The sequence below is a fragment of the Haloferax sp. AB510 genome (assembly GCF_024136985.1).
GTDB lineage: Archaea > Halobacteriota > Halobacteria > Halobacteriales > Haloferacaceae > Haloferax.
Genome location: NZ_JAMYJY010000004.1, coordinates 1 through 87,468 on the forward strand (window position 1 = coordinate 1; position 87,468 = coordinate 87,468).

75 protein-coding genes and 4 pseudogenes are annotated in these 87,468 nt (G+C 66.0%); 29 read left to right on the top strand and 50 right to left on the bottom strand.

Annotated elements, in window-relative coordinates:
- From NKF06_RS01240 to NKF06_RS01250, 3 genes and pseudogenes are all read left to right on the top strand, one after another.
- Nucleotides 1-1,180 (top strand): MmgE/PrpD family protein (locus NKF06_RS01240; RefSeq protein ID WP_253244276.1); only part of this gene is annotated, 1,180 nt, incomplete at its 5' end.
- A 27-nt stretch (nucleotides 1,181-1,207) separates the two neighbouring features.
- Nucleotides 1,208-2,580, top strand: a pseudogene (locus NKF06_RS01245) (MmgE/PrpD family protein).
- A 69-nt stretch (nucleotides 2,581-2,649) separates the two neighbouring features.
- On the top strand, nucleotides 2,650-3,420 hold the full coding sequence (locus NKF06_RS01250; protein ID WP_253244277.1) for an IclR family transcriptional regulator: 771 nt from the start codon (nucleotides 2,650-2,652) through the stop codon (nucleotides 3,418-3,420).
- A 683-nt stretch (nucleotides 3,421-4,103) separates the two neighbouring features.
- On the opposite strand, the gene NKF06_RS01255 is transcribed toward NKF06_RS01250, so the two are convergent.
- On the bottom strand, nucleotides 4,104-5,192 hold the full coding sequence (locus NKF06_RS01255) for a guanosine monophosphate reductase (protein ID WP_253244278.1): 1,089 nt from the start codon (nucleotides 5,190-5,192) through the stop codon (nucleotides 4,104-4,106).
- 416 nt (nucleotides 5,193-5,608) lie between these two features.
- On the opposite strand from NKF06_RS01255, the gene glmU reads away from it, so the two are divergent.
- The 3 genes from glmU (at nucleotide 5,609) to NKF06_RS01270 (ending at nucleotide 9,016) form a co-directional block, all read left to right on the top strand.
- Nucleotides 5,609-6,856, top strand: coding sequence for a bifunctional sugar-1-phosphate nucleotidylyltransferase/acetyltransferase (glmU, locus tag NKF06_RS01260; protein ID WP_253244279.1), 1,248 nt, complete (start codon nucleotides 5,609-5,611; stop codon nucleotides 6,854-6,856).
- A gap of 104 nt (nucleotides 6,857-6,960) precedes the next feature.
- Nucleotides 6,961-8,358, top strand: a complete 1,398-nt coding sequence (locus NKF06_RS01265) for a response regulator (RefSeq protein ID WP_253244280.1) — start codon at nucleotides 6,961-6,963, stop codon at nucleotides 8,356-8,358.
- 214 nt (nucleotides 8,359-8,572) lie between these two features.
- Nucleotides 8,573-9,016: an Rrf2 family transcriptional regulator gene (locus NKF06_RS01270; protein ID WP_042663181.1), complete on the top strand. Its 444-nt coding sequence runs from the start codon at nucleotides 8,573-8,575 to the stop codon at nucleotides 9,014-9,016.
- A gap of 10 nt (nucleotides 9,017-9,026) precedes the next feature.
- Here NKF06_RS01270 and NKF06_RS01275 read toward each other — a convergent pair whose 3' ends face one another.
- From NKF06_RS01275 to NKF06_RS01285, 3 genes are all read right to left on the bottom strand, one after another.
- A complete protein-coding gene (locus NKF06_RS01275; RefSeq protein WP_058828683.1) occupies nucleotides 9,027-9,395 on the bottom strand; it encodes a helix-turn-helix domain-containing protein in 369 nt (122 codons plus the stop codon).
- A gap of 150 nt (nucleotides 9,396-9,545) precedes the next feature.
- Nucleotides 9,546-9,902, bottom strand: a complete 357-nt coding sequence (locus tag NKF06_RS01280; protein WP_042663184.1) for a hypothetical protein — start codon at nucleotides 9,900-9,902, stop codon at nucleotides 9,546-9,548.
- Between the two features lie 89 nt (nucleotides 9,903-9,991).
- Nucleotides 9,992-10,768, bottom strand: coding sequence for a DICT sensory domain-containing protein (locus NKF06_RS01285; RefSeq protein ID WP_253244281.1), 777 nt, complete (start codon nucleotides 10,766-10,768; stop codon nucleotides 9,992-9,994).
- Between the two features lie 159 nt (nucleotides 10,769-10,927).
- Here NKF06_RS01285 and NKF06_RS01290 point away from each other — a divergent pair, with 159 nt between their 5' ends.
- A complete protein-coding gene (locus NKF06_RS01290; protein ID WP_253244282.1) occupies nucleotides 10,928-11,161 on the top strand; it encodes a harpin-binding protein in 234 nt (77 codons plus the stop codon).
- A 45-nt stretch (nucleotides 11,162-11,206) separates the two neighbouring features.
- Here the strand turns inward: NKF06_RS01290 and NKF06_RS01295 are convergent, their stop codons facing one another.
- From NKF06_RS01295 to NKF06_RS01315, 5 genes are all read right to left on the bottom strand, one after another.
- Entirely contained in the window at nucleotides 11,207-11,767 is a 561-nt protein-coding gene (locus tag NKF06_RS01295; RefSeq protein ID WP_253244283.1) for a winged helix-turn-helix domain-containing protein, read from the bottom strand.
- A 194-nt stretch (nucleotides 11,768-11,961) separates the two neighbouring features.
- Complete coding sequence (gene glmS, locus NKF06_RS01300) at nucleotides 11,962-13,779, bottom strand: glutamine--fructose-6-phosphate transaminase (isomerizing) (protein WP_253244284.1); 1,818 nt, start codon at nucleotides 13,777-13,779, stop codon at nucleotides 11,962-11,964.
- A complete protein-coding gene (locus NKF06_RS01305) occupies nucleotides 13,779-14,948 on the bottom strand; it encodes a sugar phosphate nucleotidyltransferase (RefSeq protein WP_253244285.1) in 1,170 nt (389 codons plus the stop codon). The genes glmS and NKF06_RS01305 overlap by 1 nt, the downstream gene beginning before the upstream one ends.
- 457 nt (nucleotides 14,949-15,405) lie before the next feature.
- Complete coding sequence (locus tag NKF06_RS01310) at nucleotides 15,406-16,056, bottom strand: hypothetical protein (protein WP_253244286.1); 651 nt, start codon at nucleotides 16,054-16,056, stop codon at nucleotides 15,406-15,408.
- A 461-nt stretch (nucleotides 16,057-16,517) separates the two neighbouring features.
- Nucleotides 16,518-17,051 (bottom strand): hypothetical protein, encoded by a 534-nt coding sequence (locus tag NKF06_RS01315; RefSeq protein ID WP_058826407.1) that lies wholly within the window; start codon nucleotides 17,049-17,051, stop codon nucleotides 16,518-16,520.
- 346 nt (nucleotides 17,052-17,397) lie between these two features.
- Between NKF06_RS01315 and NKF06_RS01320 the strand changes: the two genes are divergently transcribed.
- Both NKF06_RS01320 and NKF06_RS01325 read left to right on the top strand, forming a co-directional pair.
- On the top strand, nucleotides 17,398-17,676 hold the full coding sequence (locus NKF06_RS01320) for a PadR family transcriptional regulator (protein ID WP_004978148.1): 279 nt from the start codon (nucleotides 17,398-17,400) through the stop codon (nucleotides 17,674-17,676).
- A gap of 590 nt (nucleotides 17,677-18,266) precedes the next feature.
- A complete protein-coding gene (locus NKF06_RS01325) occupies nucleotides 18,267-18,689 on the top strand; it encodes a hypothetical protein (protein WP_042663194.1) in 423 nt (140 codons plus the stop codon).
- A gap of 47 nt (nucleotides 18,690-18,736) precedes the next feature.
- Here the strand turns inward: NKF06_RS01325 and NKF06_RS01330 are convergent, their stop codons facing one another.
- From NKF06_RS01330 to NKF06_RS01345, 4 genes are all read right to left on the bottom strand, one after another.
- Nucleotides 18,737-19,348: a nitrous oxide reductase accessory protein NosL gene (locus tag NKF06_RS01330; protein ID WP_253244287.1), complete on the bottom strand. Its 612-nt coding sequence runs from the start codon at nucleotides 19,346-19,348 to the stop codon at nucleotides 18,737-18,739.
- A 116-nt stretch (nucleotides 19,349-19,464) separates the two neighbouring features.
- The gene (glmM, locus tag NKF06_RS01335; protein WP_256477167.1) at nucleotides 19,465-20,790 is read right to left on the bottom strand and encodes a phosphoglucosamine mutase; all 1,326 of its coding nucleotides are present in this window, start codon (nucleotides 20,788-20,790) and stop codon (nucleotides 19,465-19,467) included.
- A gap of 181 nt (nucleotides 20,791-20,971) precedes the next feature.
- A complete protein-coding gene (locus NKF06_RS01340) occupies nucleotides 20,972-21,286 on the bottom strand; it encodes a HalOD1 output domain-containing protein (protein WP_058826410.1) in 315 nt (104 codons plus the stop codon).
- A 176-nt stretch (nucleotides 21,287-21,462) separates the two neighbouring features.
- Nucleotides 21,463-22,104: an NADPH-dependent F420 reductase gene (locus tag NKF06_RS01345; protein WP_253244289.1), complete on the bottom strand. Its 642-nt coding sequence runs from the start codon at nucleotides 22,102-22,104 to the stop codon at nucleotides 21,463-21,465.
- A gap of 183 nt (nucleotides 22,105-22,287) precedes the next feature.
- On the opposite strand from NKF06_RS01345, the gene NKF06_RS01350 reads away from it, so the two are divergent.
- Nucleotides 22,288-22,893, top strand: a complete 606-nt coding sequence (locus tag NKF06_RS01350; RefSeq protein WP_058826412.1) for a hypothetical protein — start codon at nucleotides 22,288-22,290, stop codon at nucleotides 22,891-22,893.
- A 3-nt stretch (nucleotides 22,894-22,896) separates the two neighbouring features.
- Here the strand turns inward: NKF06_RS01350 and NKF06_RS01355 are convergent, their stop codons facing one another.
- The 11 genes from NKF06_RS01355 to NKF06_RS01405 form a co-directional block, all read right to left on the bottom strand.
- Nucleotides 22,897-24,207: an MFS transporter gene (locus NKF06_RS01355; RefSeq protein WP_253244290.1), complete on the bottom strand. Its 1,311-nt coding sequence runs from the start codon at nucleotides 24,205-24,207 to the stop codon at nucleotides 22,897-22,899.
- A gap of 48 nt (nucleotides 24,208-24,255) precedes the next feature.
- Nucleotides 24,256-24,693, bottom strand: a complete 438-nt coding sequence (locus NKF06_RS01360; protein ID WP_058826414.1) for a chemotaxis protein CheW — start codon at nucleotides 24,691-24,693, stop codon at nucleotides 24,256-24,258.
- Nucleotides 24,694-25,737, bottom strand: a complete 1,044-nt coding sequence (locus NKF06_RS01365) for a methyl-accepting chemotaxis protein (protein WP_253244291.1) — start codon at nucleotides 25,735-25,737, stop codon at nucleotides 24,694-24,696.
- A gap of 278 nt (nucleotides 25,738-26,015) precedes the next feature.
- Nucleotides 26,016-27,002, bottom strand: coding sequence for a metal ABC transporter permease (locus NKF06_RS01370; protein WP_058826416.1), 987 nt, complete (start codon nucleotides 27,000-27,002; stop codon nucleotides 26,016-26,018).
- Nucleotides 26,999-27,823 (bottom strand): metal ABC transporter ATP-binding protein, encoded by an 825-nt coding sequence (locus NKF06_RS01375; RefSeq protein WP_253244292.1) that lies wholly within the window; start codon nucleotides 27,821-27,823, stop codon nucleotides 26,999-27,001. The genes NKF06_RS01370 and NKF06_RS01375 overlap by 4 nt, the downstream gene beginning before the upstream one ends.
- Complete coding sequence (locus NKF06_RS01380) at nucleotides 27,820-28,869, bottom strand: metal ABC transporter substrate-binding protein (protein WP_253244293.1); 1,050 nt, start codon at nucleotides 28,867-28,869, stop codon at nucleotides 27,820-27,822. Before NKF06_RS01380 ends, NKF06_RS01375 begins: the two co-directional genes overlap by 4 nt.
- A gap of 300 nt (nucleotides 28,870-29,169) precedes the next feature.
- Nucleotides 29,170-29,376: a cold shock domain-containing protein gene (locus NKF06_RS01385; RefSeq protein ID WP_004040969.1), complete on the bottom strand. Its 207-nt coding sequence runs from the start codon at nucleotides 29,374-29,376 to the stop codon at nucleotides 29,170-29,172.
- A gap of 158 nt (nucleotides 29,377-29,534) precedes the next feature.
- Nucleotides 29,535-30,452 carry a DMT family transporter gene (locus NKF06_RS01390; protein ID WP_058826523.1) on the bottom strand — a complete coding sequence of 306 codons (918 nt, stop codon included), beginning with the start codon at nucleotides 30,450-30,452 and terminating at the stop codon, nucleotides 29,535-29,537.
- 222 nt (nucleotides 30,453-30,674) lie between these two features.
- Nucleotides 30,675-32,102 carry an FAD-dependent oxidoreductase gene (locus NKF06_RS01395; RefSeq protein WP_253244294.1) on the bottom strand — a complete coding sequence of 476 codons (1,428 nt, stop codon included), beginning with the start codon at nucleotides 32,100-32,102 and terminating at the stop codon, nucleotides 30,675-30,677.
- A 132-nt stretch (nucleotides 32,103-32,234) separates the two neighbouring features.
- Entirely contained in the window at nucleotides 32,235-33,596 is a 1,362-nt protein-coding gene (locus NKF06_RS01400) for a hypothetical protein (protein ID WP_253244295.1), read from the bottom strand.
- A gap of 1 nt (nucleotide 33,597) precedes the next feature.
- Nucleotides 33,598-34,209 carry a hypothetical protein gene (locus NKF06_RS01405; RefSeq protein ID WP_253244296.1) on the bottom strand — a complete coding sequence of 204 codons (612 nt, stop codon included), beginning with the start codon at nucleotides 34,207-34,209 and terminating at the stop codon, nucleotides 33,598-33,600.
- Nucleotides 34,210-34,319: 110 nt separating this feature from the next.
- Between NKF06_RS01405 and NKF06_RS01410 the strand changes: the two genes are divergently transcribed.
- Both NKF06_RS01410 and NKF06_RS01415 read left to right on the top strand, forming a co-directional pair.
- Entirely contained in the window at nucleotides 34,320-34,892 is a 573-nt protein-coding gene (locus NKF06_RS01410; RefSeq protein ID WP_253244297.1) for a hypothetical protein, read from the top strand.
- 38 nt (nucleotides 34,893-34,930) lie between these two features.
- Nucleotides 34,931-35,389: a hypothetical protein gene (locus NKF06_RS01415; protein WP_058826423.1), complete on the top strand. Its 459-nt coding sequence runs from the start codon at nucleotides 34,931-34,933 to the stop codon at nucleotides 35,387-35,389.
- A 21-nt stretch (nucleotides 35,390-35,410) separates the two neighbouring features.
- Here the strand turns inward: NKF06_RS01415 and NKF06_RS01420 are convergent, their stop codons facing one another.
- The 5 genes from NKF06_RS01420 to NKF06_RS01440 all read right to left on the bottom strand — a co-directional run bounded on the left by NKF06_RS01420 (nucleotide 35,411) and on the right by NKF06_RS01440 (nucleotide 41,669).
- Nucleotides 35,411-35,866, bottom strand: a complete 456-nt coding sequence (locus NKF06_RS01420) for a high-potential iron-sulfur protein (RefSeq protein ID WP_253244298.1) — start codon at nucleotides 35,864-35,866, stop codon at nucleotides 35,411-35,413.
- A gap of 165 nt (nucleotides 35,867-36,031) precedes the next feature.
- Nucleotides 36,032-38,713, bottom strand: a complete 2,682-nt coding sequence (locus NKF06_RS01425) for a heavy metal translocating P-type ATPase (RefSeq protein WP_253244299.1) — start codon at nucleotides 38,711-38,713, stop codon at nucleotides 36,032-36,034.
- A gap of 95 nt (nucleotides 38,714-38,808) precedes the next feature.
- Nucleotides 38,809-40,221, bottom strand: a complete 1,413-nt coding sequence (locus NKF06_RS01430; protein WP_253244300.1) for a hypothetical protein — start codon at nucleotides 40,219-40,221, stop codon at nucleotides 38,809-38,811.
- Nucleotides 40,218-40,475 carry a DNA-binding protein gene (locus tag NKF06_RS01435; RefSeq protein WP_253244301.1) on the bottom strand — a complete coding sequence of 86 codons (258 nt, stop codon included), beginning with the start codon at nucleotides 40,473-40,475 and terminating at the stop codon, nucleotides 40,218-40,220. Before NKF06_RS01435 ends, NKF06_RS01430 begins: the two co-directional genes overlap by 4 nt.
- Before the next feature lie 129 nt (nucleotides 40,476-40,604).
- On the bottom strand, nucleotides 40,605-41,669 hold the full coding sequence (locus NKF06_RS01440; RefSeq protein WP_253244302.1) for an iron transporter: 1,065 nt from the start codon (nucleotides 41,667-41,669) through the stop codon (nucleotides 40,605-40,607).
- Between the two features lie 198 nt (nucleotides 41,670-41,867).
- On the opposite strand from NKF06_RS01440, the gene NKF06_RS01445 reads away from it, so the two are divergent.
- On the top strand, nucleotides 41,868-43,514 hold the full coding sequence (locus NKF06_RS01445) for a PAS domain-containing sensor histidine kinase (RefSeq protein WP_253244303.1): 1,647 nt from the start codon (nucleotides 41,868-41,870) through the stop codon (nucleotides 43,512-43,514).
- A 74-nt stretch (nucleotides 43,515-43,588) separates the two neighbouring features.
- Here NKF06_RS01445 and NKF06_RS01450 read toward each other — a convergent pair whose 3' ends face one another.
- Nucleotides 43,589-44,005, bottom strand: coding sequence for a VOC family protein (locus tag NKF06_RS01450; protein ID WP_253244304.1), 417 nt, complete (start codon nucleotides 44,003-44,005; stop codon nucleotides 43,589-43,591).
- A gap of 269 nt (nucleotides 44,006-44,274) precedes the next feature.
- Between NKF06_RS01450 and NKF06_RS01455 the strand changes: the two genes are divergently transcribed.
- From NKF06_RS01455 to NKF06_RS01480, 6 genes are all read left to right on the top strand, one after another.
- Nucleotides 44,275-44,643 (top strand): hypothetical protein, encoded by a 369-nt coding sequence (locus NKF06_RS01455; RefSeq protein WP_253244305.1) that lies wholly within the window; start codon nucleotides 44,275-44,277, stop codon nucleotides 44,641-44,643.
- 422 nt (nucleotides 44,644-45,065) lie between these two features.
- Nucleotides 45,066-45,503, top strand: coding sequence for a type IV pilin (locus tag NKF06_RS01460; RefSeq protein ID WP_253244306.1), 438 nt, complete (start codon nucleotides 45,066-45,068; stop codon nucleotides 45,501-45,503).
- 237 nt (nucleotides 45,504-45,740) lie between these two features.
- Entirely contained in the window at nucleotides 45,741-46,163 is a 423-nt protein-coding gene (locus NKF06_RS01465; RefSeq protein ID WP_253244307.1) for a type IV pilin N-terminal domain-containing protein, read from the top strand.
- Nucleotides 46,164-46,317: 154 nt separating this feature from the next.
- Nucleotides 46,318-47,655 carry a M20 family metallopeptidase gene (locus tag NKF06_RS01470; RefSeq protein WP_253244308.1) on the top strand — a complete coding sequence of 446 codons (1,338 nt, stop codon included), beginning with the start codon at nucleotides 46,318-46,320 and terminating at the stop codon, nucleotides 47,653-47,655.
- Between the two features lie 13 nt (nucleotides 47,656-47,668).
- Nucleotides 47,669-48,784 carry an aminotransferase class V-fold PLP-dependent enzyme gene (locus NKF06_RS01475; RefSeq protein WP_253244309.1) on the top strand — a complete coding sequence of 372 codons (1,116 nt, stop codon included), beginning with the start codon at nucleotides 47,669-47,671 and terminating at the stop codon, nucleotides 48,782-48,784.
- A 112-nt stretch (nucleotides 48,785-48,896) separates the two neighbouring features.
- The gene (locus NKF06_RS01480; protein WP_058826434.1) at nucleotides 48,897-49,373 is read left to right on the top strand and encodes a YbaK/EbsC family protein; all 477 of its coding nucleotides are present in this window, start codon (nucleotides 48,897-48,899) and stop codon (nucleotides 49,371-49,373) included.
- Nucleotides 49,374-49,581: 208 nt separating this feature from the next.
- Here NKF06_RS01480 and eif1A read toward each other — a convergent pair whose 3' ends face one another.
- Nucleotides 49,582-49,866: a translation initiation factor eIF-1A gene (gene eif1A, locus NKF06_RS01485; protein WP_013035036.1), complete on the bottom strand. Its 285-nt coding sequence runs from the start codon at nucleotides 49,864-49,866 to the stop codon at nucleotides 49,582-49,584.
- 1,116 nt (nucleotides 49,867-50,982) lie between these two features.
- On the opposite strand from eif1A, the gene NKF06_RS01490 reads away from it, so the two are divergent.
- A complete protein-coding gene (locus tag NKF06_RS01490) occupies nucleotides 50,983-52,233 on the top strand; it encodes an orc1/cdc6 family replication initiation protein (RefSeq protein WP_058826435.1) in 1,251 nt (416 codons plus the stop codon).
- Nucleotides 52,234-52,766: 533 nt separating this feature from the next.
- On the opposite strand, the gene NKF06_RS01495 is transcribed toward NKF06_RS01490, so the two are convergent.
- From NKF06_RS01495 to msrA, 3 genes are all read right to left on the bottom strand, one after another.
- Nucleotides 52,767-53,351: a hypothetical protein gene (locus tag NKF06_RS01495; protein WP_253244310.1), complete on the bottom strand. Its 585-nt coding sequence runs from the start codon at nucleotides 53,349-53,351 to the stop codon at nucleotides 52,767-52,769.
- Nucleotides 53,344-54,171 carry a ParA family protein gene (locus tag NKF06_RS01500; RefSeq protein WP_058826437.1) on the bottom strand — a complete coding sequence of 276 codons (828 nt, stop codon included), beginning with the start codon at nucleotides 54,169-54,171 and terminating at the stop codon, nucleotides 53,344-53,346. The genes NKF06_RS01495 and NKF06_RS01500 overlap by 8 nt, the downstream gene beginning before the upstream one ends.
- A 737-nt stretch (nucleotides 54,172-54,908) precedes the next feature.
- On the bottom strand, nucleotides 54,909-55,442 hold the full coding sequence (gene msrA / locus NKF06_RS01505; protein WP_058826438.1) for a peptide-methionine (S)-S-oxide reductase MsrA: 534 nt from the start codon (nucleotides 55,440-55,442) through the stop codon (nucleotides 54,909-54,911).
- Nucleotides 55,443-55,629: 187 nt separating this feature from the next.
- Between msrA and NKF06_RS01510 the strand changes: the two genes are divergently transcribed.
- Nucleotides 55,630-56,034: a CBS domain-containing protein gene (locus NKF06_RS01510; RefSeq protein WP_042665409.1), complete on the top strand. Its 405-nt coding sequence runs from the start codon at nucleotides 55,630-55,632 to the stop codon at nucleotides 56,032-56,034.
- A gap of 30 nt (nucleotides 56,035-56,064) precedes the next feature.
- Here NKF06_RS01510 and surE read toward each other — a convergent pair whose 3' ends face one another.
- Both surE and NKF06_RS01520 read right to left on the bottom strand, forming a co-directional pair.
- Nucleotides 56,065-56,940: a 5'/3'-nucleotidase SurE gene (surE, locus tag NKF06_RS01515; protein ID WP_253244311.1), complete on the bottom strand. Its 876-nt coding sequence runs from the start codon at nucleotides 56,938-56,940 to the stop codon at nucleotides 56,065-56,067.
- A 30-nt stretch (nucleotides 56,941-56,970) separates the two neighbouring features.
- Nucleotides 56,971-57,894: a DUF6544 family protein gene (locus NKF06_RS01520; RefSeq protein WP_253244312.1), complete on the bottom strand. Its 924-nt coding sequence runs from the start codon at nucleotides 57,892-57,894 to the stop codon at nucleotides 56,971-56,973.
- Between the two features lie 472 nt (nucleotides 57,895-58,366).
- Here NKF06_RS01520 and NKF06_RS01525 point away from each other — a divergent pair, with 472 nt between their 5' ends.
- A complete protein-coding gene (locus tag NKF06_RS01525; protein ID WP_042663898.1) occupies nucleotides 58,367-58,663 on the top strand; it encodes a winged helix-turn-helix domain-containing protein in 297 nt (98 codons plus the stop codon).
- 58 nt (nucleotides 58,664-58,721) lie between these two features.
- On the opposite strand, the gene NKF06_RS01530 is transcribed toward NKF06_RS01525, so the two are convergent.
- The 10 genes and pseudogenes from NKF06_RS01530 to NKF06_RS01575 form a co-directional block, all read right to left on the bottom strand.
- Nucleotides 58,722-59,759, bottom strand: a complete 1,038-nt coding sequence (locus NKF06_RS01530; protein ID WP_042663903.1) for a GNAT family N-acetyltransferase — start codon at nucleotides 59,757-59,759, stop codon at nucleotides 58,722-58,724.
- A 52-nt stretch (nucleotides 59,760-59,811) separates the two neighbouring features.
- A complete protein-coding gene (locus NKF06_RS01535) occupies nucleotides 59,812-60,900 on the bottom strand; it encodes a GNAT family N-acetyltransferase (RefSeq protein ID WP_253244313.1) in 1,089 nt (362 codons plus the stop codon).
- 252 nt (nucleotides 60,901-61,152) lie between these two features.
- The gene (locus tag NKF06_RS01540) at nucleotides 61,153-62,478 is read right to left on the bottom strand and encodes an antibiotic ABC transporter permease (RefSeq protein ID WP_253244314.1); all 1,326 of its coding nucleotides are present in this window, start codon (nucleotides 62,476-62,478) and stop codon (nucleotides 61,153-61,155) included.
- 97 nt (nucleotides 62,479-62,575) lie between these two features.
- Nucleotides 62,576-63,577 carry a polysaccharide deacetylase family protein gene (locus tag NKF06_RS01545; protein ID WP_253244315.1) on the bottom strand — a complete coding sequence of 334 codons (1,002 nt, stop codon included), beginning with the start codon at nucleotides 63,575-63,577 and terminating at the stop codon, nucleotides 62,576-62,578.
- Nucleotides 63,570-64,655 carry a UDP-N-acetylglucosamine 2-epimerase (non-hydrolyzing) gene (gene wecB, locus NKF06_RS01550; RefSeq protein ID WP_058826445.1) on the bottom strand — a complete coding sequence of 362 codons (1,086 nt, stop codon included), beginning with the start codon at nucleotides 64,653-64,655 and terminating at the stop codon, nucleotides 63,570-63,572. The genes NKF06_RS01545 and wecB overlap by 8 nt, the downstream gene beginning before the upstream one ends.
- Entirely contained in the window at nucleotides 64,652-66,091 is a 1,440-nt protein-coding gene (locus NKF06_RS01555; RefSeq protein ID WP_253244316.1) for a nucleotide sugar dehydrogenase, read from the bottom strand. Before NKF06_RS01555 ends, wecB begins: the two co-directional genes overlap by 4 nt.
- Nucleotides 66,088-67,137, bottom strand: a complete 1,050-nt coding sequence (locus NKF06_RS01560) for a Gfo/Idh/MocA family oxidoreductase (RefSeq protein WP_058826447.1) — start codon at nucleotides 67,135-67,137, stop codon at nucleotides 66,088-66,090. Before NKF06_RS01560 ends, NKF06_RS01555 begins: the two co-directional genes overlap by 4 nt.
- Nucleotides 67,134-68,236 (bottom strand): annotated as a pseudogene (locus NKF06_RS01565) (DegT/DnrJ/EryC1/StrS family aminotransferase). Before NKF06_RS01565 ends, NKF06_RS01560 begins: the two are co-directional and overlap by 4 nt.
- Nucleotides 68,233-68,808 (bottom strand): acyltransferase, encoded by a 576-nt coding sequence (locus tag NKF06_RS01570; RefSeq protein WP_042663890.1) that lies wholly within the window; start codon nucleotides 68,806-68,808, stop codon nucleotides 68,233-68,235. The pseudogene NKF06_RS01565 and the gene NKF06_RS01570 overlap by 4 nt, the downstream one beginning before the upstream one ends.
- A 181-nt stretch (nucleotides 68,809-68,989) precedes the next feature.
- Nucleotides 68,990-69,577: a metal-dependent hydrolase gene (locus NKF06_RS01575; protein WP_042663900.1), complete on the bottom strand. Its 588-nt coding sequence runs from the start codon at nucleotides 69,575-69,577 to the stop codon at nucleotides 68,990-68,992.
- Between the two features lie 435 nt (nucleotides 69,578-70,012).
- On the opposite strand from NKF06_RS01575, the gene NKF06_RS01580 reads away from it, so the two are divergent.
- The 3 genes from NKF06_RS01580 (at nucleotide 70,013) to NKF06_RS01590 (ending at nucleotide 73,413) form a co-directional block, all read left to right on the top strand.
- The gene (locus tag NKF06_RS01580; protein ID WP_253244317.1) at nucleotides 70,013-71,092 is read left to right on the top strand and encodes a DUF354 domain-containing protein; all 1,080 of its coding nucleotides are present in this window, start codon (nucleotides 70,013-70,015) and stop codon (nucleotides 71,090-71,092) included.
- A gap of 227 nt (nucleotides 71,093-71,319) precedes the next feature.
- Nucleotides 71,320-72,378 carry a glycosyltransferase family 4 protein gene (locus tag NKF06_RS01585; RefSeq protein ID WP_253244318.1) on the top strand — a complete coding sequence of 353 codons (1,059 nt, stop codon included), beginning with the start codon at nucleotides 71,320-71,322 and terminating at the stop codon, nucleotides 72,376-72,378.
- A 120-nt stretch (nucleotides 72,379-72,498) separates the two neighbouring features.
- Nucleotides 72,499-73,413 carry an EMC3/TMCO1 family protein gene (locus NKF06_RS01590; protein ID WP_253244319.1) on the top strand — a complete coding sequence of 305 codons (915 nt, stop codon included), beginning with the start codon at nucleotides 72,499-72,501 and terminating at the stop codon, nucleotides 73,411-73,413.
- A 220-nt stretch (nucleotides 73,414-73,633) separates the two neighbouring features.
- On the opposite strand, the gene NKF06_RS01595 is transcribed toward NKF06_RS01590, so the two are convergent.
- The gene (locus NKF06_RS01595) at nucleotides 73,634-75,484 is read right to left on the bottom strand and encodes an asparagine synthase-related protein (protein ID WP_253244320.1); all 1,851 of its coding nucleotides are present in this window, start codon (nucleotides 75,482-75,484) and stop codon (nucleotides 73,634-73,636) included.
- Nucleotides 75,485-75,785: 301 nt separating this feature from the next.
- Between NKF06_RS01595 and NKF06_RS01600 the strand changes: the two genes are divergently transcribed.
- The 3 genes from NKF06_RS01600 (at nucleotide 75,786) to NKF06_RS01610 (ending at nucleotide 82,604) form a co-directional block, all read left to right on the top strand.
- Nucleotides 75,786-77,588 (top strand): hypothetical protein, encoded by a 1,803-nt coding sequence (locus NKF06_RS01600; protein ID WP_253244321.1) that lies wholly within the window; start codon nucleotides 75,786-75,788, stop codon nucleotides 77,586-77,588.
- A gap of 319 nt (nucleotides 77,589-77,907) precedes the next feature.
- Nucleotides 77,908-79,428, top strand: a complete 1,521-nt coding sequence (locus NKF06_RS01605) for a lipopolysaccharide biosynthesis protein (protein ID WP_058826454.1) — start codon at nucleotides 77,908-77,910, stop codon at nucleotides 79,426-79,428.
- A 455-nt stretch (nucleotides 79,429-79,883) separates the two neighbouring features.
- Complete coding sequence (locus tag NKF06_RS01610) at nucleotides 79,884-82,604, top strand: hypothetical protein (protein ID WP_058826455.1); 2,721 nt, start codon at nucleotides 79,884-79,886, stop codon at nucleotides 82,602-82,604.
- A 178-nt stretch (nucleotides 82,605-82,782) separates the two neighbouring features.
- On the opposite strand, the gene NKF06_RS01615 is transcribed toward NKF06_RS01610, so the two are convergent.
- The 3 genes and pseudogenes from NKF06_RS01615 to NKF06_RS01625 form a co-directional block, all read right to left on the bottom strand.
- Nucleotides 82,783-83,766, bottom strand: coding sequence for a DUF1616 domain-containing protein (locus NKF06_RS01615; RefSeq protein WP_058826456.1), 984 nt, complete (start codon nucleotides 83,764-83,766; stop codon nucleotides 82,783-82,785).
- A 136-nt stretch (nucleotides 83,767-83,902) separates the two neighbouring features.
- Nucleotides 83,903-85,040 (bottom strand): annotated as a pseudogene (locus NKF06_RS01620) (glycosyltransferase family 2 protein).
- Between the two features lie 322 nt (nucleotides 85,041-85,362).
- Nucleotides 85,363-86,619 (bottom strand): polysaccharide deacetylase family protein, encoded by a 1,257-nt coding sequence (locus tag NKF06_RS01625; RefSeq protein WP_253244323.1) that lies wholly within the window; start codon nucleotides 86,617-86,619, stop codon nucleotides 85,363-85,365.
- A gap of 397 nt (nucleotides 86,620-87,016) precedes the next feature.
- Between NKF06_RS01625 and NKF06_RS01630 the strand changes: the two are divergent.
- Nucleotides 87,017-87,468: pseudogene (locus NKF06_RS01630) on the top strand (twin-arginine translocation signal domain-containing protein); the annotation flags it as partial.

An 87,468-nucleotide genomic window follows, 5' to 3' on the forward strand; every position in this document is an offset into this window, starting at 1 on the left:
GCGCCGGTGGGCCGACGAAAACGGCGGCGAATCGACCATCATGGGGACTGCAGGCGAGCGGACCTCGGCGTACCGCGCCGCGTTCGTTAACGCGGCCGCCGGAAGCGTCCTCGAACTCGACGAGGGCCACCGCTTCGCGGCCGGCCACCCGGCGATTCACGTCCTCCCCGCGCTCCTCGCGGACGGCGAGTCGGCCTACCGCAGCGGTGACGAGTTCCTGACGGCGTTCGTCGCCGGCTACGAGGCGGCGGTTCGAACCGCCGAGACAGTCGTCCCGCTCGCCGACGGCCTCCACCCCCACGGCGTGTGGGGCGGCGTCGGGACCGCCGCGGCCGTCGCCCGACTCCGTGGCCTCGACGCCGAGACGACGCTCGACGCGATGCGCATGGCGGCGAACTACGCCCAGCACACCCGGTTCGAGGCGGCCACCGAGGGCGCGACCGTCAGGAACGGCTACGTCGGGATGAGCAACCTCTCGGGGGTCCTCGCAGTCGACCAAGCCGAATCGGGCTTCACCGGCCTCGACGACGGCGTGGTCCGACACCTCGAGCCCGTCGCTGCGGACGGCCCCGACCGGAGCGCCCTCGCCGACGGACTCGGCGAGCGGTGGGAAATCGAGCGGGGCTACTTCAAGGTCCACGCGGCCTGCCGCTACACCCACGCCGCCCTCGACGCCGTGGCGCTCCTCGTCGAGGAGACGGGCGTCGGCGCGGCCGACATCGAGTCGGTCAGCGTCGAGACGTACCCCGCCGCGGCCGCGCTGTCGGACCCCGCACCCGAGAACGCGTTGCAGGCGAAGTTCTCGGTTCCCTTCGCCGTCGCTTCGGCCCTGACGACCGGTGAGACCGGCAAGGAGGCGTTCATGGACGAGGCGCTCACGAAGACCGCGCTCGGGTTCGCCCGCCGCGTCGATGTGGTCGCCACCGAAGAGTTCGCGACCCGTGCCCCCGACGAGCGCGGCGCGCGCGTCACCGTCGAGACGGCCGACGGCGAGCAGTACGCCCGCGAGGTGCGCGCCGCCCGCGGCGGCGAGCGCGACCCCTTCACCGAATCGGAACTCAGAGCGAAGTTCGACCGACTCGTCGCGCCCGTCATCGGCGACGGCGGCGTCAACGACCTCTGGACCGCGGCGACCGAACCCGCCGCCCCCCGCGTGCTCTGTGCCCTCACCCGGGCCTGAGCCGCCTTTCGACCACGTATTCAGACCATGATTTCACAGGAACCAGTCCGCGACTGGGAACGACAGGTGTACCGCTTTCTGACCGAGGATCTACCCGACGACGTGCGCGCCGACGGCGAGCGAATCGTCGCGGACGTGCTCGCGGCGACCGTCGCGGGGGCGGCCGCTCCGCAGCACGCGGGCGTCTTCCGCGACGCGAATCTGGCCGACGGCCCGGCGTCCGTCCTCGGGACCGACCGCCGCGCCGACCCGGCGCAGGCGGCACTGTTGAACGCGACGGCGGCGATAACACAGGAGATAGAGGAGGGCCACAACCGCGGCGGCCACGTCGGCGCGAGCATCGTCGCAGGCGCGGTCGGCGTCGCCGAAGCCCACGACGTGGACGGCGAGACGTTCGTGGACGCCTGCGTCCGCTCGTACGAACTCTGCGCGCGCTTCGAGTACGCCATCTTCGCGATGAAGGCCCGGATGAACGAGGCGATTCCATGGCTCGTCCGCGACCCGCACTCGACGTGGACGACCCTCGGGCCGGCGCTGACCGCCGCCGTCTGCGCGGGGCAGTCGCCCGACGAGGTGCGCGAGACGGTCCGGACCGCGCTGAACCTCGCGGTCGTCTCCATGCACGACCCCTTCGCGGAGGGCGCGCCGTCGCGGAACGTCACCGCCGGCTTCTCCGCGCAGGCCGGCGTAAGCGCCGCGACGCTGGCCGCCGCCGGACTCCGGGGGTCGCCCGCCGCGATGGAAGCCGTCTACGATCCGTTCGAAACGCTCCTCGGAGACGGCGAGTTCGCCGCGCTGTTCGACTCCCTCGGCGACGATTGGTGGATTACCGAGGCCTACCAGAAGCCGTACCCGTCGTGTCGCTACACCCACGCCCCGCTCGACGCCCTGCGGGACGCCGGCGCGGACGGACTCGCACCCGACGACGTGGGCCGAATCGACGTGTACACCTACCGCAACGGCGTCGATATGAATCACGCGCGACCCGAGACGCTCACCGCGGCGAAGTTCTCGACGCCGTACGTCCTCGCCCGCTGGGTCGCGGACGGGAGCGTCGAACTCGACCACTTCCTCGACGACGCGCTCGGCGACGAGGCCGTCCAAGCGCTCTCGGAGCGGGTCCACCTCCACGCGGACGAGGCGTTCGAGCGGGCCTTCCCCGACGACTGGGCGCGCGCGTCGAAGTGACCGCCCGCGATGGGAGTCGCTACGTCGGCGAGCGCGAGTACCCCCGCGGCGACTACCGCGACCCGCTTTCGGAGTCCGACCTCGCCTCGCGCAACCGTGACCTGCTCGCGTTCGGTCTCGGGGGCGACGCCGCCGATACGGCGCTCGACGCGCTCTCGGCGGTCGGTTCGAGGCCGGTCCGCGAGATCGTGGCCGCGCTAACTCGGTACTAAGGCGAACACTTGTTCGGCCTGCCCGAACGAAACACCAACAATTATTACCTCACTCCCTGATTGCTAACTATGACCACGAACGGGAACGATGCGACGGGAACAATCGGCGCTACGAAAACCTCGTTCCGCATCGTCGAACACATCAGAGACCACGACGCGAGCGGGGTGTCGGAGATAGCGAACGACCTCGGCATCTCGAAGAGTACGGCCCACAACCACCTCAAGACGCTCGCAGAGCTCGATTACGTCGTCAGGCAGGGCGACGAGTACGCGCTGGGCCTGAAGTTCCTCGACCTCGGCGACCACGCCCGGACGCGACACGCGCTGTACCACGCCTCCATCGGCGAGATGGACGACCTCGTCGAGGCTGTCGGCGAACGTGGGCAGGTCATGGTCGAAGAGAACGGCCGGGGCGTCTACATCTACCAAGTGAAGTCCGAACAGGGCCTCCAGACCGACTCGCACATCGGTACGACCGTCGACCTCCACACCACGTCGGTCGGCAAGTCCTACCTCGCCTTCTGCGACGAGGAGCGCCGAAGCGAGATTCTCGACGGCGAACTGACACGCCTGACGACGAAGACGATAGACGACCGCGACGCCCTCGAAGCCGAGTTGGCGACGATTCGCGAGCGCGGCTACGCCTTCAACGACGAAGAGCGCATCACCGGTATGCGGGCGGTCGGCGCGCCGATTCTCTCCGACGACGAGACTATCCTCGGCGCAATCAGTGTCTCCGGTCCGACCACCCGGATGAAAGGCGAGTGGTACCACACGGAGGTCCCGGAGATGGTGACGCAGGCCGCCCGCGTCATCGGCATCCGCGCGACCTACTCGTAGTCGTCCAGCTATACTGAACAGGCGTTCGTCTACAGTGGGTTGCGAGCGATATTTGACGCCGGACGGTCTGCTCCCGGAACTGTTCGGACGCGAGCCGGCCGACGCAGAAATTCATTACAAAATTATCCTTGTCACGCCAAGGAACGAGCCGACTCTCGCTTCCCGTGACACAGATACGGCTGTCACGCGAGCCGGTCGAGTTCTGTGGTGCTCGTCGGCAAACCTATCAGTATCAAAGTGCACATTGAAAATTGATAGGTAATCGTCGAAGAGCGTCATGGGAGCAACAGACCCGTTTCGGTGACCGAGTTCTCCCGTCCGAGATTCGAACGTGCCGGCGTCGATTCAAAACAGACGAACGACGCGTTTTCACGTCTTTAACGCGTTGTCCGAGCGAAATTTCGGTGTTTGGGATGACAAGTGAACTCGACTGGTCTGCCTGCGGTGGCCCCGACTGCCGAGTGTTTGAATTCACACCGAAGCTACTTACTCGAACTCGATAACTACCAATATTCAAAAATACAGAAGAAATACTATTGGATCTGAAATATTTTTCGAGCGCGGCGACACCGGTGAGTCAGGCCAACGCCGTCGCTCTGCGGGAGCGCGGTCGCCGGCGTGGCGGTCCGCACTCTCGCCCCATCTCGTCGTATCGCGTCGGGGGCGGTTCCCGACTCCCGGAGTCAGTCGGCCATCGGAGCCTGCAACTCGCGTTCGATCTCCTCGTCGACCTCAACGGGCCCCTCGGCGAAGACGACGCCGTGGGCGCCCTCGCGTTCCTTCGCGCTCGCCGCGACGCGGACGAACGACGCCTTCTCGCGGGCGTCCGCGATAGTGTGACCGCCGCAGTAGCTCACGCCGGAGCGAACCCCGCCGAGGAACTCCTCAACGAGCGGTTCGACCGGCCCCTTGTAGGGCGTGAGCGCCTCGACGCCCTCGCCGGCGTCCACGTCGCTCTGTTTGTCATCGCGGTCGGCGGCGGCCTCCGTGGAGGCCATCCCGCGGGAGCGCTTGTACGTCTCGCCGTCGACCTCGACGACGCGGCCCGGTGCCTCGTCGGTCCCGGCGAAGAAGCTCCCCATCATGACGGTGTCCGCGCCGGCCATGAGGGCCTTCGCGGCGTCGCCGGAGGTCCGAATCCCCCCGTCGGCCATGACGTGGATACCGAGGTCGTGCGCCCGCTCAGCGCACTCCGAGACGGCCGTGAGCTGTGGGTAGCCCGCGCCCGCGACCTCTCGGGTCGTGCAGTGCGAGCCGGGACCGACACCGACTTTCACGCAGCCCGCGCCGGCCTCCCAGAGGTCTTCGACGGCCGCCGGCGTGACGACGTTACCCGCGACGATTTCGGGGTCGAACTCGTCGCGAATCCGTTCGACGGCGTCCAGACACCGCTCCATGTGGCCGTGGGCGATGTCCACGACGATAGCGTCCGCACCGGCGTCGAGGAGCGCCTCGGTCCGGTCGAGGTAGTCTTCGTTGATACCGACCGCGCCCGAGACGGTCCCGCCCGCCTCGGCGACGCGGCGGACCTGTTCGGCCTGCTCGTCCACGTCGAGGAAGCGGTGGACGACGCCGAGGCCACCGAGGCCGGAGAGCGCCGCCGCGAGGTCCGCTTCGGTGACAGTGTCCATGGCCGCGCTGACGAGCGGCGTGTCGAGGCGCAAGCCCGGCGTCACGTTAGTCGAGAGGTCCACGTCGCTCCGGCTGTCGACCGGGGAGCGCTGTGGAACCAGCAATACGTCTCCGTAAGAGAGTCCTGTGCGAATCTCCATCGTAACCCTCCACAGCCGAAGGGTGGGACGGTAATAACGCCGACGAACGCGGTTCGCCTCGCCGCGGAACGAAACTATTACGCGCTGGCGTTCGTCTGTTCACTAACACACGGCGCCGCGTCTCGTGCGAATCTCCAACCCATCGTAACCCCAAGACATTCGCCGTTCGCGGGCCGTGTGGTTCGAACCGTCCGGGAGCGACAGCGTCGCGAGGGAGCGAATATCGGACTCGAACCCTGGGCGGAGTTCGCAAGCGTTTTGCCAGACTGATATTGACAGATAGTTGCCGTACCGACCGCACCACCTCGAGTCGGTACCGGTAGGTGGAACAGAGGCAACCCACAACGTCGCGATTGGTCCTCGCCCCGTACTTCCCGGACCGAAGGAATTTCTTCCGGGGAGTTCCTTACGCAGGTATGCAGACTGTCATTCTCGCCGCCGGCCGCGGCACCCGGATGCGTCCGCTCACGGACCGCCGACCCAAGCCGATGCTCCCCGTGTCCGACCGGCCGCTCGTCGCGCACACCGCCGACGCCGCCGTCGCGGCCGGCGCGACGGACATCACGCTCGTCGTCGGTTACGAGGCCGCTGACGTGCGTGACTACTTCGGCGACGAGCGCGGCGGCGTCCCGGTCGAGTTCGCCGTGCAGTCAGAACAGCGCGGGACGGCCGACGCGGTCCGCGCCGCGGCCCCCCATCTCGACCCCGACGAACCGTTCGTCGTGCTCAACGGCGACGCGCTGTACGACGTGCCGTCGCTTTCGACGCTGTACGAGGGGACGCCTGCGGTTGGTTCGTTCCGCGTCGACGACCCGAGTTCCTACGGCGTCCTCGACACCGACGACGAGGGCTTCGTCACCGGCGTCGTCGAAAAGCCCGCGGACCCGCCGTCGGACCTCGTCAACGCCGGTGCGTACGTCTTCCCGGCCGAGGCCCACGGCTGGCTCGACGTGGACGAGAGCGACCGCGGGGAACTCGAACTGACCGACGTGCTCGCGGCGACCTGCGAGGCCTACGACGTGCGCGGCGTCGCCTTCGACCGCTGGCTCGACGTGGGTCGCCCGTGGGAACTCCTCGAAGCCAACGAGTGGAAACTCGGCGAACTCGAACCGCGAATCGACGGCGACGTGTCCGAGCGCGCCGAACTCGACGGACCGGTCGTCGTCGAGGAGGGCGCGACGGTTCGCTCCGGCGTGGTCATCGAAGGGCCGGTGCTCGTCCGCAGCGGAGCCACCGTCGGGCCGAACGCCTACATCCGCGGGCACACGCTCGTCGGTGAGAACGCCAAGGTCGGCCACGCGGTCGAGGTGAAAAACAGCGTCCTGATGGAGGGCGCGACGGTCGGCCATCTCTCGTACGTCGGCGACAGCCTCCTCGGCCGCGACGTGAACTTCGGCGCGGGGACCAAAGTAGCGAACCTCCGGCACGACGGCGAGCCCGTCCGGCAGATGCTCAAGGGCGAACTCGTCTCCTCGGGCCGTCGGAAGTACGGCGTCGTCCTCGGCGACGGGGTGAAAACCGGCATCAACGCCTCGCTGAACGCGGGTGTCAGAATCCCGACCGACGGCACGGTCAAACCCGGCGAGTCCGTGCTCTACGACCGCATCGACGACGGTGCGAGCGGCGAGACGGACGGCGACTCGCCGACCACCGACGACGACTGACCGAGACGCCGCGAGAACGCCCACCTCACCAGTTCATGACACCAATATAACAGTTAATTCACCAAACAGTTATCAGACACAACAGCGAAGAATCACGACAGTACATGGACGGGGCCGAGGGGGAATCACCGACGATACGCGTGCTCTACGTCGACGACGACGAGGGGCTGTTGGCGCTGACGAAGCGGTTTCTCGAATCGACGGACGACGGTATCGAGGTCGAGACGACCGACTCGCCGCGGCGGGGGCTGGCGCTCCTCGAGAGGGAGTCGTTCGACGCGGTCGTCTCCGACTACCAGATGCCCGAGATGTCTGGTCTCGAACTCCTATCGGTGCTCCGCGACGAGCGCGGCTCCGACATTCCCTTCGTCATCTTCACCGGGCGGAGCCGCGAGGAGGTTGCCATCGAGGCGCTGAATCTCGGCGCGGACAGCTACCTCCAGAAGGGTGGCGACCCGACGGCGCAGTACGGTGTCCTCCGGCAGACACTCGTCAGAATCACGGAACACAGGCGCGCGGAGCAGCGGCTCCGGGAGCGCGAGGCGCATCTCCGCGTCACCCTCGACTCCATCGCGGAGGGCGTCGTCGCCACCGACGCCAGTGGGACGGTCACCCAACTGAACCGAACGGCCGAGGAGATAACCGGCTACGACGCCGACGCCGCCGTGGGCGAGCCGCTTTCCGACGTGTTCCACCTCGTCGACGCGGAGACCGGCGAACGAATTGACCCGATGCAGCGCGTCGCCGAGGCGGGCGGGCCGGTCGAGCTCGGCGCGAGAACGAAACTCGTCACGAGCGACGGCGACGAGCGGTACATCGAAGACAGCATGTCGCCCATCAGGACCGACGACGGGGAGGTCGAAGGCGTCGTCGTCGTGTTCCGCGACGTGACCGAGGCGTACCGCGAACGGGAACGGCGAGAGCGCCAACGCCGGGCGCTCATCGACCTCGCGACCGACGAGACGGTCATCGCGGGGTCGTTCGAAGACGCCCTCCCGCGCATCACCGAGACGATGGCGACGGTGTTGAGCGTCGAGCGGGCGAGTATCTGGCTGTTCGACGACGCCGAGACGCTCCGCTGTGTCGACCAGTACGACCAGGTGTCGGGCGAGCACACGGCCGGGGCGACGCTAACTGCGTCAAACTACCCGTCGTACTTCGAGGCGCTGGCGGGGAATCGGTCGCTCGGCGTCGACGACGTTCAGACCGACCCCGCGACCGCCGAACTACGGAACGGCTACCTCGAACCGAAGGGCATCGCGTCGATGCTCGACGCGACAGTCAGGTCGGGCGGCGAAGTCGTCGGCGTCGTCTGTCACGAACACGTCGGCGAGCCGCGGCAGTGGCGGACCGACGAACTGCGGTTCGCCGCGGAGGTCGCCGACAACGTGGTCATCGCGCTCATGCGGGCGACCGACGTCGACGCGCTCCCGGCGACCGTCGAGGAGGACGAGGCGGGGGAGGCGAACGCAGACGAGAGCGCTGACGAAAACGAGGAGTGAACCGACCGACGCCCGGTCGACCCGCCCGAGTCGGCCGACGCCGGGTCTACTTTTCGTCCGTTCGGAACCCCATCCGGTCAGTTCTCGTGACCGAATTCGAATATCGAACCCCCGATTCGGTTCGGGGGTTGAAAAACGTCGATTCCACGGAGAATCCGGCGAAATCGGCGCATCACCGTGAAATCTAAAATGCCCGTAGCTCCAAAGAACGTGTATGTCGAACAGCAGCCGATTCGTCGTCGCGACGCACGTGCTGACAAACTTGGCGGTGCGGAGCGACGAACGGCTGTCTTCCGACCGTCTCGCGTGGAGCGTCAACACGAACCCGGTGGTCATCCGTCAGCTTCTGTGTTCGCTCCGGGAGGCGGACCTCGTCGATTCCAAGCGCGGCCCGACCGGCGGCTTCACGCTGGCCCGCGAGCCGGACGCCATCACGCTTCGCGACATCTACGAGGCGGTGGAGGACGCCGAGCCGTTCTGCTTCCACACGAACGAACCGAACGACGAGTGCACCGTCGGCGAACACATCCAGCCGGTCCTCGGCGAACTGCTCGAACCGGCGATTCAGGCGATGCTCGACGAACTCGACTCGGTCACCGTCGCGGAAGTCCACGAGGAGATTTTCGAGACGGCAGAGGGCGACCCGCTCGAAGTGTAGAAAGCGGCGCTCAGGCCGTCGACTGGATCGTCTCGGCCTCGGCCGACTCTTCGTGCTCGGCGTCGAGCCACTCGGTGGCCCACTCCTGAATCTCGTCGAACACCGGGCACAGCGAGACGCCCTTATCGGTCAGCGAGTAGTACGTCGCGACCGGTGCGTCCTCTTCCATCCGGCGGTTGACGAAGCCGTGTTCCTGCAGGTCGTCGAGGACGCGAGAGAGCGTCCGCGAACTCGCGCCGGTCGAGCGCTTCAGTTCGTTGAACCGCTTTTCACCGTCTTGGAGGTCGTGGAGGACGATGAGACGCCACTGTGACCCGATTTGTTTCAGCGAGTTGATGATGGGACAGGGGGCGTCGTCGAGGTTCATATCCGTGGCCATACACCCACCTCGGTTCCGACCCTCTTTAGCGGTTCGGTCAGTTTACCTGCTTTCGAAACGTTACCTGATTCGTCTGCGGACCGAGCGACTGGCCGACCAACCGACGACCACCAGTCATCGACCGACTGCCCCGCTTGACTGACTGCCCGCTCAGGCGAGCAGCCGCGAGAGGAGGAGGAACACGCGCTTGAGGTTCTTCGAGAGGCTCGACTGGTTCTCCGAGAAGAGTATCACCTCATCGTCTAGCGCGTGAATCTGCAGGCACCGGCCTCGGTCGGACAGGTCCTTGAGTTCGACTCCTCGGACCGAGTCGAGCGGGACGATGAGGTAGCGGTACTCTTCGTCTTGGATGTCAGCATTACAGTGGTCGCCGTAGACGTGGATGCTCCGCTCTGTGACCGCGAGTTCGTAGCCGATGTAGCTCATTCCGGCGATTTCGGCTCCGGCGCGGCCGCCCTTGACCTTGCCTTTCAGGTGCGAGGCGTCGAGGAGGATTCCGTCAACCATACCGCCCGGTTCCCGGCGGGCATTCGTAAGTATTCGCGCCCAGTTCTCCGAATTGATTCTGTGGGCGAACGAAAAGGAGTAAACCCGAGTCAGCGGCTGGCCTTCGGTCGAGCAATCATCTGACGACGGGAGTCGGTGTCGCCCGAGCCATCGGGTTCGATAATCGAGTACGACGAGACGAGGTGGTTAACGATGTAGTCGACCGTCGAAGGGTCGTACGTCCAAAAGCCAGTGAAGCCGAACCCCGGTTCGGTCTCCTCGGCGACGAGCGCGCACTTGTAGTCGCCGACGCCGTTGCCGTCGTAGGCGACGAACCAGGAGCGCCGAATCTCATCGGAGCGCGCGAGGTGCAGTTGGAACTGGTCGGCCTGCGGGACCTCGCCGTTCGGGTAGATGTACGCGTGGACCGAGAGGTCGTTGCGGCCGCCGAGACGGCGGTACGTTTCGAGTTGGGGACGGAGGTTCCCGCCGGACTGAAAGCCGGAATGGAGTTCGCCCGCGCCGACGCGCCACGCGCGGTCCTCGATTTCGCGGGTGGCGTTGAGCATCTGCTGACGGTCATAGGAGGTAAACAGCGTCTCGTCGAGGTGGTCGAGAATCGGCGCGTACGAGTCGCGTTCGAATCCCGGTTCGACGTCCTCGGGGCGTGCGAGGAGGTCGTCGACCGAGACCGCCGTGTGGAACTTGTCGCCGGTCCCCAGCACCGCATAGTTCGAAGGGCCCTCGTCGGAACTCGCAGACACCACCGAGACGTTTCGATCCGCAAAGTGCTCGGCGAGTCGCTCGACGACGCCGGGAGTCGGATTGAACACCGTCAGTGTTCGCTCCGAGGCGGCGACGCCGGAGATGAGTTCGCTGAGAGACATTACCGGGGAAACGCTACACCGGGTTATTATTCTTTGCAATAATAAGATGAGTGAGATTCGACGATTCAGTACGCAGAACCGAGTGACTCGTGAGGAAGGGAGTCGCTACCGCGACAAAAACAGATTCCTAACTATCCCCCACAAGCGTGTACGTTCAGTATGATTTCCGACGCGCCCCACTCTCGGTCGTCTGCGGGAGTCGACGACGAATCCGGAACTGACGCTAGTTCGTGGTTCACCGCCGAGGTCCCCGACATCGTGGAGGGCCTCGCGTCCTCGCAGTCTATCGGCCCCCTCACCGCCGCGACCGCCCGCGAACTCATCGCGGTCGGGCGTGCGAAAGACGCGCTCGCGCTCGTCCTCGGCGAGGTCGACGGGTCGTGGCGGCGATAGGACGGTACGGCGAACGAACCTGAACATGAATCGGCAGTCTGGGTACTATTCCTCGCGTGAATTCGTGTCTCTGACGTACAGTTCCACTAGCGCATCGAGCAGGTGCGGTGCCAGTCGGAACCGAACGTCCACGCTGTTTTGCTCGCGGTCGTACGCGAGCTGTTGGACGTCTATCGCGGCCAGAAGCGTGCGCATCGCGTCGACGACGTAGTTGCTCGACCCCGCCTCGACGCGGAGGCTGTCGCCGAGGTGAATCGAGAGGCCGTCGACGACCGTCTCGTAGCACGTCTTGCTCGGCGTGTTGACTCGCTGCGTTCGCTCGACGAGCCCGAGGCTCGAAAGCGTCTCGAGGCGGCGGTAGATGGTCGATTCGGAGACATCGCAGTTCTCCGCGAGTTCCTCCGCGGTCATCGGCGCGCGGTTGCACGCCAACAGTACGTCCCGGGAGACCTCGTCACCGAGCGCGTCGAGAAGGTCGTCGTCGGACAACTCGGGAGGGATGTCGGTCTCGTCCGTCGCCGGGGAAGCGTCGCTCTCGTCGGCCAGCGGGCCCGGAGGGTCGTCTGCGGCCGAAAGAACGTCGTCCACGAGGTCACGTCGGGTCATCGCGTACTACCTGACGCGGGCAGGTAATATGTAATCGGTGCCTACAGTCGAGATAATCTTCACTTATTCCCGAACGTTCGCGAACACCTGAAAATAGCGAGTCGGCCGCCAAAATCGAGCGTCGACGGCGGATTAACGGGAGCAAAATACGGGGAGTCGGCGGGGTTACCCACCGCGTCACGTCGCCGCGCGACTCACTCGACGGTGACGCACTTGGCGAGGTTGCGCGGCTTGTCGATGGGTCGTTCGAGCAGGTCCGCGGCGTGGTACGCGACGAGCTGGAGCTGAACGTTGGCGAGGACGCCGGCGATGTCGGGGTGCGTGTCCGGAATCCGGAGCACGTGGTCGGCGAACTCGGTCACTTCGCCAGAGCGGTCGCTCGTGATGGCGATGACGGGCGCACCGCGGGCTTGGACCTCCTTGACGTTGCTCAGCGTCGCCTCGTCCTCGTGGCCGGTGAAGATGGCGAACACCGGCGACAGCGGCGTGACGAGCGCCAGCGGCCCGTGTTTGAGTTCCGAGGCGGCGAACCCCTCGGCGTGTTCGTAGGATATCTCCTTGAACTTCAGCGCGCCTTCGAGAGCGACGGGGTGGGCGACCCCGCGGCCGATGAAGAAGTACGCGTCGCTGCCCTCGTACTCGATGGCGATTTCGCGGGCCATCGAGGTGTCGAGCACCTCCTGTACGTCGCCCGGGAGCCGCGAGAGGGCCTCCATCAGGTCGCGCGCGGCGGGCGACTTCGCACCGGTCACGTCCTCGACGATGCGCTCCGTGAGGAGCGTCAGCGCCGTCACCTGCGACGAGAACGTCTTCGTGGCCGCGACGCCGATTTCGGGGCCGGCGCGGATGAGCAGTTCGTCGTCGCACTCGCGGGTTATCGACGAGCCGACGACGTTCGTGACCGCGAGGGTCCGCGCGCCGGCGGCGCGGGCGCGGCGCACGGCGTCGAGGGTGTCGGCGGTCTCGCCGGACTGGCTGACCGCGATAACGAGCGTGTCGGGCGTCACCGGCGGCTTGATGACCGAGTACTCGCCGGCCATGAACGCGTAGGCGGGAATGCCACGGGAGTTGAGCAGGGACGCCGCGTACATCCCGGCGTGGTGCGAGGTGCCCATCGCGAGGAGGTGGACCTGCTTCACGTCGGCGAACGACTCCGGCGGGAACTCCTCGAGTTCGACGCCGCCGGCGTGGGTGTTCAGGCGGCCCTGGGTGGTCCGCCGGAGCGCGCCGGGCTGCTCGTGAATCTCCTTGTACATGTAGTGCTCGTAGCCGCCCTTCGTCGCCGTCTCGGGGTCCCACTCGACGTGTTCGACGGGACGGTCGACCGCGCGACCGGCCGAGTCCGTGATTTCGTAGCCGTCCGAGCGGGTGACGACGAAGTCGCCGTCGTGGAGGTAGACGACGCGCGCCGTGTGCTGGATGAACGCGGGCACGTCGCTGGCGAGGTAGTACTCGCCGTCGCCGACGCCGAGGACCAGCGGCGACCCGGAGCGGGTCGCGAAGATGGCCTCCTCGTCGCCGATGATGGCTGCGATGGCGTAGCTCCCCGAGAGGCTGCCGACCGCGGCGCGGAAGGCCTCCTCGGGGGTCGCGCCGTCGCGGAGGTTCTCCTCGATGAGGTGCGGGATGACTTCGGTGTCGGTCTCGCTGCTGAAGACGTGTCCGCGGGATTCGAGGTCGCTGCGGAGCGACTGGAAGTTCGAGATGATGCCGTTGTGGACGACGGCGATGCGGCCCGACTCATCGGTGTGGGGGTGGGCGTTGCCGTCGGTGACGCCGCCGTGGGTCGCCCAGCGGGTGTGGCCGATGCCGTAGTCGCCGGCGATGGGGTTCTGCTCGACCGCCGCGACGAGTTCGGAGACCTCGCCGACGCGCTTCGTCAGCGAGATGCCCGAGCCGTTTTTCACGGCGATGCCAGCTGAGTCGTAGCCGCGGTACTCCAGCCGCTGGAGTCCGTCGACGAGCGAGTCAACGGAGTTGTCCGCGCCGATGCAGGCGGTGATTCCGCACATCAGTGGGTCACCTCCACGCGCTCGCGAACGTCGCCGTGTAAGACCGTGCCGGGGCCGACGACGGCCTCCGCGCCGACGCGACTACCCGCTGTGAGCGTCACGTTCGCGCCGACCTCGGCGCGGTCGCCGATGATGCTGCCGAGACGGCGGTCGGTGTAGAGCCGGCCTTCGAGGATGACGTCCGCCCGGCCGCCGGGGGAGACGACGCCGTCGCCGACGGTCGCGCCGGAGCCGACGACGGAGTCACGGAGGACGACGCCCGCCCCGACCCGCGCGTCGGTCGAGAGGATGGAGCGCTCGATGACGCTGTTCGCGCCGACCGATACGTTGTCTTGGAGGCACGAGCCGGCGCTGATGACCGCGCCCGGCCCCACGTCGCAGTCCTCGCCGACGACGACGTGGTCGCCGACGAGCGCGCGCTCGTGAATCCGCGCCGACTCGGCGACCGCGGAGTCGTGTCTGCGCGCGAGGAGCGTCTCCGTCACGGAGAGGAGTCCCCACGGGTGCGAGGGGTCGAGCCAGCCACCGTTGACGAGGACGGACGTGACGTTCCCGTCGAGGTAGTGAATCACGTCGGGAAGCCGCGTCTCACCGTCGTGCGGCGGGATGTGCCGGAGCGCCTCGAAGACGGCGTCGTCGAAGACGTAGACGCCCGCGTTGACGAGATAGCCCTCGCTGTCGACGGCGTGTTCGTCGATGTCGGCGATGCGGCCGTTGTCCTCGACGATGACGCCGTACTCCTCGGGCGTGTCGGATTCGGCGACCGCGACCGTCGCCACGGAGTCGGTCGTCGAGAAGCGTTCGAGCACCGTCGAGACGATGTCGGCGTCGACGACGTTGTCGCCGTTGCAGACGACGAAGGGACCGGAGACGAGACCCTCGGCGAGGAGGAGCGCGTGGCCGCTGCCGAGACGCGAGTCCTGGTGGACGAACTCGATGTCCACGTCCGAGTAGGTCGCAGAGAGATGCGACTGGATGCGGTCGGCGCGGTGGCCCACGACGACGACGACGTGCTCGATACCTGATTCGAACAGCGCGTCGAGGACGTACTCGATGACCGGCCGGTTGGCGACCGGGAGCATCGGCTTCGGTTGGAAGGTGGTGAGCGGGCGGAGCCGTCGCCCCTCGCCGGCCGCGAGGACGACCGCCTCGGTGATACGGTCGTTCATTCGCGCCCTCCCGCGAGCGACGGACGTTCAGAACGTGGCCGTGACGGTGAGTGAGTCATAGAGGGAACAGGGACGGCGACGGGGATTGTTATACAGAGGGTTCCCCGAACCGGTCGCGCGTTAGGATCGCGTGTGAGACTGTTGCAAACGGCGAAAGCCAGCTTAAATCGGAAGGGAAGCGGGTTCGGACGCTCCTAATCGGGGCGGGCGTTCTCCCGGCGGTGTCGTGGCGTGCCGAAGCCGCCACGTCGGTTGCACGGTCTGCGAATCACACCCGCGAGTCGAGAACGGGAACGGGAGCGTGAGAGTCAGAAGCGAAGTGGGAGGGAGAGAGCGTCCGAGAGAACGATATCGACGGGCAAGCGGCGAGCAAGGCCGCCGCTGTCAGAAAGCAGACCGAAGTAAAATCCGAGTTGTTCGTTGATATCGTTCGCGACGCGGGCGCGTGGGGGCCGACTCAGAGGTCGAGGCGGTCCTTGTACGACTCCATCGCGGTGATGGCCATGAGCGTCGCGGTGCTCAGCACGGCCCAGCCGGCGGCCGGAATCTGTTCGAGACCGGGGACACCGAGCAGGCCGGCGGAGACGGTCGCGGCCACGCCGGCGGCGATAGCGAGGTTCCGTTTCGGCGACGCGGCGAGCGACGCCGACTGCTCGTCGTCGGTCTCGGTGCTGACGACGTCGCCGTCGAGGTACTGGTCGAGCTGCTTCGCGGTGTCGAGAAGCGTGATGTCACCGCGGTTCTTCTCGAAGTCGACGATGCCCGCCGAGTCCATCTTCGGGAGGTGACATTGGTACAGACCGATGTACACCCGCTTTCGTTGGCTCGACGACAGCGCCTTTATCTCGATGCCGTTTTCCTTCGCGGCGATGAACTCGGCCATGTCGCCGAGCTTCGCCTCGCCGTCGTTCTCCTTGAGGTACCGGAGCGCGTCGCGCCGGCGCTGGTTCTTCAGAATCTCGAAGACGATGTCCTTCGAGAGCGCTTCGATTTCGGGTTGTTGTTGCTGCTGCTCGGAAAGCGCGTGAGAACCACCAGTCTCCGCGAGTTGTTCGTTCGTCGTCTGGTCAACAACGTCGGTGTCAGCTTGTAATGAATCGGTAACCATTGTTCCTTCCTCCCCCACTGTGTAGTCGGGTGCTACCGAATGACGTGGTCAGTCGAGAGGGGAGACCACGTGACGTTTTGCACAGACCACAACCTTTGGATGCGCCCCACCAAGCGCGCTCCAGATTCAGAGGGTCAACGAGTTAATAGGTTAAACGAGGATATATACTTGTCTGAGAATCCCACACTCTGATTTCTCCGACTGTTAGGGTCGCAAAATCTGCGAGTAAAGTAGTTGTAACAATCTATACTAACTCAGACTTTCAATGTATCCGACAGTAGCGTTGTACTACCGGGAAGCAGTAGCGTATCCCGGTTTTTCACCTGCGAGAATCGCAATTGGACGCGTCACCAAACTCGACTGAGAGTTAAGTACACGGATACGACGATTCGGCAGTAGCACCGACTGAGAATACGCGAGAGCTCCGGAGCGACTGTCCACGGCAGTCTCGAGGTGACGGTTTATTCCACGAGCGCTTCGAAAGCGTCGGCCGAGGTACCCTCACGTTGCTCGGAGAGGTACTGCGCGAACACCAGCACGAGGAGCGCCGCGGAGACGAACACCGCGATTGCGCTCCACGAGACGAGCGCGAATCCAGGGATCCCCGCCCACACTCCGAGGATGAGCACCCAACTGACCGCGCCGAGAAGTGCGTAGTACCGACTCCACGACTCGCGCGCGTCGGGTTGCATCCAGAAGAACCCCCGCTTGGCGACGTTCGGGACGAGTTCGACGGACCGCTCCTCGTCGTCGTAATCGACCAGTCCGGCGCTCTCGAGTTTCGGGAGGTGCGTCTGGTACAGCGAGATATACACGCGCTGTCGCTCTTCGTCGGTCACGTCCTCGACCGCCGTGCCGTTCTCTCGAGCCGCGACCATCGCCGCGAGTTGCTTCAACGAGATTGCTTCGCCCGCGCGGTGAAGGAAGTAGAGAATCTGCCTCCGGCGCGAGTTACTGAGGATGCGAAAGAGCTCGTCTTTTGATAGTGTTGTCATCGTCGTGTGCGGGGGGTTCTCGCATGCGATGCGAAAGAAGACCAGGCCCGGTTGAGTCGTAATACACCACAACCAACCTTTGTTATCGTGACGTTTCCGGGAGGCACTGACCGAGTTTCTAACGAGGATTAAGCTCATCTTCACGGGATATTTACTGGGTTACAGACGGTCAGCGGGAGGGAGTTATCTCGGTCTCGGAGATGATTACGCATCTCGTCGGTTTTGAGAAAAGTCCTCGCGCCGGAATGGGAGCAAACTCGCAACAGCGGCGGTAAGGAACCCAATTGTCCAGTATAGAGGTGGCTAACAATACCCGATGGCGGCGATACTTAGATTCGAGACTACAATGTTCGAATTGACTGGCTTCCAGCGCGACCTGCTGTACGTGATTGCCGGCGCAGAGCGCCCGTCCGGGCAGGAGATTAAAGAGATGATCAGCAAGGACGTCGGGGAGGTGAACCACGGTCGGCTCTACCCGAACCTCGACGCCCTCGTTGAACAAGGGTACGTGAACAAGGGACAGCACGACCGCCGAACGAACTTCTACGAGATGTCCGAGAAAGGCCGCGAGTCCATCGTCGAGCGCCGAGACTGGGAAGACCGTCACGTCGGGTTCCTCGGATAGCACGCCGCCGTCTCCACAGCTGAGCGACGAACCGTCCGTTCGAACACCCGAGGGCGCGAGTGGGACGCTCGCCCCGGAAGAAAGAAGACGAGAACAGCTCGTCGCTGGTGGCCGCATCGGTCCCCGCGGTCTCGTTCGGTCCTCTCCCCTTTTCAGCGCCGATTCGAGTTGAGCGACCGCAGCGGCGCTGAGCCGACCGTGTTCGACGAGGCTCAACGCCCGGCGCCGCGGCTCCTGACCCGTCCGCCGCGGTTTCGAGGCGCATAGACGCTCGGACGGCCGAGAGCGCGGCCGCAGCGAACGCCACCAGAATATCTATCAGAAATTAGTACATTCGGTCGTCGTCAAAAATATCACAAGAAGGACATTCAAATCGACACCGCAAATCAGACATTAATGCAGCCATAAGAAACGGATTAATTCGAGAATAAGAGGTCGCTGTCGGTCGTTTTTCTGGTCAAAGTGAATCACCAGAATCCGTCGGCAATTCGAACAATAACGATAGCAATAGTATCGTCGATAGATATTCATGTATTCCTACTAATGTAATTATCGCAACATTTATGGGTGTAATCCGCAACCCCTGAGACATGGTAAGTGAACGGTCCACCGGGCAGGACCCAGAAACGACGACGACTGACGACGACGTCGGTAGACGCAAGTACCTCGCGCTGTGCGGGTCGGTATCGGCCACTGGTGCACTCGCGGGGTTCTCTGGGCTCGGCTCGGCGACGGAACAGGCCGACGAACCGGTCGACGACGACGGGCACACGCTCGTCGTTGCGGGCACCGGTCCCGTCTCTTCGTTCGAAGTGACGGTCAGCGGCTCTATCTCACCGCTCCAATCGAACGGCGCGCTCAGCACGACCGGGACGGTCGGTCCCGCCGCCGAGGGTACCGTCGACGACGACTCGCGGCGCTACCAGTTCGCGGGCGACATCACCAACTTCCAGTCGACCGACGCGGTGTCGGTCTACGTCGACGGCGTCCGCATCCCCAACGACTCGTTCTGAGGCCGTCGGAAATTCCGTTGTTTTCGAAGCGACCGACAGCGGCGGCGCTACGAGCGCATGTAGCCGCTGAGCCACTCGGGCGTCACGTCGTCGAACGGTACGGTTTCCCCGCCGTATTCGGCGACGAACTCGTCGGCGTCGGGACCCGACGAAAAGGGAATCAGGTCTTTACCCATGCCTCCGAGCACGTCGCTTTCGACGACGTACGTCATCTCGGTGGCGTCGCCGAAGGTCTCAGCGCCGGTGTGAGTCGAGATGAACGTGTCGCCGCCCTCTGTCGAGAGCTCGTAGTCGACCGTCGAGTAGTCCGTGACGTACACCGCCGTCGCCTCCCAGCCCTGCTCTCGGCGTTCGAAGTAGTACGGGAACAGCCCCATGCTGAGGGTGTGGAACCACGCCGGGTTGTCGTGGTCCTCGGGCGCGTTGTCGCGGTAGAAAACCTGTCCGTTCGGGCCGGCGTGGAGGCCGATGACCATCCCGCCTTGGTCGTCTTCCTTCCCGCCCGAGAGATCGACCGGTTCGGGCGTCGGCTCCGCGTTCGAACCGCCGCCGAGACAGCCCGCGAGGGCCGCGAGCGCGCCGAGAGAAACGGCTTTCGTCGCGGCTCGGCGCGTGAACGAACCGTTCGAGCGGTCGCGCGGCGGAGAGTCATCGTGCATCGTCGCTCTGTGCGGAGGTCGGGCGTCATGGTACATAAACCGTGAGAACGGTCGCTCGCGTGCGCGAACTGAACTACCCTCGCCGAGGAGGCGGACGGGTCACAAAAATGAGGGGGTCAGGCGACGACCCGCGCGCCCTCGACGAGCGAGCGAACGTCCGCGAACAGGCGGTCGGCGTCCTCCTCGTCGCGAGCCTCCGCGGTGATGCGGACCAGCGGTTCGGTCCCGCTGGCGCGGACGAGGAACCAGCCGTCGTCGGTGTCGACGCGGATGCCGTCGATGGTGTCGACCTCGTCGTACGTCGCGTGGATGTCGCGGGCGATGCGGTCCATCGCCTGGTGTTTGTCGTCGAACGAGAGGCTCGCGCGGCGGGTGGCGTACGCCGCCCCGCCGAGGTCGGCGACCTGTTCTGACAGCGCCCCGTCGCGGGCCACGAGGTCGGCGAGTTTGAGCGCCGCGTAGTGACCGTCGGGCGCGAGCGTCTCGTCGGGCCAAATCCACGCGCCGGAGGGTTCGCCACCGAAGACGTAGCCGGGTTCGGCGACCGCCTCGGCGACGTGGACGTCGCCGACCGGCGTGTAGGTGACGTGCCCCCCGGCGGATTCGACCACATCTTGCACGAGGAGGCTCGTGTCGACGGGGACGGCGACGGCGTCGCCCGGGGAGACGGCGTCCCGCGCGAACAGCGCGAGGAGCGCGTCGCCGGGGACGTACGCGCCGGTCTCGTCGACCGCGACGAGTCGGTCCGCGTCGCCGTCGTGGGCGAGTCCCACGTCCGCGTCGAGCGCGGGAACGGTCCGGCGGAGCGCAGTGAGCGTCTCGGCGTTCGGCTCGCTCTTACGAGCGGGGAACCGACCGTCCTGTTGGCCGTCGATGGTGTTGACCGTCGCGCCGAGCTCGTAGAGCGCGTCGACCGAGACGCGACCCGTGCCGTTGCCGAGATCGAACGCGACGGTCACGTCGTCGAGGTCGTCGAACGACGAGACGAGGTGATTCACGTGGCGGGCCGCGGCGTCGGACCACTCGCGCTCCTCGCCGAGTTCGTTCCACGGGGCGAGCGACACCTCGTCGCGGTTGAGCCGGTGGACGATGTCGCGCGTCTGGGCCTTGTCGAAGGCGCGGCCGCTCGGCGTCCAGAGCTTCAGCCCGTTGTCCGACGCGGGGTTGTGAGACGCCGTGATACCGATACCGGCGTCCGCGCCGGCCCAGCCGACCGCGCGGGCGACTGTGGGGGTCGAGACGACGCCGAGTCGGACCACGTTCGCGCCGCACTCGCGGACGCCGGCGCTCACGGCGTCGGCGAGGACGTCCCCGCTGAGGCGGGCGTCCTGCCCGACGACGACGGTGCAGGCGTCGCAGCCGACCGCGCGGCCGATTCGAAGGGCGAGTTCGGCGGTCACGGTTCGGCCAACCGGACCCCTGATTCCACTCGTTCCGAACATACCGTGGGAGACGGTGACAGGACGTTTTGGTATGTTTCGCCTACTGTCACGAACGGGCGGTCAGGCGGTACCTACTGGAAGGCGGCGAATCGCGAGGCCGGCGTGACGAATCGAGGGGCCGTGTCGCCACTCGCCGGGGCGGATGAGCGGTAAGTGGTCGGCGATTAGGCGGTGAGTCGCCTCACTGGAGGGGCTGGGCGTCGCCGATGGGGACCACTTCAATAGAACCGAGCGCGTCGAGCGTCACGCGGTAGCCCGCGTAGGAAAACGAGAGGAGTGCGTCCTCAGAACAGCCGAAGACCGTTTCGAGGGCGTCGGGGTCGATAGTCTGTGCGAGCGGCGGGAGCTGCGTCGGTCGGACGCCCTCGATTGCCGCAATACTCAATACAACGTTCGTGCTTAGGAGCTCGGAAGAGTCGCGGTCGACGCGGTATGACCCGGTCGACTCGTCGTACGTCACGCGCGAGTCCTTCCAGTCGTTCGTCTGTGCCATCATGGGTGCCTTAACAGGCGTCTGTGTGCGATGGTTCCCCTTAAATCCATGCTATTTGTGAACAGTTGTAATTCGTGAACGTCACGGAAATAGACGGGTACAGCCGTGGTACTCCGCGATCGCAATCTGGTGCCCACCATACACAATCAAAATTCGTGATGGTTTCGGAGGAGCGACGGTCAGCCCTGCCGGGCACGAAGCGTTCGGACGGTTTTGCGCGCCTCCTCGACCGTGATTTCGCGCTTGTAGAGCGCCGATCCGGGCTCCAGTAGTTCGCCGCCCGAAACGAGGCCACCGACGTCAACCGGGCCGAAGCCGATGTCACGGATGAGGTCGGCGACGCGGGCTTTGGCGTCCGAGTCGTCGCCGGCGAGGAAGACCGCGAGACGCTCCGAGTCGGGAAGGTCCGGGTGTCCGAGGTCGCGCAGCGTCTCCCAGTGGATGGTGTTGAACGACTTGACTAGTTTCGCGTCCGGGAGCTGGGCCGCGACGAGTTCCGAGGAGGTGTCGTCACCGAGGTCGATGACGTGGAAGTTCTCGGTGTAGGGGTTCATCGCGTCGACGACTATCTTCTCCGCGAAGTGGTCCGCGTCGGGTAGCGAATCGCGCTCTCGGAACGGAACGGCGAGGAAGACCACGTCGCCGAACCGAATCGCTTGCGTCGGTTCAACCGCGCGAAGTTGCGGCCCGAGCGTCTCGGAGAGGTCCGTGAGCGACTCGACTCCGCTTTCGTTGGCTATCGCCACCTCGTGGTCCGACTCCACGAGGAGTTGGGCCAACGTCCCGCCGAGTCGGCCAGCGCCGAGTATTCCGATGTCCATGAACAAAGATGTATGTTAACAAAGTTGAATCTTTGTGTGGTCGGCGGCGAAGGATGAGGGCTCTCTCACTCGTGGTTCACTAATCGTAATGAGCCACATAACCGCATCAGACCTTCTCTATCCCGGAATCTTCAGCCATTCAGTACAATCATAATTTAGTATATATGTGGCGTTGGAAGCGACATGAACAGACGAACATTCCTCGGCGGCGTCGGAGCGAGCGTGGTGCTCCTCTCCGGCTGCCTCGGTGCGGAGGGTAACGCGCTCGACCCAGCGGCCGACCAGAACGACGACCCAGCCGGCGACGAACAGCCCGCGAGACAGGCGACCGACTCGCCCGAGCCGACCCCCGAGCCGACGACCGAACAGCCCACCGAACCGACACCCGAATCGACGCCGGAGCCGACGACCGACGCTCCCGAAGACCGCATCGACTTCGAGCGCGAGGACGACGACCCGGACGTCGTGGGCACACTCCTGACCAAGGGGCCCGTGCCGGGCGTCGTCGTCTCCTCTGACCTCCCGTACGCGAAGGCGTGGCAGAACTACGCCGAGACCGACGAGGAGGCGGAGACCTACCGCGTCGGCCTCTCAGTTGACACCGCCTCGCGAATCGGGCGGCTGAGCGTCGTCGGTCGGGTGTACGACGCCGAGGGCGAGCTCGTCGCCGAGGACACGGACGTGAGCAACAACGTCCCGGCGGACAAGAACGCGCTCATCCACCTCGTCTTCGAGGGCGACCTCGACGCGATGTACTACTTCGAGGTCGACCTCGTCGTCCCGAACTGAGCGTCAGGTCCCGCCGGCGTACGCCTCGAACTCTTTTCCGCGCAGGGCGAAGTAAACCACGCCGACCACGCCGACGAGCGACGCGACCGAGAACGCCAGCGTCGGGTCGCTCGCGTAGAGCCAGCCACCGAGCGCCGCGCTCGGGATGACGATGGTGTTCCGCACGAGGTAGTACGCGCCCGTCACCCGGCCGCCGGCGTTTCGCTCCGCCGGGCCGACGATGAGCGCCTTGTGCGCGGGGAGGCCGGCGAACCGGAGCCCCGAGAAGGCAAAGAGGGCGACGACGACCCACTGGTCCGCCGGCGCGAAGATGAGGAGGACCGGAAAGACGGCGTACACCGCGAACCCGAGGCCGACGACCGGCTTGAGACCGGTTCGCTCGGCGAGCTTCGAGACGGGGAGTTTCGTCAGGAGCGCGACGACCATCTCGACGCCGAGGAGGACGCCGAAGAAGGCGTCTGGGCGGAGCGAGACGCCGAACCCGGTGAAGCCGACATCGAGGAACTCCGTGACGACGATGACGAAGAAGACGTACACCATCCCGTTGGCGAACCGGATGAGCGTGTCTGCGACGAGGAGCGGGCGGAGCGTCTCCGGGAGCGACCGGAGGTCGTCGCGGAGCTGTGCGAGCCCCTCGAACGACTTGCCCAGCGAGTCCCCGCCCGCGTCGTAGAGGACGTGCTGGGCGACGGTGGCGACGATACCGAAGGCCGCGGCCACGATGAGGACGTACCGGAAGCCCTCGACGAACGTCGCCGTCGCCGCCAACAGCGCGGCCGCGATGAGCGGTCCGAGGAGGAAGCCGACGCGGCGGAAAATCTCGGTGCTGGCGAAGCCCATCGCCAGTCGCTCCGGCGGAACGCTCTGTTTGACGATGGCGAACGTCGCACCGAGGCCGAACGACTTCCACGCCTGCGTGAGAAAGAGCCCGACGAAAATCCAGAGCCACGGTTCGAGCGAGACGCCCGCGAGCGTCACCTCGGGGACCTGCGGGGCGACGAACCAGAAGAGAAAGCCCGCCGACGAGACGGTCCCAAACAGCGTGAGCGAGAGGCGCGACCCGAGGCGGTCGGAGAGCGCGCCGCCCGGATACGGGTACAGCGCCCCGATGAGGTTGCCGACGCTCCCGTAGAGACCGACCACGGTCGCGCCGGCACCGAGCACCCGGAGGTACTCCGGAACGTACCGGCCGGTCATCTGAAACGAGAGGCTGAACGCGAACATCGCCACCGAGAGGACGAGCACGTCGCGTTCGAGTCCGACGAACTGCCGGAAGGAATCGAAGCTATCGACGGCGTCCCGGCGTGTTCCCATCGTCCGAGTGGTTCGCGGGAGCACTCAAGAAAGTACGGTGCGGTCGGCCTATTCGTCGACCGGCGGGTCGACCCAGACGACGAGGCCGTCGTCGCCCCTGACGACGCCGCGGGTCAGGTCGTCGCCGAACGGCGCGTCGTCGACGCTCTCGGGGTCGACCGCCGTCACGCGGTCGACCTCGTCGACCAGCCAGCCGAACACGGTCGCGTCCTCGTCGGCGGCGTCGAAGACGACGACGCGGGAGGCGTCCGGGTTCGACCCCACACCGAGGAGCGAAGCCGTGTCGACGAGCATCGTCGTCGCGCCCCGGTAGTCCATCGCGCCGACGACGTGCGGCGGCGAGTCCGGGAGCGAGCGGGTCGGCTTGCGGTCGATGATCTCGGTGACGACATCAAGGGCCACGCAGTAACGCTCCTCGCCGATTTCGAATTCGAGGACCTGCGTCGGTTCGTCGAGCGCCGCGCCGGGCGCGTCCGTGAGTGACATCTACGCGCTCCGGACGGAGCGCCCGTCTTCGGCCGCGTCGAGTTCGTCTTCGAGGTCGTCCACCTCGTCGTCGATGTGGCCAACGAGGAGCGCGACCTCCGAAATCTTCGCCGTCTGCTCTTCGGTGGCCGCGGCGACCTGGTCTATCTCGCCGGCGACCTCTTCTGCGCCCCGAGCGGTCTGGTCGACGAGGCTCGCCACCTCCTCGGTGCTCGCGGCCTGCTGGTCGGTCGCGCGGGCGACCTCCTCCGCGCCGGCGGCGGCCTCACCGACCGCAGAGTCGATGTTCCGGAGGGCGGAGACGGCCGCGTCGACCTCCGAGATGCCGTCGTTGACCTCCTCGTTCGCCTCCTCGATGTTGCCGACGGTCGTCTCCGTCGTCTCCTGGATGTCGCCGACGACCGTCTCGATTTCGGAGACGCTGTCGCGGGACTGCTCCGCGAGGCTCTTGACCTCGTCGGCGACGACGGCGAAACCGGCTCCCGCCTCCCCGGCCCGCGCGGCCTCGATAGAGGCGTTGAGCGCGAGCAGGTTCGTCTGGTCGGCGATGTCGTTGATGACCTCGACGACGCTGTCTATCTGGTCGACTTTCGCGCGGAGGTCGGTGATTTCGTCGTACACCTCGGTGGTCACGTCGTCGACGGTCTCCATCGCGTCCGCGGCGTTGTCGGCGGAGCTTCGACCCTCGGCGGCGAGGTCGCGCGCCTGGTCGCTCATCGCCTTCGTCTGGTCGGCGCTGGAGGCTATCTGCTCGACGCTGGCGCTCAGATTCGACACTTCGCCGGCGACCTCATGCATGTTGGTCGACTGGTCGCCCGCGAGGTCGCTTATTTCCTGTGCGCTGACGGCCACGCTCTCGGAGGCGTCGGAGAGTTCGGCGACGGCCGTACCGATTTCGTCGGTCGCGTCGTCCACGTCGTCCACGTCGTCGAGGACCTCGTCTGTCGCCGCGCCGGCGGCACCGGGACCGGAATACGTGTCGTGCTGTCGGGAGGTAGCCCCGTCTCCGGCGGCCGGTTCCCGTTCGTTTCGCTCGATTGCCATACGAACGAGTGTGGGAGTAAAGTGATAAGTATTCGCGGACAGTATCAATAGAGATAATCTCAAATTGCCGCTAATCGCCTCAAAACGGCCAAGAATAACGGATTCGGGATTGGTATTGCAAGATAGATACCACGCTGCCGACACTGACAGAACCAGGAATCGTCGGTCGATTTAAAAATCACTTGTCTGGTCAAGGTCGCGGGTCGCGGTGGGGGCTCTCCGGAGTCGCTCCGGAGTCGCCGCGACCGGGATTCGGTGGGAGGGCCGAAACGGGGTGTTCAGGCCAGTCGGTGCCCGGCGGCGACGGCGACGAAGCCCGCGAGCGCGACGAGGACGATGGAGCCGCCGGCGGCGAGCCCGTAGAGATACGCGACCGTGACGCCGGCGACGCCCGCGAGTTCGCCCGCGAGAACGCCGTACAAGAGCGATTGCTTAAAGCTCCGCCCGAGCCGCGAGGCGGTGACGACGGGGATGACGAGCAGCGCCGCGACGAGGATGACGCCCATGATTCGCATCGCGCTGACGACGACGAACGCGGTGAGAATCGACAGGAGCGTGTTGACGGCGCGGACGTGGAGCCGCGACGCGCGGGCGGCGGTCTCGTCGAACGTGACGTACACGAGCGGACGGTAGGCGACCGCAACCGAGCCGACGACGACGAGCCCCATCGAGACGAGAAGTCCCACGTCGGCCCGCGAGACGGTCGCCAGCGAGCCGAACAGATACTGGTTGATACCGACCGAGATGCCGCCGCCGGTCAGCGAGATGAGCACGCTCCCGAGGGCGAAGCCGCCGGTCAGGACCATCGCCAGTGCGGCGTCGCTCCGGGCGTCGGTGTACTCGATGAGCGCCTGCACGACGAGGGCCGCGACGACCGCGACGACGAGCGCGCCGAGGAGCGGCGGGACCGCGAGCCCGAGCGTCGCGTCGAGGAAGAGCGCGAGCGCGACCCCGGCGAAGGCGGTGTGGGCGAGCGTGTCCCCGACCATCGAGAGGTCGCGATAGACGAGGAACGACCCGACCAACGGGCCGACGACGCCGATACAGAGCACCGAGAGGTACGCCCGCTGCATGTAGGGATAGCCGAGGAAATCGAGACCGGTGACGCCGGCGAGCCACGAGAACACCCCGCCGACGACCGCCGTCAAGAACCAGTCGAAAATCCCCGTGAACGCGTCGGCAACGAGGAGCGGCGCGAGGGAGTCGGCCGCGGAGAAATCGACCGCGAGGAGATCTGTCGCCGCGAGCGCGACGGGACCGGTCACTGCTCATCCTCCGGTTCGGCGCGGGCGTCACCGTGGGAGTGACCGCGCTGGCGGTCGTGAGAGTTGCCGTGGTGACGGCCGTGACCGTGGTCGTGGTCGAGCACGCGCTGGTTCGCCCCGTAGGCCGCGGCGAGCGCGTCGCTGTCGGCGAAGTCCTCGGTGTCGCCGTGGAAGTACAGCCGCTTGTTGAGACAGGCGATTCGGGACGCGCGGGCCGTGACGACGCCGATGTCGTGTTCGACGAGGACGACCGTCATCCCCTGCTCGTTCAGATCGCCGAGGAGGTCGTAGAACGCCTCCCGGGACTCGGCATCGAGGGCGACTGTCGGCTCGTCGAGGGCGAGCAAGTCGGCCTCTGCGGCGAGCGCGCGGGCGACGAACACCCGTTGGCGCTGGCCGCCCGAGAGCGCCCCGACGCGGCGGTCGGCGAGGTCCGCGATGCCGACGCGGTCGAGCGCCGAGACGACCGCCTCGCGGTCGTCGGCCGAGAAGCGGCCGAACAGATTCCGCGGGTAGCGACCCATCCGGACGACTTCGCGGACGGTGACAGGCATGTCCCGGGCCGCGTCCGTCGCGTCCTGTGCGACGTAGGCGACGCGCTCGCCGTCGGCGAAGTCGTGGGCGGGGCGGTCGAACAGACGCACCTCGCCGCGGGTCGGTCGGCGGAGACCGAGCATCAGCGTCAAGAGCGTGCTCTTTCCCGACCCGTTCGGGCCGACGAGCCCGAGAAACTCGCCTTCGGGAACGTCGAGCGAAACGCCGTCCACGACCGGGACGTCGCCGTACGAAAAGGTCACGTCGCTGAGCGAGACAGCCGTCATTGGGCGCCGAGTGCCGTCCGGAGCGACGGCAGGTTCACCTCGCGCATGATGTCCACGTACCCCCAGTCGTTTTCCTCCCACTCAGTCATTACGCCGGGAAGCGGCGTGAGCGGGAGCACGTCCGCCGCGTCCGTCTCGGAGACGAGTTGCTGCGCGGCGCGGTCGGACTCCAGCGGGTCGGCGAGGACGTGTCGGATGCCGTGTTCCTCGATGGTCGCCTGCGCTCGCTCGATGTCCCGCGGCGACGGCTCCTCATCGGGCGAGATACCGGTGAGTCCGACGATTTCGAGGTCGTAGCGGTCGGCGAGGTAGCCGTAGGCGTCGTGGCCGGCGACGAGAATCACGTCGCGCTCGCGGTCGGCGAGGCCGTCCTCGAACGCCGCGTCGAGTTCCGAGAGCGTCTCGCGGTAGGACTCGGCGTTCGCGGCGTAGGCGTCGGCGTTGGCCGAGTCGACCGATTGGAGGGCGTCGCGGAGCGTCTCGGTCGCGGTGGCGACCCGCATGGGGTCCAGCCAGAAGTGCGGGTCGAGTTCACCGTGTTCGTCGTCGTGCTCCTCGGCGTGTTCGTCGTCGTGGTGTTCGGTCTCCTCGTCGTGGTGCTCCGTCTCGTCGTGGGACTCGTCATCGTGGACGTGGCCGTCGGGTCCTATTTCGTGGAGTTCCACGTCGGCGGCGGCGTCGACCGCGACGACATCCGACCCGTCGGCTTCGAGCGACGACCGAATGTCGTCGGCCCACGGCTGAAAGCCGGGAATTCCGTGGACGAACAGGTCGGATTCGAGCACCCGCCCCTGTACGTCCGGACCGGGCTCCCAACCGTGGCCGTGCTGGCCGATGGGGACGAGCGTGTCGACGGAGGCGGCGTCGCCAGCGACGTGCCGCGCCACGTCGCCGAAGACGAAAAAGGAAGCCGTCGCCGTCGTTTCCGAGTCGGCCGACGAGTCGGTCGAATCGGACGAGTCGTCACCGCCGAGACAACCCGCGAGGCCGACGGCGGCGCTTCCGGCGACTGTCGCGAGGAACCTGCGTCGGGTCTTCGTTCGCATGTTAATAGAAAGTTCATCGAGTATAATAAGTGCTATTATTCTATTGTCCGATATTGTTATACGATGCCAATCGCGGATTCGCCGGTGAGCGCCGCCGCTCTCAGTAAGGAGCAGAACATCGGCGAGAGAGATGAGGAGACAGCGAAAGGAACGGCCGCCCGCGGGTCGGCGCGAGGACGAACAGTGACGGGCAAACCACGGCCGAGACGGTCGGCTCCGCCGAGAGCCTCGGCTCGCCGTGTAATCGTCTGAAAAGTCGAGATGTCGTCTGCCGCTACAAACAGCAGTCGCGTCTCGGTGTTACTGCCGAACGACGTTCGCCGCGCGGGGTCCCTTGGGCGAGGACTCGATGTCGAACTCGACTTCGGTGCCTTCGGTGAGGTCGTCGCCGCCGACGTCTTCCATGTGGAAGAACACGTCTTCGTCGTCGTCGAGGTCGCCGTCGTCAGTAGAGATGAAACCGTAGCCGCCAGTGTCGTTGAAGAAATCAACTTTGCCGTGTGCCATTACGAACAAATCGAAGGTCGGGCGACGGATAACCCTTCCGAGGGTCAAGGTACCACGACCCGCCACGTTACATTTGCCCACTATCGAACACCCGTTTCGGCAGACGAATGCCGGACCGAGTGGGGGTTGACAGCGACGACGACCGCCACTCCGAACCATCACTCCGCAGACCGACCGCGCGCTCCCGCGACCAACTCGCCGAGCGCCCGGCGCTTGATGAGCGCGAAGCCGGCGAAGATGGAGACAAAACCGAGCGCGGTCACGGCGTCGATGAGTTGGCCGAGGAAGGCCCAACTGAGGAGCGTCGCGGAGACGGGTTCGACGTAGCCGATGAGGTTTATCTGCGTCGGACCGAACCGGCCGAGCAGTTCGAAGTAGATGAGGAACGCGCCCGCGCCGCTGACGACGGCGAGATAGAGCAGCGAGCCAACGGCGACGCCGGACCACTCGATAGCCGCGAGGGATTCGCCGGTGACAGTTCCCCCGGCGAACAGGAGCGCGGACCCGAACAGCATCGCCCACGCCTGGAGCGTCCGCGCCGGGATATCCGAGGAGAAGGGGCGCGTCAGGACGGCACCGAGAGCGAAACACGCCGAGGCGACGAAGACGATGGCGACGCCGACCACATCGCTGGAGAGGAGCGCGCTCGGGTCCGGTTGGGCGACGAGGCCGACGCCCAGAAAGCCGAAGCCGAAGCCGAGGACGCCGAGCGCCGAGATGCGGTCGCCGAGGATGCCCGTCGCGAACAGCGCGGTCAGGACCGGTCCGAGGCTGATGACGATGGCCGCCACCGCGCCGGGGACGTGCTCCTGTCCGAGGTAGAGAAACGCGTGGTGCGCGCCGATGAGGAGGCCGCCGGAGACGCCGACAAGCGTCCAGTCGGTCCGGCTGTGCGGCCGCCAATAGTCGGTCGAGGCGGCGGCGTAGCCGAGGACGATGAGCCCCGCGAGGAAGAACCGAAGCGCCGCGAAGTGCAGCGGCGGGAAGTACGCGAGACCGACTTCGATAGCGACGAACGAACTGCCCCAAAGGAGTCCCAGAAGGACGAACAGTCCGGCGGCGACCCGGCTGTTCACCGAGACCACGCCCCGCTCGACGGTCGGCGACGTGCCCCCGTCGGACTCGGCCGCTCCATCGGCTCCGCCGACCGTTGCGGCCCCACCGACCGGTCCGTCCGCGCCGACCCGGATTCGAGACGCCCGCGTTCAGTTGCAGTAATATTCAGCACGTGAGCGTATCGTTACCACATAATCGATAATAGTCGTTTTGTTCGGTTCGAATTTCGAACCGCTCGCGACTTAGAGCGACCCGCGAAGGACCTTCGCCGCGGTTAAAATCGGGTCCCAGACGGGGCTGAACGGCGGCGCGTAGCCGAGGTCGAGACGCTCCACCTCGGCGACGGTCAACTCGGCGGCGAGCGCAGTCGCCACGGTGTCGATTCTGACGGCGGCGCGGTCGGCCCCGACGATGGTACCGCCGAGCAGTCGCCCAGTGTCGCGGTCGGCGACGAGCGTGACGGTCGTCTCGGCGGACCCGGGGTAGTAGCCCGACCGCGAACCGGCGGTGATAGTCTCCGAGACGGGGTCGAAGCCGGCATCGCGCGCCTCGTCGAGGTCGGTCACGCCGGCGCGGCCGCATTCGAGGTCGAACGCCTTCACGACCGAAGTGTTCGCGACGGTTCCGATGGGTTCGGGGTCGCCGGCGACGGTCTGGCCGATGGCGCGCCCGGCGCGGTTCGCGGGCAGGCCGAGCGTGTTCCACGTCGGCTCGCCGGTGACGACGTGGTCGATTTCGGCGCAGTCGCCCGCGGCGTAGACGCGCTCCGCGCTCGTCCGTCCGTAGTCGTCGACCGCGATAGCGCCCGTCTCACCGAGGTCGACCGCGTCGGCGACGAGGTCCGAGTTGGGTCGGAGACCGATACCGACCATCGCCGCGTCGACCGCGAGTTCGTCGCCCTCGCAGACGACGGCCTCGACCCGGCCCGCGTCGTCGCCGCGGAGTCGCTCCACCGACGCGCCGAGGTGGAGCGTGACGCCGTGGGCTTCGAGATGTTCCTCGACCCGCTCGCCCACGGCGTCGCCGAACGAGCTGAGGACGTGGCCGGACCGCTGGAACAGGTGGACATCGAGGCCGTGGGCGGTGAACGCCTCCGCCATCTCGACGCCGACGAAGCCGCCGCCGACGATGGCGACCGACTCGGGCGGTTCCATCGCGCCGAAGCGGGCCGCGCGCGCCTCGTCGACGAACCCGCCGCCGCCGAGGTCGGCCACCGGTGCTTCGTCCGGGTCGGTGAGGAACGACCGAATCGCCGCCGCGTCGTCCAGGCCGTGGAGCGTGAATGCACCGTCGAGGTCGATACCATCTATCGGTTCGCGGAGCGCCCGCGCACCGGTAGCGATGAGGAGGTCACCGTAGGGCTGTTCGAACGTCCCGTCCGGGCCGTCGACCGTGACGACTCGCTCGTCGGTATCGACGGCGACGACCTCGTGTTCGCGCCGGAGGTCGATGCCGCGGTCGGCGGCCTCCTCAGGCGACAGCGAGAGCATGTCGGTGAGCTTCTCGACCTCGCCTTTGACGAAGTATGGCGTGCCGCAGTGGGCGTAGGAGACCCAGCGGCCCTTCTCGAAGACGACGACCTCGCGGTCGGCGTCGGCGCGGGCGAACTTGCTCGCGGCGGAGAGTCCGGCGGCGTCGCCGCCGACGACGACGAATGGTTCGGCAGGCATCGTGAGAGAGTGGTACGCCCGCCGACACGTAATTTCCCCGGCCGGACGGGGCGGGCGCACGGACGCGCCGGCGACGGTCGAGGGGCCGGCGACGGCGGCCGGAAACGAGACGAAAACGAGCGAACCGGCCCGTCAGTCGCCGACGCCGCCACGCTCGGCCGCGAGCGTCCCGAGCACCCACGCGCTCACGCCGGGTGTCTCGCGCGCGACGAACTCGGTGGTCGCGTACGCCGAGACCGCGTTTCGTACTGCACGAGGGTCACCGTCGTCGTAGTAGTCGTCCCGAAGATAGTCGTCGCCGCGGCCGACCATGTGGGCGATGTCGACCAGCGCGCGCCGCGTCAAGTGCGGGTTCGACCCGTCCGACCGGGCGGCTTCGAGGGCTTCGAGCGCGCCGAGTTTCGCGTCTCTGACCGCGGCCGCGGACTCGACCGACTCGTACCGGCCTCGCTTGATCGCCGTGACGGCGTCCTCGAACGCGCGGCGGTGCGTCTCGGCGGTGTGGGCATCCACGAGCGCGGTGGCGAAGCGGCCGCGTCGGACGCCTTCGCGGACGTTCTGCACCCCGTCCTCGACCTCGACGAACGTCTCCAGCAGCAGGTCTTCCGCCGGCGTGGGTTCGAGCTCCTCGAGGTCGAATCCTTCGCCCTCGATGATGGATTCGAATCCCTCCTCGGGGTACTCCGCCCGGCGGTCCTCGGTGATTCCGGCGAGCGAGGACGCGGTCGACTCGAACGCGTCGGTGAAGTCCACCGGGTCGGCAATCGACGCCAGATAGCGGTCGCGGACGTGGCGCGCGCCGTCGAGCGACGCCCGCGCGGACTCGACCGCGTCGAGCAGTTCGCCGACTCGCGGGGCGCTGCCGGCGTAACGACTGTACTCGTCGGTGTTGTCGAGATACCGGGACGCCGCCGTGACGAGGTTCTCGACAGCCTCGTACACGACGAGCGCCCGGTCCGGTTCGTCCCCGAAGTAGCGCGTTCCGAGCCGGAACGACTCGATGTCGGCGCGGATCGACTCGGCCTCGTCGCGCACGTCGGCCTCGGTGAGGTCGCCGACCGCGGCGTCGTAGGTCCCCTTCGCCATCGCCGCGGCCCCGCGATCGTAGCGCAATCCCCGAAGCGCCTCGAAGGGCGTCTCGTCCGCCGTCGTCTGTTCGAGGTCCTCGGCGGCGTCCGCGTACGCCTCGGCGTAGATTTCTCGGACCGCCTCGTTCGGGACCTCCTCCGGAGACATCGTCTCGGGACACGAAGCGAGGAGTTCGCGGGCGCGAGCGCGGCCCCGTTCGAGGTACGACTCCGCGATGGGGACCGGAACGCGGGCCGGGAACGCCGGCGACCCGAGTTCCCTGACCTCCCGGAGCGCCGCCGCGTCAAGTGCCGAGTCGTCGGATTCGGATTCGGATTCACCCGCGTCGAGTGCCGTACAGCCCGCGAATCCGGCGACGCCGACCCCGGCGAGCGAGGCGAGCACGTCGCGTCGCGTTCGGGGCATCTCAGGCGTCCTCCGTCTCGGTTCGGAGCGACGACGGGAGGTGACAACTGCTTCCGCCGCCGTGTCCCCAACTCGACTCGTCCTGCGACGAGTAGGGCAGTCGCACCAGCGAGGCGACGACGTGGCGGTCGTCCACGGAGCACTCGACCGACGCCGGCCGGAGCGGGTAACAGAAGTCGAGGTGGACGGCGCTGTCCGGCGGGTGCGTGACGTACAGCAGTTTTACCCGGTGGCAAGCGTCCGTCCGGTGCTGGGTGATGACGAGCGTCTGCGCGTCGAAATCCGTCTCGTCGATGAACGCGCGAGCCTCGTCGATGCCGTCGGGGTCCGCCGCGAACTCGACGTCTGCGCGTTCCTCGTCGGTGGTGACGAGGAAGTCGTCGAGGTACGACGACCCCGCCCCGTCGTCGTCGCGGGCGGCGTCTCGGAAAATCGCGCTCTCGGTGTCGTTTCGGAGTTGGAGCTGGTCGTAGTCGGTGACGAGCGTGTCCGGGGAGGGACCGTGCGGCTCGTCGAGGCTGGAACTGGACCCCTCGCCGGAGCACCCGGCGAGCGCGGCGACGAGGGACGCGCCGCCGGCGCGGAGGACCTGTCTGCGGGTCGGCAGGGACATATGTCGGTTCTCCAACCGAACGCCCGCGGTATGTGTTTTCCGATGTGTCGGGTCGCCGCCGGCCGAACCGCGGGACATTTCCCCGACGGTCGCCTCGTCTCGACCGACAGATGCGCGAGGACGAGTTGGCGACGCGGGTGGTCGAGCACTTCCGGGCGGCCTTCGACGACGTGGAGATTCACCTCGAAGAGCCGTACGACCACTACGGGAACCGCGGCGTCGCCGACGTGTACGTCAGGGTGCGGACGCCCGAACCGGTTGACTACCTCATCGAACTCAAGGCCGACGCCGCCGTCCGCCACGCCACCGGTGCGAACGAAATACTCCGTCAGTACCGCCGCATGGAGCGCTACTTCTACAAGGACGACGAACACGCCATCCGGACGAAACTCGGCCGCGAGGGACCGGGCGTCCACGCGCTGTTGCTGTTCGCGCCGACGAAACGCTGCGTCGAGCACGTCCGGGAACACGCCGCCCTGTACGAGTCGGTCGACCCCGACGCGACCGTCGAGGGCGTCGAGGCCGTCCGAAAGGTGGCGTTCCTGACCAACCTCGACCGCGCGCCCGAGGGCGAACTCGGCTTCCTCTCGCTCAACGGGCCGCTCGCGTTCGACTCGGTCCCCTTCCGCGAGGCCGTTCCGTCGGGGTCGCGCCTCGCGGACGCCCTCCGGGGCGACGGCTAGCGGACACGCTCATACACCCCCCGTTCGTAGGGGCTGGCATGGGAACGATTCGAGAGTCGGTTCGAATCCCGTTGGGGGACCTCCGTCAGCAGGTCGCTGACAGCTTCGGCGTCGCGGCGTCGCTCGTCGAGATACACGGTATCCGGCTCGAAGACGGGGCGCTCGAAGTCGACGCGAGCTACCCCGACGGCGAGGACGTGCCGGTCGTCGAACTGTTCGTCACCGACCCGACCGGGAACACCGAGTCCTACGTCACCGAGTTGGACGGCGCGAAGAACCTCCTCATCGCCGGCGAGGACGTGCTCGTCGAACTCGTGGACTACGACCCCGAGCGCGGCGAGGTGTTCGTCTCGGTGAAACATCGACAGGACGGCGAGATGGTGACCGTCCTCGGCTGCGGCGAGAAGTGGGTGATTCCGGTCGAGCGCGACGACGCCGAGGAGTCCATCCGCTGTCGGATTCAGAGTGCCGTCGGGCCGACGGGCGACGACTCCTGACCGCGACTGCGGTTCAGAGCGTTACCCCTCGTATTCGACGTAAGAGACGCAGTACCCTTCGGGAGCGATTTCGCCCGCGACGATGGCGCACGCGCCCACGCCGTCCCCGTTTTTGTCCTCGATGTAGTACCGACAGGTCGAACACTGCTTGCCGTCTTTCGGCTCGTCTTGGTACGAGACGGCCTCCTGCGACGAGAGGCTGTCAGGGTTGCGCTGAGTCCCGTCGAGGGACGTGGCGGTCGCGTACGCCTCGGGAACGCCCCCAGTCGAACCCGACGACTGCGTCGTGGTTGCGGTCGCTGTCGTCGTCTCGGTCGCGCCGCCACCGCCGCCAGAACAGCCGGCTAACCCGGCCATCGCGGCGGTCCCGGTGAGCCAGATGAACCGTCTCCGTGTGCGGCCGGTGTCGTGGATCTCCTGACTCCGCGTCGGTCGGTCGGTCGCGTCTCGGCGTGGCGTCCGCTCGTCGTCTCCCATGCCAACCGATGACGCGCGGCGTCGGTAAAACCGAGCCAGCCGGTTCCCATGTGGCAAGAATTGCGGACGCGTTGATGGTGCCACGACACTAAGTAACACGGATACGCGAATCGGGGGGCGAGAGAGCGAAACTCGGGGAAAGGAGGGCGACGTGTCCCGTGAACCTCACTCGTCCGGCCGAATCCGGGCGAGTCGCATCGCGTTGCCCGTCACGCCCATCGTCATCCCGGCGTCGCCCGCGAGGACCGCGAGCGCGACCGAGACGTAGCCGAAGGGAACGCCGACCGCGAGGACGGCCTTGATGGCGAGCGACGCCCAGATGTTCTGCCGGATGACGCCGTTCGCCCGGTGGGAGAGTTCGTAGAGGTACGGGAGCTTCGAGAGGTCGTCGGCCATGAGGGCGATGTCGGCCGTTTCGAGGGCGGTGTCGGTGCCGGCCGCGCCCATGGCGACGCCGACGGTGGTGGTGGCGAGCGCCGGGGCGTCGTTGATGCCGTCGCCGACCATGGCGACCGAGCCGTACTCGTCGAGCAGTCCCTCGACGGCGGCGACCTTGTCCTCCGGGAGGAGACCAGCGCGGAAGTCGTCGACGCCGACCTGCTCGGCGATGGCGCGGGCGGTCCCCTCGTTGTCGCCGGTGAGCATGACGACCGAGAGGCCGGCCTCGCGGAGCTTCGCGACCGTCTCGCGGGCGTCGGGGCGGACCTCGTCGGCGACGGCGACGAGGCCTTCGAGGTCGTCTTCGGTCCCGACGACGACGACCGTCTTGCCCTCCGACTGGAGGCGTGGAATCGTGTCCTCGACGAGGTTGAGACAGCCGTGGCGGTCACAGAGCTGTCGGATGTCCTCGGAAAGCACCTCGTCGGGGCCGGTGACGTGGACGTGTTCGAGGTCGAAACCGAGTTCCTCGAAAAAACCGGGCTTGCCGGCGAAGTGCGGGACGCCGTCGAGGTCGGCGCGGACACCCTTGCCGGTGACGCTCTCGAAGTCGTCGACCTCGCGGGCGGCGACGCCCGTGCCCTCCGCGTGGGTGACGATGGCCTCGCCGATGGGGTGTTCGCTCCGGGCTTCGAGGCCGCGGGCGCACCGCAGGACGTCCTCTTCGGAGTTCCCGTTGAGCGGGACTACGTCGGTGACGGTGAGTTCGCCCTTCGTGAGCGTGCCCGTCTTGTCCACGGCGATGGCCTCGACCGAGCCCATCGCTTCGAGGTGCGTGCCGCCCTTGATGAGCACGCCGTTTTTCGCGGCCGACGTGATGCCCGAGACGACCGAGACGGGCGTCGAGATGACGAACGCGCAGGGGCAGGCGAGCACGAGCATCGTGATGCCGTAGACGAACCACGTCACCCAGTCGAGGCCGAACGCGATGGGCGGTATCGCCGCGACCGCGACCGCGACGACGACCATGATGGGGGTGTAGTACGACGAGAAGCGCTCGACGAACTGCTCGCGTTCGGTCTTGTTGGACTGGGCGTCCTCGACCATCGAGACGATGCGCGAGAGCGTGTCGTCGCCCGCGGCGGACTCGACGCGGACTTCGAGGTAGCCCGCCTCGTTGACGGTGCCCGCGAACACCTCGTCGCCCTCGGCCTTGTCGACCGGGACGGACTCGCCGGTGATGGGGGCCTGATTGACCGCGCTGTCGCCCGTGACCACCGTCCCATCGACGGGAATCTTCTCGCCGGGCTTGACGGCGACCACGTCGCCGAGTTCGAGTTCCTCGACGGGAACGACCGTCTCGACGCCGTCGCGGAGGACCGTCGCCTCGTCGGGCGAGAGGTCCATCAGTTCGCGGAGGGAGTCGCGCGTGCGGTCCATCGAGTAGCGTTCGAGCAGTTCGGAGACGCTGAAGAGGAACGCGAGCGTCGCGGCCTCGAAGTAGAGGCTCGTCGGCCCGGAGATGAGACTCGCAGTCACGGCGCTGAGAATCGCCGCCGACATCAGAAAGTCGATATCGAGACTGCGGTTCTTCGCCGAGTAGTAGCCGTTGCGGAGGATGGCCTGCCCGCCGAGCGCGGCCCCGAAGATGTAGAGCAGTTCGGCGACCGTGAACGAGACGCCGAGGACACTGGCGACGACGAGTTCCAGTCCGAACAGGTACTCGGCGGCGATGCCCGCCGCGAGGAAGCCGCCGCTTATCCACGTTTTCACCGCGCGCGTACTGCGCCAGACGCTCTCGCGGTCCGTACCGGTGTCAGCGTCGGCGTCGGCGTCTGCCTCGTCGCCGTCGGTCCCGGTGACCTCGTACCCCGCGGCTTCGATGGCCGAGACGACCGAATCGAGGTCCGCGTCGGCCGCGAGCGTGACGACCGCGGTCCCGGTCGTCGGGCGCGTCTCGTACGACAGCACGCCCGGCGCGCCGCGGAGCGCGTTCTCGACCTTTCCGGCGCAGGAGGCACAGTCCATGTCCGGCACGGAAAACGAGACCTCGCGCGTCGAGGGACCGCTCTCGACGGCGTAGCCCGCGCCCTCGATGTTACCCCGGATGTCGTCGGGCGTAGTCCGGTCGGGGTCGTAGTCGACGACGAGTCGGCCGGTCGTCACCCGCGGGTCGATGTCGACGACGCCGTCGAGCTTCCGGACGCTCGATTCGACCTTGTTCGCACAGGAGGCGCAGTCCATGTCCGGCACGGAGAACTCCGCGCGGGCCGAATTGGCGGCGGGCGACGAGTCTCCCCCCGACTCTCCGACGGACGAGTCGGCCCGGGTCTCGCCGGCCGCTCCCGACTCCGACGCACCCTCGACCTCGCAGGCGTCGTCGCACCCGCAGCTGTCGCCGTCGGGCGGATTAGTGGACGCGTCCGCCCCGTCACCGGGGTCGGGGTCGCGTTCGTCGTGTTCGCTCATACTCGGCAGTAGTCAGGGACTGGTTAATAATTCACCTGTTAGCAAACGGGGGTTAGCTGTTGAATTTTCACAACTCAGTTCCGATTAGTTAATAATCAGAGGAACGGCGGGCTTGCGGTCGGCAGCGAGATGAGCCACAGGCTGAGAACCGTGTAGAGAATCATCACGGCGACGAAGGGGAACTGGCTCCGGACGGCCTGCAGTCGGCTGGGAAAGGTCCGGTAGGCCTGCGAGTGCGCCACCCACACCGCGAGCAGGTGACCGACGAGAACGAACACGACGTTCAGGCCGCCGAACCACGCGGGAAGCGTGAGGACGACCGGGTTCGCCGGTGACGACAGCGGCGACGACAGCGCGTGCACCAGCATCGGCGACAGCGAGACGAAGAAGCCGAAGTAGTGCGCGAGGTGGTAGCCGGCGGCGATAGCGAGCAGCGAGGGCGCGAACGTGACCGCGAGGTCGAGCGGCGTCTCGAAGGTGTCGATGCGGCGGGCGGTCACTCGCGCCGCGAGGACGTAGAGGCCAAGGAAGACCGCGAAGCCGCCGAGGTAGAGCAGTCCGTAGACGAGAAGCGGCGGGAGTCCGACGCCCGCGAGCCACCGGATGGCCGCCGCGCCCTGTTCGGTCGTGACGAAGCCGCTGAAGGTGAGTTCCCAGACGAGGACGACCGCGACGGCCACGTCGCCGAGGTCGGTCAGGTCGTCATCGGTGACGAGTCGCATCCCCGGCAGGCGGACCGAGAGACCGTCGTCGTCGTCGAGTCGAACCGGCGCGACCCGGCCGTAGAAGTGCAGGAAGACGGAGACGGGGTCGACCTTGTCGAACCACGCGTCCGCGCCGACGACGACCGCGCCGGCGACCGTGACGACCGAGTAGGCGACGAGCGCGGTCGCGAGGACCGACGGCCGGGTCGTGACGGCGGTCGCGGTCTCGACCCAGACGAGCGCGAGAATCCCCGCCACTGCGGGCCAGCGACCGAGTCGCTCGGGGTACGAGACGAAGCCGTTCGGAACCGCGGCGGCGACGGTCCGCCACGGGTTCAGCGCGCGCCACGTGTCGGCCACGAGGTACGAGAACATCGTGTACCCGGCACGGAGACCTGCGAAAACGACGATAACGGCGAAGCTGACGGTCGGGACCTGCGGGCCGGTGTAGCCGAGATAGACCGCGAGCGTGAGGACCGCGAGGCCGAGGACGCCGCCCGCGACCCGGAGCGCGCGCAGGAGTCCGTCCGAGACGCCCGCTTCGAGGACGGTCTGCCACAGATGGACGCGCTCGATGAACCGGCGGTCGGTGACGAAACTGGCCAGGAGCGCGGAGGCCCCGACGGTCGCGCCGCCGGTGGCGAGATAGAGCCACCGCGGGACCGCGAGGTTGTCTTCCGACGCGCCCGCGAGGCCGACCGCGGCGTTGCTCGCGGCCGCCGGGTCGGCGAGGAGCGAGAGGAGACTCGCCAACAGGAGACCGAGACCGAATCGTCTGAGGGAGAGGTGTCGGAGTCGGGTCATGATGCGAAGACGATAAACAGCATGAGGAAACCGAAGTAGAGCAGGACGAGAACGCCGAGCGCGCGGATGCGGAACGACTTGAGTTCGTCTTCCTCCTCGTAGTACGCCTCGCGGTACGCCTCGACCTCCGCGGCGTCAAGGTCGTCGGGGTGTCTCGCGCCCCGGTGGAGGACCAGCAGCCGCGCTGTCGGATACGCCTCGCCGCACGCTGTGCAGGTGTGGCGGTCGCGCGTCTCGTCTGTGTCCGTGGTCATCCGATAGTCACTCGAAGTTCGGGGTGGTTGGCTTCTGAACGTTTCCATCGCGGGCGTCCGCGCCGGACGGGTCCGGCGGCGGAGTGCGAGTGCGAGCCGCGAGACGCACGACAGCGGCGGGGCGACGCCTCAGCCCTCGAACCGCATCGGCTCGAACTCCATGAACGCCGTCTCGTAGCCGTCGTGGCGCGCGACCTGCGGCGGCACGTCCACCGAGAGCGTCAGCGCGTCGCCGGATTCGACGGCCTCGACGCCCGTTCCGTAGTGGTAGCTGAGGGCGGGGTCGAGCGTCCGGTCGAGTCGCGCCTCATCGAGCACCGTGGTTCCGCCGCGTTCGAGCGTGGCTCTGACGCCCATCATCGGCAGGACGAACTCGTTGTACGGCGTCCGCGTCGAGACGTAGAGGTACGAGCCGTCGACGCCGAACCGGGAGCCGTCGTCGACGACGAAGGCGTCGAACAGGGCGTCAGCGCTCGTCCGTCGGCCGAGGTGGCGACCGGGAAGATCGCCGACGGCGGGCGCTTTCCCGGTCGGGACGCCCATCATCTCCATCGCGGGGACCGCGCCGCGCGACCCGGCCTCGTCGCCGAGGCGCTTCAGTTCCACGTCGTAGAGGTCGTCGGTCTCGAAGGTGAACGCGAACGACGCCGTCTCGGCCGCGTCGAACCGACCGGCGAAGGAGCCGGTTCGAGAGAGCGAGGTGCCGCCGATGTGCACGCGGGCCTCGTAGTCGCCCTCGCCGTCGAGGACGTAGTTCGAGCCGTAGTGCATCCCCATCTGCTGGGAGAGCATCGGGTAGGCGACCTCCTCGCTGACGAGGTCGCCGTCGCGGAGAATCTCGATGGAGACGCCGGCGTCAAGCGGGAGGACGGTCCCCGTCTCGACGTCCCACAGCGACGCCATGAGGTGAACCGAGTCGTCGGCCTCGACGACGGTCTTCCCGAGTTCCGAACCGGCGGCAGTCCAGAAGCGATGGGGGTACGAGTAGGTGAGCGCGACGCCGTACGGACCGGCGGTCGTCTTGCCGTACATTTTCATCCCCTCCGTGATGGCGGGGAGGTAGACCGCGGCCGGGCGGTCCTCGACGAGCGGCGGGTCGCGCCACGCCGACTGTCGTTCGAATCCGCCGAGACACCCTGCGGTGGCGGCGATCGCGCCGATGCCGAGCGTCTTGATGGCGTCGCGTCGTTTCATGGTGTCTCGATAGCGTCTCGTCGGGTCATGGTGAGCGACCGCCGCGCGTCTCCACGAAGCGGTCGAGTTACCGCAGCTAGCGGCCCGGTGCCAATGTCGGTTGCGCTTCCGCGTCGGGTTTCGAGGGGTGCTGGTTTCGTTATCAACTGCCGGTTTCCCGCATCACGTTTATGTCTCCGGTCGCGCTCCGTTCGGACGATGAACGACTCGCCGCTCGACGGTCTCGACGCCCGCACGATGGCGCTGGCGTATCTCGGCTTCGGGACCGCGGGCATCCTCGGCGGCGAGTTACTCCTGTTGGCCGTGCTGGGTGCGCCCACGGCCCCCGTGGCCGAGCTTATCAAGGGGTTGTCTTTCGTCGCCGTCTCTACCGCGTTCGTCTGGGCGCTCGCCTCCCGGAAAGACCGGCGAATCGAGCGCCAACAGGCGTCGATTCGGTCGTCTTTGGACCAGCTTCGAACCGTAGTCGCCGCGTCCCCGGTTCCGATTATCGCGGTCACGCCCGAGGGGCGCGTAACGAGGTGGAACGACGCCGCCACGGAGGCGTTCGGCTGGGAGCGCGACGAGGTGCTCGGCGAGCCGCTCCCCTACAGCGCGGGCGAGAACAGCGAGAACAGCGAGGAGGTTATCCGGCGGACTATCGCTGAAGACGGCCTCTCGGACATTTCGGTCGAACGACGGCGCTCGAACGGTGACCTCCGAGGGTTTCGGCTCTCGACGGCAGTCGTCCGCGACGCCGACGGCGAGCCCGTCGAAATCGTCGGCGTCTTCGTCGACGTGACCGACCAACAGCGACGGGAGCGTCGCCTCCGCGAGTTCGAGCAGGCCGTCGAACAGGCGGGGCACGCGATTTACCTCACGACGCCGGACGGAGAGATTACGTACGTCAACCCGGCGTTCGAGGAGACCACCGGCTACGACGCCGCGGAGGCGGTCGGCGAACCCGCGTCGATTCTCAGTTCTGGCGAGATGCCGGACGCGTACTACGACCGGCTGTGGCGGACCATCCAGTCCGGTGAGACGTGGCAGGAGCGGATTATCGACCGTCGGAAGGGCGGTGAGCTCTACACCGCGATACAGACTATCGCACCCATCGCGAGCGACGGCGACATCCACGGCTACGTCGCCATCCAGTCGGACATCACCGAGTCGGAGCTGACCAGACAGCGGCTCGGCGTCCTCAACCGGATGTTCAGGCACAACCTCCGAAACCGGATGAACGTCATCGAGGGCTACGCGGAGCTGATTCGCCGGAACGCGGCCGGCGTCACCGACGAGGAACTCACCGACGCCGCGGAGACCATCGTCGAAGCGGCGAGCGAACTCGTGGCGCTCTCGGAGAAAGCCCAGACCGTCTCGGACGCCCTCGAATCCGAGGCGACGCCGCGACGTGTCTCGGCGCTCGTCGAGTCCGCCGTGTCGCGAGCCGAGTCGACGTATCCCGAGGCGACGATACGAACCGACATCGAGACGGGGCTGTTCGCGCGAGTCGACAGCCGCGTCGGCGCGGCGCTCGACGAGTTGATCGCGAACGCGCTCAAACACGGCGGCGAGACGGTCCACATCGACGTGTGCCGAACAAAAGACGACGACTCGAAGCTCGTCGTCCGCGTCGCCGACGACGGGCCCGGAATCCCCGACGAGGAATGGCGAGTCATCAAACGCGGCGAGGAGACGCCGCTCAAACACGGGACCGGGATGGGCCTGTGGCTGGTCCACTGGGTCGTCAAGAAGGCGGGCGGAAGCATGGAGTTGGAACCCTCACCCCTTGGAGGGACGGCCGTGACGCTGAAACTGCCGGTCGGAGCGGAGCGACCGCGAACGTGGTTCCCGAGCGAGGAGTGACCAACTCCACAGTTGTACAGTATATACAATCCCATCTGGCCAAGAGGTGACGCCCGTCGAGCCGAGCGTCCGATTCAGGCCTCGAGGAGTTCGACGAGGTTCCCCTCCGGGTCGCGGACGAACGCGATTCGCGTACCGCTTTCGGTCGTCTGCGGTTCGCTGAGCGTCTCGGCGTCGGACGGGAGTTCCGCCACCGCGGCGTCGACGTCGTCGACGGAGAGCCCGAGGTGGGTCGCCCCGGGGCGGTTGAGCGTCGGTTCGTCGGTGTCGGCACCGACCGGGTCGTACTCGACGAGTTCGACGCGTACGTCGCCGCCGTCGAGGTGGGCGAACCGCGCCGACGCGCCGTCGACCGAGACGGCGGCGGCGAATTCGTCGCCGCCGACTTCGAAGCGGGAGACGACCGGCAGGCCGAGTGCGTCGCGGTAGAATTCGAGCGTCGAATCGAGGTCGCGGACGGTGAGACCGACGTGGTGCGCGTTGGAGTTCACGGTTCGTCTGCGCGCGCAGAGACCCAAAGGCGCTTCGCTCGGAACGCGGTCGGCAGACGGTAACCGACCGAGACTGACCCGCGTTCGCTGGAACAAGTGCTGGATGCGCCTCCTCTCAGTTCACTGGACAGTGTTTCTCGTGCGCGCCCGCGAGGCGCGAGGCGGGTCGGGTCCCGTCGCCCAGCAGAGACCGTATCGCATATACCCGCTGGGCCGCCCAGATAGGGTACGATGGAACCGACAGGCACGCGATGCGAGGTGGTGCGACCGTGAGCGAACCGTTCGTCGAATCGCTCCCCGGGCGAGCCGTCCCCAAGTCGTTCGTCGCCGAACTCGAGACGAAAGAGGCGATTCAGCAGGCCGTCGCCGTCCGCGGTTACAACCTCGAACGCGACGGCGAGACGGTTCAGCACGCCTACCAACTGGTCGTGAACGTCCGCGGGAAGTTCATCCTCGGGCTTCACCTCACGAACGGGACGTGGCGCGTCGTCTTCGACACCCGCGACCACCCGAAACTCGCACAGGAAGGCCCGCGCGCGGCCTACGAGGCCGTCCACGACGCGCTCTACGAGCGCGCGCCCTCCGACGCGAAGATAGACTTTGAGTCGACGCCGCGGTTCTGGAACGCCACGCAGTAGGTCGTTCAGCGACGTTTTTCTACGTTTCAGCGTTCTCACGACCGTCAGCAGCGCGTGCGAACGCGCGCGCCGCGGCGACGACCCGGCCGAACCGACACCACCGTGTCCGCAGAAACTCGGGTGTGCCACGGCTCTGGTGGACGCGCCGTACGGGTGGCGGAGTCGAATTCGGGAGTATAGAGCGTCAGAACAGCGGTTCACCACCAGAAGTACCCGCCGATGGTATGCAGGTGGGATTGAACGGCTTAAATCACGAATTCGGGCGTTAGGAGCGTCCTAACCCCTCGAATAGACCAGTAAGTCGCTGCGAAATTAAATATATCCGGAACATACGAAAGGCCAACAGGAGCCGGAACATGTGGCCGCTCGAGGTCCCGTGTGGTGGGCACGAGGTGGGTCTGAGGCCGGTCCTGGGTAGAACAATGGATATCAAGAAATTCCTTAGCGAATCACGCGCAGTCTCGCCAGTCATCGGCGTCATCCTCATGGTCGCGATCACAGTCATCCTCGCGGCCGTCATCGGTACCTTCGTCCTCGGTCTCGGCGACCAAGTCGGCGACACCGCCCCGCAGGCGAGTTTCAGCTTCGAGTACGACGGTGCGCAGGAACTCACGATCACGCACGAAAGCGGTGACGCCATCGCCAGCGACGACCTGAGTGTTGCCATCCCGTCGGACATGACCGCACCAGGCGTGGTGAAAAACGACGGCGCTGACGACAACATGAACGCTGGCGAAACCATCGTTGTGACCCTTAGTGGGTCCGAAACGCTCGACAACGGCGACGAAGTGCGCCTCGTCTGGACCTCCGAATCGGGCTCCAACTCTGCGACCCTGCAGAAGTACACCTACAACGCCTGAACGGTCCGCAGCGTCACAGCCAACGAACCTCAATTTTTTCGGATGTTACCCTGAGAGCGACGGCGTTCTCCGACTCTGGTACGGAACACGCATGATACGTGAAACGTCTTCTCAATACTAGTTTATATCCTCGGAGAACGTCAGACTATCTGTTAGGTTAGCAGGCAAGCGTTCGAGGACCGATTCGAATTTTTCTCAACGGTCGCCTCTCGTCCGGCACACCTAGGAGAGACAACTATGCAAATCAAGAGAATCTTCACAGAATCACGCGCAGTCTCGCCGGTCATCGGCGTCATCCTCATGGTCGCGATTACCGTCATCCTCGCGGCCGTCATCGGTACCTTCGTCCTCGGTCTCGGCGACCAAGTCGGCGACACCGCCCCGCAGGCGAGTTTCAGCTTCAGCTACGATACGTCGACTGACGACCTCACCGTTACGCACGAAAGTGGAGCTGCAATTGACGAAGCGCGTATCGTCGTAACTGACGGGACGACGGATACGAGCTGGGACGAAACTGACGACAAGATCCAAGCGGGTGATGACTTAGTCATTGACCTTACGGGCTCACCCCTTACTGGTGGAGAGACCTACCGCATCGTCTGGACCTCGGAATCCGGCTCCAACTCTGCGACCCTGCAGAAGTGGACCTACAACGCCTGATGGTAGAATCGGCGACGATCCACACAACGCCTGATTCGGAATAACAATTTCTTTCGGAACTATCGCATAGAGAAACATCCACCTCGAATCCATAGTATTGTATTTGTAGCACAAACTTATCTGTTCGAAGACCGTACACTCGAACAGAGACCCAATGCCCAGCGACCCGCCCGCCGTCGCCTACCTCCGCGAGCATCGCGAGGACATCGTCGACCTCGCGGCGACGCTCGTCGGCCACGACACGCAGAACCCGCCGGGAGACACGCGGGAACTCGCGTCGTGGCTCGAATCGTTCTTCTCCGACCTCGGTATCGAGACCGAGCGCGTCGCCTCGGACCCGACGAAGCCGAACCTCGTAGCGACGCTTCCGGGTGCGACAGACCGGACGCTCGCCCTGTTGGGGCACCTCGATACGGTCCCGTTCGAGGCTGACGAGTGGACGCGCGACCCGCTCGGCGAGCGGGAGGGAAACCGGCTCTACGGACGTGGCGCGACCGACATGAAAGGGGCAATCGCCGCGATGCTCGCGGTGGCGGAGGCGTACGTCAAAACCGGGACGGTACCTGCGACGGACCTCGTGTTCGCGTTCGTGAGCGACGAGGAAGTCGCCGGAAAGGCGGGGTTGCCGACGCTGCTGGACCGGCGCGGGCTCTCGGCCGACGCCTGCGTGATCGGCGAGACGACCTGCGAAGGCGACCGACACTCGGTGACCGTCGCCGACCGCGGGAGCATCTGGCTGGAACTCGAAGCGACGGGGACTGCGGCCCACGGCTCCCGACCGATGCTCGGCGAGAACGCGATTCACCGCCTCTACCGCGCCGTGAGCGACATCGAATCGACGCTCGGTGACTATCGGTTCGAGTTCGACCCGGCGGTCCGGGCGCTCGTCGAGGAGTCCGCGGAGTACTACGCGCCGCAGTTTGGCGAGGATGCGGCGCGAGAGCTGTTCGAACGACCGTCGGTGAATCTGGGCGTCCTCTCGGGCGGCGACCGGGTGAACGTCGTCCCCGCCGCGGCGCGGGCGAAACTCGATGTTCGCGTGACGGCGGGCGTCGAGACGGAGGCGGTGCTCGACGGGGTTCGAGAGGTCGTCGCCGGCCACGACGGTGTCGAGATTGTCGACGCGGACTGGTCGGTCGGGACGTTCGAGGACCCCGACGGCCCGCTGGCAAACGCCGTGGGCTCGGTCGCTGAGGGCGTCACCGGTGGGCGCGTGTTCCGGCGGAGCGCAACCGGCGGCGGCGACGCGAAACGGATGCGCAACGCGGGCGTCCCGACCGTCGAGTTCGGGCTGGGAACTGAGACGGCCCACGCAACTGACGAGTTTACCACAGTCGGGGCGCTCGCCCGCAACGCCGAGGTGTACGCCAGACTCCCCGACGAGTTGTTGCGGCAATTCGATAGTGGTACCAGAACGTTTGATTCGACGGGCGTGTCACCAGCAGGCACGACTCCTTCGCGACGCGGACGACGAGAGAGTAACTCACAATGACACAGAACGCACTATGACACCCGACGAACTCCGAACGACGATTCCGGCCCTCGACGACGTCACGTATCTCAACACCGGTGCGCACGGCCCGAGCCCGCGCCCCATCGTGGAGCGGGCGACCGAATTCCTCGAATACCACGAGTACGACTCGCCGGGCGACGACGGTCCCTATCCAACCGCGTTCGACGCCTACGAGGCCGTCCGCGAGGACGTGGCCGCGTTCATCGGTGCCGAGACAGAGGAGGTGGCGCTGACCCAGAGCACCACCGACGGCATCAACCGCATCGCCACCGCGCTCGACTGGGAACCGGGCGACGTGGTCGTCCGAACCGACCTCGAACACCCGGCGGGCATCCTCCCGTGGCGGCGGCTCGAACGCGAGGGCGTCGAGGTCCGCGTCGTCGAGAGCGACGCGGGTCGGCTCGATATGGACCAGTACGCAGAGGCCGTCGCCGACGCCGACCTCGTCTGTTTCAGCGCCTTGACGTGGAACTACGGGACGCGACTCCCCGTGCGCGAGCTCGCCGACATCGCCCGCGACGCCGGCGCGCTGTCGGTCGTCGACGCGGTCCAGTCGTTCGGCCAGTATCCCGTCGACGTGGAAGAGTGGGGTGCAGACATCGTCGCCGGCGCGGGCCACAAGTGGTTGCTCGGGCCCTGGGGCGCGGGGTTCCTGTACGTCCGCCGCGACGTGGCCGAGGACATCGAACCACACGCCGTCGGCTATCGCGGCGTCACGGAACCGAACGCCGACGGCCTCGACTTCGCGCCGGGTGCCAAGCGCTTCGAGGTCGGAACCACCAACCCAGCCCCGCACGTCGCGCTCCGAGAGGCTATCGACATCGCCGAGCGCGTCGGTCTCGACCGGACCGAAGCGCACATTCGCAACCTCGCGAGTCAGTTCATCGAGGCCGTCCCAGAGAAGCGGCTGTTGAGCCCACACAACCCGGAATCGGGACTCGTCTCGTTCGAAGTCTCCGACCCGGAGGGGACGGTCGAGCGCCTCAAGTCGGCGGGCGTGGTCGTCCGAACGCTTCCCGAGCCGAAAGCGGTCCGCGCGTCGTTCCACAACTTCAACGACGAGTCGGACGTGGCGGCGCTTCGCGACGGACTCGACGGGGAGTGGTAGCTCCGGCGCTCGCAGGGCCGTCGAGAACGCGATTCGCGGGCGGTCGTTGACTCCCCCGCAGAATCTGCCTCGTCAGTGAACGTTCATATCCGGCGAGGGGGAACCCCTGAGTATGCATCCCACGGCACGAAACTTCGCCGACCAAGTACGCGATTCTCACGGCTTCGAAGTGACTATCGAGGAGTTCCCGGAGGGGACCAAGACGGCCGACGACGCGGCCGCGGCCGTCGGCTGCGACGTCGCCCAAATCGTCAAGAGCATCGTGATGCGCGTCGGCGACGAGACGGTTGTCGTCCTCACGAGCGGCGCGAACCGCGTCGACGAAGCCACGCTCGCCTCCGAATTCGGCGTCGAACAAGGCTCAGTACGAAGCGCCAACCCCGGCGAGGTGAAAGAAGCGACCGGCTGGAGCATCGGCGGCGTGCCGCCGACCTGCCACGCGACCGACTGTCCCGTCCTCGCGGACCCGACGTTCGAGTCGTTCGACCGAATTTGGGCCGCCGCGGGAACCCCCGAGGCGGTGTTTCGACTCACGCCGGGGGACCTACAGACACTTTCCGCGCCGCGATTCGTGGACGTGTTCGAGTGAGACGGGGGCGAAACGACCAGACCTCCGGCAGGCGATCCGCACTCGCACTCGCGTTCTATGTTGTCGGGCGCGACGAGAGCAACACCACGATGTCCGCTGTTCTGTTCCGTCGGTACTAACCGGGAATCGCTGCAGAGAAAACACGGGGCTATCATGGAGCTACGGCTGGTTCATCAGGCGAGATAAACTCTCCTTTCGGAGAAAATGATTACTGGATGTGGCCTTCGCGCCGGAGCTGGTCCGCGTCCTCGCCGGTGTATCGCCATTCGATGTTGGCTTTCTCGTCCTGCCAGTCCCACGGTTCGACGAGCACGACGTCGCCCTCGTTGATCCACGTGCGGTACTTCATGCGGCCGGGGATGCGGCCCATGCGGTTCTTTCCGTCTTCACAGCGGATTCGGACGTGATTGCCACCGTTGTGCTCTGTGACGACTGCGAACAGCTCGTTGTCGTTGGGCATTCGAAGGTTTCGACGCCCTTGATTTTCACTCACGTTCTTGCTCGGACCCGGAGACGGATAACTTATCGGATACTCGTGATACCAAATGTCATGACGTTGAAACCGCGGTGACGACGGTTTCGAACACCACGTTGTCCGCTGTTTTCCGACAGATTAGCCGCCGATAGGGATTGGTTCGTGGTCACACACCACGCAGTTTCGCTCGAGGCCTCATTTTAGGATACCGATCGTGATCGGTTATCACCGAGTCGTCGCTGAAGCGGTCGGGCGGGTCGCGGGGAGTCGAGGATCCCCTGCAACACCACTATGTCCGCAGTTGTTCGTCGACTCAGCCCCTGCAAAGACGCTTTCTCCAGGTCGTGAGGTTCCACCGAGCCACGAAGGACAGACGTCGTCGGTAGACGAGTCACTTCCACAGTATCGCCGCTATCACCGCCGCGGTTGCTCACGTCCCTCTCGGTCACGTGTTCTCTCTCGGAGCGTTCATAGGAGTCAAGCGGAGCGGGAACCGAGAGTACGTGTTCGGGTGAGCAGGCAAGCGAAGCGGTCGGGTCGACGCGGTCGCGTGAGAACCAACGACGCGTTTGTGTGACAATCGCTTCAGTACGTGTTCAGTGGGTATTTCGTAGGAATGTTTGATTGGTGTTTGATTGGTACTCTATTGGTACTCTATTGGTACTCTATTGGTTTGATGGTTGACACTCACACCACTTTGTCCGCTGTTCTCGGTGAGTGTGAACGTAGGGGTGAGACGGTGTGAAACGGGGAACACTCACACCACTTTGTCCGCTGTTCTTGGCGTGAGGCGGTACCCCCCTTCGTCGTGAGTTGGTTCTCTCCCGTCGGTTTTCAATCAGTCGGATTAGTTTAGATTTCTGCAGAGATGAACAAAAAGAGTCGTCTCCAAACAGCCCTCATACAATTACTATAATTGCCTGTATTACGGACTTAGTTTAAGCTATCATGTATTAAATCTTTCTCTATATTAGAGCACGCGGTTCCGTCCAGTTGTTCCACCGGTTACCTTCGTTTCCCAGAACAGCGGACAAAGTGGAGGGGGTGTGTCCCCGGTCGAGTATATAAAACACGAGAACAGCGGACACTCCGGACACGGTGGTTTTATCAACGAAGTGGTCGAACCGTGGTAGTATGCCCCTATTCGAGCGGGACACCGAGATCTATCGGGATCGGGATGCCCTCCGCGAGGATTACCAGCCCGAGGAACTCGTGGGGCGCGACGAGGAACTCCGTACCTTCCAGGCTGCGCTGCAACCGGTTATCAACGGCGAACAGCCCAACAACATCTTCCTCTACGGGAAGACCGGCGTCGGCAAGACCGCCGCGTCGCGGTACTTACTCGGGCACCTCCGTGAGGACGCGAGCCACTACGACGACATCGACCTCAGGGTCGTCTTCCTGAACTGCGACGGACTCACGAGTTCGTATCAGATCGCGACCCGACTCGTCAACGAGTTCCGTTCGGAGTCGAACCAGATCAGCACGACGGGCTATCCGCTCGGGTCCGTCTACGAGATGCTCTGGCAGGAACTCGACGACTGCGGCGGGACGATAATCATCGTTCTCGACGAGATCGACCACGTCAACGACGACAGTATCCTCTATCAACTCCCGCGGGCCCGCGCCAACGGGAACCTGGACGTCGCGAAAGTCGGTCTCATCGGCATCTCCAACGACTTCTCGTTCCGCGACGACCTCTCGCCGAAGGTCAAAAGCTCCCTGTGCGAACAGGAGATTCACTTCCCCGCGTACAACGCCAAGAACCTCCGCGCCATCCTCGAACAGCGCGCCAAGGTTGCGTTCCGCGAGGGCGTCCTCTCCGACGAGGTGATTCCGCTCTGTGCCGCCTACGGCGCGAAAGACGCCGGTGACGCCCGCCAGTCCATCGACCTGTTGATGAAAGCCGGCGATTTGGCCCGCGACGACGACACCGACCGTATCGAGGAGGAACACGTGAAACGCGGTCGGCGCGCCCTCGAGCGGGGCCGCATCAAAGAGGGAATCAACGGATTGACCGAACACGGCCACCTCGTCCTCTACTCGCTTCTGACGCTCGAGCTGGAAGACGAGACGCCGATCCGCTCCCGCGACGTTCGGCCCCGATACACCCGGTTTACCGAACTCGCCAACCGCGACCCGCTCGTCCCGCGACGGATGCGCGACCACCTCAGCGAGCTCGCGATGCTCGGAATCGTCTCCGTCACCGAGCGAAACGAGGGCCGACGCGGCGGGACGTACCGCGAGTACGCCCTCGATATGGACGTCGGGCTCATCGTCTCGGCCATGCGCGACACCATCGAACTCGTGGGCGTCCACGAGACGGTCGAACCCTTCCTCGACGGTGAGAAGACGAGCACGCTCGACGATTTCATCCAGCAGTAGGCGACCCGACTGAAATTACTGCGGACATGATGGTGTTAGTCTCGAACCCACCTCCGTCGGAGCGGTTCTCTGCCGTGTTTTGGAAGTGGTTGCTACTTCGATTCGTTCTTCAGCAGCATGCGTTCGTTCGGGTTCGCCGACCGATTTCGTTACCGATTTCCGACCGCTCGGAACACCACGATGTCCGCAGTAAATCGGCTATTTTCGCCGCTTGTTCGAACAGCGGACAGTGTGGTGTTTCTAACTTACGCGACCAACTGTTCACCAGGTAGCGGCCATCTCAGCGGCTCGCTAGCCGTACAACAGCGGACATACCGGTGTTCGATGTCGCGTCTTTCCACGTTCGAAAGCGACGTTCACTCCGCGTCTGCGACAACAGCGGACGCCGCGGTTCTCAGCCGTCGTTTTCTCCGTTCCGCTGTCGATTGTCATCGAGCGTTTCGATAACCGGCCGGCGGACTGTCGGTCTCGAACACCACATTGTCCGCTGTTCTCCGGATGTTCGAGTCGGTTTTGTTCGACTCTTCGGCTTCTCACTCCTCGCGAGTTTCGAGGACGGCGTCGGCGATTTTCTCGGGATACTCGGCGGCGACGCGGACGAGAGCGTCGTGGAACTCGCGGCCGGTCAGGTCGCGCACGTCGTGTTCCCGGCGGAGGTGCGATTCGACCTCGAACTCGGCGTCGTCTAGTCGGTCGAGCGTCGCGGTTCGGACGTAGATGCTTTTTGCGGTCGTCGCCTCGAACTCGAACGCCGGACCGCCCGCTGCCTCCGTCGCCTGCTCCGTCTCGTCGATGCTTTCCGGGCTGTCTTCTTCCGCGGTCGACTCGGCCGGCTCTCCGGGTTCGTCGCGTTCGCTGCTCTCGGCGGTCCCACTGCTTTCGCCCGCGTCGTCACTCTCGCTCGTTTCGTCTGACTCCGAGGCGGCCTCGGGGTTCGAATCGGGCGCAGCGTCGCCCTCGGACTCGGATTCGACCGCTGGTTCGGATTCCGACTTCTCGGACCCGTCGGGGGTGTCTTCGCCCGGGGGCTGCTCGTCGTTGGGTTCTGCGTCTGATTCTGATTCTGATTCCGATTCCATCGCCTCGCCGAGGCCGGCGAACCGGTTTTCCTTAGGCATCGTCGGTTCCTCCGCGTTCGACGATCTCCGCGAGCTGGTCGAGTCGGTCGAGCATGTCGTTCGACGGGTCGTACTCCCGGAGGGTCTTCCCGTCGCGCCAGGCGCGACTGAACGCGATTCGGTGTCTGATTCCCGGTCCCTTGGAGTCGGGGTCGTCGAACAGCTCCGAGCGGGCGAACGGGGGGATGAACTGCTCGAAGGGAGAGTCTTCGAGGTCGCGAATGATGCGCTTTTCTTCGTTGTTCCCGGTGAGGTCGTTGGGGACGATAGCGAGAATGTCGAGGTCGACCTCGCGGCGAATCGGTCCGATTTGTTGTTCGAACATCCGCTCGAAGCCGCTCACGCTCGGCTCGCTCATGAGGAGCGGAACGACGACGTTCCCGGTTCCGATGAGCGCCGCGTCGGACAGCGGGCCGAGGCTCGGCGGCGAGTCGATGACGATGTAGTCGTACTCGTCGTCGTCCAAGAGCGGGTCGACGATTCGGCGGCGGACCCAGAGCACGCCGAACGTCGAGTTCCGGACTCGGTCTTCGATATCGTCGAGGTCGACGTGGGCGGGAAGCACGTCGAAGCCCTCGCGGTCGCGTATCACTTCGCGCACGTCCACGGGTTCGTCGTCGGTCAGCACGTCGCCGACGTTCGGCTCCGACGACTCGTAGGCGTCTTTCATCCCGACGCCCTCGGTCGCGTTCCCCTGCTGGTCGAGGTCGACTAAGAGCACGTCGTTCCCCCGTGCGGCGAGCGCGTCGGCGAGGTTGATGGCAATCGTCGTCTTTCCGACGCCGCCTTTCTGGAGCGAGACGCTCACGGCTCGCGACATCTATCGAGCCTCCTGCGGAGCGCGATGTTCACAAATTGTACACAGTCTACGCTGTGTCTGCCGTTTGGGCGGTGCAAACTCCGTTTGAACTGTGGACTGTGCGGACATTTGAGGGGCTTGAACGGACCTTCCGCGGCGTACCACATAATTTTATCCACGACTTTTGAACCGTTGGGACTGCTTCTACATTCTACAAATTCTACAATGTCTACAAATTTTAAAAATTGTAAACTGTCGCCTGTCGGGATCCGGTGATTCGCCTGCGCTCTCCGTTTGTGGACTGTTTCAGCTTCGTCCGGGGCGTTCGGTTTCCAAACATCGCTCGCGATCTGGGAATCGTTCACACTGTGCGAATCTTTCGCGGTGTAGACTACCTCAACACTCCACAACCTCTATACTTCGTGCAAATTCTACAATTTGTACACGTTCTACACGGTCTGGAGCTCGTAAGCGGTGCGAACTTCCCAGACGGTTTCAGATTCCTCCACCGTTCGAACCGTTTGGAGTGCTTCGGCAGTCTGCACTCTCTTCGCTGTTTCCACTGCGCTCGAAGTTCACGCTCTCCTCGAAGTGTGCACTGTCACCGCAGTTTACACCATCCTCGAAGTCCGCCCGGTGTCGACTGTGCGAACTTCGTTCCGGCCGCCGCCCGATTCAAACTGAACCGAAGAAAGCGATATTCAGCGTCTCTCCCCCGCAGATACTGCGGACACAGTGGTGTTGTCCGTCGTCTCGTCTCAGTTGGCGAGCTTGTCTGCGAACTTCTCGCGGACCTTCTCGATTTTCGGGCTCGCGTGGAACTGGCAGTACGCGTCGTCGGGGTTCTTTTCGAAGTAGTCTTGATGGTACTCCTCGGCCTCGTAGAACGTCTCTAACGGAGCCAACTCCGTGACGACCTTGTCGTCGTACTCCTCGTCGAGGGCTTCGATGTAGGCCGACGCCTGTCGCTCCTGTTCGTCGTCGTGATAGAGGACGATAGAGCGGTACTGTGTCCCCACGTCCGGTCCCTGTCGGTTGAGTTGGGTCGGGTCGTGGACCGCGAAGAACACCTCGAGCAGTTCGTCGTAGCCGACGGCCGCGGGGTCGTACTCCACCTGCACGACCTCGGCGTGGCCGGTGTTCCCCGAACAGACCTGCTCGTAGCTCGGGTTCTCCGTCTTCCCGCCGGCGTAGCCCGACGTGACTTCGCTGATACCGTCGAGTTCTTTGAACGCGGCTTCGACACACCAGAAACAGCCGCCACCGAACGTCGCAGTCTGTGTGCTTCCCATAGGTCCGGTTACGTCGCCGAGGAATTAAGCCCCGCGGCGGGGGCAGTCACGGCCGAAGTCTGGTGCTCGGGACGACCGCCGACCCACGCGGCGCTCCGACGAGCGAGTCCCGGACGCGTCCGTGGGTTTTCCCGACCGGAATGTACCCGAAGCCAACATTTAACCGCCCTGTCTGTCAGCAATTACTATGGAAGACGTATTCGTTGCGAGGCTCATGTCCACGACCCTCCACACGGTCACCCCAGACACGCTCGTCGAAGACGCGGCGCAGTTGATACTGGACAACAACATCAGCTCGGTCATCGTCGTCGACGAGGACAACCGACTCGAGGGTATCCTGACGACGACCGACTTCGTCGACATCGTCGCGAAGAGCCAGCCGAAAGCACAGACGACCGTCGAGCGCTACATGACCACCGACGTGATTACCGCGGGAGCGCAGGATTCCATCGTCACCGTCGCGGAGTCGATGACCGAACACGGCTTTCACCACATGCCCGTCGTCGACGACGAGGAGGGCGTCATCGGGATGATTACCACCTCGGACCTCGCGGCCTACCTCTCGCAGACCGGACAGCTGGCGCGGTCGTAACGCGTTCTTTTCCCTGCCGGTAACTCCGCGTTACTCCACCTGTTCGGAGAGGCTCTCGACGACGCTCGCCAGCCGCGGGTCCGTCGCGTGGCCGTGGTGGACCGCGAGGGGCGAGACGCTCACCTCGCCGTCGACCATCGCGCGGCGGTCGCTCCCGACCGGATAGCGGTCGCGGTGTTCGTCGTCGAGCGGGAACGGGTTCTCGAAGCCGACGGCGTCGGGCCACGAAACGTCTTGGAGTCGGACGTAGACCTCGCCGTCGTCGAGGTCGTGCTCGCGGTCGCCGTCCGGGAGTGCGCCGGCGTCCGCGTGGTGGTCGACCTGTTGGTCGTAGTCCGCGAAGGGGCTGGTCACGCGCATCCGGGGACTCGGCACGTCCGCCGGGGCGTTGACGTTCAGGAGGTCGACCTCGTCGAACACGTCCGTGCCGAAGACGCGCTCGGTCAGGGCGCGGGCGACCCGGGCGGGCCGGGAGAAATCGTACTCCTCGGGCGGGTGGCAGAAGAAGTCTCGCGCGTGGTAGCTGGAGACGGCGATGGCCGGCGTCCCGAGGAACGCCGCCTCGACGCCCGCGCCGACGGTTCCCGACCGGCCGACGACGTAGTTGCCCGCGTTCGGCCCGTCGTTGATACCGGAGACGACGATATCGAAGTCGGCGTCGAGGCCGCGGAGCCCGTAGGCGACGCAGTCCGCCGGGGTTCCTTCGAGGGCGTACCCCCACGGGTGGTCGCGGCGGACCGCGTGTTCGTTGCGGGCGCGGCCGACGCCGCTTTGGTTCTCAGCGGGTGCGACGACGGTCACGTCGCCGATTGCGGTGAGTTCTTCGCGCATGGCGGCGATGCCGGGCGCGTCGATGCCGTCGTCGTTGGTGAGGAGGATTCGGAGCGGAGACGAGGAGTCGGTCATCTACTCGGGAATTTCTGCCGGCCGTCGTAGCTATTCCGGATTCGGACCCGGTGACGTATTCGACCGCCGCCTCGCCGTCGGTAGCGGGTCGTACTCCACGTCGTCGATGGTCGCCCGCCAGTACGGCAGGTCGCCCGACGGGAGGTTCCACGCCACCTCCGCCGTCGTTGGCACGCGAACCCCGTCCAGTTCGCGGTAGTCGCTGAAGTATCCCGTCCACGGGCACCGCTCGAACTCGCCGTCCCCCGTGTCGCGCCACCGGTCCGCGGTGACGCGCACTATCTCGTCGTTCTCGTCGAAGTGGAACACGACAGTCGCGGTCGAGCCGCGGTGGGCGAGCGTCGCCCGGGCCGAACGGTCGTCTCTCGGCTCCCAACTGACGCCGTGGCCGGGGAGAAACGCGGTCGGGAACCAGACCATCTCGGCGAGGTGGCGGGCGAGTTCACCTTCGTCCAACTCGGGTGAGCGCGGGGCATCCGCGACGGTGATAACCGAAAGGAACTTCGCCTCCAACGACCCCGCACCGCCGACGAAGGCGTCCACGACCCGGACCGGTAGAAACGGCACGAGATCGATTCGGGTGTCCCAGACGAACCCCGGCGGGGCCACCGTGTAGTGCTGGGTCGCCGTCATCGACTTCCACGGCGAATCCGCGTCGCCGAGTCTGAACTCACCCGTCTGGCGGAGCCGGACCGACTGGACATCGGGGTACTCGCCCGGTAGCACGCGTTCGAGATACCGGCGAACTGGGGCGGGCAGGTCGCTGATATCGGCCGTGTCTGTCGCTTCCACATCGCTCGTGGTCGATTCGGCCTGTTCTCGCCGGAGCGCATCGAGCAGTCGCGCGGCCGTATCGTCGGCGCGCGCCCGGATTACGACGAGGAGAGCGCCGACGGCGAGCGCACCGCCGACAAGCGCGAGGCCGAGTCGTCCGAGCGTTCGCTTGTATGACATACCGAACGGTACGCGGGAGATCGATATGAGTCTCGCCGTGACTCTCACGGTCTGACGCAGACCGTCTTCCGGCCACGGGCGGTGTCGTCGCGAGCGGCGCTCCCCCGGCCAAATTCCTGTCAACGTGACGTTCATAAATTCGAGATACTCACGAACGCGTGAATATAATTCAAACGGTGACTTTATGTAATTAAGTTCGTACTAACGAACGAATGCGCACCGAACCGATGCGGCCGGCACGCCGGGCACCCGCCGACATCGCGGTTAATCTCCCGTTAACTCGTCTCATTTCGGTAGATTCGTCTCTGTCGTGGTCGACGGCTCTCTGGTCTGTGACCGCCACGACTGCCGCGAGCGATGCGGGCCGTCGCCCCTGCCGGGCCACCTTCTCCACTCGCCGTCGAACCCCCTTGACAGCGACCCCCGACTGGACAGCCGACCGACCCGTTTCCCCAAGCGAGGTGGGCGTTGCGTGAGCCACGTCGGCGAGACCGACGACGTGCCGTGGGACGACGTGGGCTTCGTCATCAGCTCTCGCTACCGCATCTCCGTTCTCGATAGGCTCTCGGAGGGTCCGGCGACGCCGACGCAAATCGCCACCGACTCCGAGAGCGCGGTCGCTCACGTCTCGCGGGCGCTGCAAGAACTCAGAGACCGGTCGCTCGTTGAACTCCTCGTCCCGGAACAGCGTCGAAAAGGGCGGGTGTACGGCATCACCGACGACGCCGAGAACATCTGGGACGTCATTCAGACACAGCAGATGACGTGAGTGCGGCCGTCTCGCGGCTTTCTCACGGCAGATCTGGCGCGTCGTGCGACCGACCGACTCACTTCGTCGCGATTCGCTCCGACCCCTTGTTCAGGAGCTGGTAGGTCCGCTTGGCGAGGTTCATGCCGACGCCGGTCGACTCGACGACGTAGTACGGGACGAGCTCGCCGCCGAACTTCGATTTGTAGTTGCAGAGCCGTTCCGTGTTCGCGCCGACGAGGTCGTACTTCGTGACCGACGCGAGCGCTTCGTCTTCGACGATGTCCTCGATGATGGTCCAGTGGAGCAGGCTGTTGATGCTGACGCCGTCGTACTCGCCGCGCGCGCCGCCGAGCCAGAAGTAACCCACCTCGTCCGAGAAGGGAACGATCATCCCGCTGAGGTACTCGCCGTCTGGGTCGCGGGCGACGTACACGCGACACCGGTCGCCGAGGTTTTCCACCAGCGACTCGACGAACTCCCACGGCATTCCGAACGGTTCGTCCTGCTCGTCGTACCGTGAGACTACGTCGTCGTAGACGACGCGAGCGCCGTCGAGTCCCTCGTCCGCGATGGTGATATCGAGTTCGCGGGCTTGCCGAATCTCGCGGCGGAGGCTGCTGCTGAACTGGGCCTGTATCTCGTCGAGCGAGCGCCCGCCGAGGTCGAGTCGGTAGGTGAAAGAGGGCTTGACCGCGAAGCCGGTCCATTCGAACGGGCGGGGGTCGAGGTACGACGGCGAACAGAGCAGGCGGACGAATGTCCGGTTCGAGCGGATGCCGAGCTCCTCGACCACGAGATCGGCGAACTCGCGGTTCACCGACTCGTAGGCGCTCTGTTTCGGGCTGTTCGGCATCATCACCGGGCCGATGTAGGGAATCGCCATCGACGGCGGCGGCGAGACGACGACCCGTCCGAGGGGGTTTCGGCGGACGAACGTCGGGAACAGCGCGACCGGTTCTTGGCCCTTGAAGACGCCGAACAGGTGCATTTCGCCGTCGAAGTGCTCGTCGATGGCGGCGAGCACCGCGGGGGTGTGGAAGACTTCGGTGCCCGACGAGGGGAGCGCGGCTCCCCACTCGTCGAGGCTCAGGGGTTCGATACGGAGTTGTGACATGTGTCGTAGTCGTGTGATTGGATGGTCGTCGGGCGATACGTCGGTCGGGTCGTCATCGGTGGAGGAACCCCGAGACGAGTCGCGACGGGAGGCTCGTCCCGTTTCCCCGGGACAGCATCTCGATGCCGGGGCCGAGGCGGCTCTTATACAGGTGCGCGATGGTTCTGACCGGGAGCGCGCCGTGCTCGATCTGGTAGAACGTGACGAGTTCGGGGTTGTACTTGCTCTTGTAGCGGTTGAGTCGGCGGTTGTTCGCGCCGACGAGGTCGTAGCGGTGCATCCCGGCGGCCATGCCGTCGCGCATGATGCGCCAGTCCAGCAGGTCGTTGACGTCGATGCCGAAGTCCCGCTGGGGTTTGACGCCGCCGAGCCAGCGGTAGAGCGTGTCGCCGTACTGCAGGACGAGAATCCCGCTCACGAACGCCCCGTCGTACCGGAAGACGTAGGGCCGGACCTGTCCCGCGGGGAGCGCGTCGTACAGGTCCATGACGAACTGCGGCGGTACGTCGAACGACAGGTCCTGTTCCTCGTAGCGGTCTTTGACCAGCGTGAGAATCGAACAGATGTCGTCGCGGTCGCCCTCCTCGACACCCGAGACGAGCTTTCGGCCGTCGCGGATGTTCCGCCGGGCGCTCCGGCTGAACGACATGAGGAGGTCCTCTTCGCCCCGGGTCAGGTCGACGTTGTAGGTGTACTTCGGCGACACGTCGCAGCCGCCCCACAGGAACGTCCGCATGTCGGTGTAGTAGTCGCCGACGCGGACGTGCGTGTAGTTCGGGCCGATGTGTTCGTCTATCCACTCGGTACAGCCGTCGATGAACTGGTTGCGGCGGCGCTCGAACTTCCGGCTCTTGATGTTGCCGGCGTCGAGCATCACGGGCCCGAGATACGGGACGCCGATGTGCGGCGGCGGCGAGAACGCCGTCTTGACCAGCCCCTTCCGGATCTCGAAGACGGGGAACAGCCCGACCGGCTCTTCGGTTTTGTAGCCGACGAGCAGGTGGAGCTTCGAGTTCGAGTACTTCGCCTGGAGCCGAAGCGCCTCGTACTGGTGAAAGAGGCTCGCCTGACTCGACCGCTCGACGTACGTGTCCCACTCGTTGCGGTCGCGGTGGTCGAACTCGGTAATCTCGATGGTCATGGGCTGCGGGAGGTCCGGCGATCTTCGCGCTGCGTCCGTTGTCGTCGACAACATCGAGCGCGGTCGTCGCGGCCGAGCCGACCGAAATCAGCCGACTCACCCGCCGACTCGGCGGCCCCGTATATCAACCCGCGATTCGGTCGGGCCGCGTCAGCGTGTATCATTCGAAAAGACATTCTCGAGCTACTGTGACGGGAGGATGGGGATTTGTTATGAAGCGACTAGCCGGCGTTCGCGCCGGCCTGCCCCCCGTCAGGGGCGCTCTGCCGCCGCCCGTAGGCGCTCGATACCGTCGGCGTCGATGCCGTAGCCGTGAGTCGGTTCGCCAGAGATTCTGGTGGCGACGTACTCGGCGATGGCGTAGGCCATCCACGCCTGACACCACCGCATGAGCGTCATGCGCTTGGTGTAAAAGCGGTGTTTGCGGAAGTAGAACCGACCCTCGGACGGGACGTACATGTTCGCCAGCGCCCAGTCAATGGCGCGCTCGGCGCGGTCGTACTGCCCGGCGTAGGTGAACACGAGGATGCCTTGTGCCGTCGCGTGGATGTCGCGGGGGTAGGGGTGCTCCTCGTCGAAGTTGGGCGCGCCGTCCTCGTCGAACAGTTCGCGGGCGTAGAAGTCGAGGCCGCGTTCGAGCGTCTCGTCGTACCGACCGCTGCCGACGAGTTGCTCGTAGCGCTGGAAGCACTCGACGATGAAGCCGTTGTGGTGGTTGTCCATCGAGAGGTGCGAGGCGCTCGCGGGCTCGCGGTAGTACCACCCGCCGCGGTCGGTCTGCTTGGACGCGACGAAGTCGTACACCTTCTCGGCGCGTTCGAGCAGTTCCTCGTCGCCGAAGTAGTCGTACAGCTCGACGAACAGTCGCGCCCCGATAGCCAGCGCGTTGAGGGTGTAGCTGTCCTTCGGGTGCGAGAGGTAGTAGTCCATGACCGCGCCGTCGTCCTTCGGCCGGTAGTTGAGGTCGTTGAGCATCACGTCGACGGCGGTCTTGGCGATGTCCGGGTAGTCCGGGTCGAACTCCCGCCCCGCGAGGAGCGCCTTGACGCCGTAGGCCGTCGAGACGATGTTCGGCGAGTGTGGAATCCCCGACCGCGGGCCGTTGCGGCCGGAGATATGCTGGATGACGTGGCGGTGACTACCGGCGAAGCCGCTGTAGCCCTTGGCTTGGTTCTCGACGAGCCACTCCGTCAGCGAGGCCGCGTCGTCGCGGTACGTCTCCGCCGGGCGGTCGCCGTCGAACCACTCGGCCAACTGGGCGCGGGTCCGGTTCGCCATGGCGAACAGCGTGATGCCCTTGAAGTTCCGGCGCTTCTCGACGAGGAACAGCGGGCGGACGTTGACGGGCGAGCGCTTGATGAACTCCTGGACCGCGAGGTTGAACCAGCGGTTGTCGATGGGAACCGACAGCAGGAGCCTGCTGCTCATGCCGTCGCCGTAGTCCCAGCCTTTGTAGTCGCGTTCGCGGGCGTAGTCGAGCACGTCGTCGAGTACGTCGACGTACCGCTGGAGTCGCTCCGTGTCGGCGTCGGCGTCGGCGTCGCCGTCCCGGTGATACTGCTTCGGTGATGGATTCATGATATAGAATAGCCTCTCTGAGGGGGTATTGGCTGTCCGAGAGGAAGCCCGCTGGCGGCTTTGTTATGGAGCCGATACCGACCGACGACGCCGAATTCTACTGAGAGAGTGAGTGATTCGCGCCGCCGGCGGTCGCGCTGTCGGTCGCCCTCTCGTCCGAGTCGTCGCGGGAATCGCGCTCGGCGAGGAACTCGCGATAGTAGTCGGCGACGGGGCCGACCCACGCGCCGCGGTCGAGCGCCCGTTCGATAATGCGGCGGTAGAGCCGGCGGTAGCCGGGGAACTCGTCTTCGTTGAAGTACCGCGGGTGCCACAGCACCGTCATCACGGCGTCGTTCGCCTCGGCCTCGTCCAGGAGGCGCTCGCACTCGGCCCACGCCTCGTCGAACGCCGACCCGGGGTCGGGAAGCGACACCTCCATCAGCGTCAGCGGGAAGACGACAAAGTCGTCGTCGAAGGGTCTGAACGGCCGGTAGCCGTGTTGGAACCCGTTTTCCGAACTCGACCCGGGGCTGGCGTCGTACTTTAAGCCGAGTTCGCGGTGGTAGCGCCACGTGTTCGGCCCGAGTTTGAGGTGGTGCTGGCGGCCGCCGACGATTTCGTGGCCGAGCACCGCTTCGAGTTCGCGCTTTTCGGTTCGGAGGCGGTCGAAGTCGTCGCACGACCGGAACGAGCCGTGGATGCCGACCTCCCAGCCGCCCCCGTCGAGGTCGCGGACGGCGTCGGCTATCGACGCCGAATCGAGGTCGTACCGGCCGAGGTGTTCGACCCAGTTCTTCGGTTCGAGCCAGTCCGAAAGTGACCCCGTTTCGAGGAGGCTCGGCTCGTTGAGGAAGTAGAACGACGAGCGGACGCCGAGGTCGCGTTCGAGCGCCATGATATCCTCGAACTGCCAGTAGGGGTTCTCCCGCCGGAGGAGCGTCCGGAGGTGGTAGCCGGGGTTCGACTTCGCCGCGTAGTACAGCCCCTGATACGTCTTGTACGGGCGGTCCACGTCGTGGGTCAGACAGACCGCGAAGCCGGGGCCGGATTCGCTCGGCTCCGTGCGGGTCACGCGGAGGTCATCTCGCGCATCCGAATCTCCCTTCTTCTCACGCATTCTCGTACTCCGAGAGCGCGGCGACGATTCGCTCGGCGGCGCTCCCGTCACCGTACAGCGAGGGTTTTTCGGGAAGCGGGTCGTCGTCGGTCAGCGCCGCCCGAATCGCGGTCGCGTCCGCGCCGACGAGGACGTTCCAGCCAGCGTCGACGGTTTCGGTCCACTCGGTTTCGTCGCGGAGCGTGAGACATCGGGCGTCGAGGTAGAACGCTTCCTTCTGGACGCCGCCGGAGTCGGTGGCGACGCGCTCCGCGCCGTCGAGCAGGCGGACGAAGTCGAGGTAGCCGACCGGCTCCACGAGGATGACGTTCTCGGCGTCGGCGAGCCGCGACCAGAGGCCGCTGGCTTCGAGCGCACCCTCGGTCCGGGGGTGGACCGGGAACACGACCGGGAGTTCCGACGACACGAGCCCGTCCACGATGCCTTCGAGGCGGTCGCGGTCGTCGGTGTTGGCGGCGCGGTGGACCGTCGCGAGGACGTACTCCCCGTCTCGGAGGTCGAGGTCGGCGAGTATCGACGACCGCTCGCGGGCGGTCTCGCGGACCCGGAGGACGGCGTCGTACTGCACGTCGCCGGTGACGGAGACGCCGTCGCGGATGCCCTCGGCCGCCAGCGTCTCGGCGGCCGATTCGGAGGGCGCGAACAGCAGGTCCGAGCAGTGGTCCGTCAGCACGCGGTTGACCTCCTCGGGCATCTCCCAGTTGTAGCTCCGCAGGCCGGCCTCGACGTGCGCCAGCGCGGGCTCGCGCTTTGCTGTCACGAGTGCCGCCGCGAGCGTCGAGTTGGTGTCGCCGTAGACGAGCACCACGTCGGGCTCCTCGTCGGCGATGACGGCGTCCAGACGGGTCATCATCTCGGCGGTCTGGGCGGCGTGGCCGCCCGAGCCGACTCCGAGGTTGTAGTCTGGCTCTGGGATGTCGAGCTCGTCGAAGAACACGCCCGACATCGACTCGTCGTAGTGCTGGCCGGTGTGGACGAGCACCTCGTCGTGGTCGCGTCTGAGCGCGTCGGAGACGGGGAACGCCTTGATGAACTGCGGGCGCGCGCCGACGACCGAGAGCACTTTGAGGCGGTTCATCGGCTCGCACCTCCGTGCGGCGCGTCGGTCCCCACTGCGACTTCGGCCTCGGCCTCGGAGTCGGTCTCTGACGACTCGCCCCGCGGTCCGCCGCCGATTTCGTACACGCGGTGGCCGATGTCGCCGAGGGTGCCGCGACCGTCGACGACGACGAGGTCGTCGAAGGCGGTCCAGTCGATGCCGTCGAACTCCTCGTGCGGCGTGACGACCACGGCCGCGTCGATAGCGCGGGTTGGCAGGTCGGCGAGCGAGACGGGGGTCGCGCCGAAGGACGCGACGACCTCGTCGGAGAGCATCGGGTCGACCGCGAGGACGGTCGCGCCGAGTTCGTTCAGTCGGTCGATGACGCCCGCAGCGGGCGTCGCGCGGGTCTCGGCGACGCCGGGGCGGTAGGTGACGCCGAGGACGGCGACGGTCGAACCTTCGATGTCGCGTCCCGCCGCGGCCAGCTCGTCGCGGAGCTTGTCGGCGGTGAACGCCGGCATGCTGTCGTTGACCTCGCGGGCGGTCAGGAGCAGCGGCGTCTCGGCCTCGACTCGGCTCGTGATGAAGTACGGGTACCACGGGATGCAGTGGCCGCCGACGCCCGGGCCGGGCGCGTGGATGTCGCAGTACGGCTGGGTGTTGGCCGCGTCGATGGCCTCGGTCACGTCGATGCCGAGGTCGTCGCGGAGCCGCGCGAGTTCGTTGGCGAGCGCGATGTTCACGTCGCGGTAGACGCCCTCGAACAGTTTCACGGCCTCCGCGGTCGTCGCGTCGCGCACGGGAATCACCTCGTTCGAGGTGAGCTCGCCGTAGACGAGCGCCGCGACGCGGGTGCTCTCGGCGTCGACGCCGCCGACGATTTTCGGGTGCGACTCGGTGATGTCGCGGAGCGCCCGGCCCGACGAGGTCCGCTCGGGGCAGAACGCGAGGCCGAACTCGCCGGTCGAGAGGCCGCTTCGCTCCGCGAGGTACGGGACGACGAGGTCTTTGCTCGTCCCCGGCGGGACGGTACACTCGACGACGACGAGGTCGCCGGGCGCGAGGCCCTGTGCGATGCTGTCGAGGACGGCCTCGAACGCCGCGAGGTCGGGTTCGCGGTCGTCGGTCAGCGGGGTCGGAACGATGATGACGTGAATCGCGGCTCCTTCGGCCGCGGCGACGCCGTCGGTGGTCGCCCGGAGCGCGCCGCGTTCGGCCTGCTCGGCGACTAACTCGGGGAGTCCCGGTTCCTTCGCCACGTGGCACTCGCCGTCGTTGACGCCGCGGACCACGTCCTCGCTGATGTCGACGCCGGTGACGTTACCCGTCGCGCGGGCGTAGACGGCCGCCAGCGGGAGGCCCATCTTGCCGAGGCCGTACACCGCGACGGGAACCTCGCCGGCGCGCAGGGCCCGCGTCTGTTCGTCGGGTGAACGGTCGGAGCCGTACAGTCCGGGGTGCTCGCGGCTCATTGTCGGCCCTCCGGGGTCTCTGTCGTCTCCGCGGCCGCCGCGGCCCCGACGCTCCGAATCGCCGATTCGGCGTCGGTCTCGATGCGCCGGGCGAGTTCGATGGCGCGCAGGCCGTCGGCCGGGGTGACGAGGACCGGGCCGCCGTCGGTCGCGGCGTCCACGAACGCCTGTAGCTCGCGCTTCAGCGGCTCGCCGGTGTTTATCATCGGCTGTTCCATGACCACCTCGTGGCGGTAGCGGACGCCCCCGTTGTCCCGGAGGTAGTCCGGCCGCGACTGGCGGAAAATCTGGACCGACTGGTTCAGGTAGTCGACCCGGATGAGCCGGTCGCGCGCGGTGATGTCGAGCGTTCGCGTCTTCTGCTGGGTAAGCCGACTCGCGGTGAGCGAGGCGATGACGCCGTTCTCGAAGGTCAGCTGCGCCGTCGCGTACTGCTCGTCGGGCGTGGCGGTCGCGGCCACGCGGTCGACCTCGGCGTCGACCAGCGAGAGCACCACGTCGATGTCGTGAATCATGAGGTCCATGACGACGCCGTCGCCCATCTCGCGATTCAGCGGCGGGCCGAGCCGGTTCGCGGTGATGGCGATGGGTTCGACGCCGTCGAGGAGGTCGGGGAGGGCTCGGACGGCCGGATTGAACCGCTCGATGTGGCCGACCTGCAGCACGACGCCGCGGTCCTCGGCGAGCGCGGCTAACTCCGCGCCCGCGTCGAGGTCGTCGACGAAGGGTTTCTCGACGAGCGCGTGGACGCCGGCGTCGATGCACTGCCGGGCGACCGATTCGTGATAGGGCGTCGGCACCGCGACCGTCACCACGTCGACATGTTCGAGAAGTTCATCGATTCCGTACGCGTCGGTGCCGAAGTCGGCGGCGACCTCGGCGGCTCGCTCTGCGTCCGCGTCGGCGACGCCGACCAGTTCGACGCCGCGAAGCTCCGCGTAGACCCGCGCGTGGTTGGTCCCCATCGACCCGACGCCGATGACGCCCGCGCGGACCGGGCGCTCTCGGCCGCCGTCGGCGCGGAGTCCGTCGGGTTCTCGGCTCACCTCGCCACCTCCACGTAGTTGGCGACCGCAGTCCCGATGCGTTCCACGTCGGCCTCGCTGAGTCCGGGGTGGACCGGCAGCGAGAGCACCCGTGCCGCGGCTTCCTCCGCGACGGGGGCCGACACCGCGAGGTGTTCGTACGCGGGTTGCTTGTGGACGGGCTTCGGGTAGTAGACGCCCGTGGCGATGCCCTTCGCGTCGAGGTACGACTTGAGAGCGTCGCGCTCGACGCCGTCGCAGGCGACGGTGTACTGGTGGAAGACGTGAGTCCGGTCCGGCGGCGTGTGGGGCGTCGTGACCGGCGAGTCTTCGAGGTACTCGGTGAGCGCGGCGGCGTTCGCCTGTCGCGCGCGGGTGAACTCGGGGAGGCGTTCGAGCTGGACCCGGCCGATGGCCGCGGCGATGCTCGTCATGCGGAAGTTGTGGCCGACCTCGGCGTGTTCGTAGCCGGAGACGCGGCCGTGGTCTACGAACCGGGCGGCGCGCTCGGCGACGTCCGCGTGGTTGGTGGTAATCATGCCGCCCTCGCTCGTGGTCATGTTCTTCGTCGGGTAGAACGAGAAGCACGCGGCGTCGCCGAAGGAGCCGACGCGCCGTCCCTCGACTTCCGCGCCGTGGGCCTGCGCGGCGTCTTCGACGAGCAGGAAGTCGTACTCGTCGGCGAGTTCCGTGAGTCGCGTCATGTCGGCCGGGAGACCGTAGAGATGGACCGCGATGACCGCGTCCACCTGCTCGCCGGCCCTGAGTCGTGCTTCGAGCGCGTCGGGGTCGATGTTGTACGTCCGCGGGTCGATGTCGACGAATCCCACCTCGGCCCCCGTGAATGCGACGGCGTTGGCCGTCGCGATGAACGTGAAGGGCGTCGTCAGGACGCGGTCGCCGGGGCCGACGCCGAGCGCGTGGAGCGCGGCGTGGAGCGCCGTCGTTCCGTTGGAGTGGCGACGCCGTGGTCGGCGTCGCAGTAGTCCGCGAACTCCCGCTCGAAGCCCCGGACCTCGGGGCCGTCGGCTATCATGCCGCTTTCGAGGACGGCCGCGATCCGGTTCCGTTCGGCCGCGCCGAGTTGGGGCGCAGCGATGGAGATGTGGTCTGAACTCATCGTCGTATCCTGTTTTCTCCCCGCAGTTGCTCCGGCAGTTCGCGGTGGACGGCGGGGACGCCCACGGCGAGGGTTCGCGGCGGCACGTCGTTCACGACGAGCGCGCCGGCGGCGACGAACGCGCCCTCGCCGACGGTCACGCCGGGGAGAAGCGTCGCGTTCGCGCCGATTGAGGCGTGGTTCTCGATTGTCGGGCCGACCAGTTCCGCGTCGGTGCGGACCGGGTAGGGGTCGTTCGTCATCACCACGCCCGGTCCGACGAACACGTCGTCGCCGATGCGGGTGTTGGTGGGGATGTAGACGTTCGTCTGGATGCTCACGCGCGATCCGATGGTCGTAGTACCGTCGACGACCGTCTCGGTCCCGAGGAGGACCTGGTCGCCGATGGTCGTGTGCTCGCGGACGAGGACGTTGTGGCCGGTGACGAAGTCGTCGCCGATGGTCACGTCGTCGTAGACGATGGTGCCGGCGCGGATTCGCGCCCGGTCGCCGATGATCGGGTCGTTACCGTCGCCGTAGCCGATGGTGACGCCGTCGTCGACGTGGGATTCGACGCCCACCTCGGCGCTCATCGTCGTCCACCTCGCGTCGGTCGCGCTCCATCGACTGTCTGTGTCGACTCGGCGGTCGGCCGAATCGACTGGAAATCTGGAATTTCATATCATGTCGGCGGGGAGTCTGCCTGCCTTAGCGAAATTCAGTCTCGGTGAGGGCTTTGTTATGGAGTGATTGCCACCCGAAATCCGGTCGCAGTCACTTCGTAACGCTGCGGCGGATTCCGGTCACGGAGCGCTTGAGAAGCGCCACGCCGGGCGCGCCGTCGCCCAGCCAGAGCCAGACGGCGCTCCCGAGCAACGCGAGTTCGAACGCGACAAGCACCCACGCCTCGGGTCGGCCGAGGAAGACGACGAAGCGGCGCAGGTAGAACCACGTCTGGGCGAAGAAGCCGCCCATCGACGACTCGCTGCCGTGGGACAGCGGCCAGAGGAACGCCCGAATCACGTCGTAGTTCCCGAAGAAAAAGCCGTTGTACAGCAGGTCCGCGGGGATGTGCGAGAGGTAGCCGAGGGCGAAGGCGACGCCGACCGTCGCCGCTCCGTAGCGCCGCGCGACGACCACGACGAGTATCGAGACCGGCACCGAGACGAGAATCGAGTGCGCCACCGAGATACCGCTCGGGAGGATGCCGAACGACCACGCCAGCGGCTTGTCGACGAGGTCGGGGAACTGCGTTCCGAACAGCACCGCCAGCGCGGCCCAGCCGTCGAGTTTCCGGTCGGTCGCCCGCGCCCACAGTGAGACGATGATGTAGCCGACAGCGGCGTGCTCCCACGGGAACATCAGCGGTCGCTCCCGGTCGGTCGGTTCGTCGTCGTTGCGGTCGGTCGAGCCGCCGTTACGTGTCGGCAATTCGTCGTTCCGGTCGAGTGACGCCGCGTCGTCGGGTCCGTGTTGGCGGTTCGTCGTCGCGGGATGAGAGTGGGGATAGGCGTCTGAGACATCTGATTTGTGGGGCGCATCGGGGGGTCGGCTTGGAGGACGTTCCGTTCACCTCGAGTGCGGACTGCGTCCGTCCGCATCGATGCGAACGATTTGAGGCGAAACGGCGCGCGAGCGCCCGGTCAGGGAACCCGAGTGCACGTCCGGGTTTTGTTATGGCGACTGTAACTGCCTCGTGGCGGTTTTCGCGGCCGGAAGTCGGCGTCGATTCGAGCGGCGGCGGCGGGTAGACGCCGTATAACTACTCCCGCGGGGCGCGTGGAACTGCCAGAGAGTATGCGATACCTGTTCTTCACCAACACGCCCGCGCACGTTCACCTCTACAAGTACGCCGTCAGAGAGCTTCAGGCGATGGGTCACGACGTGCTCGTCCTCGGCCGCGACTACGGCTGTACCAAGGACCTGCTCGAGTACTACGACCTTCCGCACGAGATTTACGGCTCCTGCGGGACGACGAAGTACTCGCTTTTCAAGTCGCTCCCGTTCCACTACGTCAACATCTTCCGGGCCGTGCGGCGGTTCAAGCCCGACCTCATCTTCGGGATGGGCGGCTACGCGGCCCACGCCGGGGCCGTCTCGCGGACGCCCGTGGTCCTCCTGCTCGACTCCGAGCCGACCTCGCTGGACCACGTCGTCTCCCGGCCGTTCGCCAAGGCGATTCTGACGCCCCACACCTTCGGGAAGGACCTCGCGGACAACCACTACCAGTTCCGCGGGTTCAAAGAGACGGCCTACCTCCATCCCGACGTGTACGAGCCTTCGGTGGACATCCGAGCCGAACTCGGTCTCGACCCCGACGAGCAGTTCGTCGTCGTCCGGTTCAACGCGTTCGGCTCGCACCACGACGTGGGCCACGGCGGGTTCACCCCCGAGCGCCGCCGCGAACTCATCGAAATGCTGGGCGAGCGCGCGACCGTCTTCGTCCTCGACGAGAGCGAGGAGCGCCGCGACGGCGACCTCGACACCCGGCCGTTCGACTTCCATCCCGCGCTCGTCCACGACGTGCTCGCCGAAGCGAGCCTGCTCGTCGCCGACACCCAGACCATGGTCACCGAGGCGGCGCTGCTCGGGACGCCCGCCATCCGGTCGAACTCCTTCGTCGGCGACGACGACATGGGCAACTTCGTCGAACTCGAACGGCAGGGGCTCATCTCCAACCTCAAGTCGTTCGACGACGTGATGGCCCGCGCCGAGGAACTCCTCGCCGACGACGGCGCGAAGGCCCGCTGGGCCGAAAAGCGCGACGCGTTCCTCGCGGACAAGGTCAACCTCACCGACGTCATCGTCCAGGTGGCGCTGAACTACGGCTCCGTCGAGACGGTCGACTCGCTGACGAGGCATACGGTCCCGGCGTAATCGGCGTCGCGCCATCGCCGACCCCACGCCGGCGGCGTCCGCCGCAATCGAAGCCCAGCCCGGTGCGTCTGCCCGCTCCCGGAGACGGTCAATCGACCCATAACTAACCGCCGAACCGCCCAATTTTCTCGCATCGACCGGCGCGCGCTCCGCCCGCCTCGACGCGTCTCGTGACTCGGATTCGGGACTCCCCGACCACGACCCGCAGAATCACCAGAACCAACCCCATGAAGCCCAAGCAAACACTCCTCATCGTCGGCCCGAAAGGCACCGGCGGTATCGACCGATATATCACCGAACAACGTCGCTACCTCGAAGACCGGATGGACGTGCACGTCTACACGCGCTACACCGCGCCGAAGGGTGAGGGGCTCGAACTCGCCGCACGAATGCTCCTCTCGTCGCTCATTGCCGTCGTTCTCTTCCCCTTCCAGCGACGCCCGGACATCGTCCACGTCCACTCGTCGCACACCTACTCGTTCTACCGCGCGGCGTTCTTCGCCCTGTTTTCGAAGTACGTCTGGCGCGTCCCTGTCGTCCTCCACATCCACGGCTCGTCGTTCGACGACTTCCTCGCCACCGACTCGGGGGTCGTCCGCCGACTCCAGTCGCTCGTCTTCGACGCCGTCGACGACGTGGTCGTCCTCTCGGAGTACTGGCGCGGCCTCGTCTCCAGACTCGCCGGCGAGGAGAAAGTCCACGTCATGGCCAACGCCGTCGAACCCGCGGAGTACGACCCGACGTACCCGACCGACCCCGTCCACCTCGTCTTCGTCTCGAACCTCATCGACCGCAAGGGTATCCGCGAGTTCCTCGACGCCATCGAGATACTCGAATCCACGCCCGGCCTCGACTTCGAGGTGAGCATCGGCGGCCGCGGCCCCCACGCCGACCGCGCCGAGGCGGTCGCCGCCGCCTACGACAACGTCTCGTACCTCGGCTTCCTCTCCGAGGAAGACAAGCGCGACCTCATCAGCCGCGGCACCGTGTTCGTCCTCCCGACCTACGCGGAGGGGCTTCCCATCGCCATGCTCGAAGGCATGGCCGGCGGCAACGCCATCGTCACCACACCGGTCGGGAGCATCCCCGAGGTCATCACCGACGACCGCGGGATTCTCGTCGCGCCCGGCGACGCCGAGGAGCTGGCGCGGGCGCTCGCGCGACTCGTCTCCAACCCCGAGGAGGCCGTCCGCATGGGCCGGACGAACCGGGCGGTCATCGAGGAGCGCTACTCGTGGCAGTCGAACGCGGACGAGCTGGTGGCGATGTACGCCGACGCGGCGTAGCGTCGGGGCCAGTCTTTCTTTTCTCCGAAGCCCCCGCGGAGACGGCGCTCTTCTCGATGTTCGTTTTGGCGGCCGTCAACGGAGTCAGGTTTTTAATGTTAACTCATCTACAGTTACTGGATGGACGACACTGCACTCGACTCGTTGGTGCGGGACGACGTCGGTGGTCGGGCGCTCGCGAGCGTCCTCGCGCACGCAGAGCGCGGCGATGGAACTGTCACGTACGACGCTGTGAGCGATGCCGTCGACGCTGAGACGTGGGGTCGGCTGCTCAGGACTGGCGTGCTCGTGCCCGCCGACGACGTGTTCGTCGTCGACGACCCGCCAGCCGTTCGGGACGCACTCGCCGACGCGGGTATCGAGGTCGGCGCCGCGACCACTCAGCCCGCTCCGACGACTGACGAATCGGCGTGGAGACCGGTCGACAAACTCGCCGGAGCGGGCGCAATCACCCTCGTGGCCGGCTATCAGGTGCCAGCCATCAAAGCGGCGATTGTCGGTCCGATGGACCTCGTCCTCGGGCCGCTCGCCGGGGTGCTTCCGTTCCCGCTGCTCGTCGTCGTTCTCGCGACGGCGGTTGCGCTCGTCTCGACGGGCTTCCGTCGCCGGTTCCTCGACGAGGACGGAATGGACGCACAGAGAGAGCAGATGCAACGGATTCGAGAAAAACTCAGTACCGCGAAGCAGCGCGGGGACGATGCCGCCGTGGAACGTCTCACCGAGCGTCAGCAGGAGCTGATGCGAGATCAACTCGGGACGATGAAAAACAACCTCCGGCCGATCGTGTGGTCGATGCTCATCACGGTGCCCGTCTTCCTCTGGCTGTCGTGGTTCGTGATGAACCCCGCAGGAGCCATCGTCACGGCCGCACCGGTGATTCCGATAGCCGACCGCATCATCTGGAGCGCGCGGTTAGTCGGACCGATGCAAGTTTGGATGGTGTGGTACTTCGTGAGTTCACTCGTCTCCAACCTGTTCGTCAAGCGAACAGCTCGCCGGCTGTTCGACCAGAACACCGCCCAGACCCCCGCGTGAGGAACGCAGTCGGTGGTCTCCAGCACGCGTCGCGTCGTTGTCCGTTGCCACCGCCGGCCGTGGCTTCTGTGGCTGTCCTCCCTGTTCGGTAGCTATCCGTTGCTTCGGTGGTCGCTGCCGCCGCGTCGTCCGCCTCCTGTCGTTCTGACGCGCTCCGTGTAACCGATAGTCCGACCGAAAAAAGAAAGCGTGCAAAGCGTGCTGAGTGGCTCGTCCGGCCTCAGTCGGCCGGTTGCGGCGCGTCTTCGGCTTCCGTCGCGCTCGCGGCACCCTCACCGACGCCGCGGCCTTCGCGGTCGATGTACTTGCGGACCCAGAGTTCGCCGGTGATGATGCCGGAGATGGCGCTCATGTGCTCGGCCTCGCCCGTGAGCTCCTCGCGCTGGAGGCGACGAATCTCGTCGGCGTCGAAGTACGGGCGCTCGCAGGCGGAGTCGAGCAGGTCGTCGATGCGCTCGCGGAGCGCGCGGTTCGTCCGGTACCAGTCGCCGATGGTCGAGCGGCCGCCGTAGGTGTGCACGTCGCCGACGAGGCGCTCGCGGATGCGGTCGACGGAGGTGCCGACGACGAAGCCGGCGGCGTGTTGCCACATCGGGCGCGCCGGCGGGACCTTCGTCCGCTCGTAGGGGATGTCCGCGAGTCGGCTGTCGAGGCGGCGGACCAGTTCGACCTTCGGGTAGGCCGTCCCCGCGGGAATCTTCCCGTTGGTGAACGGAATCGAGCCGACGCGGTGCGACAGCGGCATCCGCGTCACGGCCCGGAGGAACTCGGTGTCGCTGAAGGGGACCCGCGTGCCGGCCTGGCTCTCGGCGATGGGGTTGCTGGCGAAGTCGCACCGCGGGAAGTAGTTGCGGTAGTAGCAGTCCATCGCGGTGCTGTAGAGGTCCGGCTGGTCGCTCTTGCGCACCTCCTCGCGGTAGGTCGTCATCGGGTCGAATTCCGTCCGCAGGAGCCGCCGGGCATCGTCCACGTCGATGCGGTGCTTCGCGCGGTAGAGCGCCGCTTCGGGGGATTTACTTCCCTCGACGGCGGCCCGACCGATGCCGTCGCCCATCATCCCGCCCTGCCCGCAGCCCTCGATGAGCACGTCGGGCATGTCCTCGATGTTGAACACGTTCGCGAGGTTGACGAACGTCGAGAGGCCGACCATCCCGCTCGTCAGCTGGACCGATTTGTCGAGCGAGTCGACGAGCGCGTCCGATTCGACCGGGACGCGCCTGTTTTCGAGGCCGAGCACCTTGGAGACCTTCGCGGCGAGTTCGAGGTTACTCCCGTTCGCGGGGTTCGAGTCGTAGGTGTAGGTTGTGAGGTCGTGGTAGCGGCTGAGTTCGCCCGCCATCGAGCGACTGTCGAGGCCGCCGGAGAGCCACAAGCCGATATCGCCGTCTATCGTGTCGGCCATGTCGGCGATGACGTCCTGATAGGCCTCGGTGAGGTCGTCGAGGTAGGAGTCGTCGGGGCTCTGTTCGAACGTGTGGTGCCAGTACGACTCGATTTCGGGGCTCGCGCCGGCCCGGTAGTCGAGGACGGACCCCGAGGGGAGGAACTTCACGCCCTGCACGAGCGTCTTATCGCCCCAGACGTGCCCGATCATGAGCAGGTCGCTGATGGCGCGCTCGTCGACCTGCGGGTCGTCGAGGAGGGTCGTCAGCGCGCCGACCTCGGTCCCGAAGGCGAACGGCTCGCCCGCGACGTAGAAGCACTGTCGCGTCCCGAGTTTGTCGCTGGCGAGCACGACGCGCTCGTCGTCGCCGTCGACGCCGACGACGAGGAACGAGCCGTCGAGTTCGGGGAGGAGCGCGTGCGGGTCCTCAAACAGTCGGGCGAACAGCCCGTCGGCGTCGAGGTCGAGTTCGTCGAGGTTCGTCACCGCGCCGTATATCGCTCCCACGCGCGAGCCGTCCTCCCAGACGGTACAGCCCTTGGGGTCTCTCGCGCCGTGGTGGAGGACCGAGACACCGAAGCGGCCGGTCGACCGCGTCGCCGACTCGTACCAGTCTTCGTGGTGGAGTTCGGCCGCGCAGGCGTCGAGCGTCGCCGCGTCGAGGACGCCGCCGACGAAGCCGGTCATCGAAGACCCTCGCGTCCGGTTCGCTCGGCGGTCTGTGGCGTGACTACTGTGAGTAACATCGTTGCCCGATATCCGCGTGCGTCGGGTTTTGTTATCACGCGCCTATACGGCCGTGCGGCGGCGTCGAGCGTCGTCGAACCGACCGGAACCGAGGTTCGAACGGGTCTCTGCCTCGGATGGCCCCTCGACGCCCGACGCTTCGGTTGCTGACTCCCGAGACGCGGGGAAGAACGTCCATACCGTCCGCCGACACCGATTACATTCTCAATAACAAACTACGCTACTCGCCTTCTCTCACGGGATGAAGCAACGCGATTCGCGGCTCACGAGAACACTCCTCCTCGTCGGATTTCTCGCGCTAGCCGTCGGTATTCTCGTCGCTCGCGCGTCGCCGGCGCGCGCGTACGAGGTCTCAATCTACCAGTCGACTCCGGTGGTCTTCTGGGTCGGCGTGGCGGTGGCGGTACTGACCGCGTTGGTCGTGGTCGTTCGCGCCCCGAACAGTCGGTTCGCAGCCGGTGGCGTGGGTCTAGCGGCCCTCGCGATAGCCGCGGTCTCAGCCCTTCCGCTCGTCCGGGAGTACTACTTCTACGGGTTCAACGACTCGTTGACGCACCTCGGCTGGGCGAAGTCGCTCGCCTCGGAGACGCTGACGCCGCTCGAAATCGTCTACCCGAGCGGCCACGTCTCCGCTGGGATATTCAGCGCCGCCCTCGGCGTCGAAATCACCACCGCGATGATGCTCGTGGTGTTTTTCGTCTCGGTCGTCTACCTCGTGTTCGTCCCGCTTCTCGTCTCGCTCATCGTCCCCGACCGTCGGGCGGTCCTCATCGCCGTGTTCTCGGCGCTGTTGTTCCTACCGGTGAACCTCAACGGGTTCAAGCTCATGTTCTTCCCGTACTCGCTGGCGTCGTTCCTCGGACTGGTGCTTCTGTACCTCTTCTTCAAGCACCAGTTCTCCGGCACCGACGCCGTCGAGAGCCGGTGGCGCGGTCACATCACGCCCGTCTCCGTCCTGTTCGCCATCGGGACGGTCGCGCTGGTGTCGTACCACCTGCAGGTCGCCGTCAACTACCTCGTGTTGTTCGTCGTCGCCGCGGGTATCCAACTCGTCCAGCGCTGGCGGACCCCGGACGCCGTCGCCGAACAGCGACCGGTGTACGGCCTGACCATCGTCTTCGCCGCGGCCTTCGTCTACTGGCTGACGCAGTACACCGTCGGCTTCTCGACGGGCGGTCTGTTCGTCGAGGGGTTGCTCGGGATTCTCTCGGGGAGTTCCGAGGCCGGAACGGCTATCTCCCAGCGCACCGGTTCCGTCACCGCCGTCGGCGGCGGCATCTTCGATGTGTTCGTGAAGCTGTTCCTCGTGAACGCCGTGTACGCCCTGATTACCTTCGGCGTCTTCCTCGGCGTCCTGTTCGGGCGGTTCCCGCAGCTGTCGGGTCAGGGACGGACCATCCTGCGGACGCTGACGTTCAGCCTCGTCGTGTTGGTGCCGTACTTCTTCGCGCACCTCCTCGGCGTCATCTCGGAGACGAACTTCTTCTTCCGCCACGTCGGCTTCGCGATGATTATCGCGACCGTCGTCGGGAGCGTCGGGCTGTTCTACGCGTTCGAGTGGCTCGCGGGGACGAGCTACTGGTCGAAGTACGGGCGGGCGGTCAAGGCCGGCACGCCCGTCGCGACGGCGCTCGTCATCGGGCTCACGCTCATGGTGATGTTCCCGTCGCCGTACATCTATCTCCCCTCGAACCACGTCCCCGCCCAGCAGATGGGGGCGTACGACACCGCGTTCGAGATGTCCGACGAGGACATTCGATACGTGGGTATCCGCGGGAACCCCGACCGCTTCGCCGAGGCGCTCCCCGAGCGAACCACGCCGGCGCTCGGCTTCACGACGCCCGACGAGGCGCTCACCGACCTGCCGAGCTACTACGACGGCCCGCGGTATCTGATGGTCTCGAAGACCGATTACGACCGCGAGGTGGTCGCGTACCGCGAACTCCGGTACTCCGCGGCGAACCTCACGGCCGTCCAGAACCAGCCCAACGTGAACCGCGTCATGGCGAACGGCGCGGCCGACCTCTACTACGTGTCCGGGTAGGGGTGTAGGGACGCGGGGTCCGATTTTCACGCCGATGCTAGAACCGCTACCGCCGGTGCCGCCGCTGTTCTCTTCCGACCGGCGGCCTGTGGGCCGATGGTCCCTGCCCCGCCGCACGGGTTCGGACACCACGGGGCTCGGCAGGTCGCTCTGCCTCGTCAAACAGCGCCTAATCCGCGCGACTACGGGAACCGCGACCCCGCCGGAATCCAGTAGCGAGTCAATAATTAATCGGCTCCTGAGCCGATGTGTAGCCGAGTGTTACCGTTCGTGAATACGCCGGGTCTCCGCCGAAGCGACGACCCGCGAGGTGCGTTCGATGAGAGATAAGATTCGCTCGGTCGTCCGGACGATTCGCCGCCGGTTCGTTCCCGGCGACGACGACAGCGACCTCGCAGAGCGGACGGTGAAAAGCGGGATGTGGGTGTCGGCGATGAACGTCCTCGACCGGGTGCTGAAGGTCGTCATGTTCATCGTCCTCGCGCGGTTGCTCGGCCCCGAGGCTATCGGGCTGATGGGTATCGCGCTCCTCACGATCTCGGCGCTTCTGAGCCTGACGAACCTCGGTATCGACGCCGCGCTCATCCAGCGCGTCGACGACGACGTGGACGAGTACCTGAACACGACGTTCACGCTCGAACTCCTCCGCGGCCTGCTGATGAGTTCGGTTCTCTACTTCGCGGCCCCGTCGCTCGCCTCGCTGTTCGGCGAGCCCGCCGCGCGGGACCTCATCCGCGCCATCGCGCTGGTCCCGATTTTCCTCGCGCTGCGGAACCCCGCGATGGTCTACTTCAAGAAGGACCTCGCGTTCCACAAGGAGTTCGCCTACCGGGTCAGCGGGACGACGGCCTACGTCGTCGTCGCGCTCGGCTACGCCGCGGTCAGCCCGACGGTCTGGGCGCTCATCTTCGGCTACCTCGCCGACGCAAGCGTCCGCTCGGTCGTGACCTACTTCCTGCATCCGTACCGGCCGCGCCCCGCGCTGAACCGGGCGTATGCAGCCGAACTCATCGGCTACGGGAAATGGGTCACGGGGTCGTCCATCGTCGAGTTCCTCTACGGACAGGGCGACGACGCGGTCGTCGGCTGGCTCCTGACGGCGACCTCGCTCGGTTACTACCAACTCGCCTACCGCATCTCCAACGCGCCGGCGACCGAAATCGCCGTCGTCGTCTCCAGCGTGATGTTCTCGACCTACTCGAAGCTTCAGGAGGACCAGCGCGCCCTCCGCGAGGCGTTCTTCAGCACCTTCCGGCTCACGGCGTTCGTCGCCTTGCCCATGTCGGTCGGCATCTACCTCGTCGCGCCCGCCTTCGTCGGCGCGTTCCTCGGCGAAGACTGGCTCCCGATGGTGCTCGCCATGCAGATTCTCGTCGCCTACGGGCTCTTTCGGACGCTCTTCGCGACGTTCAACCCCGTCTGGCGCGCCGTCGGCCGCCCCGATGTACAGACCAAACTTGGCTTCCTCCGCGTCGCGCTGCTCGCGATAGCTATCGTCCCCGCGACGAGCGCCTACGGCATCGAAGGGACCGCCCTCGCGGTCACGGGCATTCTCGCGTTCCCGATGGTCCCGCTCTACGCGCGCGAAATGAAACGAACGCTCGGCACGACTTACCGCCGGTTCCTCCGAGAGCTCTCGTACCCCGTCGCTGCCAGCGGCGCGATGGCGCTGGCGGTCCTCGCGGCGCAGAACCGCGTCGGGTCGCCGCTCGTCGAGTTCGCGGTCCTCGTCGCTATCGGCGTCGTCGCCTACGCCGTCAGCGCCGCGTCGCTCATGACGCTCTTCGACTGGCGGGTCAAACAGAACCTCCGGGAACTCGTCTCCGTGATGTCCAAGTGAGGTCGGCGTTCGGCCGACTCGACGGGCCCGCTGAGTGGTCGATTCGACTGACTCTCATTGCTAGCTGAACCTTCGACGTGAATCAAACCTATCAGAACACCGTCAGAAAATGTGGGCGTGGTGAAACGAACGCCCTCGCAAGGTTCGGTGGGAGCGTAATTACCAGTTCATAGATTAATTATCTGGCGAGCAGAGACATTTCACGGACTGATTTTGATTCGACACAGCATGTCGATTTGGCTCGTATAGTATCGATTAAGTGGTCGTTTTCGACCGCCAATATGGCGACATATACATATTTAGTTGATATTTTCTTGAGAGAATATAAGGTGTGTCTCTGGAATGCAACTGGTAACTAACTGGCCTCCATCCGAATCAAACCCGCATATAATCGTAGCTAACTAGATTATACCTCGCAATAATGATTATCACCTTAACGAGGGCTTTCCTCGGGTATGGCACGACTAACCGATGGAGATGACGACGAATCTGCGGCGGATTCAGACTCCATCCTCGAATCGCAACTCAACAGGCGGAACTACCTCAAACTCGGTGCGATGGCCGCATCGACTGCCCTCTCTGCCGGCGTCGCGTCGGCTGCGTCTGGACCAGAGGAGCGCTTCGGTATCCAATGGGACCGCGTCGTCAACGCGGTGGACGACCTTGGAATGGACCCCAACGGAAACGAACCGATAGACAACCAACTCGATTCCGCGTACGAAAGCGGGACGCTCATCGAATTCCCTCCGGGTGAGTATCTCGCCACCGAGACACAGTACTGGAACGACGACGTCTCCCGCTTCGGGATGGTCGGCACCGGCAGCTCCCACAAGGACGTGCAGTTCGTCTTCCCGTCGGGCAACAACGGTGAGAAGTACCGGTTCCTCGAAATCACGAGCGGGGACCACCACGTCCTGAAGAACTTCTCCATCCAGCAGACCGACGACGACACTACCACGGCGGACATCTGGATGATAAACGACGACGGCGGCCTCATCGAGGACGTCGAGTGGCTCGGCCGCACCCCCACCGACAACAACGCTCGCCGCCAGCTCCTCGCGTACGACTGTTCCTCCGTCGACGGCGTCAACGTCGCCCGCCGCGTCTACATGCGTGAGGGTGCCGAGCTTCCGGGCTACCCCGACGGCGTCGCGGGTATCCGTGTACAGGGCGGTTCAGTCGGCGAGATTCGCCTCGTCGACTGCCACATCGAACAGCGCGGGTCGTCGTCGTTCCGCGCGACCCACACCCGTGGCGTCCTCCGCGTCGAGGGCGGGCTGTTCAAGAACAACGACAACACCAACATGCGCATCTCCGCGGGCGACCACCCCTCCAAGACCTCGTGGATCAAGGGCGCGACAGTCATCATGGACGCGGACAACCTCAACGAGCACGCCCGCGACGGCGACAGCCTCGACAGTCCCGAGGGCCTCCGCATCGACTCTACCGGTAACGGCTATGCCGGCGTCCTCATCGAGGACTGTGACTTCATCTTCAAGTCCTGTCCCACCTCGCGCGGCATCGTCTCGTCGCCGACGTGGGCCGGCCACGGCGGCTTCACCCTGCGCAACTGCCGCATCCAGAACGACACGTCGGTCCAGACGATTCACGCCGACTCCGTCGACACCGACACCGCGGACAAGCCGTGGGGCGTGAACCTCGAAAACGTCTCCATCACGGGCAGCACGCGGTCTCAGCCCGCCGGCGCGGCGGTCTGCATCGACAACGACCGCAACGGTTCGACCGTTCAGAACAGCTGTATCCACTTCCCGAACGGCGATGTGGACGGCGTCCTCGTCAACGATGCCACGAACTGTGAGATTCTGGACTCGAACATCAACGTCTCCGGGCAGGCGACGGTGTTCAGCGGGGCCGACGTGGACACGAGCAACATCACGAGCAGCGACTCCTGTCCGCTCCCGAGCGCCGACGGGAGCACTAGCGACGACTCGTCGACCACGGACGACTCGACAGATTCGACGACCGACGATTCGACGACGGATTCCACGACCGAACCCCTCCCGAACGAGATTCGCCTCGTCGGCACGGGCACGACGACCCAGTACGAGTTCACCGTGACGGACTCGCTGCAGGCGTCGGGCGACACCATCGAGGAGTGGGACGACATCTCCGGCGGCACCGCGACCGGCTGGATTACGACCGAAGGCGTCGAGGACACCTACACGTTCTCCGGCGACATCGACTCGTTCTCGTTCCTCGAAGGCGAGTGTGAGATTTACGTCAACGGCGAGCAGGTAACCGAGAGTACAGTCACTGACGCCACGACGGACACCTCGACGGACGATTCGACGACGGACTCGACGGACGATTCGACGACGGACTCGACGAGCGACCTCTCGCACGAACTTCGCCTCGTCGGCACGGGTACCCAGACCCAGTACGAGTTCACCGTCAGCGACGCGCTCGAAGCCTCAGGCGACACTATCGAGTCGTGGGACACCATCGACGGCACCTCCGCCAGCGGCTGGATTACGACCGAGGGCGTCGAGGACACGTTCAACTTCGCGGGAAGCGTCACCTCCTTCGGCTTCGTCGAAGGCGAGGCCGAGATTTACGTCGACGGCGAGCAGGTGACAGAGAGCACGGTTACGGACGCGACGACGGACGACTCGACCGATTCGAGCACGGACGACTCGACGACCGACGACTCCACCGACAGCCAGAACGAACTGCGCCTCGTCGGCACCGGCGTCGAGACGCAGTACGAAGTCAGCGTCAGCGGCACGCTCGAAGCCTCGGGCGACACCATCGAAGAGTGGGACGACGTGTCCGAAAGCTCCGCGACGGGTTGGGTCACCACCGAGGGGGCCGAAGACACGTACAGCTTCACGGGCACGATTACGTCGCTGTCGTTCCTCCAGGGCGAGGCCGAGGTCTACGTCAACGGCACGCGGGTCGACCCTGCCGTGTTCTCCCTGCCGAACACCCTCGTCGTCGAGGGCGACGGCACGGAGACGACGTACGACTTCATGGTCTCGGGCGAAATCCTGAACGATCCGCTCGTCGGGCCGACCGAGAGCGACGACAGCGTCACCAACGGCAAGGTGAAAGGCTCCGTTACGGACAACGTCGACGCCTTCCGGTTCTCGGGTGACATCACGAAGATGAACCTGACCGGCGACGCGGCGCTGACCTTCGAAGACAACGACGGCTGAGACCGAGACGACGGAACAGCAGAACAGTAGACGGCGCGCCGCGCGCCCACCCGCCCGCGGTGACGCCGCAGACGACAGAGGCACCCACGTTCGCATTTCGACTCGGCTTTTTCGTTTTCCACCCGACAGCCGAGCGGCGGCCACGTTCAGGACGGATCGACGGCCGCGCGGGCGCGAGTTACGCCGCGTCGTCGCCGGCGTCAGCGCCGCCGGTCGGTTCATCGGTCACGGTGAGCCAGACGTACGCCGAGCGGTACGCCGTGTCGGTGCTCGGCTCCGCCGGCGCGTCGCCCTCGTACAGGAAGTAGGTGAGCCGGAGGTCTTCGCCGGTCAGCGCCGGGGCGAACGTGTGGCGGGTCCGCCACGTCTCGCCGTCCGCGACGGTCTCCGTCCGCGACCCGAGCACCTGTCGCTCGACGACCGTCGTCTCGCCGTTCGTCCGCTCGACGCGCTGGAGTTCGGCCACGAGCGTGTATCTCGTCGCCTCCCCCTCGGCGTTCGCGACGGAGACGAACAGTTCGGTCTGCTCACCCACCGTCAGTTCCTCGGGGTAGTCGGCGGCGACGAACTCGCCGCCGGCGTCCTGCGTGAGAAGCGACAGGCTCGAATACGACTCGCCCGTCCCCGGTGCGACGAGCGCGTAGCTCAGGCTCGCGACGGCCAAGAGGATGGCGAACGCGAGCGCGACGTTCAGGAGCGAATCGACCCGCGAAGACTGGTCGAACGACCGGACCACGTCGGCGTACCAGCGCCGAATCGGGACGTGGAAGCGCTCTCCCTCGGGGAGCCGACGCCGCCGTGCCTCGCCGACGGCGAGGCCGACGACGATGATCGCCGACAGCGCGAGGAGGACGGGCGCGGCGTTCAGTCCGACGCCAGCCCAGAGGAGCGCCAGTCCGACGACCGGCAAGAGCGCGACGCTCATCCCGAAAGCGAGCGCAAATCGCTCCGTGAGGCTGAGGTCCGGCTGCCACTCGAACCGGCCGAACGACGGTCCCTCGGCCGGGTTGCCCGACGACCCGGCGGGAAACAGTGCGAGCAGCAGCGCGTAACCGGGAAGAAACAGGAGAATCGGGAGTCCGACGAGGGCCTGTACGGTCGGAACGACATCGAGGACCGCGACGAGGCTACTCGAAACGACGACGAGCAGCGCGAAGGGCACGTCTAGAGAGAGCTCACCGAGTGCCCGATTTAATCGTTCTTTGCTGTGTGATGTAGACCCCATTACCGGCTAGATGACGCGACTAGGCTGTTGTTATTGAGCGCCTCACCCCACGGCTTTCGGCGGTACGAGGTGACTAACTCCCTCCTCCTGCTATCTCGCGGCCGTCAGCGACTCTGTCGGGCTCTTTTTCGTTTCTCTCGTCGCTCTCGTCGGCACCGTCGACGCGGGACGACGGCTGTGCCCCGTTCGACGCGCCCCCCCCGCTCGAACGACGTGGACGGCTCCGCCGCGACTCGCAACCGTTCGTTCTCGCGGCTGTCGAGGACCATCGCGCCGCCGAGTGACCCGAGGCCGACGAGGACTCCGGTGAGAGACTGCCGACCCGGTCGGTCCTTCGACGCGACCCCGCCGACCAGTCGGAGCACGCCGGCGAGGACGCTCACGACGCCGAGCGCGTAGAGGACCGCCACCGGGTGAACGCCGCCGTCGAGGTACCGAACGCGGAGCCGCCAGAGGAAGTCCCTGAGCAGGAGGAACGACAGCCCGGGGATGAACGTCGAGTACCTGATGCCGCTTTCTTCGTCGCCGTAACGCGCGCGCATCGGCACGGTCGCGACGCGCTTTTCCGCAACGTTCAGGTTCACGAGCAGGTCGTTCAGGAAGCCGTACTGGTCGTACAGCCGGTCGAAATCCAGCTCCGAGAGCGCCTCCGCCGAGATGGCCGTGTAGCCGTTCTGCGGGTCGCGGATGTGCCAGTAGCCGCTGGCGATGCGCGTTAGCCCGGACAACAGGAGATTGCCGAACAGCCGCCACGGCGGCATTCCCCGGCGGGTGTCGCGCGCGGCGAGTCGGTCGCCGACGGCGTAGTCGGCGTCTCCGTCGACGACGGGGTCGATGATGGCGGGCATGATGTCCGGGTCCATCTGTCCGTCGCCGTCCATCACGACGACGATGTCCATCCCGTCGGCGAGAGCGCGTTCGTAGCCGGTCTTGACGGCCGCGCCGCGCCCGCGGTTGACTGGGTGTCGAATCGGGACGACGCGTCCGTCGAGCGACGCGCCACCGTCGGCCGCGGCGACGACCGGTTCGGCCGCTCGCTCGTTCGCGCGCGCCGCGTGCCGCCGAATCTCCTCCCACGTCCCGTCGGTCGAGCGGTCGTCGACAACATACGCGCGGTCGACGAACGCGGGGAGGGTGTCGACGACGCCGCCGACGAACCGCGCCTCGTTGTACGCGGGTACGACGACGCCGACGGCGTTACCGCGGTACATCGCCCCTCGCGTGCGACCCCTGTGTTGAACGCGGCGCGTCGACCGGTCCGCCGTCGTCGGGCGTGTCGCCCCGCGGCGGCGAATCGAATTGGAGAGTGCGTAGGAACATCGATACTTCGACCCGGTGATTGGGCCGTTCGGGTCTTTGTTAGTCGTCAGCAACACGTATGTAAAGCCGAATTTCAGCCGTTTAGGACGGTTAGAACGGCTGTCTAACGTTCACGAAACCGCGACTAATCGAATCCGTATCACGTTCATCGAGACTGTCTTGAAAAACAGCATGTCGCCGTACTCGGTCCGGCGTGCCGGGCGAATCGCCGCGTCAGATGGAGTTTCGGATCGAGTCCCAGTAGCTCGACGCGGTGACCACGTCCAGCCCGAGTTCGTCGACGTAGTCCATCGTCTCGGCGAACGCCGCCGGGCTGACGGAGCGCCCCTTCCCCGTCACGTCGTGGTACATGAGCACCGCGAGCTGGTTGTACTGGGCGGCGAAGTCGAGCGCCTTCTTCGCCTTCTGCACGTCGTCGCCGTCGGTCCGGCCGACGATTTGCGGGTCTGATATCGCACCGGTCGGCCCCCCGACGGTCACGAACCCGAGGTAGTGGTAGTCGCTCGCGGCATCGAGCGCCGACTCGTTGTACCGGCCGTACGGCCAGATGATGAAGTCGGCCCCGCGTTCGAACCCGTTTTCGACGAGCCACGCCTTCGACTCCCTGATGCTCGCGCGCTGGTCGGCCGGCGAGAGGACGCGGAACGAGTCCGACTGCTGGGGGTGGCTCACCATGTCCCAGCCGGATTCGACCATCTCGTCCATCCCCGACCGTGGGATGCGATGGCTCGACCCGACGGTCCACGGGATGACGCCGACGACGCCGGGGAAGCCGTGAGACTCCAGTATCGGATACGCCGTGTCGTACTGGCTCCGGGTGTTGTCGTCGAACGTTATCATCACCGACCCCGCGCCGGCCCGCGGTTTGGCCCGGAGCGAGTCGACGTAGAAGCGCGCCGTCGTGCCGCCGCCGGTGTACAGCTGGATGCTTATCTCGGTGACGTTCGTCAGGTCCGGCGACCCCGTGACGCGCTGCGGTCCGAGGTCGAGGCGCTGCCAGCCGGCCTTCCAGATGTGCCGACCGAGAAGCAGCGTGTTGTCGTAGTCGGGCGCGGCGAGGCGAACCGTGATGCCCTCGGTGTCGGGCGTTTCGAGGTTGACTGCCAGCGAGAGGTCCGCCTCGGAGAGGTCGATACCGTCCTCGAACGTCCGGTAAATCCATACCCGCTCGTCGTCCGGCGCCGCTTCGAGGCGGAGCGACTGCGACCCGGAGTAGACGACCTCCTCCTCGACGGCGTACCGTCCCGCGAACGTCCCCCAGAGGCGCTCGTCCTCGAAGTCGTCGACGAGCCACCCGACGTCTCTGAACCGCTCTCGGCTGTTGAACGCGACCGCCAGCGGGTCGCCCGCCGCGTCGACGCTCGGGTCGTCGTACCTGAACCGCGGAGTCGGGACCGGCGGCTCGCTCGTCGCGGTCGCCTCGGGAGTTCCGGCCGATTCACCGCCCCTCGCGACGCAGCCGCTGAGCATGGCGGCGCTCAGTCCGAGATACGAACGCCGTGACAGATTCATGCAGACAACTGTCGCCACGAGTGGATAGTAATGCGACTCGTAATTTCCGTAGGCACGGACTGACGGCGTCGGGAACCGCGAATGTCTCCGATTTTGACTCGTCGTTTCGAACAGTCTCTCACCCAATTTCGCCGCCGCCGACCCGCCTCGATTTCGCGGCTTTCGCCCCGCACCCCGCGGTTACACACCGTTTACCAATGACCTTCCCGGTCCAACTGACGGGAAACATGTGCAACCGACGTCGGTCCCTCTCTCTCCAACTCTTGTTTCGCCCTTCGAGACGATTCGATTCCGACGCTCGACGGACGCTGGACAGTCACCGGGGACGCCCCGAACGCACGGAGGTCCCCCGCCGGTGAAGCGTCGAACCTACCTGAAGACGCTCGGTGCGGTCGGCGTCGGTGCCGCGCTCGCCGGCTGTAACATGCCGGACGAGGAGACGCCGACCGAGACGCCGACGACCGAGGAGACGCCCACACCCGAACCGGACCTCACCGTCTTCCACGCGGTCGAGGACCTCGGGATGGACCCGACGGGCCAGGAGCCGGTCGACGACATCCTCGACGGGGCGTACGGTGACGACACGGCCGTCGAGTTTCCGCCGGGCGACTACCTCATCACCCGCGAGCACGACTGGGACCGCGGCGTCTCGAACTTCCAACTCGTCGGCCTCGGCGACTCCCACAAGGACGTGCAGTTCGTCTTCCCGCCGGCGGACCCCGGAGAGCGGTTCCGGATGCTCCGAATCACGAGCGGGGACCACCACGTCCTGAAGAACTTCTCCATCCAGCAGACCGACGACGACAC

What these genes read in the sequence shown, in the direction of transcription:
- NKF06_RS01250 (WP_253244277.1), top strand. Translation starts at nt 2,650, where the DNA reads ATGACCACGAACGGGAACGATGCGACGGGAACAATCGGCGCTACGAAA.
- NKF06_RS01255 (WP_253244278.1), bottom strand. Translation starts at nt 5,192, where the DNA reads ATGGAGATTCGCACAGGACTCTCTTACGGAGACGTATTGCTGGTTCCA.
- glmU (WP_253244279.1), top strand. Translation starts at nt 5,609, where the DNA reads ATGCAGACTGTCATTCTCGCCGCCGGCCGCGGCACCCGGATGCGTCCG.
- NKF06_RS01265 (WP_253244280.1), top strand. Translation starts at nt 6,961, where the DNA reads ATGGACGGGGCCGAGGGGGAATCACCGACGATACGCGTGCTCTACGTC.
- NKF06_RS01270 (WP_042663181.1), top strand. Translation starts at nt 8,573, where the DNA reads ATGTCGAACAGCAGCCGATTCGTCGTCGCGACGCACGTGCTGACAAAC.
- NKF06_RS01275 (WP_058828683.1), bottom strand. Translation starts at nt 9,395, where the DNA reads ATGGCCACGGATATGAACCTCGACGACGCCCCCTGTCCCATCATCAAC.
- NKF06_RS01280 (WP_042663184.1), bottom strand. Translation starts at nt 9,902, where the DNA reads ATGGTTGACGGAATCCTCCTCGACGCCTCGCACCTGAAAGGCAAGGTC.
- NKF06_RS01285 (WP_253244281.1), bottom strand. Translation starts at nt 10,768, where the DNA reads ATGTCTCTCAGCGAACTCATCTCCGGCGTCGCCGCCTCGGAGCGAACA.
- NKF06_RS01290 (WP_253244282.1), top strand. Translation starts at nt 10,928, where the DNA reads ATGATTTCCGACGCGCCCCACTCTCGGTCGTCTGCGGGAGTCGACGAC.
- NKF06_RS01295 (WP_253244283.1), bottom strand. Translation starts at nt 11,767, where the DNA reads ATGACCCGACGTGACCTCGTGGACGACGTTCTTTCGGCCGCAGACGAC.
- glmS (WP_253244284.1), bottom strand. Translation starts at nt 13,779, where the DNA reads ATGTGCGGAATCACCGCCTGCATCGGCGCGGACAACTCCGTTGACTCG.
- NKF06_RS01305 (WP_253244285.1), bottom strand. Translation starts at nt 14,948, where the DNA reads ATGAACGACCGTATCACCGAGGCGGTCGTCCTCGCGGCCGGCGAGGGG.
- NKF06_RS01310 (WP_253244286.1), bottom strand. Translation starts at nt 16,056, where the DNA reads ATGGTTACCGATTCATTACAAGCTGACACCGACGTTGTTGACCAGACG.
- NKF06_RS01315 (WP_058826407.1), bottom strand. Translation starts at nt 17,051, where the DNA reads ATGACAACACTATCAAAAGACGAGCTCTTTCGCATCCTCAGTAACTCG.
- NKF06_RS01320 (WP_004978148.1), top strand. Translation starts at nt 17,398, where the DNA reads ATGTTCGAATTGACTGGCTTCCAGCGCGACCTGCTGTACGTGATTGCC.
- NKF06_RS01325 (WP_042663194.1), top strand. Translation starts at nt 18,267, where the DNA reads ATGGTAAGTGAACGGTCCACCGGGCAGGACCCAGAAACGACGACGACT.
- NKF06_RS01330 (WP_253244287.1), bottom strand. Translation starts at nt 19,348, where the DNA reads ATGCACGATGACTCTCCGCCGCGCGACCGCTCGAACGGTTCGTTCACG.
- glmM (WP_256477167.1), bottom strand. Translation starts at nt 20,790, where the DNA reads ATGTTCGGAACGAGTGGAATCAGGGGTCCGGTTGGCCGAACCGTGACC.
- NKF06_RS01340 (WP_058826410.1), bottom strand. Translation starts at nt 21,286, where the DNA reads ATGATGGCACAGACGAACGACTGGAAGGACTCGCGCGTGACGTACGAC.
- NKF06_RS01345 (WP_253244289.1), bottom strand. Translation starts at nt 22,104, where the DNA reads ATGGACATCGGAATACTCGGCGCTGGCCGACTCGGCGGGACGTTGGCC.
- NKF06_RS01350 (WP_058826412.1), top strand. Translation starts at nt 22,288, where the DNA reads ATGAACAGACGAACATTCCTCGGCGGCGTCGGAGCGAGCGTGGTGCTC.
- NKF06_RS01355 (WP_253244290.1), bottom strand. Translation starts at nt 24,207, where the DNA reads ATGGGAACACGCCGGGACGCCGTCGATAGCTTCGATTCCTTCCGGCAG.
- NKF06_RS01360 (WP_058826414.1), bottom strand. Translation starts at nt 24,693, where the DNA reads ATGTCACTCACGGACGCGCCCGGCGCGGCGCTCGACGAACCGACGCAG.
- NKF06_RS01365 (WP_253244291.1), bottom strand. Translation starts at nt 25,737, where the DNA reads ATGGCAATCGAGCGAAACGAACGGGAACCGGCCGCCGGAGACGGGGCT.
- NKF06_RS01375 (WP_253244292.1), bottom strand. Translation starts at nt 27,823, where the DNA reads ATGACGGCTGTCTCGCTCAGCGACGTGACCTTTTCGTACGGCGACGTC.
- NKF06_RS01380 (WP_253244293.1), bottom strand. Translation starts at nt 28,869, where the DNA reads ATGCGAACGAAGACCCGACGCAGGTTCCTCGCGACAGTCGCCGGAAGC.
- NKF06_RS01385 (WP_004040969.1), bottom strand. Translation starts at nt 29,376, where the DNA reads ATGGCACACGGCAAAGTTGATTTCTTCAACGACACTGGCGGCTACGGT.
- NKF06_RS01395 (WP_253244294.1), bottom strand. Translation starts at nt 32,102, where the DNA reads ATGCCTGCCGAACCATTCGTCGTCGTCGGCGGCGACGCCGCCGGACTC.
- NKF06_RS01400 (WP_253244295.1), bottom strand. Translation starts at nt 33,596, where the DNA reads ATGCCCCGAACGCGACGCGACGTGCTCGCCTCGCTCGCCGGGGTCGGC.
- NKF06_RS01405 (WP_253244296.1), bottom strand. Translation starts at nt 34,209, where the DNA reads ATGTCCCTGCCGACCCGCAGACAGGTCCTCCGCGCCGGCGGCGCGTCC.
- NKF06_RS01410 (WP_253244297.1), top strand. Translation starts at nt 34,320, where the DNA reads ATGCGCGAGGACGAGTTGGCGACGCGGGTGGTCGAGCACTTCCGGGCG.
- NKF06_RS01415 (WP_058826423.1), top strand. Translation starts at nt 34,931, where the DNA reads ATGGGAACGATTCGAGAGTCGGTTCGAATCCCGTTGGGGGACCTCCGT.
- NKF06_RS01420 (WP_253244298.1), bottom strand. Translation starts at nt 35,866, where the DNA reads ATGGGAGACGACGAGCGGACGCCACGCCGAGACGCGACCGACCGACCG.
- NKF06_RS01425 (WP_253244299.1), bottom strand. Translation starts at nt 38,713, where the DNA reads ATGAGCGAACACGACGAACGCGACCCCGACCCCGGTGACGGGGCGGAC.
- NKF06_RS01430 (WP_253244300.1), bottom strand. Translation starts at nt 40,221, where the DNA reads ATGACCCGACTCCGACACCTCTCCCTCAGACGATTCGGTCTCGGTCTC.
- NKF06_RS01435 (WP_253244301.1), bottom strand. Translation starts at nt 40,475, where the DNA reads ATGACCACGGACACAGACGAGACGCGCGACCGCCACACCTGCACAGCG.
- NKF06_RS01440 (WP_253244302.1), bottom strand. Translation starts at nt 41,669, where the DNA reads ATGAAACGACGCGACGCCATCAAGACGCTCGGCATCGGCGCGATCGCC.
- NKF06_RS01445 (WP_253244303.1), top strand. Translation starts at nt 41,868, where the DNA reads ATGAACGACTCGCCGCTCGACGGTCTCGACGCCCGCACGATGGCGCTG.
- NKF06_RS01460 (WP_253244306.1), top strand. Translation starts at nt 45,066, where the DNA reads ATGGATATCAAGAAATTCCTTAGCGAATCACGCGCAGTCTCGCCAGTC.
- NKF06_RS01465 (WP_253244307.1), top strand. Translation starts at nt 45,741, where the DNA reads ATGCAAATCAAGAGAATCTTCACAGAATCACGCGCAGTCTCGCCGGTC.
- NKF06_RS01470 (WP_253244308.1), top strand. Translation starts at nt 46,318, where the DNA reads ATGCCCAGCGACCCGCCCGCCGTCGCCTACCTCCGCGAGCATCGCGAG.
- NKF06_RS01475 (WP_253244309.1), top strand. Translation starts at nt 47,669, where the DNA reads ATGACACCCGACGAACTCCGAACGACGATTCCGGCCCTCGACGACGTC.
- NKF06_RS01480 (WP_058826434.1), top strand. Translation starts at nt 48,897, where the DNA reads ATGCATCCCACGGCACGAAACTTCGCCGACCAAGTACGCGATTCTCAC.
- NKF06_RS01490 (WP_058826435.1), top strand. Translation starts at nt 50,983, where the DNA reads ATGCCCCTATTCGAGCGGGACACCGAGATCTATCGGGATCGGGATGCC.
- NKF06_RS01495 (WP_253244310.1), bottom strand. Translation starts at nt 53,351, where the DNA reads ATGCCTAAGGAAAACCGGTTCGCCGGCCTCGGCGAGGCGATGGAATCG.
- NKF06_RS01500 (WP_058826437.1), bottom strand. Translation starts at nt 54,171, where the DNA reads ATGTCGCGAGCCGTGAGCGTCTCGCTCCAGAAAGGCGGCGTCGGAAAG.
- msrA (WP_058826438.1), bottom strand. Translation starts at nt 55,442, where the DNA reads ATGGGAAGCACACAGACTGCGACGTTCGGTGGCGGCTGTTTCTGGTGT.
- NKF06_RS01510 (WP_042665409.1), top strand. Translation starts at nt 55,630, where the DNA reads ATGGAAGACGTATTCGTTGCGAGGCTCATGTCCACGACCCTCCACACG.
- surE (WP_253244311.1), bottom strand. Translation starts at nt 56,940, where the DNA reads ATGACCGACTCCTCGTCTCCGCTCCGAATCCTCCTCACCAACGACGAC.
- NKF06_RS01520 (WP_253244312.1), bottom strand. Translation starts at nt 57,894, where the DNA reads ATGTCATACAAGCGAACGCTCGGACGACTCGGCCTCGCGCTTGTCGGC.
- NKF06_RS01530 (WP_042663903.1), bottom strand. Translation starts at nt 59,759, where the DNA reads ATGTCACAACTCCGTATCGAACCCCTGAGCCTCGACGAGTGGGGAGCC.
- NKF06_RS01535 (WP_253244313.1), bottom strand. Translation starts at nt 60,900, where the DNA reads ATGACCATCGAGATTACCGAGTTCGACCACCGCGACCGCAACGAGTGG.
- NKF06_RS01540 (WP_253244314.1), bottom strand. Translation starts at nt 62,478, where the DNA reads ATGAATCCATCACCGAAGCAGTATCACCGGGACGGCGACGCCGACGCC.
- NKF06_RS01545 (WP_253244315.1), bottom strand. Translation starts at nt 63,577, where the DNA reads ATGCGTGAGAAGAAGGGAGATTCGGATGCGCGAGATGACCTCCGCGTG.
- wecB (WP_058826445.1), bottom strand. Translation starts at nt 64,655, where the DNA reads ATGAACCGCCTCAAAGTGCTCTCGGTCGTCGGCGCGCGCCCGCAGTTC.
- NKF06_RS01555 (WP_253244316.1), bottom strand. Translation starts at nt 66,091, where the DNA reads ATGAGCCGCGAGCACCCCGGACTGTACGGCTCCGACCGTTCACCCGAC.
- NKF06_RS01570 (WP_042663890.1), bottom strand. Translation starts at nt 68,808, where the DNA reads ATGAGCGCCGAGGTGGGCGTCGAATCCCACGTCGACGACGGCGTCACC.
- NKF06_RS01575 (WP_042663900.1), bottom strand. Translation starts at nt 69,577, where the DNA reads ATGTTCCCGTGGGAGCACGCCGCTGTCGGCTACATCATCGTCTCACTG.
- NKF06_RS01580 (WP_253244317.1), top strand. Translation starts at nt 70,013, where the DNA reads ATGCGATACCTGTTCTTCACCAACACGCCCGCGCACGTTCACCTCTAC.
- NKF06_RS01585 (WP_253244318.1), top strand. Translation starts at nt 71,320, where the DNA reads ATGAAGCCCAAGCAAACACTCCTCATCGTCGGCCCGAAAGGCACCGGC.
- NKF06_RS01590 (WP_253244319.1), top strand. Translation starts at nt 72,499, where the DNA reads ATGGACGACACTGCACTCGACTCGTTGGTGCGGGACGACGTCGGTGGT.
- NKF06_RS01595 (WP_253244320.1), bottom strand. Translation starts at nt 75,484, where the DNA reads ATGACCGGCTTCGTCGGCGGCGTCCTCGACGCGGCGACGCTCGACGCC.
- NKF06_RS01600 (WP_253244321.1), top strand. Translation starts at nt 75,786, where the DNA reads ATGAAGCAACGCGATTCGCGGCTCACGAGAACACTCCTCCTCGTCGGA.
- NKF06_RS01605 (WP_058826454.1), top strand. Translation starts at nt 77,908, where the DNA reads ATGAGAGATAAGATTCGCTCGGTCGTCCGGACGATTCGCCGCCGGTTC.
- NKF06_RS01610 (WP_058826455.1), top strand. Translation starts at nt 79,884, where the DNA reads ATGGCACGACTAACCGATGGAGATGACGACGAATCTGCGGCGGATTCA.
- NKF06_RS01625 (WP_253244323.1), bottom strand. Translation starts at nt 86,619, where the DNA reads ATGCTCAGCGGCTGCGTCGCGAGGGGCGGTGAATCGGCCGGAACTCCC.